Below are 81550 nucleotides of genomic sequence, written 5' to 3'. Positions count from 1 at the left end.
CGAATCGCAGACAGCGTATCTCGATTGGGCGAAACGCGATAAGACAATACGATCTTTTTCACGGCATCCAACATAAAGAACAAGTAATGCCAACGTCCTTTGACGCGAATGTACGTCTCGTCCCCACAAAAGGAGCCAGACAGCTCGTAAGGAAAGTGATCGATGAAAGGCTTGACAATCAGCGCGACACTGTTGGCATAGTTAATGATGGTCTGATGGGAAATCGACACCCCATGCACGTCCTTCATGACGCCCGCTGTTTTTCGGGAAGACATCCCGTAGTTGACGTGATACGTCAAAATCAGCCCAAGGATGTGAGAAGACACCGACAGACGGGACAAATCCACCTTTGGCTTTTTCGGAGAGGACGGTGCCAATGGACGAAAGTCAAACAGAAATTCGCGGTAAAGGTACCGAACTTTAAAGGCATGGGGTTTCTGTTTGAACCGTTTCCGTTCACTTTTGTTCATGCGCCGAAGGTTCGTTTGGTAAAACGAACAATCATCGTTTTTGCATTTGTAGATGTAGTAATCCTTGCGTTCTTTGATTTTCTCCAGTGTCTTTAAGCAGTGCGGACAACGCATGATGACTTGCTTGGCAAACCGGCTTCGGTGATTGAATCGACCATTGCACACTTTGCACTGATACTGTCCCTTTCCGCCATTGTTGGCATACAAATAGGCAGAGGGTGCTTGGCATTGCGGACAGGTTAATCGGTCTGGAACGGTGGTTTTGGCGTTGGCGCGTCGTTGAATCGGCTTTAACGGTCGCCCATGCTTTTGTTCGTACTCGGCAAGAAGTTGGCGGTAGTCCAGACGCGGAAGCGTTTCGATGACCGGTAGCTCATCGACTTGAAGTTTCTGATACGGCTTACGCACGGGTTCTTCGTCATCCACGTCGGTGAGGGACTTCCCGAGAAGAACACCCATCAAATAAATAATAATTTGATATTGGGTCTTGATTATTTCAAACAAATACGCTAATAATTGAGGTAACAAGCTTGTCACTCCTTTGTTTGGGTGGTTGTGTGTGTCGTTACCTCAATCATACCGCAAACAACAGGGGTGGCAAGCTTTTTTTATCATTCATTGCGTAAAATCAACAAAAAATCGGGGTACGTCTTTAAAACTTTTGACAGTACCGGATGGAAATAGGGGGAGACATGATGAACGTATTGGAAATGATGCGAAAACAAGACAATATGCCGGAAGTGTACAAAACGATGAGCGTCGAAGAAATGGAAACGCGCGTGCGGGAAATTAAAGAAAAATTAGGGGGCCGGTTGTTTATTCCAGGTCATCATTACCAAAAAGATGAAGTCATTCAGTTTGCCGATGCGACAGGAGATTCGTTGCAGCTTGCGCAAGTGGCAGCGAAAAATAAACAAGCCGAATACATCGTTTTTTGCGGCGTTCATTTTATGGCGGAAACGGCGGATATTTTAACAGCGGACGATCAAAAAGTCATTTTACCGGATATGCGTGCCGGCTGTTCGATGGCCGATATGGCGGATTTAGCACAAGTCGAGCGGGCGTGGCCGATCTTGCAGGAAATGTTCGGCGATACGATTTTACCGTTAACATACGTCAACTCTACCGCGGCCATTAAAGCGTTTGTCGGCCGAAACGGCGGAGCGACGGTGACATCTTCGAACGCGGAAAAAATGGTCGCATGGGCGTTTACGGAAAAAGAGCGAATCTTTTTCCTGCCGGATCAGCATTTAGGAAGGAATACCGCTTATAAACTCGGCGTTGCGCTTGATGAAATGGCGGTGTGGGATCCGCTGACCGATTCGCTCGAATATGAAGGCGACATTAATCGGGTGAAAGTCATTCTTTGGAAAGGGCATTGCTCGGTTCATGAAAATTTTACCGTTAAGCATATCGAACATATTCGCAAAACGAAACCGGATATGAACATTATCGTTCATCCGGAATGCAGCTGGGAAGTCGTGCAAAAATCTGACTATGCCGGCTCGACGAAATATATTATTGAAACAATTCGCAACGCGCCAGCAGGAAGCAAATGGGCGATCGGAACGGAAATGAACTTAGTCAACCGCCTGATCCAGCAACATCCTGATAAAGAAATTGTTTCGCTCAATCCTTATATGTGTCCTTGTTTAACGATGAACCGGATCGACTTGCCTCATTTTCTCTGGGCGTTAGAATCGTTAGAGCAAGGAAAAGTCATCAATCAAATTACCGTTCCGGCTTCCATAGCGAAAGAGGCGGTGCAGGCATTAGAGAGAATGCTTGTGCTTGCTTGAAACGAAAAAGAAGGGGTCCACTTAGGATGCCCTTTTATTTTTTTATCATAAATTTGCGGTTCGTTTCATAAGTTATGTTGAAGGATGATGGCGACAATCAATGAATAGGATATAATTCCAACCGTGTGGGTGTAGGAGGGGAACGGAGTGAAAATCCATATTGTCCAAAAAGGCGATACGCTTTGGAAAATTGCGCAAAAATACGGGATTGATTTTGAGCAATTGAAAAAAATGAACGGTCATCTCAGCGATCCGGATTTAATTATGCCGGGAATGAAAATTAAAATTCCGACAGCGGGTGTTCCGGTAAAAAAAGAAATTCAAAAGAAAGAAACCATTATCCATATGCATCCGAAGAAAGAAGAACCAATTTATGAACATCCATACGCAGAAGCGAAGCCGTTTGTTTCCTTTAACATAGAAACGGAAATCGCGCCGAATGTGAACGTAAATCCGCCGGCGAAAGAAGCGCCGAAAGCGCCGGTGACAGAGCCGGCGAAAGAAGCACCGAAAGCGCCGGTGACAGAGCCGGCGAAAGAAGCACCGAAAGCGCCAGTGGCAGAAGCGCCAAAAAAACCACCGAAGGCGCCGGTTGTAGAAGCGCCAAAAGAAGTGCCGAAAACACCAACATATGAAACAAAGCAAGAAAAACCGGTAGAAAACACCGAGCATGCTGCTCCATTGACACATATCATCCCGCCTGTTTCACCGCAGCCCAATCCTAATTTTGTCAAGCCAATTACAGGTATGCCGCCGCTTCCGCCGAAACCGGTCAATATTTTACCAAACATGATGAAGCCGGATGTGGATGATACAGAAAGTCCAGAAAAAGCCGCTCATGATGATTTGCCACCGGAATTGCCAACCGTTCCATATGTTCCAATGCTGCCGCAATCGCAACAATCGGGATATGCTCTGCCGACACAACCGAATATAGCCGCATTGCCGCAAGAGCAGCCGTGTGTTCCTGTCACACCAGTCATGCCTGGATATGGGTTTTATTATCCACCGGTTCCGATGCTGCCGGTCGGTTACCCAACTTCGCCGCCAATGTCGTTTCATGTAGAAAGCAGTTCGCATCTGTTTCCGGGAATTCACGAAAGCAGCAGCGAATCGCATGAATGGATGCCGCCGCTTCCGCCGACATCACAGCCAACTGGTGAACAAGCGATGACTGCCGCGCTGCCAACAGCGGGAGGATATGCACCGCCACTGATGCCAAGCTACGGATGGCAGCTGCCAGCATATCCGCAACCATATGCGCCAACAGCTCCTGCCTATTATTCGCCGACGTATCCGACAACCCAGCAAACGGGAGCTTCGGTTTACCCATTTCCACAAATACCGGTGCAACCAGCACACTATCCGACTGTACAACCTTCCGCTTTTTCACCAAATCAGCAGCCATTTTTCATGATGCCGGAATATGGAGAAAGCAGTGACGGCGATGAATAAACAAACAAGAGACGATATACAATATCGTCTCTTTCCTCTTCTTGAAGCGGAATATGGAGTGTGTGTGAAACATATGACAATCATTAAGCCTCATGTATGGATCATTGATAGCGATCGGGGGAATTGGATATTGAAAAAATATCCTTCTTTTTTTGAAGCTTCTCGGCAACAAATGTTCATCCGTTTATTAAAAAAAGCACAGTTTCAAGCTGCGCCTTCTATTGAAGGAATGGTTTTATTTCAAAGCGCGTATTGGACGTTGCAAACATATATTCCATCTAGCCGGACATTCACATTTGCCGATGAAGAAGACCGGAACGCTGGGATTCTCTTGCTTAAGGAGTATCATTCATGTTCTCCGCAATTGTTGCATCATCCGTTTCTTACAACAATGATTCCGCGTTATCCGCTTTATGAAAAATGGAAGCAGCGTTATCAGCTTTTTCTTTATTATTTGCCAGCGATGAAACGAATTATGGTAAACGAGGAACTTTCATTTATGTTGCAGTGCGCCCAATATTTTTTTGAGCAATTTCCGAAATTTTTTCATTCGTTTACGTTGGAAGAAAACGCGGTTATTCACGGCGATGTCGCATCGCATAATTTTTTGCGGACCGAGCAAGGGACCACATATTTAATCGATTATGATTTAATCGCTGTTGCGCCGCCCAGCATCGATTATTTGCAGTACGCTAACCGCATCTTGCCGCATGTTCAATGGTCGCTCGCTTATTTAGAGAGATGGGCGGCGTTTCAATCGCTGTTAGCTAAGCCTTGGTTTTTAGTGGCGCTCCTGTTTCCTGCCGATTTCATGCGTGAATGCCGGTTTCTTGTGCGAAGGAACAAACCTTTTTCGCTCCCTGATTTCGAACGTCGCAAACAGTTTGTGCAAAAAATCATCGATGTGATAAGATAACGTATATATCACTTTTCGTGAAAGGGAGTCGGGTGTGGATGATGAAACAAAAAATTGAAAAATTGATTGAATGGCTTCGTGAACAAGTGCACAATGCTGGGTTGAATGGAGCGATCGTCGGAATTAGCGGCGGTATTGACTCTGCTGTTGTCACTCATTTAATTAAACGGGCGTTTCCTGACAACTCACTGGGGCTTATTATGCCTTGCAAAAGCAATCCGAAAGATAAAGAAGATGCGTTAAAAGTAGTGGCAAGTTGCGGAATAAAACATTTTGTGATTGATTTAACGGAAACGCATCAAACGTTGTTTAGCGAAATTGAAAAACAACTGAAAGAAAAAGGGGAGTGGAACGAAGAAGCAGCGCGGCTTGGCGATGCGAACACAAGGGCGCGTTTGCGCATGACAACGCTGTATGCGGTGGCCAACAATTACGGTTATATCGTAGTCGGAACGGACAATGCGGCAGAATGGCATACAGGATATTTCACAAAATATGGGGATGGCGGTGTGGATTTAGTTCCGCTTGTTCATTTTACAAAAGGAGAAGTGCGGGAAATGGCGCGTATTCTCGGTGTTCCAGAAGAAATTATTACAAAAGCGCCGAGCGCAGGACTTTGGGAAGGCCAAACAGATGAAAGCGAAATGGGGACAACATATGAAATGATCGACAAATATTTAAAAGGAGAAGAAATTCCGGAAAAAGACCGGCAAATTATTGAAAGATTGCATAGCCGTTCCCATCATAAACGCCAATTGGCAATTGCACCGCCAAAATTTTAATGTTGCCGCGAACTGACAGTGATAAAACCCTCGCTTATTTGCCAAGCTAAAAATGGGCTGGCACGTTTGGCCCGAAGGCAAATAAGGGGGGTTTTCCGTTGAGAAAAACGATCGCAGCATTAGGCGTCGTTTGTTGTATGAGCGGTCTTGCGGCATGTGCCAATTACGCGGAAGATCGAACGACTCGCTATCGCGATGAAACGCGCCCCATTGGCTATTATTCAACCGATCAAAAAGTCGATCAATATATGTATGGCCGTTATGGAACGAATCGCGAAAATTATGGGAATGCGTATATGATGGACAACCAAAACGGTCCGTTTGCGGATTTTTTTGGTGTCGATATGATCCGAAGGGATCGTTTTGATATGGTAGCCCCGACGCTTCCACTTGGAGCCGATTTTGGAGCAGCGGACAAAAATTATCATGGACATTTAAATCCGATGAACGCGAGAACGCATCCGTCTTATTATGATCACTACGACGGACGTTTAGCAGAGACGGTCGCCAAGCGGGCGGCTAATGTGAAGCAAGTCGACGATGCCCGTGCCCTTGTTTATAACGATCACGTGTTAGTAGCGATTGCGACGAAAGCGGCAAATACAGATCGTATCGAACAACGAGTGGCACAAGCGATTACGCCGTACACAAAAGGGAAGCATGTGCGCGTCGTTTCTAATCCGAGCATGTATAACCGCGTTCGCGTCATTGATAACAATATTCGTTATGGCCGCCCTTTTGAAGAAATCGAACGTGATTTAAAAACGATTTTTTATAATGATCAAATCATTGAACGTCCGGCGAATATGCGATAGGAGATGTCTTTTTGTGGACATCTCCTTTTTCTGTGAATTTATATAAATACAACTGGGAGGTTAAACTTATGGCTGACGAAAAAGCAGGCCCCCTATTTTTTCGACTGTCGGAGGCAAGTCTGTGACTTGTCTTCGTCACGCCTTCGCGTGACAGAGGACCGACCAACCAATCGTTTCACAGACAAATGTATTTGTCTGGAAGCGGTGTTGTTCGGTCACCCGACAGTCGAAGCATACCGATTACTCCATAAAAGCCGAAAACGTTAAAGTTCCAAATTGCATTTATATAGAAACATGAAGGGCTTTATGTTTTTCATTAACTTATTTAAAATGTATATATATTCTGGTGTACTCTCAGGAGGTGGAAACTGTGAATCGTCTTTCAAAGGAAGAAAAAATGGGGGTATATAAAGCAATTTATAATCGCCGAGATATTAGAACGTTTTTAAAAAATCCTATCCCTATAGAAAAACTCAAAAACATATTGCTAGCAGCTCATCACGCACCTTCCGTTGGATTTATGCAGCCTTGGAATTTTATTTTAATAACGGAAGATCACATAAAGGAGCAATTAGCGCAAATTGTAGAAAAGGAGCGGCGTGCGTTAGCCATTCATTATGAAGGTACAGATCGGGATTTGAAATTTCTTGAATTAAAAATAGCGGGCATTACTGAAGCCCCTTTAACGATCTGTGTAACGTGCGATCCGTTCCGGGGTGGTGATCATGTATTAGGGAGAAATTCAATTCCTGAAACAGATATTATGTCCGTTAGCTGTGCAATTCAAAACATGTGGTTAGCGGCATATGCAGAAGGTTTAGCAATGGGATGGGTGAGCTTTTATAAAAAAGCGGATGTTCGAAGAATTCTTCAAATTCCGTATCATATTGATCCGGTTGCACTAATTTCCATCGGTTATACCGAAAATTATCCAGAAAGACCGCTACTTGAAATAAAAAACTGGGAAACACGCAAAGAATTGCAAAAATTAGTATTTGATAATACATGGGGAAAAGAAACGGATTTGTTATTCAACAAAGATGAAACAAATGTAACTGTATAAAAGCCTTGATGTCACAACAAAAATGGTGTATCAAACTGTTTGTGAGTTTGTGCGCCATTTTATGTATCCATTCAATTTTGGCGCTTCAAAAGGTTTTTGTACTACTTGAAACATTTTTTTTGAATATTATAATATATTCAACAATAGTTGCATGTCAGCATTAACGGGGAGAGAGAAAATGTGAAAAAGGCGTTGGAGAGCATACAAGAAGAATTATGGGAAGTGTTTGACCATCTTCACCAACATCCCGAAATCAGCTGGGAAGAATTCAAAACAACCGAATTTTTAAAACAGCAATTAATTCAGGAAGGATATCGGGTTCAGACGTTTTCCGATTGCACCGGTGTTGTCGGTGAAATCGGAAGCGGTTCTTTTACAGTTGCCTTGCGTGCCGATATGGATGCGCTTTGGCAAGAAGTGAACGAAAAATGGCAAGCGAACCATGCGTGCGGCCATGATGCCCACATGACGATGGCACTAGGGGTCGTGAAATTGTTCAACCGCATTGGTTATCGCCCGCCGGGAAAATTAAAAATTTTATTTCAACCGGCGGAAGAAACGGGAACAGGTGCATTGAAAATGATCGAAAAAGGAGTCGTCGATGACGTTGATTTTTTATATGGTGTGCATTTGCGACCGATTCAAGAATTAAGAAGCGGCTATGCTTCCCCGGCGATTTTACACGGAGCGGCGCAAATAATCGAAGGAGAAATTAAAGGAGTGGCGGCACATGCTGCTAGACCGCATCTCGGCGTCAACGCCATTGAAGTCGGAAGCGCGCTTGTGCAAGAATTAGGAAAAATTCATGTCGATCCGCAAGTGCCGGCATCGATTAAAATGACGCGGTTTCATGCGGGGGCGAAAAGCGCTAACATCATTCCAGAACACGCAACATTTACCCTTGATTTGCGGGCGCAAACGAATGAAATTATGGAGCAATTAGTTGAACATTTACAAAATGTCGTAAAAGGAGTTTCTGTGATTTACGGAGCGGAAATTGTTTTGCATCAAGGTGTTCGCATCGTGGCGGCTCAAGTACATCCGGAAGCGCAGCGTATTATGAAACAAGCGATTATGGAAACGATTGGTGCAGAAAAATGTGCCCCACCTGTTGTGACATCAGGAGGAGAAGATTTTCATTTTTATTCGGTCATGAAGCCGTCATTGAAAACGACGATGCTTGGTCTCGGCTGCGATTTAATGCCGGGATTGCATCATCCGCAGATGACGTTTCGCCGTGAAGATTTACTGATTGGCATTGAAATATTGGCAAGAACGGTGATGGAAACATTTCACTATGCACAGCCGCAAGGGGAGAAAAACGTTGGACATTTTGCTACGAAAAATTGATACGATTGAAGAACTACAGAAAATGGCTCAGTTAGAACAACATGTATGGAAAGCAAACCCTACGCCGATTCATCAAACGTTAACGGTAGCGAAAAACGGCGGAATCGTCATCGGCGCATATGTCGCGGAGCGAATGGTCGGATTTGTCTATAGCTTTCCGGGATACAAAAACGGCGAAGTGTATTTGTGCTCTCATATGCTCGGAATTGATGAAGCGTTTCGCAATCGTGGGATCGGGTATATGTTAAAAAAGGCACAAGCAGAGGAAGCAATGAAGGCGGGGTACCGAAATATTCGCTGGACGTACGATCCGCTTGAGAGCCGCAACGGCTATTTAAACATCGTCAAACTCGGAGCCGTTTGTTCGGAGTATATTGAAAATTGTTATGGAGAAATGAACGATGCGCTCAATAAGCGATTGCCGTCTGACCGGTTTTATGTCGAATGGCACATTGGCAGCGCTTATTTAGAGGAGCGGCATCGGATGTTTTCACAAATTCATCGATCACCGGAAGCGGAAGTGCTTGATTGGAAAGAGAGGACAAACGGTGAACCGGAGGCCGTTTTCCCAGCAAAAGAGTGGGAATCTTTTTATGATCAACCGTTTTTGTTCGTCCCTATCCCGCTTCACTTTCAGCACTTAAAAGAGAAAGATCATGAGTTAGCATTAGATTGGCGCTACAAAACGCGCGAAGTATTTACTCGGTTGTTTCAAGCAGGCTGGGCAGTTGCTCATGTGCTGCGAAACGAAAACGAGCCTGTTCTATACTACGTTTTAATCAAGCGGGATAAGCCGCCATTGTATGAAGGGAGAAGCGGTCAATGAAAATCAAACAAGTTATTTTACGGCATTTACAGATGGAATTAAAATCTCCGTTTGCTACAAGTTTTGGAGCGTTTACGACAAAAGAATTTATTTTAGTGGAAGTGATCGATGAAGATGGCGTGTCAGGTTGGGGCGAATCGGTGGCGTTTCATTCTCCATGGTACAACGAAGAAACGGTCAAAACGAACTGGCATATGTTAGAAGATTTTTTATTACCGCTTGTATTTCAAACGCCGATCAAACATCCTGACGAGTTGCGCCAACGTTTTTCAACGATTCGAAAAAACAATATGGCGAAATCAGCGATTGAAGGGGCAGTGTGGGATCTTTTTGCGAAGAAACAGAACATATCGTTAAGTAAAGCGCTCGGTGGAACAAAGAAAGAAATCGAAGTTGGGATTAGCATCGGCATTCAAAAAAGCGTGGATGATTTATTGCGCGTTGTGGAGCGATATGTAAGCGAAGGATATCGGCGGATCAAACTGAAAATTAAACCAGGTTGGGACGTTGATGTCGTTCGTGAAGTTCACCGCCGTTTTCCGAATGTTCCGTTAATGGCTGATGCCAACTCCGCTTATTCACTGCAAGACATCGACCGTTTGAAAGCGCTTGATGAATTTCAGCTTATGATGATCGAACAACCGCTCGCCGCTGATGATATCGTTGATCATGCAGCATTGCAGTCACAACTAAGCACGCCGATTTGCTTAGATGAAAGCATTCATTCGTATGAAGATGCAAGAAAGGCGATCAAGCTCGGAAGCTGCCGAGTGATCAATATAAAAATTGGGCGTGTCGGCGGGTTGACAGAGGCGAAACGCATTCACGACTTATGTCAAGAACATAACATTCCCGTTTGGTGCGGCGGCATGCTGGAATCAGGGGTAGGAAGAGCTCACAATATCGCCATCACAACGTTGGAAAACTTCGTCATGCCAGGCGATACAGCGGCTTCTTCGTATTATTGGGAGAAAGATATTATTCAGCCGGAAGTCGTTGTTCACCATGGCATGATTACTGTACTAGATAAACCAGGAATTGGTTATGAAGTTGACCGCCGCCAAGTAGATGTATATACTGTTACAGAGAAAACGTATCGTCCGTGAGTAGACGAACAGTGCTTGTCACTGTTCGTCGCGCTTTTTTGTTTCCAACTCCAATGAAAACGGGAACTGACAAATATTTCACAAAAATGATAGGAATCTAGCATCATGATTACATAAATCATTTTACCTATAGACAAACTGCAAAGAGTTTGAGAAAGTGAAGATAAGTCGTTGTTTTATTTTTTACTGAATATTGCAACGATAAAGGCAAAGCTATGGAAACGTAGCGACGCAAAGCTACAGGGGCTAAAGTGAAGTTTCACTATGCCAGCCAGCTTCCGAAATCAATATTTAGTAAAGGGGAGAGTGCACTATGAAACAGCTAAAAAAGTTTTTAGCGGGCGCAATTGCTTTTTCGCTTATTTTCTTCCAAGGATTTCAGCTTGCAGAAGCGAAAGGAAAAGCGGAAAAAGGAAAAAAACAAAGAGTTGTTGATAAAAACAAAGATAATATTGATGATGCGTGGGAACTAAAGTTTAAACTTGGATTAGGGAAAGATGTTGCAAAAAAAGACAACGACAAAGACGGATTAAGTAATATTGTTGAGTATCAACTAAACTTAAACCCGATTCAAAAAGATACGGACCACGATAAAATTAACGACAGTGATGAAGATAGCGATAAAGATGGTTTAACGAATTTACAAGAACTGAAGGCAAAACTCAATCCGGCATTAAGCGATACAGATAAAGATGGAAAATCTGATGCATATGAAGATAATGATGCTGACGGATTAACAACCAAACAGGAATTTATTGTACAGACGAATCCAATCGTAAATGATACAGATAAGGATCGTATCAAAGATGGACAAGAGGATAAAGACAACGATTCATTAACAAATCAGCAGGAATTCAAAATTAAGTTAAACCCAAATGTTAGTGATACGGATAAAGATGGTACATTAGATGGAGATGAAGACTTAGATGACGACGGATTGTCGAATGTGGTTGAATTTGAAGCAAAAGAGAATCCGCTAGATCGAGACAGCGACGACGATGGGTTTGAAGACGGAAAAGAAGACTGGAACAAAAATGGAATCATTGATACAAATGAAGTAAAAAAATTAAAAATCGAATTAGTGACGCTAGAAGATAAGAAAATCAAAGTCGAATACAAAATTCAACGTAATAAATCTAAAGGTAAAATCATCGATGAATCAGGGAGTTTTCGGGGCACTAGCGTAGACGACTTTCTTAAAACGATCACATTTTCACAAAATATGAATATGGAAGACATTGCTAATGAAGTAAAACAAACGTTTAATGTAGAAAATTACGCTAGTTTAGAGATTGAACTAGTATTTTTCAGCGGTAAAAAAATAAAATTTGAAGACAACAAAGAGAAAAATGAAGATGATGGAAATATGTCAGATGGTGAGAACGAAGAAAATGATGGTGAACACGAAGAAAATTAAAAAAGGCTGAACTCGGAATATTTCCGAATTCAGCCTTTTTTTTTAATTTGCTAATTCTTTAATTCCTGTATTCGCTTTCACGAGAATTTCATCAAATTTCTTTTCATCTGCCTTTTTCGAAGATAGAAGCGTTCCAATGACGGCCGCAATAAAACCTAACGGAATGGACACGATTCCTGGGTTAGCGAGTTTGAAAATCGGTTCGCCAACGAGAATGGCAACACCAGGTTGCGGTGCCCAAACGTTCGGGCTAAGCGCCACAAGCAATAACGAACTGAATAACCCGACAAGCATGCCGACAATCGCCCCAGTTGTATTAAAGCGCTTCCAAAAGATCGTTAGTAAAATGATTGGCAAATTCGCGCTCGCTGCAACCGCAAAAGCTAGTGCAACAAGGAACGCAACGTTCATTTTTTGCGCGAACAATGCTAATAGGATGGATAAAACCGCGACGCCGATCGATGCCCAGCGTGCTGCCAGCATTTGTTCTCTTTCTGTTGCTTGGCCATGGCGAATAATATGGCTGTAAAAATCATGGGCAAATGCGGATGCTGCAGATAGTACAAGCCCGGCTACAACCGCTAAAATCGTGGCGAAAGCAACAGCAGAAACGAAAGCGAATAAGAACTCGCCGCCTAACGCTTCGGCTAATAACGGAGCCGCCATATTTCCGGCCGGGTTTGCTGCAACAATTTTATCATAGCCAACGAACGATGCAGCACCGAAGCCTAAGAAAATCGTCATAACGTAGAACAAACCGATGATCCATGTAGCGTATACAACCGATTTTCGAGCAGTTGGTGCGTCTTTTACTGTGAAAAAGCGAATAAGAATGTGCGGAAGTCCTGCTGTACCTAAGATGAGAGCTAAGTTGAGCGAAATAGTGTCAAGTGGGTTTTTGAATTTGTTTCCAGGATTTAAAAATGCTTCGCCTAATGGAGTCGCTGTTTTAACTTCATTGAACATTTTGACAAGATTGAAGTCAAACTTTGCAAATACCATAATGGAAATAATGAACGTCCCTGCCATAAGTAAAACCGCTTTGACAATTTGCACCCAGCTCGTTGCGGTCATACCGCCAAATACAACGTAAATCGTCATCAACGTGCCGACGATTAAAACAGAATAGACATAATCAATGCCTAATAAAAGTTTAATAAGTCCGCCTGCACCGACAAGCTGTGCAATCATATAAAAGATAGAAATGGAAATCGTATTTAACGCCGCGACGCCGCGAACTTTTTTATCATCGAATCTTGCGGCGATCATATCTGCCATCGTGTATTTTCCTAAGTTGCGAAGAGGCTCCGCTACAATGTAAAGGACGACGAGATAAGCAACAAGGAAACCGATGCTGTAGAAAAATCCGTCAAATCCGGCTAAAGCAATCATTCCAGCAATCCCTAAAAATGAGGCAGCTGACATGTAATCTCCAGCGATTGCTAATCCGTTTTGCCAGCCGGTTAGCGTGCTGTCCGCTGTGTAAAACTCGCTTGTTGTTTTTGTTCGCTTCGAAGCAAAATACGTGATGACGAGGGTCAGGGCGACGATGATTAAAAACAAGGAAAACGCTAAACCGTTCATTATACGTTGCCTCCTTCTTTTACTTCCTGCCTGATTTTTTCTACCATTTCATCAAAACGTGCGGCGCGTTTTGAGTAGATCGTGCAAAGCGTCCACGTCATAATAAATTGGGCAAAAGCGAACACCCAAGCCCAGCTGATCGAACCAATCGCAGGAGTATTTAATACTTTTGAATATGATGTTAAAATCGGCAAGGCGAAGTAAAACGCTAAAAAGAACAACGAAAACGGTAAAATAAATCCACGTTTTTCACGCATTAACTGTTGAAAAGAAGATGATTGAACAATTTGACTGTAATCGATAGAAACTCGCTGTTGTTGAGAAGAAAAATCTTTAATAGCCACACTTAACCCCTCCTCTGTAATTTTTTATTTCAGTTAGGAAAAAATACGTCTCAAACGGTCCCCCTTTCTTATAATTGTTCATAAATTTGCCACAAATTCATTATACGTTTATCAGAAAACTTTGTAAATTACGAATTTAAAAAAAATCATCATTTTGGAAGATTGTTTATTAGAAAAATGAATACAAATATTTCAAGATAATAATAATTTAAATATAATTGTTAAAAAATAAATAAAATCATAATATTTTTAAAATTCTTTCTTTAAGTAGAAAAGCAATTGTGCTTTTTCTTTATTTTTCAACTTTACAAAAATTATTGAATCGTATACAATCTTACACGTATACTTCGGCAAAATTCTACAAAAAACGACAAGGGGAGACAACAAGATGAATTTATTTAGGAAGAAACCTATTGACGTCCTTCTGAAAGAAGCAGGGGGGAAAGGATCATCGTTAAAGAAGGAACTAGGCGCGTTTGATTTAACGATGCTTGGAATCGGAGCCATCATCGGTACAGGGATTTTCGTACTGACTGGGGTTGCTGCTGCTGAACATGCAGGTCCTGCGCTTGTTCTTTCCTTTATTCTTTCAGGTCTTGCATGCGTATTTGCCGCACTTTGCTATGCAGAGTTCGCTTCGACCGTGCCGGTATCTGGAAGCGCTTATACGTATAGTTATGCGGCTTTCGGTGAATTAATTGCTTGGATTTTAGGATGGGACTTAATTCTAGAATACGGAGTCGCCGCCTCAGCTGTAGCAGCGGGATGGTCAGGTTATTTCCAAGGTTTGTTAGCAGGATTTGGTTTTGAGCTTCCGAAAGCGTTAACAAGTGCTTACGATCCGGCAAAAGGAACATTGATTGACGTGCCAGCTATTTTTATTGTTCTTTTAATTACATTCTTATTGACGCGTGGTGTAAAAAAATCTGCTCGCTTTAATTCGATTATGGTTATTATTAAAGTAACAGTTGTGATATTGTTCCTTGCTGTAGGGGTTTGGTATGTAAAACCAGATAACTGGACTCCATTTATGCCGTTTGGATTCTCAGGGGTAGCGACTGGGGCAGCGACGGTATTTTTTGCTTATATCGGCTTTGATGCCGTTTCTACCGCAGCTGAAGAAGTAAGAAATCCACAGCGAAGTATGCCGATTGGCATTATTGCTTCTTTATTAATTTGTACCGCATTATATATTGCTGTATCGCTCGTATTAACAGGTATTGTTCCTTATGATCAGTTGAATGTGAAAAATCCTGTGGCGTTTGCGTTAAACTACATCGATCAAGATTGGGTAGCCGGCTTTATTTCATTAGGAGCGATTGCAGGTATTACAACGGTATTGCTTGTTATGATGTATGGACAAACGCGTTTATTTTATGCGATTAGCCGCGATGGCCTATTGCCAAAAGTATTTTCAAACGTTAGCCCAGTCAGACAAGTTCCATTTGTGAATACATGGCTAACAGGTGTGTTAGTAGCTTTCTTTGCCGGAATTGTCCCTTTAAACAAACTAGCAGAACTAACCAATATCGGAACGCTATTTGCATTCATTACGGTGTCGATTGGAATCATGATTTTACGCAAAACGCAACCGAATTTAAAACGTGCGTTTAAAACTCCGCTCGTCCCGCTAGTTCCATTATTGGCTGTTGTTTTTTGCGGATATTTAGTTCTTCAGTTACCAGCGATGACGTGGATTGGATTCGTCTCATGGCTATTGATTGGTCTCGTCATTTACTTTGTGTATGGTCGCAAACATAGCACATTAAACGGTCAAGTTCATGCAAATGAAAAAGTAAGTTAATGAAGGAAAAGGTCTTTGCTGATTGCGGTAAAGGCCTTTTTTGATATAATAGGCATGCGGATTAACAAACTGAGGTGATTAAGATGATAAGCGAAAAATTATTACAAGGATTAAACGAGCAAATGAATTTTGAATTTTTTTCCGCACATGCGTATATGGCAATGGCCGCGTATTGTTCAGCGGAAAGTCTAGATGGATTCGCAAATTTCTTTTTAGTGCAAGCGGAAGAAGAACGTTTTCATGCGATGAAGTTTTACAATTTTATTAATGCGTTAGGGGAGCGGGCGATCATTACCGGGTTTGATTCCCCGAACAATGACTTTACGTCTGTATTGGACTGTTTTGAAAAAGCGCTCGTTCAAGAAAAAGAAGTGACGAAGCGGATTTACCAGTTATCGGATATTGCGTGGGACGAGCGGGAACATGCAACGATCAACTTTTTAAAATGGTTTATTGATGAGCAAGTCGAAGAAGAAGCGATGTTTGATAGCATTATTCAAAAATTGCGGCGCATTCAAAATGATAATAACGCTCTCTTTATGCTTGATAGCGAGTTTGCGAAACGAACATTTACACCGGAACAACAATGAATCGAAAAGAGGCTGTTCCAAAATGGGACAGCCTCTTGAGCCATGTTATTCAGTTGTTTGCAGCGATCCGGCAAGCTGGCTTTGTGCTTGTGCAATCAACCGTTTTGTAATTTCGCCGCCGACGGAACCGTTTGCACGGGAGGGCGTATCGGAACCTAACTGCACGCCAAATTCTTGCGCGATTTCGTATTTTATTTGATCAAGGGCTTGTTCAATTCCCGGTACGAGCAACTTGTTGCTGTTTCTTGCCATATTATTCTCCTCCTGTTTCATAAATGGCCTTGCAATGTTAGTATGTGGCGAGGAGGGAGATTTATAATGGCAATTACAGAGGAAGTGGCAAGTTTTTGGCAATTGAGTTTAAAGCGAAAAACGAGCAATCGCTTGTTTTAAGCTATTGGCTGTATTAGATAGTTCGTGCGAAGAGGCTAGCAGCTCTTGCATAGTGGCGTTTTGCTCTTCTGTTGCAGACGCTACTTGCTCGATGTTTTTTGCCGTCATTTTCGAAACGTGAATAATTTCTTCGGCGGAACGTGTCATCATCTCCATTTTTTCATTCGTTTCTAAAATAGCTTGGCGAACGATTTCGCTTTGTGTTTTGACACCCCATATCGAATCGTACACATGGCTGAAAATAGTTTCTAGCTGCGAAATAATTTGTCCCCCGTGTTTTACAGCATCATTGCTTTCACTCATCGCTTGAACGGCACGGTTTGTCTCGTTGTGTGAAATATGAAGAAGATCGCGAATGTTTCCGGCTGCAATCGCTGTTTGTTCGGCCAGTTTCCGCACTTCTGAAGCGACGACGCCAAATCCTTTTCCATGTTCTCCTGCACGCGCTGCCTCAATCGCGGCGTTTAATGCAAGCAAATTCGTTTGTTCAGAAATAGCGGTAATAAGACTAACGATTTGTTGAATTTCATTTGATTTTTCGTTCAATGTTTGAATGATTTCCGATAAATGGCTTACTTTTTCGTCGATAAGCGCCATTTGGTGAGTCGTTTCTTTAACAAATTGTGAACCTTGCTGCACTTTTTCGGTCGCTTCATCGGTTAGTTGAACTGTTTTTTCTATGCGATCTGTCACATTTGTCAATTTTGCCGAGATCAGCTCGACGGCATTATTCGTTCGTTCCGATGCAACGACTTGCTCGTCCGCGCCTGCCGCTACTTGTAAAAAGGCTTGTGTAATTTGTTCGTTTGTTTCGGTTGTCGTTTCAGCATTCATTTTTAACGTCTGTGACATTTCATTGACGCATTCGGCTGATTGTTGAATTTGTTTGATCGATTGTTGCAAGTGATCAGCCAGTTCGTTCATCGCGGCCATAATTTCGCCGATTTCATCCGTCCGTGTCACGTTCATTCGCTGTACTCGCAAGTTTCCGCTGGCGAGCTGCTTACATATGCCAACTGCTTCATGGAATGATTTGCTGATTCTTCTGCTTACGATCGTTAGAGAAACAGCTGACAGCACAATAGCAACGATAACTGTGGCAACCATTAACGTCATGTTTTGCTTTATTTTGCTGTTCATTTTGTTGACAAGATAGTTGCGTTCATTCACGATGATGTTTCTTAATTGTTCAAGCTTTTCAATACTCATATCACGGATAACTGCCGCTTTATTTTGAAATCTAATGACCTCAAAAATATCAATTTGTTCCCCGCGGTTGCGATATTCCAAAACGGCAGGTTGAATGGTTTTATAAAGCAACTCGTTCAGCTGTTCATCGATTAAAATGACAGCGTTATAAATATTTTTTGCTTCCTCTGTTTTTATATGAGGTTTTAGCTTTTGAGTGGTTTCTTTAAACAACTTCGTCTGCCCTTCATATTGTTGCAATGTTTCTGGACGAGGATTCGTCATGTAATCGGTAATAATAATATATTTTTGTTTGAATAGCGCTGCAATTTCTGTGATTAAAATCGATTGATCGCTTTTTTCTTCGACTTGTTTCACGACGTTTGTCATATTGTTGACAAGCAAAGCGACAAAAATGAAAACGCTAACAAAAAGTAGTGTTGAAAAGCTGAAAACGATACCATATTTCTTGCCAATTGTCATGACTTTTTTTCGTTTCATCCAAAACCCTCCTCCGCTTTTAGGTAAATTATAGCACTAGTATCGGAAAGTGGCGAGAGCTGTCTTTAAAAAATTGGGGGAAGTTTGGATAAGATTAAAATGAGATAGGTGTGTCGATGAACCAAAAATCTATATATACAACCGGAATTTTTAACTTATAACGAAATTAAGAAGCAGAAATCGTTCGATAAAAAGCAAAAACGTTAAAATGCTGTGTTGCATGTATAATAAAAATATATGGATAATCAACACTTATTATAGAAGATGTAAAATTTTCTATAATTTTTTTGTTGCAATCGGTTGCAAATTGTTTTAAAATTCAAATCAAAAAGGGATCCGAAACGTTTTGGAGGAAAAAAGTAGTGACGACGATTAAAGATATTGCTAAAGCTGCTGGTGTTTCAATTACGACCGTTTCCCGCGCTTTGAACGGTTACTCGGACGTAAACGAAAAGACGAGGCAGAAAATTATCGAGATTGCCAAACAGTTAAATTATAGCCCGAATACGTTAGCGCGCGGTCTTGTGATGAACAAATCCAAAACGATCGGCTTACTTGTTTCGGGATTGACGCGAGAAAGTACGAAAGATAACTTTACATTTGAAGTGCTTGCGGGCGTGAATCAATATGTCAGTGAAGTGGATTATGATATGGTGCTATTTAGCACAACTTCAACGAAACAGCGGGAGAAAACGTACACACAGCTATGTCGTGAACGTCGTGTAGATGGCGCCATTTTGCAAGGGATTCGCGTCGATGACCCGTATTTGCAAGAAGTAGTCGAAAGCAACATCCCGTGTGTATTGATCGATATTCCGATCGAGTCGGAGACAGTCGGATATGTGACGACGGACAACGTGCTAGGCGCGAAAAAAGCGGTACAACATCTCATTTCGCTCGGCCACCGGCATATTGCGATGATCAACGGGTATGAGTTTGCGTTCGTCAGCGAACAACGGTTGAAAGGATTTCAAGAGGCGTTATTTGAAGCAGGCTTGCCTTTTCATGAGCATTTGGTGGCCAATGGCGCGTTTAAAGAAGAACGGGCTGAGCAAGAAGCAGTAAGGCTGTTGACGCAGCACCCAGAAATTACCGCGTTTTTTTGCGCGAGCGACTTAATGGCGCTCGGAGTGATGAAAGCAGCGAAAACGTTAGGAAAGCGAATCCCAGAAGAAATAGCGATCATCGGCTATGACGACATTATTTTAGCCTCGTACACCACTCCGCCGTTATCTACCATTGCTCAAAATAAGTTCGCGATGGGGTACGAAGCGGCTAAATTATTGATCGAAATGTTGGAAGGAAAAGCACAATCCCATATCAAAATTCTTGAAACAGAACTTAAAATACGCGAATCGACGGTTAAAAACCACGGATAGTGGTTTTTGCTAACCGCTGGGATTCAAAACGTTTTGGAACTATTTTTTTTAAACAAAATCCGAAACGTTTTGGATTTTTATATCATCGTCATCCGAAACGTTTCGGAATACACAGGAGGCATCCTTGATGGAGTATCGAGTCATTAAAGAAAACGATCTATTTTTTCTGACAGATGAAAAAGGAAATATTCCTAAAAATCATCCGTACGGGCTTGGACTATATACGAAAGATACCCGTTTTTTAAGCAAGTTACATTTGCGCATTAATGGGCAAGAGCCTGTCCTATTATCTTCCGATGCGGGAGAAAATTATGTGGCAACGATCTTATTAACAAACCCTCATATGGAAAAAGACGGGGAAATCTTATTATGGCGCGAATCGGTTGAAATCGAAAGAAAGCGTTTTATATACGAAGGTGTGCTTTATGAAAGAATCAACCTAAAAAATTACTATCCAAAGCCGGTGCAATTCGAGCTGAGTATACAGGTGGATGTTGATTTTGCTGATATGTTTATCGTCCGTGGCTTTCAAACAGGGAAAGTTGGCAAACGTACGGGTCAAACGATTGGCAATCGCTCGCTCACTTTTCATTACGAAGGAGCCGATCAACTGAAGCGCGCGACAACAATCACATGGGATCGGCAAGAGAAAGCGGTCGAGGAACATGGAGAAATTGTTTTTGATTTTACGTTGAACCATGCCGAGGAGCAAACCGTTACATTGATCATTCAACCGCAAATCGGCGATGAAGCACGGAGAAATATCGTTTCTTCGATAGAGGCACTAGACCGTTTGAAAGCGTCTTACCGTCAATGGGAGAGCAACATTACGAAAATGACGACCGATTATGAGCCGCTTGCCCGTTTAGTCAGCCGCGGGATTGGCGATTTGCGAGTATTGTTAACCGATTTAGGATACGGTCCATTTCCGGTTGCTGGTTTACCGTGGTTTGGGGTGCCGTTTGGTCGAGATAGTTTAATTGCTGCGCTGCAAATGCTTCCTTTTCATCCGGCGATTGCAAAAGGGACGCTCCTTACAATGGCAAAATATCAAGGAAAACACCTTGACCCTTGGCGCGACGAACAACCTGGAAAAGTGATGCACGAAATACGTTTTGGTGAATTAGCAACTACAAATCAAATCCCATTTACGCCATATTACGGGACGATTGATGCGACCCCGTTGTTCCTTGTCCTGTTGACAGAGTATGTGAAATGGACTGGCGATTTCGAACTCGTTCGTCAACTAAAGGACAACATTGATGCCGCATTCATGTGGATTGATCAGTATGGGGATCGCGATGGCGATTTGTTTGTTGAATATCACCAACAATCAGCGAAGGGGATTGCCAATCAAGGATGGAAAGATTCCGGCGATTCGATTATCCATCGCAACGGTGAATATGCGAAATCACCAATTGCGCTCGTTGAAGTGCAAGGTTATGTGTATCAAGCGAAAATGGGACTAGCGGATATTTTTGAACAGCTAAACGAATCGGAACGCGCGGCGCAGCTTCGTCAACAGGCAAAAGCGCTAAAAGCAAAATTTGATGAGCATTTTTGGATGGAAGACGTACAGTTTTATGCGATTGCATTAGACGGAAATAAACGGCAAGTTGGGACGATCACGTCTAATCCAGGGCATGTGCTGTTTGCAGAGATGCTTGATTCGGAACGGGTCGAGGCCACGATTCGTACGCTGTTGTCGCCAAAAATGTTTTCAGGCTATGGGATTCGTACAATGGGAGAAGGGGAAGCAGGATACAATCCAATGAGCTACCATGATGGCAGCGTCTGGCCTCATGATAATAGCATCATTTTGCTTGGATTAAGCAAATTAGGAAAGCGTGCGGAAGCAAACACGATCATAAGGGGGCTTATTGAAGCGGCTGCCCATTTTGAATACGACCGTCTGCCGGAATTATTTTGTGGATACAGCAAACAATTCGGCAAGCCTGTGAAGTACCCAGTCGCTTGTTCACCGCAAGCGTGGGCGGCAGGAACCCCTCTCGTTTTTATTCAAGCACTGCTTGGATTGTTCCCGAATAGCCTAAAAAAAGAAATTCGCTTGTCGCCAACATTGCTTGAGCCGATGAATGTCTTAAAAGTCGAGAATATCGCGATCGGCAACGGCCGATTATCGGTTACCGTTACACGTCAAAATGGCGAAACAAACGTTCATATTGATCAAAACACAACAGGGTATGAGGTTACGATCGTTTCTTAACAAGGAAGATTTTTTCTTCCTTGTTATATATAAATTATTCCATTAAAGGGGAGATAGGCAGATGAAAAAATGGTTGGCAATTAGTATGTCGACAATGCTGCTTGGAAGCGCTTTAGCAGGCTGCAGTAGCGGCAATGAAAAAACAGCAGGCAAAGAAACAGGCGGGACAAAAGACGAAAAAGTGGAAGTCACGCTTGCTGGCTGGGGCGGAAACCCGACAGAACAAAAGTTGTTACAGCAAACATTAGACGAATTTCAAAAGAAGTACCCAAACATTAAAGTAAAATATGAAGTCATTTCTGATCAGTATATGGATGTCATTAAAACGCGATTGGTTGGCGGCGAAGGGCCAGATGTTTTTTATCTTGATGCATTTGAAGCCCCGGCATTAATGAAAACAGGAGCATTGGAGTCGCTTGATCAATATGTAACCGATGATTTTGACATCAATGATTTTGAAAAGCCATTGCTTGATGCCTTTAAGGGAGAAGACGGGAAAATTTACGGATTCCCGAAAGACTATTCAACACTCGCTCTTTTCTATAATAAAAAAATGTTCCAAGAAGCAGGGGTAGAAGTACCGAAAACGTGGGATGAATTGCGAGAAGTAGCGAAAAAATTAACGAAAGGCACACAAGTGTACGGTTTCGGAGTGGCGCCAGAATTGGCACGCTTATACTACATTGCGGAATCAAAAGGTGGAAAAGTAGTCACGGACAATAAAGCAAGTTTTGCTGATCCGAAAGTGGTTGAAGCGCTTCAACCGATCGTTGATATGCGTGTGAAAGATAAATCGGCTGCCCAACCGAACGAAGTAGGCGCAAACTGGGGCGGTGAAATGTTCGGCCAAGGAAAAGCAGCGATGGTCATTGAAGGAAACTGGGCAATTCCGTTCTTAAAAGATACGTTCCCGAACTTAGAGTACGGAACAGCAGAAGTTCCAACGATCGATGGCAAGAAAGCAACAATGGCGTATACGGTTGCGTATGTCATGAATAAAAACTCGAAGAAGAAGGAAGCTGCTTGGAAATTGCTTTCGTTCTTAACTGGTAAAGAAGGAATGAAAATTTGGACGAGCAAAGGATTGGCGTTACCGACACGTAAATCGGTAGCAGCTGAATTAGGATTTGACAAAGATCCGTTGCGTGCTCCGATCGTCGCTGGCGCTTCCTATGCGACTGTATGGCAAAACGGAACGAATTTGCCAATTATTACGAATAACTTCAACAACCAATTTGTCAGCGCCTTTTTAGGACAGCGCCCATTAGCAGATGCGTTAAAAGAAGCACAAGAAACAGCGAACAAAGAAATTGAAGGGAATAAATAATGGCAGTGCTGATAGAAGGGTTCTCCTTCTATCAGCCATTTTTCGCATTGAGCGGTTCCCTCCTTTCTAGTAGACGGAACGCTAGCAAGAGGGGAACAGCTTAATGGAATCTCTTATGAGGAGAGGAATGATTATGAGAAAAAAAGCATGGCGCGAAGCAGGAACCGGGTATTTCTTGTTGTCTCCGACGTTATTTGTACTGCTTTTGTTTATTATTGGACCAATTTTATTTGCGATTTTTTTGGCGTTTCATAAAGTGCAGTTGCTTGGAACGACTACATTTGAATTTGTTGGGTTCGATAACTTTAAGCGAATTGCAGGAGATTTACGAGCGAAAATCGCTTTATGGAATACGGTGAAATATGTCGTCATCGTCGTTCCGTGCCAAACGATGCTGGCGCTTGTATTAGCGGCGACGCTAAATGCGGGATTGAAAGGACAAACATTTTTCCGTATCGTCTATTTTTTGCCAACGCTTACGTCTTCGGCTGTATTAACGTTAATTTTTATGTGGATGTATAACCAAAATGGGCTGATTAACCATTTGTTGCAGGCAGTTGGGCTGCCGACGTATAACTGGCTTGGCGATCCGAAAGTAGCTCTGAACGCGATTATGGTAATGAATATTTGGTCGACTGCGCCGTTTTTTATGGTCATTTATTTAGCGGCGCTGCAAGATATTCCTGATTCGCTTTATGAAGCAGCCGAATTGGATGGGGCAAACGCCATCCAAAAATTTTGGTATGTTACCGTTCCGTATTTGCGCCCGGTTACATCGTTCGTCGTCATTATGGGATTGATCGGAACGTTCCAACTATTTGACCAGTCCTACATTTTTTCCGCTGGCTCTGGAGGTCCGAACAATTCAACGTTAACCGTCGTATTGCTCATTTATCAGTATGCGTTTAAAACGTTAGGAACGATGGGATATGCAGCTGCATTAGCTTTCGCATTAGCGATTATCATTTTAATCGCAACATTATTGCAACGGAAATTTTCTAAAGAAGAGTCTCTTTATTAAGGAGATGAAGATTGATGAAGAAAAAATTAGGCATTGGTAAGGCGTTTTTGTACGCCATTCTCGTTCTTTATGCAATCGTGACGATGATTCCATTTTTATGGGCGTTATCTTCTTCGTTTAAAACGCTTGAAGAAATTGTAAGCGGGACGATTTCGTTTATTCCAAAGCATTTTACGCTCGATAACTATAAACAAATTTTCGTGGAACAACAACTGTTTCCACGCTGGTTGTTCAATAGTGTCATTATCGCAGTAACGGTGACGCTGCTTAATTTATTGTTTAATTCGATGGCTGGTTATGCGCTTGCCCGTTTGCAGTTTCCAGGAAAAAAACCACTATTTATCATCATTTTAGCTGTGCTCATGATTCCAGCACAAGTGACGATGATTCCGAACTATTTGATTTTAAAACAGCTCGGCTGGCTTAACTCATATCAAGGAATGATTGTGCCGACAATGATTAATGCGACATTTATTTTTATGATGCGCCAATTTTTTATTAATTTTCCAAAAGAATTGGAAGAAGCAGCGGCATTGGACGGGTTAAGCCGCATCGGCACGTTCTTCCGCATTGTATTACCGCTTGCTCGTCCAGCATTAGCAGCACAAGCTATTTTTGTTTTCATGGGCTCATGGAACGATTTTATGCGTCCGCTTATCATTCTTTCCGATCCAGAGTTATTTACATTGCCGCTTGGCTTAAACAGTTTTAAAGGACAGTATATTAGCTACTGGAACTATATTATGGCGGCGTCGATCGTATTTACGTTGCCGGTGCTTGTCATTTATATCTTTTTCAACCGCTACTTCATTAAAGGAATTTCGTTTACAGGGGGAAAATAGTCAAAATCCCCCTGTTTGTTTGATTTGTTCCAATTCGCGATACTCCCCGATAAATAAGATGATATAGCCGATGACAATGACCCCGATCCCGAACACTTTAATCGTTTGAATCCATTCGTTATTCATTGCCGCACCCCATGTCTTCACAACTTTTGCTTCCATTCAATATATGATCATACAGGCTAATTTGTGCTAATCTTGTCCATAGCTTACATCTTTATCAGGGTGCATAAACGGCGCAGCTTGCGGCCGTTTTTTTGCTTCTAACAGCTCCCGGTTTTCAGCTGTATTCCAGCCGATGTCGTTCGTTGGATGCACCCATTCATCGCCAGCCATCACGCTCGGGTCAGTTTCATCGCTCCATTGGTTTAGCGGCGAATTAGCGGAGTTGTATTTGCTGTCACCGATCACCACACCATATTTGTTCACAAATGGCGGCTGCATTTTAATACCTGTTCCTTTAAAAGAAGGAGCATGAATTTGATGCGGCTGTGTTTCCTCGAAAATCGGCGATTCGATTTTGTTTTCTTTGTCCATGTTCATCACCTCAACGATAGTTTGAGCGAAAAGATGATGAATAAAACGCACATTTTTTACGAAAAGTAAGAAAAACAAAACAAGGGGGATTTGCGTGAAAAACGATGCTTTTCCTATAGCCAACCTTGAGGAGCAATCTCTAAAAAAATTGCAGCAATTTGAAAAAACGTTGCGTGAAGAAACAGGAGAAGAAATTGTTTTAATCGCTTATCATCGCAAGGAGGAGTCGAAATGAAACGAAAAGTCAAATACAATGCGGCGGTGAACAACAATAAAACGCCAACCGAAAGTTTGCCAGAATCCGAAGTCATTGCTCAGTACGCCAGTGATGAAGAAATGATTCGCGGGGCGAACCGCAATTCGAAAAAAGGGCGGCAAGGCGAATGAAGTGAATGAAGCAGAAGCAGAAACGAAACGATCGTGAAGAATTCTCGTTTGAAACAGGGGATTTTAACGTTCATTAATTGCTCTCCTTCATAAAAGAAAAAGTAGGGGGCTCCCTACTTTTCCAATACATCCGCAAATAAAGACAACTCTGCCGAGAAAATGGCGGTTTGGAGCCGAACAGGATCAAAATAGGCAATCATGACTGTTGGCACATGGCGGACTTCCTTTGTTTTCATATAATGTCCAATGTCGATCGGAACGATTTCCATTACTGTATGCTTAAATAACGTTTTTTCATCGAGTTCGAGTGTAGCAAATTCGTTTCCTAACAATGACGGGTTTTCTAAAATGTGACGATACAGCATTGCCCGCTGTTCTTTATCCGCTTTTTCTTCCCACCATGGCTTGCGTGGTTTATGTTTTTGATTGTGCAAATAGTCGTATTTCATCAACGCTTCTACGACTGGCAACTCGGTCAATTGTTTCGCCTGTAAAAATTCATACAGCCGGCGGAATAAATCTTCCAGCTGATGGCCGATGCGGCTCCATCCTTGCTCGTCCCAATACGTTCCGAACGTTTGAAAAAAATCAAACGGTGTCGGAAAGACGTGCGTCACTAAATAGTCGATCGTTTCGTCCATGCGATGGTCATTCCAATATTTCTCTAATACGTCTTCAACTTGTTTAATACGTATAATGTCATCAAACGAAAGCACGTTATTTTTTAACACTTCATACGGAGCGTGGTCCATAAACACATAGCCGTATTCTGGAGCACGGAGACGGAGACCTGTGCCGCGCAACATTTTCAAAAAGCCAAGCTGCAATTCTTCAGGACGAAGCGCAAACACATCGTTGAACGTTTTCCGGAATGAAGTGTAATCTTCTTCCGGCAAACCGGCAATTAAATCAAGGTGTTGCGCAATTTTTCCTCCTTGTTTCACGAGCGTGACCGTGCGGGTTAGTTTAGCAAAATTTTGTTTGCGCATGACAAGCCGGTTCACTTCATCGTTCGTCGATTGAACGCCGATTTCAAAGCGGAACAGTCCCGGCGGCGCTTCTTTATTTAAAAACTCGATAACTTCCGGACGCATAATATCGGCGGTAATTTCAAATTGAAACACCGTTCCAGGGACGTGCTCATCAATTAAAAATTGAAACATCTCCATCGCATAGCTGCGGCTAATGTTAAATGTGCGGTCGACAAATTTAATCGTTCTCGCCCCGTGCTCCATTAAATAGCGGATGTCTTCTTTCACTTTTTCCCTGTCGAAATAGCGAACGCCGACTTCAATGGATGACAAACAAAATTGACAGCTAAACGGGCATCCCCGGCTCGTTTCGATATACGTAATCCGCTTCGGTAAATGCGGAATGTCTTCTGGGAAACGAAACGGCGACGGCATTTCCGCGAGGTTGATTTTGTTTCGCTGCGGATTCACGACGATTTCGCCGTCCTCGCGAAACGCAAGACCGTGTACAGAGCGGAAATCGCGCTGACCGTGCATTTGCATTAAAAACTGTTTAAACGTTTCTTCTCCTTCGCCGATGACGATGAAGTCAAATTCTGGAACCGTTTCGAGCCATTCGCGCACATCGTAAGAAACTTCCGGACCGCCAACAACGATTGTAATGTGCGGATCGATTTTTTTGAGCATTTTGATGACTTTGATCGTTTCTTCGATGTTCCAAATGTAGCAGCTAAAACCGATAATATCCGGCTTTTTTCGATAAAGGTCGGTCACGATATTCATAGCCGGATCTTTAATCGTATATTCAGCAATTTCAATATCAAATTCGGGCTGAGCATACGCCTTTAAGTAGCGAATCGCTAAGTTTGTATGAATATATTTTGCGTTTAAAGTCGCACAAATTACGTTCATTCGCAAAAACTCCTTTATACGAGCATGTAAGTTCAGATTGAAAAGCTGACAACGGCAGAAAAGCTAGGAATAGAGCGATGTCAACTGATTTTTATTGGTTAATCAACACGCCTGATCATAAATGTTAGAACATGCATTTGCATTATTATAGAAAACAACATTTTAATATATCATAGTTTTCCAAAAGATAAAAGGAAAAAACGATGGGTAATGGTAAACATTTTTGTTTTCGGAAAATTTTTAAAAGATGTAGAAGGAGTATGTTTTTTTATAGCGAATATATATTGATTAATGATATGGGGTTGTTGGAGAAGGAGAGGTGTTAATGTTGAGCAATAGCCTTTCTCATCGAGAAGAACAAGACTTGATTATCAATGTCAAGTCATTAGAAGAAGAAAATAGACGTCTGAAAGAACAGTTAAGCGGATATTCGATTATTTTTGAGCGGTCTTTAGATGCAATTATCATTTTTAATAAAAATGGTGAATTTGTCGAAGTGAACGAAGCCGCTTGCCATCTTTTTGAAATGGAAAAGGAAGAGCTTATTGGAAAGCGTTTTAATTTATTTCTTGACTTAGTTCCTCCTGACATTTTAGTGTTCCAGCAATCGATGTTACATAAGTTTGGTTCATTTAGTGATGAGCTGCTACTTAAGTTAAGGGACGGAAAGATCAAACATATCGAATTTTCAATGAAAAAAGATGCGTTCAACCAATTTGATTTGGCGATTATGCGGGATATTTCTGCACGGAAGGCGCTGGAACGGGAGAGGATTATTAACGAATTTTTATTTAAAGATGTATTTAACCGTGCAGTGGACAGCATTGTCATTTTTGACGAATTTGGACGGTTTATCGACGTAAACCCTGCTTTTTGCATGAGCTTAAATTTAGAAAAAGAGAAGTTGCTAAACTTATCATTTCAACAATTTGTTGCGAGACAATACAAAGATGATTTTGTGCAGCTGCTTGTCGAATTGAAAGAAAAGGGAACAGCCAAAGGAGAACTGTCGTTCATCCGTTTTGACGGTACGGTCAAAATGTTCGAGTTAACAATGACATCCAACGTATATAGCGGCTTTTATATGGCGATTATGCGGGATGTTACAGAAAAGAAAAATATGGAGATTAAGCTGCAAAAAAGCGAAGAGCGGTTTCGGGCAATTTTCGAACAAGCGCATGAGGCGATTCTCATTTGGAACGATTATGGCCATATTGTCAATGCGAATCCCGCTGCAAGCCGAACGTTTGAATTGCCGCTGAATTTGCTTGTGCGAAGAAATTTGCTTGATTTTGTGGATAATCATGATGGAAGAGTACGCCGTGTGTTAGAACAATTTCGAAAAACGGGGGAAATTCGCGATGAACTGATTTTTCATATGCCAAACGGCGAAGACAAACAACTTGAATTTACGATGAAACAAGGGGTCATTGACGGCTATCATTTAGCTATTTTTCGCAATGTGACTGAGAGAAGAAAGATGGAAAAAGAGCTACAGGAAAGCGAGCAAAAGTTTCGCAGCATTTTCGACCATTCAATGAATGGAATTCTTTTATGGGGAGAAGGATATCGAATTTTGGATGTCAATCCGATCGCTTGTGAAATTTTTCAAGCAACGAAACAGCAATTGCTTGCTGAACCTTTTGTTAAATGGATTCCTGAAAAAGAACAAAAAGTATTTTATAAATTAATTAGGAAATGCGAACAATCTGGGGAAGCGTATGCGGAAATGACGATTTTAACGAAAGAAGGAGAGCAGAGGATCATTGAAATTTCCATGAAAAAAGAGATTATTCCTAGCGTCGGCATGATGATGCTTCGCGATATTACGGAAAAGAAAGAGCTTGAATGGCAGCTTCGTAAATCCGATACGCTTAACGTGGTTGGAGAACTGGCGGCAGGCATTGCTCATGAAATTCGCAATCCGATGACGGCGTTAAAAGGATTTATTCAATTGTTGCAAGGAAGCATTAAAGAAGATTATTCAATGTATTTTAACGTCATTATGTCAGAGCTAAAGAGAATTGAGTCGATTATTACGGAGTTTCTTGTTCTGGCCAAGCCGCAAGCAATTCAATATCAGCAAAACGACGTGTGTAAAATTATGAAAGATACGATCGATCTCATCGGTGCGCAAGCGATGATGCATAACGTACAAATTATTGCTGATTTCGAAGAAAATCTGCCGTGGATTTATTGCGAACCTAATCAGCTTAAGCAAGTGTTTATTAACATCTTAAAAAATGCGATTGAAGTGATGAAAAAAGGTGGCGACGTGCACGTGCGCATTCAGAAAGCCGATCATCACTATATTCGCATTTCCGTGACGGATCAAGGTTGCGGAATCCCGCAAGATAAAATTAAAAAGCTTGGCGAGCCGTTTTATACAACAAAAGAGCGAGGGACTGGACTTGGGTTGATGGTCAGTTATAAAATTATTGAGGAACATCAAGGGAAAATTGACGTGGAAAGTGAAGTGGGCGTCGGGACGACATTTCATATTACATTGCCGATGGAACGGGTGGAGAAAGAGAATGAAGATGCAGCGAGAATATAATATTTATAAGTCGAAAGAGCTAGGGATTATTTACGTTATATCAGACGGCGAAGCGATCGTAAACGTCGAGCTGTTTGAAGACGGATGGGAAAAGATGAACGATCAATACGAAATGGTGAAAAGCGATGCGTTATTGTTGCAGGAGGCACTAAAGCAATTAGATGAATATTTTGGTGGGAAAAGAAAAGTATTTAAATTACCATTAAAATGGAAAGGTACAACTTTTCAAGAAAAAGTATGGCAAGCGCTTTGTGATATTCCATACGGTACGACCGCATGCTATAGCGAAATTGCCGAAAAAATCGGCCATCCGAAAGCGATAAGGGCGGTAGGGCAGGCAAATCGTGCGAATGAATTGGCGATTATTGTTCCATGTCATCGCGTCATTGGCAAAAATCGCTCGCTAACCGGTTATGCGGGAAACCGAACGGACGTGAAAGAGAAGCTATTGTGGCTAGAACAACGCTATATAGACGCATAAAAAAACTAGAAGCGATATCGCTTCTAGTTTTTTATGGCTCCTCATGCACCGTGACAATGACGTTCAACGTTCCTTTTTCTTCAATATTGACAGGCACAAGAATCGCCTTTTGGAATCCTTTCATGCTTGTTTCGCCAACAAGCAATGTCGGAGGGGTAATATCCATCACCACTTGTTGGTTGGACGCGTGTGTCACTAATTGGCCAGCGATCATATTTCCAAGCTCGCACGTAAACGATTCGAGCATATCTCCTTCTAGCATCATTCCATACATCATCTGGCTAATTTGCGCAAACAAAGATGTAGTTCCACCGATGACTAACTGCCCGTGAACTTGTCCAGTCATTCCGATGAGCACAGATAAAGAAGAGCGAATCGAATTGGAAGTATATAATGTCGGTTTTTCGATCTGAATCCCAACTGGAATTACCGTTTTAATTGAATGAATCGTGCTATTTAATAGCTGCGTAAGCGTAGCTGTGATTGTCATCGATTTGTTCCCCCGTTCTAAACAATACGCTAATAGTTTTAACATAATCATATCATAAATCAACTGATAAGCCGATGGGGAAACATTCCTATTTCAATATTATATTTTTTGAAATTAAGAGAGATTCGTGCTTGTTCAAATATTAAACAACGCCGGCAACGCCGTCTCATAGTTGCCGCGAATAATGCCTTTTTCCGTAATGATCGCTGTAATGAGTTCGTGAGGTGTTACGTCAAAAGCAGGATTGTATACATTCACCCCTTCAGGAGCAATGCGCATTCCTGCCAAATGAGTGACTTCTTCTGGATTTCTTTCTTCAATTGGAATGTCCTGCCCCGTTTTCGTTGCCAAATCGATCGTCGAAAGCGGAGCAGCCACGTAAAACGGGATGCCAAATGCTTTAGCGAGCAGCGCAAGGCCGAATGTGCCGATTTTATTAGCCGTATCTCCATTGGCTGCGATTCGGTCGGCACCGACGATGACCGCGGTAATGCGCTTTGTGCGCATCGTTTGTGCAGCCATATTGTCTGTAATAAGCGTCACATCAATCCCTGCTTGCATCAATTCCCAAGTCGTCAATCTTGCTCCTTGCAAAACGGGACGCGTTTCCGAAGCGTACACGTGAAGGTTAATCCCTTTTTCTTTCGCCAAATAAAACGGCGCAAGCGCTGTTCCGTAGCGAGCAGTTGCAATCGATCCCGCATTGCAAATCGTTAAGATGCGGTCGCCGTCTTGAAATAAGGAGAGCGCGTATTCCCCGATTGTGCGGCACGTCTCTTCATCTTCGACTTGAATGCGAGTCGCTTCATGAACGAGCGCCGTTTTCGCTTCATTGACGGAAGAAGTGTGCGCGATGCTTGCAACAAGGCGATCGAGCGCCCAAAATAAATTGACGGCTGTTGGACGCGAACTAGCTAGGTAATCGCGGTCTTTTTGAAGCAGTTTGCGAAACTCGGCAATGGAGTCGGTTTCGTATCGCTGCGCTGCAAGGGCAAGCCCGTATGCAGCAGTAATCCCGATCGCCGGCGCACCGCGAACTTTCAACGTCGCAATCGCATCCCATACGTCAGCAAGTTCTTTTAGTTCTAAATATTCAGTCTGAAAAGGCAGTTTTTGTTGGTTTAAAATCGTGATATGTGTATCGTTCCATTCGACCGAACGCGGAATGGAAAGCAATTCAGCCATAGGATTCTTCCTTTCATTTAATGAATGGTTGTAAATGTTTGTAAGAAAAGCGCGCGAATTTCTTGCACATCGTTAAGCACACGACGCTGTAAAATCAGATTTTTTCCAAGATGGAGAGCGCGTCGCTTCGCATAAATGCGCTTATTTTTGTCTTCAATGCCATCAAGATCAGCAACGTGCGCTAAGCCGATCGTCCGACGAATCACTTCGCATCCAGCAAAGCCGATCGCATCAACAAACGTTTGACGCAACACGTCTTGTAACAATCCCGGTGTTTTGGCGTACGGCTCTACGTTATGGCGATCCCAAAGATCGGAAAAGACGTTTGTAAATACGCCCCATGTTTGTTCTACATGAGCTAATAACGGCTCTTGCTGTGGTTCAGGGCGGGACAACGCATTTAGCAGCAAGTTGGCGAAAAATTGACCGATATCAAATCCAAATGGTCCGTAAAACGCAAATTCCGGGTCGATCACTTTCGTTTCCGTATCGCTTGCAAAGATGCTCCCTGTATGCAAATCCCCATGAATGAGCGCGTCGCCTTCTGTTAAAAATTTTCGTTTCAGTTTTGCTACTTCAAGATGAAGGGTATCGTCATTCCAAAGCGCTTCGACGTCGTTGCGAAGTTCTTGTTCAAAGTTGTTTGTTTCGTAATCGAAAAACGGATCAGTGAAGACGAGATCTTCGGTAATTTTACATAATTCAGGATTGACGAACTGTTGTGAAAGTTGTTTTTTCTGTTGTTGATTCATGCCAAAATCAGACGTATAAAACAACGTTTTTGCAATAAATTCACCGATATGCTTAGAAAGAAGCGGATATGTTTTTCCTTCGATCAGCCCTTTTCGAGCGATTTGCAAATGTGATAAATCTTCCATCACTGTAATCGCTAGCGATTCATCCGAATAGTATACGTTCGGGACGTATTCCGGAACGTAGCTTGCGAATGTGCGCAATGCGTTGCTTTCAATGACGGCGCGTTTTAACGTGAGCGGCCAGCTTTCGCCGACGACTTTTGCGTATGGCAATGCTTGTTTAATAATGACTCCTTTTCCTGTTTGTTGGTCAACGACATGAAACACAAGATTCAAATTGCCATCGCCGATTTCCCGGCATGTTAATGGCGCTCCTTCAGGAAACAGACCTAATCGAACGGTGAGCGAAATCGCTCCATTTTCTGTTAAAGGTTCGTATACCGATTGTTTAGAAATGGCCATAATGATACCTCCTCGTAAAATAAAAAACCTCTTTCGCTTTGCGAAAGAGGTTTGAAGTTCGTTTGCTTCGCACCTCTTATCTCTCAGCGTGTTGCTGCAAGAATTAGCACCGTGCTTAACAGCTGTTAAGTCGGTTGCCGGGCTTCATTGGGCTCGTCCCTCCACCTGCTCTTGATAAGAGTGTTATTATTCAAATGTTTCAAACAGTGAAAAAGTTTGTTCAATTCACTTGATTCGAATCATACATGGCATTCGTTTGTTTTGTCAACACTTTTTTAAAAAATTTTTTTAAGTGAAGTGTAGCGCTCCGGACGGCGATCTTGAAAAATCGGAATTTGTTTTCGCACTTCGTCTACTTTTGCTAGATCGATTTCACCGATGAGCGAGCATGGATCTTCACCAGCCTCAGCAATAATATCCCCCCATGGATCGATAATCATCGAATGGCCGGCAAATGTATTGTTCGGGTCTGTTCCTGCACGGTTGCAGGCGATGACGTAGCATTGGTTTTCGATCGCCCGCGCTTGTAAAAGCGTCCGCCAATGATGAAGGCGAGGAAGCGGCCATTCAGCGACGACAAATAGTAGTTCTGCCCCTTGTGCCGTATGAACGCGAATCCATTCTGGAAAGCGAATGTCATAACAAATCACGCCGGCGCATAGCGTTTGTTCTAACATAAAAAATCCGGACTCTTCACCGGGCTGTAAATAAAGATGTTCGTCCATCAGTTGAAAAAGATGGAGTTTGCTATATTCGCCGATGATATCACCATTTCGATTGGCGATGTACATCGTGTTTGTTATACCTTTTGGCGTTTTTTTCGCGACGGAACCTGCGACGATATTCACGTTGTACATTTGCGCAAGCTCGGAAATGAATGATTTTATGTCTGCGCCGTCTTCATCTGCAATTTCATCGAGGCGGGGTAAATCGTAGCCGGTTGTCCATAATTCAGGAAGAACGATGATGTCTAGCTGCTGCTTATATACATTTTCCAATTCGCTTTGCACACGCCGTTTATTTTCCGCCGGATCGCCAAATGCGATATCCAACTGAAGACAAGCAATTTTTAATGTCATGATCGTTCACCTCGAAAAAAATGTACTTTACAATTTAATCTTTACGATATATGATGTTTGACTAGAATTTCAAGAATTTTTTGAGTAGGTGAAGCAATTGAAATCATTTGCCCAATCGGAGTTATTGAAAAGTCTCCCGAAGCAGTTTTTTGCTTCGCTCGTGGACAAAGTAGGAAAAGTCATCGCCGAAGGACATGATGTCATTAACCTTGGTCAAGGAAATCCAGATCAACCGACGCCGCCGCATATCGTTGCGGCGTTGCAAAAAGCAGCAGCAAATCCGAAATATCATAAGTATTCGCCGTTTCGCGGTTATTCGTTTTTGAAGGAAGCGGTGGCCGCTTTTTATAAGCGGGAATACGGCGTTACAGTCAATCCAGAAAAGGAAGTCGCTATTTTATTTGGCGGAAAAGCGGGACTTGTGGAAATCCCGCAATGCTTATTAAATCCGGGAGATGTCGTTCTTGTACCGGATCCAGGATATCCGGATTATTGGTCCGGTGTGGCGCTTGCGCGAGCTGAAATGGCGATGATGCCGCTTCGGGCTGAAAACGGTTTTTTGCCGGATTACCGCGAATTGAAAGAAGATGTCAGCAAAAAGGCAAAGCTCATGTTTTTAAACTATCCAAACAACCCAACCGGTGCGATCGCAACAAAAACATTTTTTGAAGAAACGGTTTCATTTGCTGAGAAGCACGGCATTTGTGTCATCCACGACTTTGCTTATGGCGCGATCGGCTTTGACGGGCAGAAACCGATCAGCTTTTTGCAAGCAGAAGGGGCGAAAGAAGTCGGCATTGAAATTTATACGTTCTCGAAAACATACAACATGGCGGGATGGCGCATCGGCTTTGCCGTTGGCAATGAAAGCGTGATTGCGGCGATCAACTTGCTGCAAGACCATTTATATGTCAGTTTATTTGGTGCGATTCAAGAGGCGGCGGCCGTGGCGCTTCTTGGATCCCAACAGTGCGTTCATGAGCTTGTGTCGTTATACGAATCGCGGCGCAATACGCTCGTTCATGCACTTCGGGAAATCGGATGGAACGTAACGGCTCCGGCTGGTTCGTTTTTTGCTTGGCTTCCTGTGCCAACTGGATGGACATCCGAGCAGTTTGCCGATGTGTTGTTAGAAAAAGCACATGTTGTGGTTGCGCCGGGCATCGGTTTTGGCGAGCACGGCGAAGGGTATGTGCGCGTCGGCTTGCTCACAAGCGAAGAGCGCTTGCAAGAAGCGGCAGCTCGTATTGCGAAACTCAATATTTTTCAACGTGCAGTAAAAAATGATTGACATGCTGGAACATTCCTGTCATAATTCGAATTAAATTTGTTAAATTTGCAAACATGAAAATTTCGAAAAAATAAATATACGCAACATTCTTATCAAGAGCAGGTGGAGGGACGAGCCCAATGAAGCCCGGCAACCGACTTAACAGTTGTTAAGCACGGTGCTAATTCTTGCAGCAGCACGCTGAGAGATAAGAAGAGTGTGAATGGAACCCCTCTTCTTATGAAGAGGTTTTTTTATGGACTGGAGGAACGAAGGATGAGTCAAGTCATTGCCACATATTTGCTTCATGATGAAAAAGATTTAGCGAAAAAAGCGGAAGGAATTGCACTCGGACTTACGGTCGGCTCATGGACGGATTTGCCGCTTTTAGAACAAGAACAGCTCCGCAAGCATAAAGGTGTTGTCGTAAGCGTCATACCGCTTGAAGAAAGCGAACGCACAAATCTTTATTTCGGTAAACGCTTAAAGCGAGGACTCGTTCAAATCGCCTATCCGAGCTTGAACTTTAGTGCGGATCTTCCAGCGGTTTTAACGACCGTGTTCGGGAAGTTATCATTGGATGGCACGATCAAATTAATCGATCTTGAATTTTCTGATGAATTAAAACAACAGTTTCCGGGGCCGCGCTTCGGAATCGAAGGCATTCGCGAGAAGCTTGACGTACACGATCGCCCGCTTCTCATGAGCATTTTTAAAGGGGTCATCGGTCGCGATTTGTCCTATTTATCAGAGCAGCTAAAAGAGCAGGCGCTTGGTGGTGTTGATCTTGTCAAAGATGACGAAATTTTGTTTGAAAACGAATTGACGCCGTTCGAAAAGCGGATTGTTGCAGGAAAAGCGGCGCTCAACGACGTATATGAAAAAACGGGGAAGAAGACGCTATATGCTGTTAATCTGACAGGAAAAACGTTCGAGTTAAAAGAAAAAGCAAAACGTGCAGTTGAATTAGGCGCCGATATGCTTTTGTTCAACGTGTTCGCTTATGGCTTAGATGTATTGCAAGGATTGCGTGAAGATGACGATATTTCCATTCCGATTATGGCACATCCAGCGTTTAGCGGAGCAATGACGCCTTCAGAGTTTTATGGCGTAGGCAATCCGCTATTGCTCGGCAAATTGCTTCGTATGGCTGGCGCAGATTTTTCGCTTTTCCCGTCTCCATATGGAAGTGTTGCTTTGGCGAAAGAAGAAGCACTAGGTATTGCCGATGAACTGACGAAAGAAGAACCGTTCAAGCGAACGTTCCCTGTTCCGTCGGCGGGGATTCACCCTGGATTGGTGCCATTGCTTATTCATGACTTCGGCATCGATAGCGTCATTAACGCGGGTGGCGGCGTGCATGGACATCCGGATGGCGCAGCAGGCGGCGGAAAAGCGTTCCGTGCCGCAATTGATGCAACATTAGCAAGAAGACCGCTTCAAGTGGCGGTAAAAGAAAACGAACCATTGCAAAAGGCGATTGCTTTATGGGGCGTACATGAGGTGACAGTATGACGAAACCTATTGTTTTTTGTGATTTTGATGGAACGATTACAAATAGCGACAACATTATTGCGGTGATGAAGCGGTTTGCTCCGCCGGAATGGGAAGCGATTAAAGACGACATATTGGCACAGCGCTGTTCCGTGCAGGAAGGAGTCGGGAGATTATTTTCCCTTCTTCCTTCTAGTTTGAAAGAGGAGATCATCCATTTTCTTTTGCAAACGGCTCGCATCCGTGACGGCTTTCGCGAATTTGTCGCGTTTTTGAAAGAGAGGGATATTCCGCTTTACATCGTGAGCGGCGGCATCGACTTTTTCGTCTATCCGCTATTAGACGGGCTAGTGGGAAAAGATCGCATTTTTTGCAATGGCTCGGATTTTAGCGGTGAAACGATTCGCATCACGTGGCCGCACTCGTGCGATGAGCATTGCCAAAACGGCTGCGGTTGCTGCAAGCCGTCGTTGTTGCGAAAATTAGCGCCGCAAGATGCGACGAAAATCGTTATTGGTGATTCGATTACGGATTTAGCGGTGGCGCGGCTTGCCGATCACGTCATTGCGCGCGACTTTTTGCTTGAAAAATGCCAAGAGCTTCGTCTTCCTCATACACCGTTTACGACGTTTTACGATGTGGTGGCGTTTTTTGAGAGAATTGGGGTGAAAGCATGAGCATTCAACGAAAAAAATGGGCGGAACTAGCTGATGTGAAGAAGGAATTGGCCGCCCGCGACTGGTTTTTTGCAACAAGCGGCAATTTATCGATCAAAGTAACAGATGATCCGCTTACGTTTTTTGTGACGGCGAGCGGAAAAGATAAACGAAAGCAAACGGATGAAGATTTTCTTCTCGTGGATGCGCTCGGTCAACCGGCTGAAGCGACGCATTTGAAACCGTCAGCAGAAACGCTATTACACGTCGAAATTTATAAAAAAACAAAGGCGGGTTGCGCCCTTCACGTTCATACGATTGACAATAACGTCATTTCCGAACTGTACGGAGATGACGGGGAGGTTGTGTTTACCGGCCAGGAAATTATAAAAGCGTTCGGTCTTTGGGAAGAAGATGCCGTGTTTCGTATTCCGATTATTCGAAATCATGCGCATATTCCAACGCTTGCCGCGGAGTTTTCTAAACACGCACACGAGGATGCAGGGGCGGTGCTCATTCGCAACCACGGCATTACGGTATGGGGGAGGAATGCGTTTGAAGCAAAAAAGTTTTTAGAGGCGTGTGAATTTTTATTTAGCTACCATGTAAAGCTATTGCAGCTAAAGGGAGCTAAAACATTGGCATAGGTTTGTTTAAAAAATAAAAACTGAAGGAGTGGAAGGAAATGGCGGTTATTAAAGTAAGAAAAACCGGGGAAGTTATTCAAGGGCATGAGCATGTATCTAATTTTTTACAAAAGCAAGGTGTTCTTTATGAACATTGGGATATCCATAAATTGCCGGAGCATTTGAAAAACAAATTTGTCCTTAATGACCAAGAAAAAGAAGAGATTTTGGCTGCTTTTAAAGAAGAGATTGAAGATTTAGCGGCAAGAAGAGGATATAAAACGTGGGATGTCGTCGCTCTTTCGGATGCGACGCCGAATTTAGAAGAATTGCTGAAAAAGTTTGAGCAAGTGCATATCCATACAGAAGATGAAGTCCGTGCCATCGTAGCCGGTCATGGCATTTTTATCATTAAAGGAGATGAGCAAACAGGCTATTTTAATGTGGAGTTAGAAGCGGGAGATGTTATTTCCGTACCGGAAGGCAATCCGCATTTCTTCACGTTGATGGAAGACCGTCAAGTCGTCGCAGTTCGCTTGTTCATTGACCCGTCGGGATGGGTGGCGCATCCGTATGAGGAAAAAGAAGAAGTGGTGAAATAAGCAAGTTTCTGTGCTTTTTGTTTTAGGTTGAATCACTTCATTGACAAAGATAGGATTTTCCGCTACAATGGCTTCGAATTCGAAGAATAAAGGATTTGATGACAGGTGGCGGGAAGAGAAGAAATTTCGCAATCATTAAAGCTATTTATCGTATTATCAAGGGCGTACCGTGCAGTAAGCGATCAAGTGAATAAATCGATTCATTCATTTGGCGTGAATCCGACTGAATTTGCTGTGCTGGAATTGCTTTACCATAAAGGCGATCAGCCGTTGCAACAAATCGGCGAAAAAATTTTGCTTGCGAGCGGCAGCATTACGTACGTCATTGATAAACTTGAAAAAAAAGGATTAATTGTTCGGAAAGCGTGTGAAAAAGATCGCCGTGTCACGTATGCTTCGATTACCGAAAAAGGAAAAACATTCATTGAGAATGTATTTCCGCAACATGAGCAAACGATTCATGAAACTCTTGCCGGATTGACAGCGGAGGAAAAAGAACAAGCGATTTCGCTATTGAAAAAGTTAGGATATGGAGCAAAAAAATAAAAGCGGCTGGTTAACAGCCGCTTTATTTTTTCGCTCCATGACAGTTTTTGTTTTTCTCCTGTTTTTGCGTTGCTTTTTTTACTTGAGGATAGAAGAAAATACTGCTTGCTAATAGCGCGACGCCAAGCAACGTGGTGCAACGAAAGAGCCGATGTTGCTTTTTTCAAACGCAAACAAACTAATAACAATAATGAGTGAGTACTCACTTGAAATATTAAAATCATATATTATAATAAATGTGAGTAATCACTCATATAAAAAAGGAGGCTATATAATGAGCTTCACCATTGTTGCTGAACAAGTAAGCAAATCGTTTGGAAAGAAGGAAGTATTAAGCAACATCGATTTGGCGGTCAAAAAAGGAGAAATATACGGCTTAATCGGTCCTTCCGGTTCGGGGAAAACAACGCTTGTGAGAATTCTCGTCGGAATGGATAGCGACTTTGCAGGAAAAGTTAACGTATTAGACGTTGCGATGCCAAGCATGGATGTCTTATCTAAAATCGGCTACATGGCCCAATCGGATGCGTTATACCCAGAATTAACAGGGGAAGAAAATTTGCAGTTTTTTGCTTCTCTCTATAAGCTAAAAAAGGAAGAGCGACAACAGCGCATTGCTTATGCGGCAGAATTAGTACAGCTTACACCTCATCTTTCAAAAAAAGTGATGGCGTATTCAGGAGGCATGAAGCGTAGGCTGTCGCTGGCAATTGCGCTTATTCACAACCCGCAAATACTCGTGTTAGATGAACCAACCGTTGGTATCGATCCGGAATTGCGGTTATCGATTTGGAACGAATTATCCGAATTGAAAAAGCAAGGAAAAACGCTTGTCGTTACGACACATGTGATGGATGAAGCGGAAAAATGCGACCGGTTAGCGATGGTAAGAGAAGGAAAAATTATTACAAGCGGATCACCATTGGAGTTGAAACAGCAATACGAAGCAAAAGATTTAGAAGGCGTATTCGTGAAGGCGGGAGGGAAACGCGTATGAGAACGATCGCGGTTGTGAAACGAATTTTTCAACAAATGTTGCGCGACAAGCGGACGCTTGGCTTAATGTTTGTCGCACCGTTATTTATTTTAACGCTGTTTCACTTTTTATTTACGGACAACACAACTGAAAATCCGAAATTAGGGGTGGCTCATGTCGATGCGGCTATTGTCAAACAATTAAAAAAGAAAGAGATTGATGTGATCGAATATGAGCGGGCGGGCGATGTCAAAAAAACGATTGTCGACGATCAGTTAGACGGATTTATGCAAATGAAAGGAGACGACATTCGCCTAACGTTTGAAAATTCCGATCCATCGAAAGCAAAAGCGCTGCAAATCAAAATTCAACAAACGATCGCAGCCGAGGCAGCAGAAAAACAAGCAGCCATGATGAAAAAAGTTTTGCACGGAATTCAACAACAGCTGCACGCGCCGGTGAAAATGGAACAGATGCAGCCGCCGACCGTTCATACCTCGTACGTATACGGCGATAAAGATACTTCGTTTTTTGATACATTAAGTCCAATATTAGTGGGGTATTTCGTCTTTTTCTTCGTCTTTCTCATCGCGGGAATTGCGCTACTGCGCGAACGGACGACAGGTACGCTCGACCGCTTAATGGCGACGCCGATCCGCCGCAGCGAAATCGTTTTTGGCTATTTGTTAGGATATGGAACATTTGCGGTGATCCAGACGCTCATCGTTGTCTTTTTTGCCGTGAAAGTATTGGACATTACGCTTGAAGGTTCTTTATGGCATGTCATTTTGATCAATTTATTGCTGGCGCTCGTTGCATTATCGTTAGGGATTTTATTATCGGCGTTTGCCAATTCGGAGTTTCAAATGATGCAATTTATTCCGATCGTCATTATCCCGCAAATCTTTTTTGCTGGAATTCTTCCGGTCGAGGAAATGGCCAGTTGGTTGCAGGCGGTTGCGAAAGTGATGCCGATGTATTACGGCGGCGATGCGTTAAAAAGCGTGATGTATAAAGGAATGGGGCTCGGCGACATTCGCACCGATTTGCTTGCCTTATTCGGATTTGCTATTATTTTTGTCACGTTAAACGTATTTGCCTTGAAAAAATATCGAAAACTTTAACTGCAAGGGGTTGTTGTCAAATGAACGAGGAACAATGGTTAAAGGAGTTGTTGAAATTTAACGAGGAAGACGGGAAATGGAGCGAAAAGCAAATCAAAATTTTAGAAGCAGCGATTGAAATGTTTGCGGAAAAAGGGTATGCCGCTACATCGACGAGTGAGATTGCCAAACGGGCAGGGGTGGCTGAAGGAACGATTTTTCGCCATTATAAAACGAAAAAAGATTTGCTGTTAGCGATCGTGATGCCAACGTTGTTTCAATCGGTTGCGCCGTTTTTAGCGAAAGAATTTGCCAAAGAAGTATTTGAAAATCAGTATGAACACTATGAAGATTTTGTTCGCGCTGTTTGGAAAAATCGTTATGAATTTGTAAAAAAATACTTGCCGGCCATTCGTGTTTTTTGGCAAGAAATTGCTTTTCATGACGAAATTAAAAAACAGTTTGAAACGATTTTTAAGACACATGTGTATGAAAAATTCAAGAAAATTATCGAACATTTTCAAGAAAAAGGAGAAATCGTTGAACTTCCTGTTGAGTCGGTGATTCGATTGACCATTACGACAATTGCCGGATTTTTCGCCGCACGTTTCATGATCATGCCTGATTACGAATGGGATGATGACGCGGAAATGGAGCGAACGATTCAATTTTTAATGAACGGGCTTGCGAAAAAATAAAAAGAAACGCCTAGTCCGCCATGAAACGGATTAGGCGTTTTGTTTGTAGCTTGGCTTAGCGACAATGTTGCCGTTTTCGATATCGATGTGAATCGCGCTTACGTCCGTTTCATCGAGCAATACATCGGCAATTTGGTCTTCGATATGTTCTTGAATGACGCGGCGAAGCGGACGAGCGCCAAATGCTGGATGGTAGCCGAGTTCGGCTAATTTTTCTTTTGCTTCTTGCGAAATTTCTACCTCGATTTGTTGTTCTTTTAACGTCGCTTTTAATTCATCTAGCATAAGATCGACAATTTGCAGCATATGGTCTTTTTCGAGCGGTTTAAATTCAATAATTGCATCAAAACGGTTTAAAAATTCCGGCTTAAAGTAGTGACGCAACGTATCGAGAATGCTTGTTTGTGCCGGTGTTCCATCCTTTTCAAAGCCGACGGTAATTTTTTTGTCAGTCGTACCCGCATTGCTTGTCGCAATAATGACCGTATCTTTAAAGCTGACGGTGCGGCCTTGGCTGTCTGTGAGGCGGCCGTCTTCTAAAATTTGCAGGAACATATGTTGCACGTCCGGGTGCGCCTTTTCAATCTCGTCAAGCAAAATAATGCTGTACGGGTTGCGGCGCACTTTTTCCGTTAATTGTCCCGCTTCTTCATGGCCAACGTAGCCAGGAGGCGAACCGATTAATTTCGATACGGAATGTTTCTCCATATATTCGCTCATATCGAGGCGGATCATCGCGTCTTTTGATCCAAATAGTTCTTCGGCCAATGTTTTCGACAACTCTGTTTTTCCGACACCTGTTGGTCCGACGAATAAGAATGAACCAATTGGACGGTTTTTCGCCTTTAATCCAGCCCGGCTGCGGCGGATTGCTTTCGCTACTTTTCTTACCGCTTCTTCTTGGCCAATCACTTTTTTCGCTAAGTTTTCTTCTAAATGTTTCATTTTTTCTTTTTCATCGGTTTGCAGCTTGCCGACAGGAATGCCGGTTTTTTCTTCGATTAATTGTTGAATGTCAGTGACATCAACAACTGGCGTCTCTTGTGCTTTTGCGTTTTGCAATTGCTTTTCCAACTTGAGCTCTTCATCCCGCAATTTTGCGGCGAGTTCGTAGTTTTCTTCTTTCGCTGCTTTTTCTTTTTCTTTCGCCAATTGCGCAAGGCGTTCTTGAATTTGCTTTTCGTCGGTTGGGCCGATGCGCAAGTTCGCTTTCGATCCGGCTTCATCTAACAAGTCAATCGCTTTGTCTGGCAAGAAGCGGTCTTGAATATAACGATGTGATAAAGTAACGCACGCTTTGATCGCTTCATCTGTATATTTGACATGGTGGAATTGCTCGTATTTTGCTTGAATGCCTTTTAAAATGTCAATCGCTTGTTCGACTGTCGGTTCATGGACAATGACAGGCTGGAAGCGGCGTTCAAGCGCAGCATCTTTTTCGATTTGCCGGTATTCTTTCAATGTTGTCGCGCCGACGACTTGCAATTCGCCGCGGGCAAGTGCTGGTTTTAAAATGTTGCCTGCGTCCATCGAACCTTCTGCCGAACCTGCGCCGACAAGCAAATGAATTTCGTCGATAAAAAGAATAACATTTTTGCGGCGTTGCAATTCTGTGATTAACTTTTTCATCCGTTCTTCAAATTGTCCGCGAATGCCGGTGTTCGCAACAAGAGAAGCGACATCAAGCAAATAGACTTCTTTGTTCAACAATTTTTCCGGGACTTGCCCTTCGGCAATTTTTAGCGCCAATCCTTCAACGATCGCTGTTTTCCCGACGCCAGGTTCACCGATCAACACCGGATTATTTTTGTTGCGTCGGTTTAAAATTTCAATGACTCGCTCAATTTCTTTATCGCGGCCGATGACAGGATCAATGAGTCCCGTTTTTGCGAGTTGTGTTAAGTTGCGCCCGAATTGATCTAAGAAGCCGCCGCCTTTTCCTTGACGTTTCGCTCGCTCGGAATCATAGGCTGGCGCCTTTTCCATGTCTGCAGTCGGAGAAAATTCATTCATAAAGAAATTATCAAACGAGAATGTTGGAAAATTTCCAAATCCAAAACTCATTGGGATTGCAAGTTCTTGTTTTTGTTTTTCGTAACATTCATGGCAAAGATGCATTTGTTTTTTCTCATGATTGAATTGCAAATTAACAAATACCGTTGCTTTATTTTGTTGGCATGCTTGGCACATCATGAAGCATAACCTCCTTTTTTATTTATTGATTTAACTTTGACTATATTTGACCTTTCTGACTTTATTATACTTTGACCTTTTTTGACTTTCAAGTAGTTTTTTAAAATTTTTGTGCGAACGATGAAATGTTTTTGAAAAAAATGTGAACAATGGCATGTAGCGGGGAGGAGGTATGGTATAGTGAACAAAGAGAGAAAAGAGAGGGGAGAAAAGAATTTGAAGCGACATGCGTTTTTTTTTGGATTGGTCATGATGATCGTTTTGCTGGTAGCTTGCGGCCAAACAAAAAACGATGATGAACCGGCGGTTTTAAATGTCAAAATCGAAACGAAATCGCCAATCGATCTGAATAAAGAAACAGAAATTGCGTGTGTCGTCACATATGGAGACGAAAAAGTGACCGATGCCGACGAAGTGAAATTTGAAATTTGGAAACAAGGAAACGAGCAACATGAAATGGCTAAAGCAAAACATAAAGGAAATGGAAAATACGCGATTACAAAAACATTTACCGAACCAGGAACGTATTCGATTGTTGCTCACGTTACCGCACGCAATATGCACAATATGCCGAAAACGGATATCGTTGTCGCGCAAGCATCACATCGATGAATTGCACGAACAGTAAGTTAAACAACTAACGATTCAGTAAAAAGGATGTCTAAAAAAGGCATTCTTTTTCTTTTTTGTTTTCGTCTTTCTTTGTCCGTGCCTTCATAATCATATATAAACATGTGAGGAACAAGAAAGACGAGGTGAGAAAAGTGCAAAAAAAATGGTTAGGGGCTTGGCAAGTTGCCGCGGTATATGTCGGAACGGTCATTGGTGCTGGATTTGCAACCGGAAAAGAGATTGTCGAATTTTTTACGCAATACGGCGCGTTTGGGACGATTGGCATTGTCATTAGCGGTGGATTGTTTACATGGGGCGGGACGCGCATGATGATGATGGCACGAGCCTTGCGCGCTTCTTCATATAAACAATTGAACGACTATTTATTCGGCAAAGCGGCTAGCCCAATCATTACACTAATGATGACAATCATGGTAATAGGTGTAACATCTGTCATGTTATCAGGAGCGGGGGCACTGTTTGAAGAACAGGTTGGTCTTCCAAAACAAATGGGGATAGTCATTACACTCAGTTTTATATTGGCTGTAACGTTGTATGATATAAAAGGTTTATTTGCGGTCAACGTGCTGATTGTACCGATGATGTTGTTATTTAGCTTTTTTCTTTTCGGGAAGATGGTGATTGGGGAGAAATGGTGTAACGTCTCTTTCTTTCCTCATCAGTCGTGGCGTGCGTTTTTTTCTCCGCTTTCTTATGCGGCGTTTAATTTAGCGATGGCGCAAACCGTTCTTGTTCCGCTCGCGACAGAAGCAGCAGATGAACGCACTGTGAAATGGGGGGCGATGCTTGGCGGGATGTTGTTAACGGTCATTTTGTTAAGTAGCCATTTCGTCTTGCTTTCTTTTCCGCATGTATTGCATTACGACATTCCGATGGCTGAAATCATTCGCACGTTTTTTGCTTATTTTTACTGGTTTTATCTCATCGTCATTTACGGGGAAATTTTCACTTCTCTTGTTGGCGGTGTGTTTGGCCTGCGCCGGCAGTTTTATTCGTTTTCTCCTTTTCTATTTCTGAGCGTGTTGTTCATCACTTTGTACATCATTAGTTCGTTTCGTTACAGTTCGTTATTATCATTTTTATATCCGCTTTTTGGGTATATCAGCCTTTTGTTTCTTTTTTTACTTGCGGTTCGCAAAATTCCTCAATCATAAGAGGCTGACTTACAGATTGCCTGCCCTTAAACGGAACACAACATATGGGATTTTTCGTTGTTATTTCGTGCGTATATGATCGATAGAAAAAGAGGCTGTCTTAAAAGGTCGTCTTTCTTCAAGGAAGATACAATATATATTACGAAAGTGTTTCGTGCGTATATATGGTGATAAGAAAGGGTGCCCCGTTACTTTTGGGACACCCTCCTCTTCGCGTGTTTATGATTGATGAAACCGGTTGACAATTTGCTGCAGCTGTTGAATAGATTTCGAAAGAAGAGCTGCTTCTTTCGCTAATTCGTGGATCGCGATCGTTTGCTGTTCTAACCCTGCGGTCGTTTCATGAACCATATTTGTGAAATCTTTCGCAATGTTATGAACGCCTTCAATAGTTTGTTTTAATTCATCACCATCATTTGTAATGCGTTCGACGTGTTTTCGATTACGGAGTAAAAGCGCATTCATTTCTGTAAACATTTGTTGGAAAGATTCCATAGTTTTGCTTGTTTCTAACAATGAGTGCATCGTTTTGCTGGCATTTTCCCCGTTTTGTTGTACAGCTTGTACGGCATCATTTAGCATGTTTCTCATTGTTTTAAGCGATGATAAAATTTGGCCAGCAAACGCATTCGTATTTTCGGCTAACACTCTTACTTCTTGTGCGACGATCGCGAACCCTTTCCCCGCTTCACCTGCTCTTGAGGCTTCAATCGAAGCATTTAGCGCTAATAAGTTTGTTTGTTTTGCAATCGCTGTAATCGCAGAAATCATTTCAACAGCACGATTGGCTTCTTCGGAAACGGAACGAATAAGAGCAGTTGTTTGATTCATGTCGCGCTGCATCGCATTCATTTGCTGTTTAGTGAGGTCGATCAAACGAGTCCCTTCATTCACGGATTTCATCGCTTCATGCGCTTGTTTGACAACGCTTTCAAATTCGTTTTGCATATTCCATACTTCTCTCAACATATTTGCTACGAAGCGATTGGCTAGCTCAACGGAGGTGGTTTGCTGTTTGGCTCCTTCACGGAACGTTTCCATTGCAGCGGCGATTTCATCAAACGATTCAGATAATCGTTTTGTTTCAAACTGCTGATGCTCGCTAACTTGCTGTACTGTTTGTGTCGCTTTGGCTAGCTCAGATAAGATCGTACGCACTCCTAAAATCATTTTGTTTAGTTCGTAGCCGATTTGGTGAAATTCTGTTCGCTTTTTAGTAGTGCGCACTTCTGCGTTAAGATTTCCAGAAGAAACTGTGCGTGTTACGCCGTACCAATGACGCAACTCGTTGACGATCGTTTTGTAAAAAAAAGCACTTATGGCAAAACTGATTACAATGGTGAAACTAAAGGCGAATAAGAGAGATAAAGAAAAGATTGAAGCGACAAGATAACTAATGATAGCTGGAACAGTCGATAAACATAGAAAGTGAAGCTGTAAATACGGTCGATGAAACAGTCTCCCCATTCGCAAATTAAATTGTTTTCCTGTTTCGTCTTTGTATAGAGGGCAACTTGCATCAATCAGCATTTCTCCTGTATCGCGCATATATGCTTGCAAAAGCGGTTCAGTTGTTTTCGCCGCTTTTTTTCCTACCTCATCGGAAAATGTTCTTCCCTCACGCAGCCGATTCGTATGGACGATGGCATAGCCATTTTCATCGACAATGACAAAATATTCATCTTGCCGCAGCTGTTCGTCAAGAAGTGTGCGGATCGGCTCGATCTGTTCCTCGAGCGGTATTTTTTTGTCAAGTTGTTGTTCAATTTGTTCAGCAACTCGAACGACTTTTTTTAGCGCTTGTTGAGCTCGTCGCTTTTTTAGTAACCGATTCATTATGATCCCCCCTCCGTTCTCGTTTCTTTCAATATATACTGAAAATTCAAATTCATCAACTCAAAAATGGGAAATATGTATAAAAGTCATGACAGAAAAGCTATATAAATGCACGTTGAAACTTTAACATTTTTCTTTTTTATGGAGTACTCGTTATTTTTCGACTGTCGGGCGACCGAACAACACCGCTCCCAGACAAATTTATTTGTCTGGGAGGCGGCTCGTTGTTCGGTCCTCTGTCACGCGAAGGCGTGACGCAGGCAAGCCAAAGGCTTGCCTCCGACAGTCGAAAAAATAGGGAGTCTGCTTTTTCGTCAGTCATAAGTTAAACCTCCCAGTTGTATTTATATAGGAATAGAGCGATGTCAACTAGTTTTTAATGGTTCATCAACACGCCTGTATAAAAGTATGAAGAGATTGAGAAACTAACCAATAAATGAGCGAGCATTTGAGGAGATTGAAATGTCTATTTTTTCGTTTTTATTTAAAAAAAACAAACTAGAAAAACAAACGAAAACATTGTCGCATTTACTAAAATCGTTGAAGCAATCAAGCGATTTTGTTCATCTTCCGTTTCAAACGAACGGGCACTATTTTTCGATTTATTATTTTGATTCATTAGTAGACCCGAAATTGCTGCAACAACATGTTCTTTGTCATTTGCAGCAAGATTTGTCGGAGCATTCTTCTCTCTCCATTCATGATTTACAGCAAATCATTCCCATTCAGCGAATCGAAGTGACAGCGGATGTCGAAATGATTGAAACAAAACTATTAAAAGGTTTTGCGATGATTCAACTTTTAGACGCTACCGACCGTTGTGCGCTCATCAATTTAGCCAGCGAAAATTTAGGGTTGCGGCAAAATAATGACTCGGAAAATGAGTTTAGTGTTGTCGGACCGAAAGTCGGGTTTGTTGAAAATATTGGAACAAATTTACATTTATTACGCAGGCAAATTGTGACACCAAATTTAATTTTTCGTGAGCTAACGGTTGGTTCCATGTCAAAAACGAAAGTGGTGGTTGCATATATTAATGGAATTGCCAACGATCAAACGATCGAAACCGTAATACAGCGGGTAAGCGAAATTGAATTTGATGTTGTGTTTGATACGTCATTAATCGATCAAATGATATCGGACAATTCTTCTTCCCCGTTTCCTTCGTTTGTATCAACCGAGCGAATCGACAGAGTCATATACGCATTGGTTGGGGGGCAAGTGGCGATTTTTGCCGACGGCTCTCCTTATGTCATTACAGGTCCATCAACATTATTTGATTTTTTTACATCTCCGGAAGATTATTATTTGCCATGGATTCTCGGTTCGTTTTTCCGGTTGATTCGCTTATTTGGCGTTATGTTTTCGATTTTAGCATCGCCTATTTATATAGCTGTTTTAACATACCATTATGAAATGATTCCGAAAGATTTGCTCGGACCGATTATTTTTTCGCGCTCCAACGTTCCGTTCCCGCCAACGCTGGAAGTATTGTTTTTAGAAATTACGATCGAGCTGTTGCGGGAAGCAGGGGCGCGTTTGCCGACAAAAGTGGCGCAAACGCTCGGGATTGTCGGCGGGATTGTCATTGGACAAGCTTCTGTGGAGGCCGCTCTTACAAGCAACATTTTGCTTATTATCGTATCGTTAGCCGCACTTGCCTCATTTACGACGCCGATTTTTAAAATGTCGAATACAATTCGTTTCATCCGGTTTCCGATCATTTTCTTTGCCTCGTTTTGGGGGGGTGTTGGCATTGTCTTCGCAATTTGTTTACTTCTGATTCATTTAGGGAAGCTACAATCGTTTGGCAATCCTTATTTTGTGCCGTTATATCCGCTTCGCGTAAAAGCTTTTGCCGATAGTTTCATCCGTTCGCCTTATCATTTAACAGCGAAACGTCCAAGTTATTTGCGGCCGCGGACGTTTTGGCGATATGATCCGAAAAAAGCAAAACAGAAAAAAGATATCGATGAATAAGAAGGGAGATCTTTATGTGGAGGACTCTCTACTCCATTTTTCTATTCGTGTTTTTGCTTGCCGGCTGTGAAAGTTCCCGCATCGTCGATCAAGTACAAATTATTCATGCGATGGGGTACGATTGGAAAAATGGGAAGTATATTGGAACTGCCATTTATCCGACTTTTCGTCAAGGTCCGATGACAAAGCCGGATATTTTGACAACTGAATCATCGACTACGTACGATTTAATTCCACGACTCTCGTCCAAATCAGCATTGCCAATTGAAGAAGGACAGATGAGACTCGTGTTATTCGGCAAATCGTTTGCGAAAAAAGGGATTACGGAAATTGTCCATAGCTTAGCACGAAACAATAAAGTTGGCAGCCATTTACAGCTAGCAGTTGCAAAAGGCGACGCGGAAGAGTTGCTGCGCATTACCGCTGAAACGACATTAAGCGATACGCTCTATTTATCCAATCTTGTCGAACAAAACATTCGCGAAATGAACTTGCCGAATACGAATTTGCATATTTTTTTATACAACTATTTCGGGAAGGGACGCGACCCATTTTTGCCTTATTTCGAAAAAAAGGGGAATTTCGTGAAATTAGAAGGGCTTGCTTTGTTTAATGATGGCCATTATGTCGGTCGAATCGATTTACGCCAATCGTTTCTTGTGAAAATGTTATTAGATCAAACGAAAAATGGTGTTTACCAAATACCAATCTCCAGAAATAAACAAAAAGGGCGTGTATTGTTGGAAAACTTGTTTGCCACTTCCCGCTATTCATTTAAAAAAGGAAAACAGCCTGTTATCGATATTCATCTTCACATTCGAGCAGTTATTCGCGATTATCCGACTTGGCTTGATTTGCCAGATAAACGTGCGTTTAAACTTGTGCGCAATCAAATGGAAAAACACTTAAACAAAGACATCACCGCATTGCTTTCCTATTTTCAAAAAAAAGAAATCGATCCGCTCGGAATCGGCGATTTTGTTCGCAGCCATACAAGGAACTGGAATGAAAAATCGTTTTATCAACAATATCAGCAGCTAACCATTCGTCCACATGTGAAGATCGACATCGTTCAAACGGGCATTGGGGAATAAACGGAGTGCTGAATGTGGAGGGAATTTATGAAACAAGCGGAACGTGAACGGTTTTTAATTTCACCGTTTTTTGTCTTTTTTACGATCCATTGTTCGCAAGTAGGGATAGGGGTTCTCAGTTTTCAGCGAAACTTAAATGAGAAAGCCGGGCATGACGGCTGGATAAGCGTTATTATTGCCGGCATAGCCGCGCATTTTCTCATATGGATGATATACAAAATTTTTCAGCTATCAGGAAGTAGTGAAGATGTTACAAATATTAATATCCAATATTTTGGGAAATGGTTTGGGAATGTGCTTAATATAGGGTTTGTCGTTTATTTTCTTTTGCTCGCATTGATTGTTTTACGATTATATATTGAAGTGATTCAAGTATCGATGTTTCCGCTGATGGGGACGTGGCAATTTAGTTTAATTCTTTTATTGTTAACGTATTATACCGTATCTGGCGGGTTTCGCGTCGTTGTCGGATTATGCGTATGGGGAGTCGTTATTCCGCTTTTGACAATTTTTCCAATGTTATTTTTCCCGCTTGAGTATGCTCACTATCGCAATTTCTTGCCGATTCTTGACCATTCGGTAATCGATATTTTCAAAGGGGCGAAAGAAGTAACGGTCGAATATCTCGGCTTTGAAATGCTGCTGATGTATTATTCATTCGTGAAAGACGGACAACAGTCGCATAAATGGGCGCAATGGGCGAATGTCTTTACAATGTTCATTTATTTAGTGGTGATTTTTATTTCCACTGTTTTTTATAATGAAGAGCAAATCAAGCATATTATATGGCCGACATTGACGCTCGGGAAAATTCCTGAAATTCCATTTATTGAACGGATGGAATATATTATTATTTCTATTTATGTGCTCGTTGTGTTCCCGATTATTTGTTTAGCTGTTTGGTCGGTGACGCGTGGGTTGAAACGAATCGCGGCTCTAAAACAACGCGTTTCTCTCCCATTTATTTTAATCATATTATTTATTGCATCACTTTTTTTTAATAAGCGGGAGGAGATTGAGCAGCTTGGGAAAATCGTTTCGACGGCCGGCTTTTATCTTTTAGTCGGCTACATTCCTGCTCTTTACATGTATGCATCTTTCATGAAACGTTTCAAATCTAAGGCTAGTATAGAGTGAAGAAGTGTGGTATAGTATTGAAGGAAAAAATCTTATCATAGAAGAAATCCATACGAACGCTTTGTTTGTATGGGAGAGGTTCTAGAACAACCCTCTATAAAAAACTAGGGAAAGCTGTATCCTTAGGAGGGTATGGCTTTTTTGTTTTAGAACGCTCTTTCTTCTTGAAAAAAAGAAAGGAGAGCGAACGAAGATGAAAAAGGAAAAGGCAGTCGTTGTATTTAGCGGCGGCCAAGACAGCACGACATGTTTGTTTTGGGCGCTGAAGCAATTTGCCGAAGTTGAAGCGGTTACATTCGACTATAATCAGCGCCATCGGTTAGAGATCGAAGTCGCTTCGTCGATTGCAGAAGAACTAGGCATTCCGCATACGGTGCTCGATATGTCGCTTTTAAATCAATTGGCACCGAATGCGTTAACGAGAAGCGATATCGTGATTGAACATAAAGAAGGAGAACTTCCGTCTACATTTGTCGATGGGCGGAACTTGTTGTTTTTATCGTTTGCCGCGGTGTTGGCGAAACAAAAAGGGGCGCGCCATCTTGTCACAGGCGTATGTGAAACGGATTTTAGCGGCTATCCGGATTGCCGCGATATTTTCATTAAGTCGCTCAACGTCACATTGAACTTGGCGATGGACTATCAATTTGTCATTCATACGCCGCTTATGTGGCTCAATAAAGCAGAAACGTGGAAGTTAGCCGATGAGTTAGGCGCGTTGGAGTTTGTCAGAATGAAGACATTGACATGTTATAACGGCGTGATTGCGGACGGATGCGGCGAATGTCCAGCGTGCAAGCTGCGCAAGCGGGGACTTGAACAATATATGGCGGAAAAGAAAGGAGCGATTGGCTGATGATTCATCAAATTTATCCGCAAGTGTTTCACAATTTTCGCTATGAGCTAAATAAAGATATGCAAATTGCCGCAGCGCACTTCATTCCGCACGAAGCGGCGGGCAAATGCGCAAACGTGCACGGCCATACGTATTTTGTCAATATTACGATTGCTGGTGATGAACTGGATGAGTCCGGTTTTTTAATTAACTTTCAACAGCTGAAGAAAATCGTTCACGGAAAATTTGATCATACGTTAATAAATGATCATACCGATTTGTTTAGCAATACTCGTGCGGAAGATTTTCCAACAACCGAAGTCGTGGCCCGAAAAATCGCGGAAATCGTGCAAGCTCATCTTGATACGTTGCCAAACCGCCCGACGTGCGTGCAAGTATTTGTGCGTGAATCGCCGACGAGCTACGTCGTATATCGGCCGAAAGCAGGGAACCGATAATGGCAAAAACGATCCCAGTCCTTGAAATTTTTGGCCCGACCATTCAAGGAGAAGGGATGGTGATCGGGCAAAAGACGATGTTCGTCCGCACCGCCGGCTGCGATTACCGTTGCCGCTGGTGCGATTCTGCGTTTACGTGGGATGGGTCGGCGAAAGACGAAATCAAGCAAATGACGGCAGAAGACATCTGGAATCAGCTTGTTGAATTAGGCAGTAACCGTTTTAGCCATGTCACGATTTCCGGAGGCAATCCAGCTTTGTTGAAATCGTTAGATGAGTTGATTGCGCTATTAAAGTCAAAAAATATTCGCATAGCGCTAGAAACGCAAGGAAGCCGCTGGCAAGACTGGTTTTATAGCATTGATGATTTAACGATTTCCCCGAAGCCGCCAAGTTCGGGAATGGAGACGAATTTTGCGGTGCTCGATGATATTATCAACAAACTGTTAGCAAACGGTCGAACTGCAAACGTTAGCTTAAAAGTCGTCGTATTTAATGATGAAGATTTTGAATATGCGAAAAACGTTCACGAACGTTATCACATGCTTCCTTTTTACTTGCAAGTCGGCAACGATGATGTAACGGAAGCGGACGACGTAGCATTGCGGATGAAATTGCTTGATCAGCTGAAATGGTTAGTTGAAAAAGCGGTGCAATCACCAGAAATGAATGATGCTCGCGTGTTGCCGCAGCTGCATGCGCTTCTTTGGGGCAACAAACGCGGCGTATAAAATAGAAAGGAGAATGAAAAATGGCAGGAAGAAAAGATGAAGAATTAAAAGATTTAACGCTCCTTGGCAACCAAGGAACGAAATATTTGTTCGAATACAGCCCGGAAGTGTTAGAGGTATTTGATAACAAACATCCTGATCGCGATTATTTCGTGAAGTTTAATTGTCCGGAGTTCACTAGTTTGTGTCAATGAGGGCACACTTCAGTGGTGACACTGTCGGCTAAACCTTGTGAATTCAGGGGAAGGGAATATGTCTCTAACCCTGAGCCAAGCCCTAAAGAAAGTACAGAAGTGTGAATCTGTGCTTTTTTAGGGAAGGTGCAGAGACTATCGAAATCACTCTATCATGAAGCGAGTAAGAGTAGTGATGGAGGAAGAGAGTAGAGTACACCATGAGATTCATTTTCATGGTGGAAGCGCAAGGGTTCTTATTCAATATCGCAGTTGAATAAGAATAAGATATAGTCCACCTGCTTATTAAAGCAGATGCCAAAGACCGGACAACCAGACTTCGCGACGATTTATATTAGCTACATTCCTGACAAAAAATGCGTCGAAAGTAAATCGTTAAAGCTGTACTTATTCAGCTTTCGCAATCATGGCGATTTCCACGAAGATTGCGTAAACATTATTATGAACGACTTAATTAAAGTGATGGAGCCGCGCTATATTGAAGTATGGGGGAAATTTACACCGCGCGGCGGTATTTCGATTGACCCATACTGCAACTGGGGACGCCCGGGGACAAAATACGAAAAAATGGCGGAATACCGCCTCATGAACCACGATTTATATCCAGAAAAAATAGACAACCGCTAACCGCGATCTCCCCGTTTTTGCGGGGAGATGTTGTTTTAGTGACTCGAAAAAGTTCAAAAAAGTAGTAGTTTTTTTTACGAAACTTATATATAATGACATTGATTTTTTCATTTGGGGGTTTTAGTCTTGGAAGACAGGACAGCTCTACTAATCGGAGCAAGCGGATTAATCGGGAGCGAGCTTTTGACATTGTTGCTTGAATCCGATGTTTACAAACGAGTCACGATTTTTGTGCGGCGAAAACTGCCGATTGAACATGAAAAGCTTCAGCAAGTCGTCATCGATTTTAACGAATTAGAAGCGTATGAGCGCTATTTTTATGTGGACGACGTGTTCAGCTGCCTCGGCACAACGATGAAAAAAGCGAAAACGAAACAGCGATTTATTAAGGTGGATTATGAATATACGATGCGTGCTGCTACGTTAGCGGAAAAATGCCATGTCAAAAGCTTTTTAACTGTTTCTGCTATCGGTGCCAATCCGCAGTCACCTTTCTTTTATAATCGGGTCAAAGGTGAAACAGAAGAGGCGCTGCAGCGGCTGGCAATTAAATCGCTGCACATTTTTCGCCCGTCTTTATTACTCGGGGATCGTCAAGAGTTTCGTTTAGCAGAAAAAACAGCGGAGTGGGTTCTTTGCCGCGTGCCATTTTTATTTGTTGGAAAATGGCGCAAATATAAGCCGATCGAAGCGAAAAAAGTGGCGTTAGCCATGTTTTATGCGGCGACATCTTGCCAAAAAGGTATTTATATATATGAATCGGACCAAGTCACCAATATTTCGTAAAAAACCGACCGCTATTCGGCCGGTTTTTTACTTGATGATTTTGTAATTTTTATGGTTGACGACAGTGCGTTCTTGCAAATCTAACTCTTTATAGTTTTCCATGTATGTTAAATCTACGATGACAGAGTTTTCGTTTACTTTCTCGACGATGCCGCGCAATCCATTTTTAAATTCAATAATATTGCCAACTTCTGCTTTTTGCATGTCCATTCCCCTTTACATTGTATTTGTTATAGTTTGCCTCATTTTCACGTACAAGTAAAGCCCCTTTGTTCTTAATTTTTTATGGGAAATGACCGATTTTCGCGTTAGCCATCAAAAAAATTCCCTGTTTCTATCTTCGTTTTTTCTTTTTTGCCGATGAATTACCACCTTTTTTCTTTATTTGCTTATTCGACGAGGTGATGGACATTCCCTTATTGTAATAGTACCGCGGAATAAACGAAAGCGCGCTTTTGGGAAAGGGTTTGTCAATGGAGCCGTTTGAGCAGTTAGAAGAAATGTATCGTCCGATGATCGTGAGCATCATGAAAAAACTACATTTGACAAAAGAATGGGATGAATATTATCAGATCGGCTTAATTGCGTTATGGGAAGCTTCAGAACAATTTCAGCCGGAAAAAGGAAGCTTTTCCTCTTTTGTATACAAAAAAGTGTATTGGTCGATGATTTCTCATTTGCGCAAACAGTGCAGGAGAAAAGAGAAAGAATGTTTATTTACAGAAGAAATTGCGAACATCATTCCTGCTCCGCTTCACGATGACGAATGGAGCGTATTGGCAGATATGTTGCAAGGTTTGACAGAGCGGCAAAAGAAATGGGTAATGGGCTATATTGTGGAGAACAAACCGTTAAAAACGATCGCGGAAGAAGAAGGCGTGTCAGTTGGAACAGTGAAACAGTGGAGAGTAACAGCGCTAAAAAGATTACGAAAACGGCAATGGTCGTGACTTCTCCCTCCGAAAGTCGGCTCGGAGGGGTTAGCTTCGCGGTTTTTTCATATAGTGGTAAATAATATCCCCGCCGCGTTGGGCAATGCCGCGGAAATGTTTAAAGTCGTTACGTTTGACGAGGACGGAGCGAAAAAGAAGGAAATCTTCCTTTTTTATAAGCAGTTCGGAAATTTTTCCATCGCGCAAATCATTAAGAAGCTTTGTAGCCAATGTCTCATCCATATTGCTCACCTCGATGATGCACGAATTCATTTTTATTGTAGCGTACGGCCATTGATTTTTGTAGGATAAATACCCATTTTCTTTTCAGGCAAACACCCTTTGCTTGTTTAATCATACAATATGATGGGTATGTGTCATAGACCATGCTTAAATACATGAAAGAAAGGGCGAGGAATATGAACGATTGGAATCAATATTTCAATGATCATTATTTGTATGATGAGGGATATGACGTAGACGAATGGGGAAGAGATGAAAATCACCCACCAGTGTTCCCTGCTATGCCAACAGCACAAACGATACCAGCCACATATGCACATGCTTCTTCTTGTGGTTGTCAACCGAAACCAATGTGGCATGGAGCAACTCCATGGATGGGAGGGGCATACCCGATGACTGATATGGGAAGCTCAGACACGGGAGTGATTATGTCACCAGGGACAGCACCGATGCCAAGCATGCCGATGATGCCAGGGGCACCAGCAACGGGAACGGTTTTTCCGATGCTAGGCACAACGGGACAGATGCCAATCGGACAGATATCATATCCGTATGGATCGAGTTATTACGAAATGCCCCCATTTCCATACGGCTATTATCCACATCGATAAAGTAAAAAAACTGCGGCTGTTGTTGAAGCCGCAGTTTTATTGTGATGTGTTCATTGATTCGATCATTTCTTCAATTATGCTAATATCGTTAGTGATTAGAAAAGCAGGAAGCAAAACGAGAACAGCCAATACCGTTACATAAGAAGCAACCGCGTTTTTTAAAATTGTCCGAATTCTCATCGATATCACTTCCTTTTGCTTTTTTCTATTTTCACATTTTTGTCACAATTCGTCAATAATTTTTTTGAAAATTCTTTATTTTTCATGAATAGTTAATTTGTATTTGAACGTTTTGTAAAATTTTGATAAAATAAAAACAAAATCTTATTGGCTGTTGAAGAGGTGGCCGCGTGAAAATAAGAAAAGCGAATGTATTGGATGGACGAACAACGACGAATGTTTATATTTATGAAAATAAAAAGGAAGAATATATCGTTGTTGCCATTCCTGACATCGAATGGTCGTTTTTGGTTCGCTATGAAGAAGAAACGGAACTATTGCAAAAGAAGCTGTTTTTATCGCTTGAAAAGGCGGTGTCAAAAGAGCAGGCAGAGCAATTAGTAGGTAAGCTTTTGTATTGGGTTCATGAAATGTAAATAATACATACAGGTTGTACCGCAAAGTTAAAAGGGCGGTGGAGCTTAGTAGCTTCGCCGCTTTTACATTATTGATTTAGCGCGTTAGGGGTTCGATGTAAAAGTGTTTACTAAACAGAAGGCAGTCGTTGTATATTTTTTATTCAGTATCAGCTGGATTGTTCTGACAGATATATTGGCCCATTTCATTCATTTTGATCGTTCTATACAAATTGTAGTGAGCATAGGAAAAGGTGGGATTTTTGTCCTCTTGTCAGCTGTTTATCTTTATCAAATGCTGAAAAAAAGCGAAAGGTTAAAGAAAACAGCAAAAGACGAGCAGCAGTTGTCAACATTATTAATTAACTCAATGCCCGATTTTGTCTGTTTTAAAGATGGTGAAGGGCGCTGGCTGCGAGTGAATGATTTTGGTCGCAAGTTATACCACCTTGAAGATGTTGATTATTTTGGAAAAACAGATCTTGATCTTGGAGAAATCGTTCCATTTTTTAAAGAGGCGTTTGCGTATTGTGTCAAAACGGATGAAGAAGCGTGGGAAAAAGGAACGATGACAAGGTCTGAAGAATCGTTTCCGACGCCAAACGGCGAAATCAAAACATTTGATGTCATTAAGGTGCCTTTGTTTCACGAAAATGGCGAGCGAAAAGGGTTGCTAACGATCGGTCGTGATATTACGCAACAAAAATTAGCAGAAACGCTACTGTTGAAAAAAGAAAAGCTATCTGTGCTCGGGGAGTTGGCGGCTGGAATTGCACATGAAATCCGAAACCCGCTTACCTCTATTAAAGGGTTTATGCAAATGATGCGGGAAACGAAAGAAGTAAAAGAAGCGTATACGGATATTATATTAGACGAGCTGGAAAGAATTAATCAAATTGTAAGCGAATTATTAGTGCTCGCGAAGCCGCAAAGCCACTGTTATAAACCGTTTCTTCTCAGCGATGCGATCGATTATGTTGTTCATTTAATCAGCCATGAAGCAACGTTAAATAATGTAAATATTTTAATCAACAATAAGGCTTCTCATGCTTTTATTTATGGGGACAAAAACCAGATTATTCAAGTGTTTATTAATATTATGAAAAATGCAATTGAAGCGATGCCAGAAGGTGGAATGCTTGATTTACGTGTATGGGAAGAAGAGAATGTAGTGCATATAGTGATTGCAGATACAGGAGTAGGCATATCGAAAGAGCGTCTTGAGAAAATTGGTGAACCGTTTTTTACGCTAAAAGAAAAAGGGATGGGACTTGGGTTAACAACTAGCACGAAAATTATTCAAGAGCATAAAGGAACGTTAAAAATTGAAAGTGAACTCGGAAAAGGGACGACCGTTTATTTGTCGTTGCCGATATATAAACATACGCAAGAGGCTGACCTAAAGTAGGAAAGCCTCTTTTTTTTATAGTTTCGGCGGCTATCCCCTAGCGACGCTTCGGGGATAAGCGAACCGCCTTTACTTTTCTTATTTCTCCACCCAAGTAGTTATTGCTTCAACTGGAAGTCGTGTCGAACGATGGGCTGGTGCGCTGCTTTTTCCGATTGTAATGAGCATCACAGGAATATAACGGCTTGGCACTTGGAATTCTGCAACAAATTTTTCAGCGTCAAAGCCGCCGATCGGGCACGTTCCCCATCCTTTTGCTGTAGCTGCAAGCATCAATTGCATCGCCGCAAGCGAAGCGTTGCTTAATGCGGCATCGCGTGCATATTGTTTATTTTCATAAGCAACTGCAATTTGTTGCGCCAATGTTTCTTTTACTTCGTTCGTCATGTATCCAGCTTTTACAAGAGGCTCGTATACAGTATCTGTATTTCGGTTGGCTTCAAGATCGCCTAAAACGGCAATGACTGCGGAAGCATCGACAATTTGTTGCTGATTATAGGCGATCGGAAGCAAACGCCGTTGCGCTTCTTTCCCATGAATCACGAAAAAATGCCAATGTTGCAAATTCCAAGCGGACGGCGCTTTGCTTGCTGTTTCAAGAATGTTTCTTAACTCTTCCTTGCTGATTGTTATGTTTGCATCGTATTTTCGAATCGATTGACGCTCATCAACGACTGCGAAAAAGTCTTTAGTCGCTATAACTTGATTCGCCATATTTTTTATTCCTCCTTAAACTTAATAATAAAAAGAAATTTACTAACTTTTAGTAACTTGAATAAGCATCCCTATCATAAAATTACTATCGGTATTTGTCAAATAGTTTACTCAAGTGTTTTTTAGGAAAAAATTTTGGGAGCGAGCTATCCTTTTTTCATCTTCGTGCGATAGTAAAGGTGAAAGGAGGTGAACGGCATGGCACAATCGATCATTCAGCAATCCCAGCTTCGTCTAGTGTTTGAAGTTGGCACGGATGAAGCAGGCAAACCGGTTTATAGACGTAAAAATTTCAGCAACATCAAAGTAACTGCTACGCCAGAACAATTGCTTGCCGTTTCGCAGGCGCTTGCTTCGTTGCAAACATATCCGCTGGCGCAAATTGAGCGGAGCGATATGCGTTTCATTACAAACTGATAAGGGGGAAAAGGGGAATGGAGAAATCGCTCGAATTGCAATTTGTAAATCAGCAAGGAAAAGTGGTTCGCATTGCCATTGATAATCCGGTTGAACCGGTGAATGCACAACAAGTATCTTCCGTCATGGATGCGATTATTGCTGCTAACATTTTCACTTCAAGCGGCGGCGATCTTGTCGGGAAACAAGGGGCGAGATTGTTGCAGAGAGAGGTCACAGAAGTAGCATTGACGTAGTTTTAAGGGGGCCAGTTCATGAATTGAACTGGCCTTTAAAAAAATCTGTAAAATGGAATGGAGTGGATTGATGGAAACGTATATATCGCTCATTTCTGACGTTGGGTTTCCTGTTGTTGTCACGTTTTATTTGCTTCATCGGATCGAAGCAAAATTAGATGGAATCATTGAATCGATTCAACGCTTGCCGCAGCAGTTGCACGAACAGCTAAGGCGTGCTGAATAAAAAACCTTATCCTTCCATTATGGAGGGATAAGGTTTTTTTATGATAAGAAAGTGTCAATTTTTCTCAATCGATGTTCTAGCTTCAAACGCCATCGGTGTGATGAGCTCCGTCCCGTCTTTCAGCGGCAACACATTGGAGTTAGCTTCTTTGAAATAACCTACGCAAGAACAAGCTTGCTTGATCTGAGCCTTCTCGGTTAGGCTTGTGCGATCTTCACGGAGCCAAGGATGGCGACATTTCGCTGCTCTCCTTAGGACGCAGACTGCCTTTAGGCGAATTAGGTCTCCTCCGTTTTTTATTGAAAACGAAACTTTTTGCGCACGCTAAACGTAGTTATACATAGTTGAAATGATTTCAAAGGAGAGTGAGCGATGTTTATTTTACAGCTAGCAGCGATTTTATTTGCATCCAAAATTGCCGGAGACGTTAGCGTTCGTCTCGGACAGCCGGCGGTGCTTGGGAAATTGCTAATCGGGATTGTGCTTGGACCGACAGTGTTAGGAATCGTGAGCGACACAGAAATTTTAAAAGAAGTGAGTCAAATCGGTGTCATTTTATTAATGTTTATAGCAGGACTGGAAACGGATATGGAGCAGTTTAAGCGAACAGGAAAAGCAGCGACGTTCGTTGGAGTGTTAGGAATTATTGTACCATTATCGCTAGGGTACGTAGCCGGGGAAATGATCGGTTTGTCCACTGCGCAAGCCGTTTTTCTAGGCCTTCTATTATCAGCCACAAGTGTGAGTATTTCCGTTCAAGTTTTGAAAGAAATGAATAAATTGCAGTCAAAAGAAGGATCTGCCATTTTAGGAGCAGCAGTCATTGATGACATTCTTGTCATTATTGGCTTAGCATTTTTAATGAGCTTAACAGGAAGCGATGTCGAACTCGGAGCAGTCATTTTGAAAAAAGTAGTGTTTTTCGCGCTGGCGATTTTGGCAGCTTGGAAAATCGTGCCGCTCATACTGCGCTGGTTTGCGCCACTGCGCGTCGATGAAGCGATTATTTCTGCAGGGCTGATTATTTGCTTTTCCTTTGCTTATTTTGCCGAAGCAACGGGGGTTGCAGCGATCATTGGCGCCTACATAGCGGGGCTAGGCATTAGCTTTACGGACTATAAAGAAGAAATTTTTCATAAAGTCGAAACAATTAGCTACTCGATTTTTGTTCCTGTCTTTTTTACATCGATTGGAGTGGCAGTCGAGCTTTCAGGCGTTGGTCAGCATCTTTGGTTGATCGTCGGTTTGAGTGTGCTTGCGATTTTAACGAAGTTGATCGGTGCGGCGTTGGGCGCCAAATTAGCTGGATTTGCATGGAAAAGTTCGGTTGCGGTTGGAGCGGGAATGATTTCGCGTGGAGAAGTTGCGCTCATTATTGCAGGCATCGGTTTAGAGGCAAAACTTTTAACGACCGATTTATTTTCAACTATCGTTGTCGTAGTGCTTGTGACGACGCTTGTAACCCCTCCACTGTTAAAGATGCTTTTTGCCGAGAAACGGGCGATGAAGGAAGTCGCATAAACAAACCGAGGCTAGTGATTAGCCTCGGCTTTTGTTTTTCGCACCGCAGCGGCATGATCGGTTTCCGCTTTTGAGACGGTTGTGTTGGCTGCTTTCTCGCCCATTTTATTTCGTATTTTTCCTTCCAAGCGTGTTGATTAACCAATAAAAACCAGTTTAAATGACTCTATTCTTAGCTTTTCTGCCGGAGTCGGCAAGCGATTCGCTTGCCGACTGGGCATGCTATACGCATGCCCTCCTCGAACAATGAACGCTTTGCGGGCAAATTCATTTGCCCGCTGGCGTTCTTGTCCGAGGGATGTGGCAGAAAAGCTTGTGTTCAGCGATACGATTCTGTATTTTTAAGTAAAATAATGGATAATCAACACTCGTGTTTTCCTTCCTTAATCTACTCACTTTGATATATAAGTTGTAATAATAAAGAATTATGACATCCTAAAAATACTAAAACCGTAAAATGTGAGAACTTAGAATATTCGATAAAATAAATCGAATGTTTGGTTTGTGACTCGTAATATTTGTATGTTTTTCGTCATTGACGAATAGCGAATCGTTGCGTAAGATGATAGTATTGTGTAAACGTTTAAATTAAAGGAGTTGGGCTTTGTGAGAAAGTCCTTTCGAGTTGAAAAAGTGCTAAACAATAACGTATTAATCGCTTCGCATCCAGAGTACGATGAAGTCGTTTTGCTTGGAAAAGGAATTGGATTTGGCAAGAAAAAAGGAGATTCCATCGAGCAAAGTGCAGTTGAAAAATGGTTTATTTTGAAAAATGAAAAAGAACAGGAGCAGTATAAAAAGCTGCTTCCTGAACTTGATGAAGAATTCATCGGTGTGATGAACGAAGTGATGCAACATATTAAAAAACGTGTAAATGCCCCGCTTAATGAACATATTCACGTTGCTTTGACTGACCACATTTCGTTTACGATCAAGCGAATTGAACAAGGTCTCGATTTGAAAAATCCATTTTTGCTCGAAACGAAAAGTTTATATCCTTTAGAATATGAAATCGCCCAAGAAGTCGTTGAAATGCTGAATGAAAAACTGCATGTAAAGCTGCCTGAAGGCGAAACGGGGTTTATCGCTTTGCATATTCATAGCGGAATTTCGTGGCAAAGCCTTTCGGAAGTGAATCAACATTCCCAACTCATTGCCAAGCTAGTTGCCATCGTGGAAGAACAGCTCGGCATCGTCATTGAACGCGACAGCATCCATTATTTACGTTTTATTCGTCATTTGCGTTATGCGATTGAACGAGTCAAAAAGGGAGAACGAGTGGAAGAGCCGAAAAAATTGTCGAAAGTATTGAAAGAAGAATATCCGATATGCTATAATCTTGCGTGGAAGCTTGTGAAAGTGATGCAACAAACGTTGCAACTGCCTGTTGATGAGGCAGAAGCTGTTTATTTGACGATGCATTTGCAAAGGCTTGCAAAAAAAAGCGAATAATGTCTTTATCTTTACGTGTTACTGATTCGATCAGGCATGAGTAAAGAAGACGAAGTGGGACAAGCGATAGAAGAGGTTTATTTTTTCTGTTGTAAACGTTCCATTTTGTTCTTTCTTTGCTCATGCTTTTATTTTTCCATGCTTTGTAAATGTTTACAATCGTCGGACGTCCGACAATAAACAGTAATAAAGAATAATCATTGTTTATACATGAAAAGAACGTTTGTTGCAAAACTTATCAAAAAAAGGAGGAAATCATCATGAAAAAAGCGTTCGGGACATTGCAAAAAGTCGGTAAAGCGCTAATGCTTCCAGTGGCGATTTTGCCGGCAGCCGGTATTTTGCTCGCTTTTGGTAACGCTTTACAAAATCCAGCGTTAACTGATAAACTTCCGGCATTAAAAGCAGATTGGGTTGTTATGATTGCGAAAGTAATGGAGCAATCGGGAGGGATTGTATTCTCTAACCTTTCTTTACTCTTTGCTGTTGGTGTAGCGATCGGTTTAGCCGGCGGTGAAGGGGTTGCCGGTTTGGCTGCGATTATCGGTTATTTAATTATGAATATTACGATGAGCGTCATTTTGGGGGTTACACCTGATAAGATTGGTACAGATCCGTCTCTTGCGAACGTCTTAGGGATTCCGACGTTGCAAACAGGCGTATTCGGTGGTATCATCGTCGGTATTTTAGCGGCATATATGTATAACAAATATTACAATATTGAACTGCCGCAATATTTAGGGTTTTTTGCTGGAAAACGTTTCGTACCAATTGTCACAGCGGCATCTGCTGTTATTTTAGGAATTGTAATGACATGGGTATGGCCGCCAGTGCAACACGGTCTTAACTCGTTTTCGCACAACATGATCGACGCAAACAAAACGTTAGCAGCGTTTATTTTTGGGGTCATTGAGCGTGCTCTAATTCCATTTGGTTTACACCATATTTTCTATGCACCGTTCTGGTTCGAATTTGGCGAGTATGTCAACAAAGCAGGCGAAGTCGTTCACGGTGACCAAAAAATCTTTTTTGCACAGTTAAAAGATGGTGTTCCGTTAGCAGCGGGAACGTTTATGACGGGTAAATTCCCGTTCATGATGTTCGGTCTTCCAGCAGCGGCGCTTGCGATTTACCATGAGGCGCGCCCGGAAAACAAAAAAGTAGTGGCCGGGATCATGGCTTCTGCAGCGCTAACATCATTCTTAACAGGGATTACTGAACCGATTGAGTTCTCGTTCTTGTTCGTTGCACCAGCATTGTTTGCCATTCATACGATTTTCGCTGGATTATCGTTTATGATTATGCATATTTTAAATGTAAAAATCGGGATGACGTTCTCCGGTGGGGTCATTGACTATTTGCTATTCGGCGTGTTGCCAAACCGCACGTCTTGGTGGCTCGTCATTCCAGTCGGATTAGTGTTTGCCGTCATTTACTATTTCGGTTTCCGCTTTGCGATTCGCAAATGGGATTTAGCGACTCCTGGTCGTGAAAAGGTAGCAGAAGAAACAACAGCAGCGGAGACTAACGCAGGCGATCTTCCGTATGAAATTTTAGCAGCGCTTGGCGGAAAAGAAAACATTGCTCATTTAGATGCGTGCATCACTCGCTTACGCGTATCGGTAAACGATATTCAACACGTCGATAAAGACCGTTTAAAAGCGTTAGGTGCAGCGGGAGTTCTTGAAGTCGGAAACAACGTGCAAGCGATTTTTGGTCCGAAGTCTGATATGTTAAAAGGACAAATTAAAGACATTATGGAGGGACGTGCTCCGGCGCGTGTGAAAGAAGAGCCAAAAACAGCTGCTTCTCAAGTAAAAGCAGGAATAGAAAAAGTAGCGGCACCGTTAACAGGTGAAGTGCTACCGCTTTCTGAAGTACCTGATCAAGTGTTTTCGCAAAAAATGATGGGTGATGGTTTTGCGATTATGCCGACAGACGGAACGGTTGTTTCTCCTGTAGATGGAAAAATCGTCAACGTCTTCCCGACAAAACACGCGATTGGGATCGAATCGAAAAACGGAAGGGAAGTTTTGATTCATTTTGGCATTGACACAGTGAAACTAAACGGTCAAGGTTTTGAAACGCTTGTTGCACAAGGAGACGAAGTGAAAAAAGGGCAACCGTTATTAAAAATGGATTTAGAATATGTGAAAAACAATGCGCCTTCGATCATCACGCCAATTATTTTCACGAATTTAAAAGCGACTGAATCGGTCAAAATCGAAAAACAAGGTACTGTCACAAAGGGTGAAGACGACGTCGTTACAATTGGTTAAGCACGATTCATATAGAGAAACACTTTTTCTCTATGTCGCTTCCTTTTTTGATTGAACAACGATATGGATGTTTGTTATGATGACAAAGAAAAAAGAAAAAATATTATGAAAAAGGAGATTGATAAAAATGGCTGAGAAAGTGTTTAAAGTAACTGCTGAATCTGGAATTCATGCCCGTCCAGCGACATTGCTTGTACAAACAGCAAGCAAATTCAACAGCGACATCAACTTAGAGTACAACGGCAAAACAGTAAATTTAAAATCAATCATGGGTGTAATGTCTTTAGGTGTTCCAAAAGGTGCTCAAATTAAAATCGTGGCAGAGGGAACAGATGCAGCAGAAGCGATGGCAGCTTTAACAGAAACATTAGCAAAAGAAGGCCTTGCACAATAATGTCTAAACTCATTCAAGGCATTGCTGCATCAAGCGGTATCGCCATTGCCAAGGCGTACCGCTTAGAAACCCCTAATTTTGCTGTTGAGAAAAAAACGATTGTTGATCCACAAGCGGAAATTGCTCGCTTTGAAGCTGCAGTTGCAAAAGCAAAAGAGGAACTCGAGCAAATTAAAGATCATGCTTTACGCCAATTAGGGGAAGATAAAGCTGCGATTTTCTCAGCGCACCTTCTTGTATTAAGCGACCCAGAGCTGTTAAATCCTGTTAAAGATAAAATCGAAGCAGAACAAGTTAATGCCGAATACGCATTGGATGAAGTAGCTACGATGTTTGTGACGATGTTTGAATCGATGGACAACGAGTATATGAAAGAACGTGCTGCTGATATTCGTGATGTGACAAAACGCGTGTTGGCTCATTTACTTGGTGTCACAATTTCAAACCCAAGTTTGATCTCAAAGGAAGTCGTCATTATTGCAGAAGATTTAACTCCTTCAGATACTGCGCAATTGAATCGTCAATACGTGAAAGGGTTCGCTACTGATATTGGCGGACGTACATCCCATTCAGCGATTATGGCTCGCTCGATGGAAATTCCAGCGGTTGTTGGGACGAAAGCTGTAACAACGGAAATTCAAAATGATGATATCGTCATTATCGACGGATTGGATGGACAAGTTGTCGTCAATCCATCTGACGACGTGTTGGCGCAATACGAAGAAAAACGCGCCCGTTTTGAAGCGCAAAAAGCGGAATGGTCGAAGCTTGTTCACGAACAAACGGTGACGAGCGATGGGCATCATGTCGAGTTAGCAGCGAATATCGGAACTCCAGAAGATGTAAAAGGCGTGCTGGCAAACGGCGCAGAAGGAATCGGTTTATATCGGACAGAATTTTTATATATGGGACGTTCGGAATTACCGACAGAAGAGGAGCAATTTGAAGCATACAAAACGGTGTTGGAACGTATGGAAGGAAAGCCGGTTGTCGTCCGTACACTTGATATTGGCGGCGACAAAGAGCTTCCGTACTTGGAGCTTCCGAAAGAAATGAACCCGTTTTTAGGGTTCCGGGCGATTCGTCTTTGCCTTGAAATGCAAGATATGTTCCGCACGCAGCTTCGCGCGCTATTGCGTGCAAGCGTGTATGGAAACTTGAAAATCATGTTTCCGATGATTGCAACGCTTGATGAGTTTCGCCAAGCGAAAGCGATTCTTTTAGAAGAAAAAGAGAAGCTGCAAAATGAAGGCGTTTCAGTAGCGGAAACGATCGAAGTAGGAATGATGGTCGAAATTCCAGCCGCTGCCGTGCTGGCTGATCAATTTGCGAAAGAAGTCGATTTCTTCAGCATTGGGACGAACGATTTAATTCAATATACGATGGCGGCAGATCGAATGAATGAACGCGTTTCTTACCTTTATCAACCGTACAATCCAGCCATTTTGCGTCTTATTCATAACGTCATTGATGCTGCACATAAAGAAGGAAAATGGGCTGGAATGTGTGGAGAAATGGCAGGAGAAGAGCTAGCGATCCCGATCTTGCTCGGATTAGGATTAGACGAGTTCAGTATGAGCGCTACTTCGATTTTACGCGCCCGCTCACAGTTGAAAAAATTGTCGAAAGAAGAAGCTGCTAGTTTGAAAGAAACAATTTTATCGATGAACACGGCAGAAGAAGTGATCGCTTTCGTCAAACAAACATTTCATATTGAATAACGATGAGCGGTGGGAGGGTCCACCGCTTAATGTTTAACAGGGGGTTCTCCATTCAATCAAAACCGCATAGCTCAATGACTCTTCATCTTCTTCATTTTTGCTTTACACCCATTCATCCAGCAATGTGATGCATGCCGTCTATAAACAACGTGGTTGCAAATATATAGGTGCAATTTCGAACTTTAACGTTTTCGTTTTTTATGGAGCAATCGGTATGTTTCGACTGTCGGGTGACCGAACAACACCGCTTCCAGACAAATGCATTTGTCTGGAAGCGGTTGGTTGTTCGGTCCTCTGTCACGCGAAGGCGTGACGAAGGCCAGTCACAGACTTGCCTCCGACAGTCGAAAAAATAGGGAGTCTACTTTTTCGTCCGCCATAAGTTAAACCTCCCAGTTGTATTTATACAGTTGTTATTTATATAAGGCACCTATGATGCAAATGTATCACTATCGGAAGGATGAAAATAGCCTTGTGTCGAATATTTTAAGTTTATACATTTTGGAATTTAAGTATTTTCAGGATAGTATTTTATTAAAATTTTTTACCCTATCGGAACGGGTTGATGATTTGCACCACAAAAGATTTTTCCTACGAGTTTTTTCCCGTTTAAGAATATTCTCCTATAGACGATTATTTAAACGAATTTTATAATAATAACAACTTGACACAACATGACGAATTTTGACAAAGGAGAGAAACGTAACAGTGTTCAAAACATTACAAACGAAGCTCATCGTCTTAATGGCCTTATTAATGATCGTTGCTTTATCGGTCACGCAAGTGGTCGGAGTTGTAGAAACGAAACAAATGATTCGCAAAGATGTCAGCAGCCGTGGACATGCGCTTGCTGAACAATTAGTTGGCGATATTCAATCGAGTTTTGAAAGTGAAGAAGATAGTTTAATGCAGTTCAGTCAATCCCCTATGGTTCTGCAAATGTTAAAAGATCAGAAAACTTGGCCGGCCGTAGACGGCGAATTCCAGACCTTTTTAAAGATTCATAACAACACGCAGCTCATTTATATCGGAACATCAGATAAAAAGATGTATACCACTCCAAAAATAGATTTACCAGCTGATTATGATCCGACTTCGCGCCCATGGTATAAAAAAGCAACTCAACTTCCGGATGAAGTCGTTTGGACCGATCCTTATGTTGATGCGATAACCGGTCAATATATTGTGACGCTTGCTAAAGCGATCAAAAACGGAGCTCAAGTCGTTGGCGTGATCGCTATTGACTTGTCATTGGATACGGTGACAAAAATCGTCAATGATATGGATGTCGGATATCGTGGTTATCCTGTTTTATTTGACCAAACTGGAATGGCGATCGTTCATCCACAATACAAAGGAAAAAATATGTCGAATAACGTCGCTGTGAAATACATGCTTAAGCGAGAAAGCGGATTATATGAGTATACGTTTGAAAACGAAAAAAGAATGATTTATTTTACAACAATCCCAAATTTAGGGTGGAAAGTTGGCGCCGTTTATAAAGAAAAAGATTTGTTTGCGGTCAGCGATTCGATTGCCACTAAAATGCTGATCATTACGATTTCGGCGGTGCTTATTGGAATTGTGCTCATCTATTTAATGGCTCGTTCGATCGTCAAACCGATCGTTTATTTGCAAGAGCAATTAGGAAAAGTAGCGATCGGGGATTTAACAGTTCAAGTACAAACGAATGCTAAAGATGAAATCGGCCAATTAGCTTCTCATTTCAACCATATGGTTCATGAAATGCGAGCGCTCATTCATCAAGTGAATGAATCGGTTGGTGAACTTGCAGCATCTGCCGATCACTTGAGCGCGGTTTCCGAAGAGACGATGGCGACAAGCGAACAAGTAGCGACAGCGATTAACGATATTGCGAAAGGAACATCCGAGCAGGCAAGCGATTTAGATACGATTAACGAACGCACGGCGATGCTGTCCAATCAAATTGAAACGGTTGCCCGGTCTGCTTCGGAAATGCAAACGTTATCGAATGAAACGAAAGAGGCAAGTTATAACGGTTTAGAAAAATTAAACGAGTTACAAATTAAATCGAATGAAGCGAAAAATGAATTGCAAGCAGTTGAAAAAGTGATGGACGACCTTGTTGAGAAAATGAAGAAAATTGATGAAGTCATCCAAACGATTACGGCGATTTCGGGACAAACGAATTTATTGGCGTTAAACGCAAGTATTGAAGCAGCAAGAGCTGGTGAGCATGGAAAAGGGTTTGCAGTTGTAGCGGAAGAAGTTCGTAAACTAGCAGAACAGTCTTCGCAAGCGACAGAGTTGATTCGCCAAACGATTGCCACAATTCAACAACAAGTAGATTTAGCAATGCAGGCGGTCGATCGTTCGAAAAATATGAATGAAGAACAGCAACAAGCCGTTCATACAACAGGGGAATCGTTCATGAAGATTGCTACAATGATGGAAGAACTAACGACATCGATTTCAAACATTACCGATGAGGTAAAGCGGATGGATGAAAGTAAAGACCAAGTTGTTGAAGCGATGCAAAACATTTCAGCGATCGCTCAACAAGCGGCAGCATCCGCAGAAGAAGTAGCGGCATCTGCAGATGATCAGTTGCAAGCATTAAGCACGGTCACAGAGTCGGCTGAAAAATTGAGCGAAATGAGCCGGCAGCTGAAACAACTGATCGAAAAGTTTGAGGTGTAGATGTATAATCAAAAAGCGCATGCATTTTCTCACGAGAGAAATGTGCGCTTTTTGCCATATCAAGCAGGAAAATTGCCATGGTTGTCGAATGTTATATAATAATTCGTGAGCAAATTTACTTCTTGCCCATGGATGAAAATGCTGTATGAATCATGCTTAATTTTTCATTGAAAGAAAAGAGGGAGTGAACCTAAATGGAGCTTCAGTTAGCAAAAAAGACAGCGCTCGTTGTAGCTTCGAGCCAAGGACTTGGCAAAGCGATTGCCAAGCAGCTTGTTCTTGAAGGAGCAAACGTCATGATTACGAGCCGAAATGAGGAAAAATTAAAAGAAGTAGAAAAAGAGTTAAGCGCCTTACATAAAGGAAACGTCGCTTATGTTCAAGCAGACATTACAAAAAAAGAAGATATTCAGCGTCTTATTGAAAAAACAGTTGAAACATATGGAACGCTTGAACTGCTCGTAAACAATGCGGGCGGCCCGCCGGCAGGAACGTTTGAAACGATCACGGACGAAGAGTGGTATAAGGCGTTTGAACTCAATTTATTAAGCTATATTCGCGTCATTCGCGAAGCGCTCCCATATTTAAAGAAGAATGGCGGAAAAATTGTGAATATCGCTTCTTCTTCGATTAAAGAGCCAATCCCGGGATTGCTTTTATCGAATACATTCCGCACGGGAATTGTCGGTTTGACGAAAACGTTAGCGGCAGAATTTGCGCCATATAACATTTTAATTAATACGGTGGCTCCAGGGCGAATTGCGACGGAGCGTGTAGCATTTTTAGACCAAGTGAATGCCGAGAAATTTGGCATTACAAAGGAGGAAATGGAAGCGCGCATGAAAAGTACGATTCCGCTCGGCCGCTATGGAACGCCGGAAGAATTTGCGAAAGTGGTGACGTTCCTTCTTTCCGGTGCGAACTCCTATATGACAGGCCAGTCGTTCCTTGTCGACGGTGGCATGGTAAAAGCCATTTAGCCTTAAGTATAAGTACTACTTTCTCGCTTAGGTGAGTATAAATAAAGCACCTTTTGCGGAGAAAGGAAGTGGATCGCTTGAAAAATAAAGTGGTCGCCAGATTTTAGCGGTTTTGTTAGGCGGACTTGGGATGCATAAATTTTATTTAAGGATCGGTCAAGTCGGTCTTTATTTATTGTTTTCATGGACAGGAATTCCGAATATTATCAGAGATTCTTTATCTTGTTAAATCAAATCGGATGAAGAATTTAAGCGGTAATATAACTGTGTTCAAGAGGATTAGAACTTTGGTTGCCAACCAAGGTTCTTTTGCATAAGGGGGATCATTAATGAAAACGATCGGTTTTATCGGTCTTGGCGTCATGGGAAAAAGCATGGCGCGTAATTTATTGCGGGCAGGCTACTCATTGATTGTCTATACGCGCACGAAAGAAAAAGCAGAAGAGCTATTGCGTGAAGGGGCTGTCTGGAAAGAAAACGTTTCTGCACTCGCGAAAGAAGCAGATGTCGTCATTACGATGGTCGGGTATCCAAAAGATGTGGAAGAAGTGTATTTTGGCGAAAACGGCGTAATCGAAAACGTCAAAGAGGGAACATATTTAATCGATATGACGACTTCTCCGCCGTCTTTGGCGGAAAAAATTTACGAAGAAGCGAAAAAGAGAAGCGTATTTGCCTTGGATGCCCCTGTCTCTGGTGGGGATATCGGCGCCAAAGAAGGCCGGCTTGCCATTATGGTGGGCGGCGATGAAGCAGCTTTTTATGCTTGTAAGCCCATTTTAGAAGTATTAGGCACGAATATCGTTTTTCAAGGAAAAGCAGGAGCGGGGCAGCATACGAAAATGTGCAATCAAATTGCGATTGCGACCAATATGATCGGCGTATGCGAAGCGCTTGCCTATGCGAAACGATCCGGACTTGATCCGTTGAAAGTGCTTGAAAGCATTTCGCAAGGAGCAGCAGGAAGCTGGTCGCTTAGCAACTTGGCACCGCGCATGATCGCTGGAAATTTCGCGCCGGGATTTTATGTGAAACATTTTATCAAAGACATGAAAATTGCTTTAGAGGAAGCGGAGAGAATGAATTTGTCGCTTCCGGGGCTTGAACTGGCGAAAAAAATGTATGAAGAGATAGCGGTGGCTGGGGAAGAAAACAGTGGAACGCAAGCATTGTATAAACGATATATGAACGAGTTTTGAATGACATGCTCAATGTTACCGGGTTGTGGATTGCGACAAAAAACAAACTTATTTATGGAATGAAAAGGTGAGAAGCTATACGCTCTCACCTTTTTTGGCGAATATATTGCTCAAGGCGATCTAATCCTTCTTTTAATGTTTCAAACGAATAGGCATAAGAAAGCCGCACATACCCTTCTCCATATTCTGAAAAAGCGCTGCCAGGAACAACGGCCACCCCCGCTTTATCCACTAAGTCCAAGGCAAAATCGAAAGACGATTGGCCAAACGATTGAATGGACGGGAACAAATAAAAAGCGCCAGTCGGTTTTTCGATGTGAAATCCCATGTCGACGAGACGTTGGTAAGCATACTCCATTCGCTTTTGATATTGCTTTCTCATTTCGTCCGCATCATGTTTTCCGGCAGTTAAGGCGGCGAGTGCGGCTTTTTGTGAAATGGAAGAGGCACACGATACGCTATATTGGTGCACTTTGATCATATGTTTCATTAGAAATTCCGGAGCGAACACAAAGCCGATTCGCCATCCGGTCATCGAATGCGATTTGCTTAACCCGTTAATGACGATTGTCTGGTTACGAAGCCAAGAAGCGATGGAGCGGTGTTTTCCATCATAGACAAGCTCGCTATAAATTTCATCTGATAAAATCCAAATTGGTTGCTCGTTCAGCAAATGGGCAAGTTCCAAAAGCTCTTGTTCGCATAATGTAACGCCCGTTGGATTCGAAGGGTACGGCAAGACGATGCAGCGCGTCCGTTCCGTTATGTAAGGCTCGATCAGCGCAGCGGAAAGGCGAAAGCCGTTATGGCGCGTATCGACGTATACTGGTGTTGCCCCGCACATGCGAATGATCGGTTCATATCCCGGATATACCGGCCCGGGTAAAATAACTTCGACCCCTTCTTCTAAAATGGTGCGAAAAGCGATATCGATCGCTTGGCTCGCTCCGATCGTGACGATGACTTCCTGCTCATTATAATCAAGCCCGTATTTTTCGCGCACAAACTGGCAAGCCGCTTGGCGCACTTCGGGCAATCCGGCGTTATGGGTATAGGTGGTAAAGTTGTTGTCGATGGCAGCTTTTCCTGCTTCTTTGACGTGATCCGGAGTTGGAAAATCCGGCTGTCCGATCGTGAGCGAAATTAAGTTCGGACGGTCTGCCACCATGTTGAAAAACTTGCGAATTCCTGATATTTCGATATTTTTAACGAACGGATGAATAAGATGTTCCACCGATAGTCCTTCCTTCCGTGATGAGATTTTTTTTTATTGTATCACAGAAAAATCATAAAAGGTGAGCCATCTTCTTCTGCTTCCGTTTGAAGAAGTGGCTCACCTAATCAGATGTCAGGTCGCTATATGTCTGTGAGGCTTCACATTCCACCATTTGTTTTAATCTCCCTGTTTAAGCTCCATATTTTTTTAGTAACTCATTATATTGAGTAGACAATTCTAAAAACAACTCTTTATTTCTTGTCGCTAACGCTTCATCGATCTTCTCCATTAATTTATTTTTTTGATAAAGGAAGATCGCTTGTTCCAGAATCATTTGAGCAAGTGGGCCATAGCTATTTTTTTCTTCCGGTTGACCGAACATGACTTCGTGAGGATATTGTTTTTCGTACATATGTGACTCCCCCTTGTTCGGGAACGACAGGTTCCCTTTTTTATATTATCGTAGTTTTTAATTAAAATGTAAAGAAAATTTTGATAAATAAAAAGATAGTAATTTTTGCAAACGATTTGTTCTATTTTCGGTTATGATATGTAAAGGAGGTAATCGGAGAAAGGAGATGAATGGATGATTCGAACATGTGCTGTGACAAAAGATTTTGAGGTTGTCTACGACTTGCCGTTGCAGGTTTTAAAAAGCCCCGATATTTCTTGGTATTGGGTTGATTTTCATGAGCCGACAAATGAAGAAGCGAAGTTGTTGTCTAACTTTTTCCATTTTCACCCGTTGGCAATTGAAGACTGTTTAGAGTATGTGCAGCGGCCGAAGCTTGATTTTTATGAGCAATATTTGTTCGTTGTATTGCATTCGATCAATCAAAAGACGCTTGAAGTGGAGGAAGTTGATTTATTTGTCGGCCACAATTTTATCGTTTCGTTCCATAAGCAACCTATTAAAGGAATTGATCAAGTGTGGATTCGTTTAAAAACGGATGAAGATTTTAAAATAGGTCCTCTTCATACGATGTATTGCATTTTAGATAAGCTAGTTGGCGAATATTTTCCTCTTATTTACCATATTGAAGATATATTGAACGAACTTGAAGAAAATCCAGATATTGAACGAATATTTGATGTTCGGCGAGACTTATCAAAGTTAAGAAGAACCATTGTTCCAATGCGAGATTTATTGTACCGAATTATTCATTCCGATCGATTGCAGCGAATGAAAGAACGACAAATTTATTTTCATGATATTTATGACCACCTTTTAAAGCTTGTTGAGATGATTGAAGAAAATCGAGAAATCACATCAGATATTCGTGACAGCTATTTGTCATTGAACTCAAACCGGATGAATACAATTATGATGACATTAACGGTGATTACGACGATTTTTATGCCATTGACGTTCATTGTCGGGATATATGGAATGAATTTTGATTACATGCCGGAATTGCATTGGAAATACGGTTATTTTACAGTACTTGCAGTCATGGGATTCATTGCGATTTCCATGTTTTTTTGGTTTAAGAAAAATGGATGGATTCGTTTTCATAAGGAAGATCGCTAAGATAGGAAATGGAGAGGAAACAGATGAAGCGAATTGCAGTGATTGGACAATCAGGAGATATTCCTGAAGAAGTGAGAAAAATCGCCGAAAAAGTAGGGGCGGAAATTGCGAAAAGAAAAGCGGTATTGTTAACAGGAGGAGGCAGCGGCGTGATGGAAGCCGCCTCGAAAGGTGCAAAAGAAGCAGGGGGACTTGTGATCGGCATTTTAGCAGGAGATCGTACCGATGTGGCGAACGACTATTTAGATGTGCCGATTACGACAGGGCTTCATTTTGATTTTCGCAGTCTCATTCTCGTTCATTCGTCCGATGCGCTTATTATGATTCGCGGTGGCAACGGGACGCTCGGTGAACTGTCGGCTGCCTATATGAATAGAAAACCGGTTGTGATCATTGAAACGACAGGGGGCTGGGCAGAGAAAATAAAGGAGGTCGCTTATGAAGGTGGGTATTTAGACGAACGGCGCACCGTGGAAATCGCGTTTTGCGATTCCGCTGAAGCGGCGGTCGATTTGGCGTTCAAACGAATGGAACAACCGCTTGACGAAGAAAAAAATACCGGACGGATTGGTGATTAAAAACGGGACTCCCGAAAAAGGGGATCCCGTTTTCTTATAGATGCGCTTTTTTCGATTGCGAGAATTGATCGGTCAAGCGCGCCGATCCCATGAATAAGATAAGGACAATCGCGATGATGACCGGAATGATCGCCCAAGCAAACATCGTAGCGATCGAGTCTGCTAACGCGTCAACAATTTTTTGCAATACTTCTGGCGGAATATGGGCACGGGCTTCTTGTGAGAGAAGAACGCGCGTATCGCCAGCCGGATTGAATTGTTTCATCATCGGCAGCGCTTTTTCTAATTCGTTCATCAATAGATGGTTTTGAATCGTTCCGTAAACCGTCACACCTAATGTCATGCCGATGGAACGGAAAAAGGTGTTCGTGGAGTTAGCTGTTCCGCGTTGGCGCATATCTAGGCCGTGAATCGAAGACATGCTCAATAGCGGGAACGAAAATCCGACGCCGATCCCGGTAACGATCATGTAGATCGTGACGATGGAACGAGCGGTATCCGCTGATAAAGTACTTAATAAATAAATGCCCGTTAAAAAGAACAGCCCGGAAATAATCATTAAATTGCGATACGACGTTTTAACCGCAAACCGCCCCCCCATTTGGCTGCCGACAACAGAGCCGAGCATCATTGGCGTTAAAATTAATCCAGAGTTTGTCGCAGTTCCGCCATATACTCCTTGAACGAAAATCGGAATAAAAATCGTTCCGAGAATAAACGTTGCGCCGTATAAAAAGCCGATTCCTTGCGCGGTCGCAAACAGCCGTTTTTTAAACAAATGAAACGGAATGACCGGATCTTCCGCTTTTGTTTCCGTCCATAAAAATAGCGCGAGAAAAACCGTAAAACCACCGAACAAACTAATGATGACAAGCGAATCCCACGCGTATTCTTTGCCGCCAAGTTCAAGCGCAAACATGAGGCAAAGAACGGAAGACACGAGCAAAATCGCTCCCCACCAATCAATTTTTTGTTCGCGATGCTCGAGCGATTCAAAGTAAAACTTCACGATGAACAAGAGCGATAAAAGTCCGAGCGGAACGTTGACGTAAAAAACCCAGCGCCAGTCAATATAGTCGGTAATATACGCTCCAAGAAGCGGGCCAAATACGCTTGAAATACCGAAAACAGCGCCAAACAGACCAGACATTTTTCCGCGTTGTTCTGGCGGAAACGTATCAAACATGATGGTAAAGGCAATCGGCATTAACGCGCCTCCGCCTAGCCCTTGAATTGCTCGGAAAATGCTTAATTGGACCATATTTTGCGCAAGGCCGCAAAGAATCGATCCGATTAAAAAGAGCGTCAAGCCAGATACGTAAAATAGCTTCCGCCCATACATGTCGGAAAGTTTTCCGAAAATTGGCATACCAGCGACGCTTGCAATCATATAGGCCGATGTGACCCAAATAAATTGATCGAGGCCGCCAAGTTCCGACACGATTGTTCCCATCGCCGTTGCGACGATCGTATTGTCCATCGCCGCCATCAAAATGCCGAGCAATAACCCGATGACAACAAACTTTCTTTTGCTTTCTTTATTCATGATCTTTTCCCCTTTTTTCTAAATGAGTAAACATATATCTATTATAATCAAAGTCGTTTATGTGACAAGAAAAATGGACTATCCTGTCAACGAACATCATACGATAAAGTGATGGGATTTTTGATAAGAGGAGGGGGCCGTTATGAACCGTTTGGATCCGTATGGTGCGTTTTCAGCGTATGTGCCGGGGTTTACGGAAATGTTAATCGACTATTACGACCGCGAGCAAAGAGGTCAAAATCAAGAATTTAATGATATTTGGCGCATCATCCGACCGGCATTGCAGCCGCTATATGAAAAACTAAAGCAATATTATGTTCCACGCAATGTATCTCGTTATATGTTTCGAGTCATCGTACAAATCGTGCTAGAACATAAAAATAATGTAAGCGGGTCGCTTGAGCAGCGGATTCAACAGTTGTTTCAATTCGTCAAAATGCAATCTCCTTGGATGTTTGTTGTTTTTCAAGCATATCGCGTGCCGGAAAAAGAAATAGAACAGATTGTCAAAACGATTATACGAGAAATATTAGAAAATATAGGATATAAACCGGAGCAAGATTGGAGTAGATGGGAAAGTCTAGGAGGGAATATATTCTCTGGCCCTGCTGTTGCTTCTTGGAAAGAGAACCGCTTAGACGTCTTTGTGCGCGGTTCGGAGCGTGAGCTTTTGCATAAATGGTGGGACGGAGTGCGTTGGAGTGACTGGGAGCGCCTAGCGGGAGCATTAACTTCGTCCCCCGCCGCTATTTCATGGGGAGAAAATCGGATCGACGTCTTTGCGCGCGGCGCGGAGCATGAGCTTTTGCATAAATGGTGGGACGGGGTGCGCTGGAGTGATTGGGAAAACTTAGGGGGAATATTAACTTCCAGCCCTGCCGCCGCATCATGGGGAAAAGACCGCTTAGATGTATTTGCCCGCGGTGAGGACCGACATTTATATCATAAATGGTGGGATGGCGTGCGTTGGAGCGATTGGGAGAGCTTAGGGGGAGTCGTTACGTCAGCGCCAGAAGCGGTTTCATGGGGGGGGAACCGGATTGACGTGTTTGCGCGTGGTCCGGAGCGCCAACTTTTGCATAAGTGGTGGGACGGGGTGCGCTGGAGCGATTGGGAAGACCTTGGCGGCGTATTAACTTCTAGCCCAGCGGCAGCAGCACGTCGCGTCAATCGCCTTGATGTATTTGCCCGCGGAGCGAATCATGAACTGCTTTATAAATATTGGGACGGGCAACAATGGAGCGACTTTGTCCATCTTGACGGTCGCATTACCTCCGAACCGGCTGCGATTTCATGGGGGAGTAACCGAATTGATGTCTTCGCCCGCGGCGAGCGCCATGAGTTGCTTCATCGCTGGAAAGGGTAACGCGCAGAACACGCTTGGAACGAATGCCAAGCGTGTTATTTATTTTTCTAAAAATGAATGCACGCGAGAAAAAGGCTAGCCAGTGTTTAATCGTATATATGATTTCTAACCGCTTAATCAGTGAAATAGGCAGAACGGTTCATTATACGAGCTAGCCTAGATAAAGAAATGCGCGTGGAAATTATGTTGTTGCTCGCAAAATAGCTTGATAAGACAAACCGCTGAAATCATATACATGAAGAAAAAAGTGAAAGGGATGAGAAGATGGCGAGAGCGGTTTGGGGAGTGGATTCTGCGGCAAGCGTGACAGAGCAGTTGTTTTATTGTGTGAAAAATGAACTTGGCTATCCGAAATATTGGGGGCGTTATTTAACCGATGTACCAAATGTTTCCGATGGATTAACGCGACAAGAAGTGGCATTACTAAGAAAAAATGGTGTGAAAATATTGCCGATTTATAACGCGTTTCGTCAAGCAACAGGATACGCGAACGGTCAAGTAGTGGCGCGCAATGCCGTATTTCATGCGCGCCGTCTTGGCATTCCGAAAAATAAAGTGCTATTTGCGAACATTGAAGATTTTTTTTCGGTCGATGAGGCATGGATTCGCGCTTGGGTTGAAATGCTGTATCCGACGGGATATCGTCCTGGATTATATGCGGATCCAACAAAAGGCGATTTTTCAAAAGCATATTGTGAAGCTGTGCAAAAAAATAATCAAGTCGCTGTTCAGGCAGTCATTTGGAGTTCAGCGCCAAGGCCGGGAACGACGAAAGAACAGCAGGCGCCAAAATATGCACCAGCTTCACCAAATTGCAAGGCGAATGTATGGGCATGGCAATATGGGCGCGACGCGGAAGCTTGCTCAGTCGACACAAATTTAGCAGATCGTCGATTGCTTGAATTTTTGTATTAAAAGGTTGCCGATGGAAAGGCAACCTTTTAATACTCATTAGCGAAAATCGGAAAACAAATGATGAAGAAAAGAGTTTCTTCTTTGCTGTCGACAAAATATAATAGAAATAGACATTTTATACAAGAAAGGACGTCATATAAAGATGAATGACAAACGGGAAATTT

The 81550-nt window shown here is 42.4% G+C and carries 81 protein-coding genes, 2 pseudogenes and 4 riboswitches (1 of these 87 running past the window's edge); of the genes and pseudogenes, 62 read left to right on the top strand and 21 right to left on the bottom strand.

Going from position 1 to position 81550, the window contains the following annotated elements:
* On the bottom strand, window positions 1-998 hold a 998-nt coding region (locus tag HNQ34_RS05075; protein WP_221277285.1), incomplete at its 3' end, for a DDE-type integrase/transposase/recombinase.
* Window positions 999-1165: 167 nt separating this feature from the next.
* Here HNQ34_RS05075 and nadA point away from each other — a divergent pair.
* The 10 genes from nadA (at window position 1166) to HNQ34_RS05025 (ending at window position 11999) form a co-directional block, all read left to right on the top strand.
* Window positions 1166-2269: a quinolinate synthase NadA gene (gene nadA / locus HNQ34_RS05070; RefSeq protein ID WP_183252186.1), complete on the top strand. Its 1104-nt coding sequence runs from the start codon at window positions 1166-1168 to the stop codon at window positions 2267-2269.
* A gap of 147 nt (window positions 2270-2416) precedes the next feature.
* Complete coding sequence (gene safA, locus HNQ34_RS05065; protein WP_183252184.1) at window positions 2417-3724, top strand: SafA/ExsA family spore coat assembly protein; 1308 nt, start codon at window positions 2417-2419, stop codon at window positions 3722-3724.
* Window positions 3696-4640, top strand: coding sequence for a phosphotransferase (locus tag HNQ34_RS05060; RefSeq protein ID WP_183252182.1), 945 nt, complete (start codon window positions 3696-3698; stop codon window positions 4638-4640). The genes safA and HNQ34_RS05060 overlap by 29 nt, the downstream gene beginning before the upstream one ends.
* Before the next feature lie 41 nt (window positions 4641-4681).
* The gene (gene nadE / locus HNQ34_RS05055) at window positions 4682-5422 is read left to right on the top strand and encodes an NAD(+) synthase (protein ID WP_183252248.1); all 741 of its coding nucleotides are present in this window, start codon (window positions 4682-4684) and stop codon (window positions 5420-5422) included.
* Between the two features lie 98 nt (window positions 5423-5520).
* A complete protein-coding gene (locus HNQ34_RS05050; protein WP_409978352.1) occupies window positions 5521-6237 on the top strand; it encodes a YhcN/YlaJ family sporulation lipoprotein in 717 nt (238 codons plus the stop codon).
* Between the two features lie 370 nt (window positions 6238-6607).
* The gene (bluB, locus tag HNQ34_RS05045) at window positions 6608-7300 is read left to right on the top strand and encodes a 5,6-dimethylbenzimidazole synthase (protein ID WP_183252179.1); all 693 of its coding nucleotides are present in this window, start codon (window positions 6608-6610) and stop codon (window positions 7298-7300) included.
* Window positions 7301-7480: 180 nt separating this feature from the next.
* Window positions 7481-8650: a M20 peptidase aminoacylase family protein gene (locus HNQ34_RS05040; protein WP_183252177.1), complete on the top strand. Its 1170-nt coding sequence runs from the start codon at window positions 7481-7483 to the stop codon at window positions 8648-8650.
* Complete coding sequence (locus tag HNQ34_RS05035) at window positions 8625-9476, top strand: GNAT family N-acetyltransferase (protein WP_183252175.1); 852 nt, start codon at window positions 8625-8627, stop codon at window positions 9474-9476. Before HNQ34_RS05040 ends, HNQ34_RS05035 begins: the two co-directional genes overlap by 26 nt.
* Window positions 9473-10582 (top strand): o-succinylbenzoate synthase, encoded by a 1110-nt coding sequence (gene menC, locus HNQ34_RS05030; protein WP_183252173.1) that lies wholly within the window; start codon window positions 9473-9475, stop codon window positions 10580-10582. Before HNQ34_RS05035 ends, menC begins: the two co-directional genes overlap by 4 nt.
* A gap of 196 nt (window positions 10583-10778) precedes the next feature.
* Window positions 10779-10865: riboswitch (cyclic di-GMP riboswitch) on the top strand.
* 30 nt (window positions 10866-10895) lie between these two features.
* Entirely contained in the window at window positions 10896-11999 is a 1104-nt protein-coding gene (locus HNQ34_RS05025; RefSeq protein ID WP_183252171.1) for a hypothetical protein, read from the top strand.
* Window positions 12000-12041: 42 nt separating this feature from the next.
* Here HNQ34_RS05025 and HNQ34_RS05020 read toward each other — a convergent pair whose 3' ends face one another.
* Both HNQ34_RS05020 and HNQ34_RS05015 read right to left on the bottom strand, forming a co-directional pair.
* Window positions 12042-13583: a solute symporter family protein gene (locus HNQ34_RS05020; RefSeq protein ID WP_183252168.1), complete on the bottom strand. Its 1542-nt coding sequence runs from the start codon at window positions 13581-13583 to the stop codon at window positions 12042-12044.
* Window positions 13583-13927: a DUF485 domain-containing protein gene (locus HNQ34_RS05015; protein WP_183252166.1), complete on the bottom strand. Its 345-nt coding sequence runs from the start codon at window positions 13925-13927 to the stop codon at window positions 13583-13585. Before HNQ34_RS05015 ends, HNQ34_RS05020 begins: the two co-directional genes overlap by 1 nt.
* Before the next feature lie 388 nt (window positions 13928-14315).
* Between HNQ34_RS05015 and HNQ34_RS05010 the strand changes: the two genes are divergently transcribed.
* Both HNQ34_RS05010 and HNQ34_RS05005 read left to right on the top strand, forming a co-directional pair.
* Entirely contained in the window at window positions 14316-15731 is a 1416-nt protein-coding gene (locus HNQ34_RS05010; protein WP_183252164.1) for an amino acid permease, read from the top strand.
* Window positions 15732-15814: 83 nt separating this feature from the next.
* Window positions 15815-16321 carry a ferritin gene (locus HNQ34_RS05005; RefSeq protein ID WP_183252162.1) on the top strand — a complete coding sequence of 169 codons (507 nt, stop codon included), beginning with the start codon at window positions 15815-15817 and terminating at the stop codon, window positions 16319-16321.
* A gap of 45 nt (window positions 16322-16366) precedes the next feature.
* Here HNQ34_RS05005 and HNQ34_RS05000 read toward each other — a convergent pair whose 3' ends face one another.
* Both HNQ34_RS05000 and HNQ34_RS04995 read right to left on the bottom strand, forming a co-directional pair.
* A complete protein-coding gene (locus HNQ34_RS05000) occupies window positions 16367-16573 on the bottom strand; it encodes an alpha/beta-type small acid-soluble spore protein (RefSeq protein ID WP_221277282.1) in 207 nt (68 codons plus the stop codon).
* 108 nt (window positions 16574-16681) lie between these two features.
* Window positions 16682-18403, bottom strand: coding sequence for a methyl-accepting chemotaxis protein (locus HNQ34_RS04995; RefSeq protein WP_183252158.1), 1722 nt, complete (start codon window positions 18401-18403; stop codon window positions 16682-16684).
* A 362-nt stretch (window positions 18404-18765) separates the two neighbouring features.
* On the opposite strand from HNQ34_RS04995, the gene HNQ34_RS04990 reads away from it, so the two are divergent.
* The 5 genes from HNQ34_RS04990 (at window position 18766) to HNQ34_RS04970 (ending at window position 25199) form a co-directional block, all read left to right on the top strand.
* Window positions 18766-19782: a LacI family DNA-binding transcriptional regulator gene (locus HNQ34_RS04990; RefSeq protein WP_183252156.1), complete on the top strand. Its 1017-nt coding sequence runs from the start codon at window positions 18766-18768 to the stop codon at window positions 19780-19782.
* Between the two features lie 127 nt (window positions 19783-19909).
* Window positions 19910-22009: an amylo-alpha-1,6-glucosidase gene (locus tag HNQ34_RS04985; RefSeq protein WP_183252154.1), complete on the top strand. Its 2100-nt coding sequence runs from the start codon at window positions 19910-19912 to the stop codon at window positions 22007-22009.
* Between the two features lie 61 nt (window positions 22010-22070).
* The gene (locus HNQ34_RS04980) at window positions 22071-23336 is read left to right on the top strand and encodes an ABC transporter substrate-binding protein (RefSeq protein ID WP_183252151.1); all 1266 of its coding nucleotides are present in this window, start codon (window positions 22071-22073) and stop codon (window positions 23334-23336) included.
* A 133-nt stretch (window positions 23337-23469) separates the two neighbouring features.
* Entirely contained in the window at window positions 23470-24357 is an 888-nt protein-coding gene (locus HNQ34_RS04975) for a carbohydrate ABC transporter permease (protein WP_409978351.1), read from the top strand.
* A 14-nt stretch (window positions 24358-24371) separates the two neighbouring features.
* Window positions 24372-25199, top strand: coding sequence for a carbohydrate ABC transporter permease (locus HNQ34_RS04970; RefSeq protein ID WP_183252149.1), 828 nt, complete (start codon window positions 24372-24374; stop codon window positions 25197-25199).
* On the opposite strand, the gene HNQ34_RS04965 is transcribed toward HNQ34_RS04970, so the two are convergent.
* Both HNQ34_RS04965 and HNQ34_RS04960 read right to left on the bottom strand, forming a co-directional pair.
* Complete coding sequence (locus HNQ34_RS04965; RefSeq protein ID WP_183252147.1) at window positions 25200-25346, bottom strand: hypothetical protein; 147 nt, start codon at window positions 25344-25346, stop codon at window positions 25200-25202.
* A 45-nt stretch (window positions 25347-25391) separates the two neighbouring features.
* Window positions 25392-25736: a DUF3905 domain-containing protein gene (locus HNQ34_RS04960; protein WP_183252145.1), complete on the bottom strand. Its 345-nt coding sequence runs from the start codon at window positions 25734-25736 to the stop codon at window positions 25392-25394.
* Between the two features lie 94 nt (window positions 25737-25830).
* Here HNQ34_RS04960 and HNQ34_RS04955 point away from each other — a divergent pair, with 94 nt between their 5' ends.
* A complete protein-coding gene (locus HNQ34_RS04955) occupies window positions 25831-25971 on the top strand; it encodes a hypothetical protein (protein ID WP_183252143.1) in 141 nt (46 codons plus the stop codon).
* Window positions 25968-26123, top strand: a complete 156-nt coding sequence (locus tag HNQ34_RS04950) for a hypothetical protein (protein ID WP_183252140.1) — start codon at window positions 25968-25970, stop codon at window positions 26121-26123. The genes HNQ34_RS04955 and HNQ34_RS04950 overlap by 4 nt, the downstream gene beginning before the upstream one ends.
* 113 nt (window positions 26124-26236) lie before the next feature.
* Here HNQ34_RS04950 and HNQ34_RS04945 read toward each other — a convergent pair whose 3' ends face one another.
* On the bottom strand, window positions 26237-28006 hold the full coding sequence (locus tag HNQ34_RS04945; RefSeq protein WP_183252138.1) for a B12-binding domain-containing radical SAM protein: 1770 nt from the start codon (window positions 28004-28006) through the stop codon (window positions 26237-26239).
* A 328-nt stretch (window positions 28007-28334) separates the two neighbouring features.
* Here HNQ34_RS04945 and HNQ34_RS04940 point away from each other — a divergent pair, with 328 nt between their 5' ends.
* Window positions 28335-30563, top strand: coding sequence for a PAS domain-containing sensor histidine kinase (locus HNQ34_RS04940; protein ID WP_281375907.1), 2229 nt, complete (start codon window positions 28335-28337; stop codon window positions 30561-30563).
* Window positions 30547-31044, top strand: a complete 498-nt coding sequence (locus HNQ34_RS04935; RefSeq protein WP_183252242.1) for a methylated-DNA--[protein]-cysteine S-methyltransferase — start codon at window positions 30547-30549, stop codon at window positions 31042-31044. The genes HNQ34_RS04940 and HNQ34_RS04935 overlap by 17 nt, the downstream gene beginning before the upstream one ends.
* A gap of 31 nt (window positions 31045-31075) precedes the next feature.
* On the opposite strand, the gene HNQ34_RS04930 is transcribed toward HNQ34_RS04935, so the two are convergent.
* From HNQ34_RS04930 to HNQ34_RS04915, 4 genes are all read right to left on the bottom strand, one after another.
* On the bottom strand, window positions 31076-31534 hold the full coding sequence (locus HNQ34_RS04930; protein WP_183252134.1) for a chemotaxis protein CheX: 459 nt from the start codon (window positions 31532-31534) through the stop codon (window positions 31076-31078).
* Window positions 31535-31669: 135 nt separating this feature from the next.
* A complete protein-coding gene (gene mtnA, locus HNQ34_RS04925) occupies window positions 31670-32719 on the bottom strand; it encodes an S-methyl-5-thioribose-1-phosphate isomerase (RefSeq protein ID WP_183252132.1) in 1050 nt (349 codons plus the stop codon).
* Window positions 32720-32736: 17 nt separating this feature from the next.
* On the bottom strand, window positions 32737-33936 hold the full coding sequence (gene mtnK, locus HNQ34_RS04920; protein WP_183252130.1) for an S-methyl-5-thioribose kinase: 1200 nt from the start codon (window positions 33934-33936) through the stop codon (window positions 32737-32739).
* A 73-nt stretch (window positions 33937-34009) separates the two neighbouring features.
* Window positions 34010-34117, bottom strand: a riboswitch (SAM riboswitch).
* Between the two features lie 94 nt (window positions 34118-34211).
* Window positions 34212-35015 carry a carbon-nitrogen family hydrolase gene (locus HNQ34_RS04915; RefSeq protein ID WP_183252128.1) on the bottom strand — a complete coding sequence of 268 codons (804 nt, stop codon included), beginning with the start codon at window positions 35013-35015 and terminating at the stop codon, window positions 34212-34214.
* A gap of 97 nt (window positions 35016-35112) precedes the next feature.
* Here HNQ34_RS04915 and HNQ34_RS04910 point away from each other — a divergent pair, with 97 nt between their 5' ends.
* From HNQ34_RS04910 to HNQ34_RS04870, 9 genes are all read left to right on the top strand, one after another.
* Window positions 35113-36306 (top strand): pyridoxal phosphate-dependent aminotransferase, encoded by a 1194-nt coding sequence (locus HNQ34_RS04910; RefSeq protein WP_183252126.1) that lies wholly within the window; start codon window positions 35113-35115, stop codon window positions 36304-36306.
* Window positions 36307-36392: 86 nt separating this feature from the next.
* Window positions 36393-36500, top strand: a riboswitch (SAM riboswitch).
* 61 nt (window positions 36501-36561) lie between these two features.
* Window positions 36562-37800: a 2,3-diketo-5-methylthiopentyl-1-phosphate enolase gene (mtnW, locus tag HNQ34_RS04905; protein WP_183252124.1), complete on the top strand. Its 1239-nt coding sequence runs from the start codon at window positions 36562-36564 to the stop codon at window positions 37798-37800.
* A complete protein-coding gene (locus HNQ34_RS04900; protein ID WP_183252122.1) occupies window positions 37797-38456 on the top strand; it encodes a 2-hydroxy-3-keto-5-methylthiopentenyl-1-phosphate phosphatase in 660 nt (219 codons plus the stop codon). The genes mtnW and HNQ34_RS04900 overlap by 4 nt, the downstream gene beginning before the upstream one ends.
* A complete protein-coding gene (locus HNQ34_RS04895; RefSeq protein WP_183252121.1) occupies window positions 38453-39082 on the top strand; it encodes a methylthioribulose 1-phosphate dehydratase in 630 nt (209 codons plus the stop codon). The genes HNQ34_RS04900 and HNQ34_RS04895 overlap by 4 nt, the downstream gene beginning before the upstream one ends.
* Before the next feature lie 38 nt (window positions 39083-39120).
* Window positions 39121-39663, top strand: coding sequence for a 1,2-dihydroxy-3-keto-5-methylthiopentene dioxygenase (locus tag HNQ34_RS04890; RefSeq protein ID WP_183252118.1), 543 nt, complete (start codon window positions 39121-39123; stop codon window positions 39661-39663).
* A 105-nt stretch (window positions 39664-39768) separates the two neighbouring features.
* Window positions 39769-40209 carry a MarR family winged helix-turn-helix transcriptional regulator gene (locus HNQ34_RS04885; protein WP_183252116.1) on the top strand — a complete coding sequence of 147 codons (441 nt, stop codon included), beginning with the start codon at window positions 39769-39771 and terminating at the stop codon, window positions 40207-40209.
* A 274-nt stretch (window positions 40210-40483) separates the two neighbouring features.
* On the top strand, window positions 40484-41206 hold the full coding sequence (locus HNQ34_RS04880; protein ID WP_183252114.1) for an ABC transporter ATP-binding protein: 723 nt from the start codon (window positions 40484-40486) through the stop codon (window positions 41204-41206).
* Window positions 41203-42309: an ABC transporter permease gene (locus HNQ34_RS04875; protein WP_183252111.1), complete on the top strand. Its 1107-nt coding sequence runs from the start codon at window positions 41203-41205 to the stop codon at window positions 42307-42309. The genes HNQ34_RS04880 and HNQ34_RS04875 overlap by 4 nt, the downstream gene beginning before the upstream one ends.
* Before the next feature lie 20 nt (window positions 42310-42329).
* On the top strand, window positions 42330-42986 hold the full coding sequence (locus HNQ34_RS04870) for a TetR/AcrR family transcriptional regulator (protein ID WP_183252109.1): 657 nt from the start codon (window positions 42330-42332) through the stop codon (window positions 42984-42986).
* Window positions 42987-43016: 30 nt separating this feature from the next.
* On the opposite strand, the gene HNQ34_RS04865 is transcribed toward HNQ34_RS04870, so the two are convergent.
* A complete protein-coding gene (locus HNQ34_RS04865; RefSeq protein ID WP_183252107.1) occupies window positions 43017-45179 on the bottom strand; it encodes an ATP-dependent Clp protease ATP-binding subunit in 2163 nt (720 codons plus the stop codon).
* A 180-nt stretch (window positions 45180-45359) separates the two neighbouring features.
* On the opposite strand from HNQ34_RS04865, the gene HNQ34_RS04860 reads away from it, so the two are divergent.
* Together HNQ34_RS04860 and HNQ34_RS04855 are read left to right on the top strand one after the other, a co-directional pair.
* Window positions 45360-45791: a FixH family protein gene (locus HNQ34_RS04860; protein ID WP_312856095.1), complete on the top strand. Its 432-nt coding sequence runs from the start codon at window positions 45360-45362 to the stop codon at window positions 45789-45791.
* A 152-nt stretch (window positions 45792-45943) separates the two neighbouring features.
* Window positions 45944-46966: a YkvI family membrane protein gene (locus tag HNQ34_RS04855; protein WP_409978350.1), complete on the top strand. Its 1023-nt coding sequence runs from the start codon at window positions 45944-45946 to the stop codon at window positions 46964-46966.
* A 219-nt stretch (window positions 46967-47185) separates the two neighbouring features.
* On the opposite strand, the gene HNQ34_RS04850 is transcribed toward HNQ34_RS04855, so the two are convergent.
* Window positions 47186-48802: a methyl-accepting chemotaxis protein gene (locus HNQ34_RS04850; RefSeq protein WP_183252103.1), complete on the bottom strand. Its 1617-nt coding sequence runs from the start codon at window positions 48800-48802 to the stop codon at window positions 47186-47188.
* Between the two features lie 462 nt (window positions 48803-49264).
* Here HNQ34_RS04850 and HNQ34_RS04845 point away from each other — a divergent pair, with 462 nt between their 5' ends.
* From HNQ34_RS04845 to HNQ34_RS04805, 9 genes and pseudogenes are all read left to right on the top strand, one after another.
* Entirely contained in the window at window positions 49265-50782 is a 1518-nt protein-coding gene (locus HNQ34_RS04845) for a spore germination protein (protein ID WP_183252101.1), read from the top strand.
* A 14-nt stretch (window positions 50783-50796) separates the two neighbouring features.
* Complete coding sequence (locus HNQ34_RS04840) at window positions 50797-51876, top strand: Ger(x)C family spore germination protein (RefSeq protein ID WP_183252100.1); 1080 nt, start codon at window positions 50797-50799, stop codon at window positions 51874-51876.
* A 27-nt stretch (window positions 51877-51903) separates the two neighbouring features.
* Window positions 51904-53013: a GerAB/ArcD/ProY family transporter gene (locus HNQ34_RS04835; RefSeq protein WP_183252097.1), complete on the top strand. Its 1110-nt coding sequence runs from the start codon at window positions 51904-51906 to the stop codon at window positions 53011-53013.
* A 69-nt stretch (window positions 53014-53082) separates the two neighbouring features.
* Window positions 53083-53127: riboswitch (PreQ1 riboswitch) on the top strand.
* A 79-nt stretch (window positions 53128-53206) separates the two neighbouring features.
* Window positions 53207-53869 carry a 7-cyano-7-deazaguanine synthase QueC gene (gene queC, locus HNQ34_RS04830; RefSeq protein WP_183252095.1) on the top strand — a complete coding sequence of 221 codons (663 nt, stop codon included), beginning with the start codon at window positions 53207-53209 and terminating at the stop codon, window positions 53867-53869.
* The gene (gene queD, locus HNQ34_RS04825) at window positions 53869-54306 is read left to right on the top strand and encodes a 6-carboxytetrahydropterin synthase QueD (protein ID WP_183252094.1); all 438 of its coding nucleotides are present in this window, start codon (window positions 53869-53871) and stop codon (window positions 54304-54306) included. The genes queC and queD overlap by 1 nt, the downstream gene beginning before the upstream one ends.
* Window positions 54306-55037, top strand: coding sequence for a 7-carboxy-7-deazaguanine synthase QueE (gene queE / locus HNQ34_RS04820; RefSeq protein WP_183252092.1), 732 nt, complete (start codon window positions 54306-54308; stop codon window positions 55035-55037). Before queD ends, queE begins: the two co-directional genes overlap by 1 nt.
* Before the next feature lie 20 nt (window positions 55038-55057).
* A complete protein-coding gene (locus HNQ34_RS04815) occupies window positions 55058-55231 on the top strand; it encodes a tunnelling fold family protein (RefSeq protein ID WP_409978349.1) in 174 nt (57 codons plus the stop codon).
* A 297-nt stretch (window positions 55232-55528) separates the two neighbouring features.
* Window positions 55529-55858 (top strand): annotated as a pseudogene (gene queF, locus HNQ34_RS04810) (preQ(1) synthase); the annotation flags it as partial.
* Window positions 55859-55984: 126 nt separating this feature from the next.
* The gene (locus HNQ34_RS04805) at window positions 55985-56644 is read left to right on the top strand and encodes an oxidoreductase (protein WP_183252090.1); all 660 of its coding nucleotides are present in this window, start codon (window positions 55985-55987) and stop codon (window positions 56642-56644) included.
* Between the two features lie 27 nt (window positions 56645-56671).
* On the opposite strand, the gene HNQ34_RS04800 is transcribed toward HNQ34_RS04805, so the two are convergent.
* Window positions 56672-56848, bottom strand: a complete 177-nt coding sequence (locus HNQ34_RS04800) for a YkvS family protein (protein WP_084278857.1) — start codon at window positions 56846-56848, stop codon at window positions 56672-56674.
* Between the two features lie 269 nt (window positions 56849-57117).
* Between HNQ34_RS04800 and HNQ34_RS04795 the strand changes: the two genes are divergently transcribed.
* On the top strand, window positions 57118-57594 hold the full coding sequence (locus HNQ34_RS04795) for a sigma-70 family RNA polymerase sigma factor (RefSeq protein ID WP_183252088.1): 477 nt from the start codon (window positions 57118-57120) through the stop codon (window positions 57592-57594).
* 30 nt (window positions 57595-57624) lie between these two features.
* Here the strand turns inward: HNQ34_RS04795 and HNQ34_RS04790 are convergent, their stop codons facing one another.
* The gene (locus HNQ34_RS04790) at window positions 57625-57819 is read right to left on the bottom strand and encodes a hypothetical protein (RefSeq protein WP_183252086.1); all 195 of its coding nucleotides are present in this window, start codon (window positions 57817-57819) and stop codon (window positions 57625-57627) included.
* A gap of 176 nt (window positions 57820-57995) precedes the next feature.
* On the opposite strand from HNQ34_RS04790, the gene HNQ34_RS04785 reads away from it, so the two are divergent.
* Window positions 57996-58430, top strand: coding sequence for a hypothetical protein (locus HNQ34_RS04785; RefSeq protein WP_183252084.1), 435 nt, complete (start codon window positions 57996-57998; stop codon window positions 58428-58430).
* Window positions 58431-58466: 36 nt separating this feature from the next.
* Here the strand turns inward: HNQ34_RS04785 and HNQ34_RS04780 are convergent, their stop codons facing one another.
* Entirely contained in the window at window positions 58467-58610 is a 144-nt protein-coding gene (locus HNQ34_RS04780; protein WP_183252082.1) for a hypothetical protein, read from the bottom strand.
* 170 nt (window positions 58611-58780) lie between these two features.
* On the opposite strand from HNQ34_RS04780, the gene HNQ34_RS04775 reads away from it, so the two are divergent.
* Together HNQ34_RS04775 and HNQ34_RS04770 are read left to right on the top strand one after the other, a co-directional pair.
* Entirely contained in the window at window positions 58781-59026 is a 246-nt protein-coding gene (locus tag HNQ34_RS04775; protein WP_183252079.1) for a YueH family protein, read from the top strand.
* A gap of 103 nt (window positions 59027-59129) precedes the next feature.
* The gene (locus HNQ34_RS04770; RefSeq protein WP_183252077.1) at window positions 59130-60413 is read left to right on the top strand and encodes an ATP-binding protein; all 1284 of its coding nucleotides are present in this window, start codon (window positions 59130-59132) and stop codon (window positions 60411-60413) included.
* Between the two features lie 78 nt (window positions 60414-60491).
* Here HNQ34_RS04770 and HNQ34_RS04765 read toward each other — a convergent pair whose 3' ends face one another.
* Entirely contained in the window at window positions 60492-61127 is a 636-nt protein-coding gene (locus HNQ34_RS04765) for a nitroreductase family protein (RefSeq protein WP_183252075.1), read from the bottom strand.
* Window positions 61128-61325: 198 nt separating this feature from the next.
* On the opposite strand from HNQ34_RS04765, the gene HNQ34_RS04760 reads away from it, so the two are divergent.
* The 12 genes and pseudogenes from HNQ34_RS04760 to HNQ34_RS04705 all read left to right on the top strand — a co-directional run bounded on the left by HNQ34_RS04760 (window position 61326) and on the right by HNQ34_RS04705 (window position 74234).
* Window positions 61326-61544, top strand: a complete 219-nt coding sequence (locus tag HNQ34_RS04760) for a DUF1659 domain-containing protein (protein WP_183252073.1) — start codon at window positions 61326-61328, stop codon at window positions 61542-61544.
* Window positions 61545-61561: 17 nt separating this feature from the next.
* Complete coding sequence (locus HNQ34_RS04755) at window positions 61562-61780, top strand: DUF2922 domain-containing protein (RefSeq protein WP_183252071.1); 219 nt, start codon at window positions 61562-61564, stop codon at window positions 61778-61780.
* A gap of 70 nt (window positions 61781-61850) precedes the next feature.
* Window positions 61851-62006, top strand: coding sequence for a YvrJ family protein (locus tag HNQ34_RS04750; protein ID WP_183252069.1), 156 nt, complete (start codon window positions 61851-61853; stop codon window positions 62004-62006).
* Window positions 62007-62378: 372 nt separating this feature from the next.
* Window positions 62379-63527, top strand: coding sequence for a cation:proton antiporter (locus HNQ34_RS04745; protein ID WP_183252066.1), 1149 nt, complete (start codon window positions 62379-62381; stop codon window positions 63525-63527).
* Between the two features lie 606 nt (window positions 63528-64133).
* On the top strand, window positions 64134-64979 hold the full coding sequence (glcT, locus tag HNQ34_RS04740; RefSeq protein WP_183252064.1) for a glucose PTS transporter transcription antiterminator GlcT: 846 nt from the start codon (window positions 64134-64136) through the stop codon (window positions 64977-64979).
* Between the two features lie 260 nt (window positions 64980-65239).
* Window positions 65240-67258, top strand: a complete 2019-nt coding sequence (gene ptsG / locus HNQ34_RS04735) for a glucose-specific PTS transporter subunit IIBC (RefSeq protein ID WP_221277279.1) — start codon at window positions 65240-65242, stop codon at window positions 67256-67258.
* A 127-nt stretch (window positions 67259-67385) separates the two neighbouring features.
* Window positions 67386-67652, top strand: coding sequence for a phosphocarrier protein HPr (locus HNQ34_RS04730; protein ID WP_183252063.1), 267 nt, complete (start codon window positions 67386-67388; stop codon window positions 67650-67652).
* On the top strand, window positions 67652-69373 hold the full coding sequence (gene ptsP, locus HNQ34_RS04725; RefSeq protein WP_183252062.1) for a phosphoenolpyruvate--protein phosphotransferase: 1722 nt from the start codon (window positions 67652-67654) through the stop codon (window positions 69371-69373). Before HNQ34_RS04730 ends, ptsP begins: the two co-directional genes overlap by 1 nt.
* A 708-nt stretch (window positions 69374-70081) precedes the next feature.
* The gene (locus HNQ34_RS04720; RefSeq protein ID WP_183252060.1) at window positions 70082-72055 is read left to right on the top strand and encodes a methyl-accepting chemotaxis protein; all 1974 of its coding nucleotides are present in this window, start codon (window positions 70082-70084) and stop codon (window positions 72053-72055) included.
* A gap of 194 nt (window positions 72056-72249) precedes the next feature.
* Window positions 72250-73035, top strand: coding sequence for an SDR family oxidoreductase (locus tag HNQ34_RS04715; RefSeq protein WP_183252058.1), 786 nt, complete (start codon window positions 72250-72252; stop codon window positions 73033-73035).
* Window positions 73036-73112: 77 nt separating this feature from the next.
* Window positions 73113-73243, top strand: a pseudogene (locus tag HNQ34_RS17775) (TM2 domain-containing protein); the annotation flags it as partial.
* A gap of 121 nt (window positions 73244-73364) precedes the next feature.
* Entirely contained in the window at window positions 73365-74234 is an 870-nt protein-coding gene (locus HNQ34_RS04705) for an NAD(P)-dependent oxidoreductase (protein WP_183252054.1), read from the top strand.
* A gap of 85 nt (window positions 74235-74319) precedes the next feature.
* On the opposite strand, the gene HNQ34_RS04700 is transcribed toward HNQ34_RS04705, so the two are convergent.
* On the bottom strand, window positions 74320-75468 hold the full coding sequence (locus tag HNQ34_RS04700; RefSeq protein WP_183252053.1) for an aminotransferase A: 1149 nt from the start codon (window positions 75466-75468) through the stop codon (window positions 74320-74322).
* A 172-nt stretch (window positions 75469-75640) separates the two neighbouring features.
* The gene (locus HNQ34_RS04695; RefSeq protein ID WP_183252050.1) at window positions 75641-75862 is read right to left on the bottom strand and encodes an IDEAL domain-containing protein; all 222 of its coding nucleotides are present in this window, start codon (window positions 75860-75862) and stop codon (window positions 75641-75643) included.
* Between the two features lie 174 nt (window positions 75863-76036).
* Between HNQ34_RS04695 and corA the strand changes: the two genes are divergently transcribed.
* Together corA and HNQ34_RS04685 are read left to right on the top strand one after the other, a co-directional pair.
* The gene (corA, locus tag HNQ34_RS04690) at window positions 76037-76981 is read left to right on the top strand and encodes a magnesium/cobalt transporter CorA (protein ID WP_183252048.1); all 945 of its coding nucleotides are present in this window, start codon (window positions 76037-76039) and stop codon (window positions 76979-76981) included.
* 23 nt (window positions 76982-77004) lie between these two features.
* Entirely contained in the window at window positions 77005-77559 is a 555-nt protein-coding gene (locus HNQ34_RS04685; protein WP_183252047.1) for a TIGR00725 family protein, read from the top strand.
* Between the two features lie 34 nt (window positions 77560-77593).
* On the opposite strand, the gene HNQ34_RS04680 is transcribed toward HNQ34_RS04685, so the two are convergent.
* Window positions 77594-79105 carry an MDR family MFS transporter gene (locus HNQ34_RS04680; RefSeq protein ID WP_183252045.1) on the bottom strand — a complete coding sequence of 504 codons (1512 nt, stop codon included), beginning with the start codon at window positions 79103-79105 and terminating at the stop codon, window positions 77594-77596.
* A 142-nt stretch (window positions 79106-79247) separates the two neighbouring features.
* Here HNQ34_RS04680 and HNQ34_RS04675 point away from each other — a divergent pair, with 142 nt between their 5' ends.
* The 3 genes from HNQ34_RS04675 to HNQ34_RS04665 form a co-directional block, all read left to right on the top strand.
* Window positions 79248-80471: a PLL family lectin gene (locus HNQ34_RS04675; protein WP_246363791.1), complete on the top strand. Its 1224-nt coding sequence runs from the start codon at window positions 79248-79250 to the stop codon at window positions 80469-80471.
* 264 nt (window positions 80472-80735) lie between these two features.
* Window positions 80736-81386: a glycoside hydrolase domain-containing protein gene (locus tag HNQ34_RS04670; protein ID WP_183252043.1), complete on the top strand. Its 651-nt coding sequence runs from the start codon at window positions 80736-80738 to the stop codon at window positions 81384-81386.
* A gap of 142 nt (window positions 81387-81528) precedes the next feature.
* Window positions 81529-81550, top strand: the 5' end (the start) of a protein-coding gene (locus tag HNQ34_RS04665) for a chemotaxis protein (protein ID WP_183252041.1). 884 nt of this gene lie beyond the right edge of the window; 22 of the gene's 906 nt are visible here — the first part of the coding sequence; it begins with the start codon at window positions 81529-81531; its stop codon lies beyond the right edge, outside the window.

The organism is Anoxybacteroides tepidamans (assembly GCF_014201465.1).
GTDB classification, from domain to species: domain Bacteria; phylum Bacillota; class Bacilli; order Bacillales; family Anoxybacillaceae; genus Anoxybacteroides; species Anoxybacteroides tepidamans.
This window is presented reverse-complemented; position numbering and strand designations above follow the sequence as displayed.

What these genes read in the sequence shown, in the direction of transcription:
- nadA (WP_183252186.1), top strand. Translation starts at nt 1,166, where the DNA reads ATGAACGTATTGGAAATGATGCGAAAACAAGACAATATGCCGGAAGTG.
- HNQ34_RS05060 (WP_183252182.1), top strand. Translation starts at nt 3,696, where the DNA reads ATGGAGAAAGCAGTGACGGCGATGAATAAACAAACAAGAGACGATATA.
- nadE (WP_183252248.1), top strand. Translation starts at nt 4,682, where the DNA reads ATGAAACAAAAAATTGAAAAATTGATTGAATGGCTTCGTGAACAAGTG.
- menC (WP_183252173.1), top strand. Translation starts at nt 9,473, where the DNA reads ATGAAAATCAAACAAGTTATTTTACGGCATTTACAGATGGAATTAAAA.
- HNQ34_RS05025 (WP_183252171.1), top strand. Translation starts at nt 10,896, where the DNA reads ATGAAACAGCTAAAAAAGTTTTTAGCGGGCGCAATTGCTTTTTCGCTT.
- HNQ34_RS05020 (WP_183252168.1), bottom strand. Translation starts at nt 13,583, where the DNA reads ATGAACGGTTTAGCGTTTTCCTTGTTTTTAATCATCGTCGCCCTGACC.
- HNQ34_RS05010 (WP_183252164.1), top strand. Translation starts at nt 14,316, where the DNA reads ATGAATTTATTTAGGAAGAAACCTATTGACGTCCTTCTGAAAGAAGCA.
- HNQ34_RS05005 (WP_183252162.1), top strand. Translation starts at nt 15,815, where the DNA reads ATGATAAGCGAAAAATTATTACAAGGATTAAACGAGCAAATGAATTTT.
- HNQ34_RS05000 (WP_221277282.1), bottom strand. Translation starts at nt 16,573, where the DNA reads ATGGCAAGAAACAGCAACAAGTTGCTCGTACCGGGAATTGAACAAGCC.
- HNQ34_RS04995 (WP_183252158.1), bottom strand. Translation starts at nt 18,403, where the DNA reads ATGAAACGAAAAAAAGTCATGACAATTGGCAAGAAATATGGTATCGTT.
- HNQ34_RS04985 (WP_183252154.1), top strand. Translation starts at nt 19,910, where the DNA reads ATGGAGTATCGAGTCATTAAAGAAAACGATCTATTTTTTCTGACAGAT.
- HNQ34_RS04980 (WP_183252151.1), top strand. Translation starts at nt 22,071, where the DNA reads ATGAAAAAATGGTTGGCAATTAGTATGTCGACAATGCTGCTTGGAAGC.
- HNQ34_RS04975 (WP_409978351.1), top strand. Translation starts at nt 23,470, where the DNA reads ATGAGAAAAAAAGCATGGCGCGAAGCAGGAACCGGGTATTTCTTGTTG.
- HNQ34_RS04970 (WP_183252149.1), top strand. Translation starts at nt 24,372, where the DNA reads ATGAAGAAAAAATTAGGCATTGGTAAGGCGTTTTTGTACGCCATTCTC.
- HNQ34_RS04960 (WP_183252145.1), bottom strand. Translation starts at nt 25,736, where the DNA reads ATGGACAAAGAAAACAAAATCGAATCGCCGATTTTCGAGGAAACACAG.
- HNQ34_RS04950 (WP_183252140.1), top strand. Translation starts at nt 25,968, where the DNA reads ATGAAACGAAAAGTCAAATACAATGCGGCGGTGAACAACAATAAAACG.
- HNQ34_RS04945 (WP_183252138.1), bottom strand. Translation starts at nt 28,006, where the DNA reads ATGAACGTAATTTGTGCGACTTTAAACGCAAAATATATTCATACAAAC.
- HNQ34_RS04935 (WP_183252242.1), top strand. Translation starts at nt 30,547, where the DNA reads ATGCAGCGAGAATATAATATTTATAAGTCGAAAGAGCTAGGGATTATT.
- HNQ34_RS04930 (WP_183252134.1), bottom strand. Translation starts at nt 31,534, where the DNA reads ATGACAATCACAGCTACGCTTACGCAGCTATTAAATAGCACGATTCAT.
- mtnA (WP_183252132.1), bottom strand. Translation starts at nt 32,719, where the DNA reads ATGGCTGAATTGCTTTCCATTCCGCGTTCGGTCGAATGGAACGATACA.
- mtnK (WP_183252130.1), bottom strand. Translation starts at nt 33,936, where the DNA reads ATGGCCATTTCTAAACAATCGGTATACGAACCTTTAACAGAAAATGGA.
- HNQ34_RS04915 (WP_183252128.1), bottom strand. Translation starts at nt 35,015, where the DNA reads ATGACATTAAAAATTGCTTGTCTTCAGTTGGATATCGCATTTGGCGAT.
- mtnW (WP_183252124.1), top strand. Translation starts at nt 36,562, where the DNA reads ATGAGTCAAGTCATTGCCACATATTTGCTTCATGATGAAAAAGATTTA.
- HNQ34_RS04900 (WP_183252122.1), top strand. Translation starts at nt 37,797, where the DNA reads ATGACGAAACCTATTGTTTTTTGTGATTTTGATGGAACGATTACAAAT.
- HNQ34_RS04895 (WP_183252121.1), top strand. Translation starts at nt 38,453, where the DNA reads ATGAGCATTCAACGAAAAAAATGGGCGGAACTAGCTGATGTGAAGAAG.
- HNQ34_RS04890 (WP_183252118.1), top strand. Translation starts at nt 39,121, where the DNA reads ATGGCGGTTATTAAAGTAAGAAAAACCGGGGAAGTTATTCAAGGGCAT.
- HNQ34_RS04880 (WP_183252114.1), top strand. Translation starts at nt 40,484, where the DNA reads ATGAGCTTCACCATTGTTGCTGAACAAGTAAGCAAATCGTTTGGAAAG.
- HNQ34_RS04875 (WP_183252111.1), top strand. Translation starts at nt 41,203, where the DNA reads ATGAGAACGATCGCGGTTGTGAAACGAATTTTTCAACAAATGTTGCGC.
- HNQ34_RS04870 (WP_183252109.1), top strand. Translation starts at nt 42,330, where the DNA reads ATGAACGAGGAACAATGGTTAAAGGAGTTGTTGAAATTTAACGAGGAA.
- HNQ34_RS04865 (WP_183252107.1), bottom strand. Translation starts at nt 45,179, where the DNA reads ATGATGTGCCAAGCATGCCAACAAAATAAAGCAACGGTATTTGTTAAT.
- HNQ34_RS04850 (WP_183252103.1), bottom strand. Translation starts at nt 48,802, where the DNA reads ATGAATCGGTTACTAAAAAAGCGACGAGCTCAACAAGCGCTAAAAAAA.
- HNQ34_RS04845 (WP_183252101.1), top strand. Translation starts at nt 49,265, where the DNA reads ATGTCTATTTTTTCGTTTTTATTTAAAAAAAACAAACTAGAAAAACAA.
- HNQ34_RS04840 (WP_183252100.1), top strand. Translation starts at nt 50,797, where the DNA reads ATGTGGAGGACTCTCTACTCCATTTTTCTATTCGTGTTTTTGCTTGCC.
- HNQ34_RS04835 (WP_183252097.1), top strand. Translation starts at nt 51,904, where the DNA reads ATGAAACAAGCGGAACGTGAACGGTTTTTAATTTCACCGTTTTTTGTC.
- queC (WP_183252095.1), top strand. Translation starts at nt 53,207, where the DNA reads ATGAAAAAGGAAAAGGCAGTCGTTGTATTTAGCGGCGGCCAAGACAGC.
- queD (WP_183252094.1), top strand. Translation starts at nt 53,869, where the DNA reads ATGATTCATCAAATTTATCCGCAAGTGTTTCACAATTTTCGCTATGAG.
- queE (WP_183252092.1), top strand. Translation starts at nt 54,306, where the DNA reads ATGGCAAAAACGATCCCAGTCCTTGAAATTTTTGGCCCGACCATTCAA.
- HNQ34_RS04815 (WP_409978349.1), top strand. Translation starts at nt 55,058, where the DNA reads ATGGCAGGAAGAAAAGATGAAGAATTAAAAGATTTAACGCTCCTTGGC.
- HNQ34_RS04800 (WP_084278857.1), bottom strand. Translation starts at nt 56,848, where the DNA reads ATGCAAAAAGCAGAAGTTGGCAATATTATTGAATTTAAAAATGGATTG.
- HNQ34_RS04795 (WP_183252088.1), top strand. Translation starts at nt 57,118, where the DNA reads ATGGAGCCGTTTGAGCAGTTAGAAGAAATGTATCGTCCGATGATCGTG.
- HNQ34_RS04790 (WP_183252086.1), bottom strand. Translation starts at nt 57,819, where the DNA reads ATGGATGAGACATTGGCTACAAAGCTTCTTAATGATTTGCGCGATGGA.
- HNQ34_RS04785 (WP_183252084.1), top strand. Translation starts at nt 57,996, where the DNA reads ATGAACGATTGGAATCAATATTTCAATGATCATTATTTGTATGATGAG.
- HNQ34_RS04780 (WP_183252082.1), bottom strand. Translation starts at nt 58,610, where the DNA reads ATGAGAATTCGGACAATTTTAAAAAACGCGGTTGCTTCTTATGTAACG.
- HNQ34_RS04765 (WP_183252075.1), bottom strand. Translation starts at nt 61,127, where the DNA reads ATGGCGAATCAAGTTATAGCGACTAAAGACTTTTTCGCAGTCGTTGAT.
- HNQ34_RS04760 (WP_183252073.1), top strand. Translation starts at nt 61,326, where the DNA reads ATGGCACAATCGATCATTCAGCAATCCCAGCTTCGTCTAGTGTTTGAA.
- HNQ34_RS04755 (WP_183252071.1), top strand. Translation starts at nt 61,562, where the DNA reads ATGGAGAAATCGCTCGAATTGCAATTTGTAAATCAGCAAGGAAAAGTG.
- HNQ34_RS04750 (WP_183252069.1), top strand. Translation starts at nt 61,851, where the DNA reads ATGGAAACGTATATATCGCTCATTTCTGACGTTGGGTTTCCTGTTGTT.
- HNQ34_RS04745 (WP_183252066.1), top strand. Translation starts at nt 62,379, where the DNA reads ATGTTTATTTTACAGCTAGCAGCGATTTTATTTGCATCCAAAATTGCC.
- ptsG (WP_221277279.1), top strand. Translation starts at nt 65,240, where the DNA reads ATGAAAAAAGCGTTCGGGACATTGCAAAAAGTCGGTAAAGCGCTAATG.
- HNQ34_RS04730 (WP_183252063.1), top strand. Translation starts at nt 67,386, where the DNA reads ATGGCTGAGAAAGTGTTTAAAGTAACTGCTGAATCTGGAATTCATGCC.
- ptsP (WP_183252062.1), top strand. Translation starts at nt 67,652, where the DNA reads ATGTCTAAACTCATTCAAGGCATTGCTGCATCAAGCGGTATCGCCATT.
- HNQ34_RS04715 (WP_183252058.1), top strand. Translation starts at nt 72,250, where the DNA reads ATGGAGCTTCAGTTAGCAAAAAAGACAGCGCTCGTTGTAGCTTCGAGC.
- HNQ34_RS04705 (WP_183252054.1), top strand. Translation starts at nt 73,365, where the DNA reads ATGAAAACGATCGGTTTTATCGGTCTTGGCGTCATGGGAAAAAGCATG.
- HNQ34_RS04695 (WP_183252050.1), bottom strand. Translation starts at nt 75,862, where the DNA reads ATGTACGAAAAACAATATCCTCACGAAGTCATGTTCGGTCAACCGGAA.
- corA (WP_183252048.1), top strand. Translation starts at nt 76,037, where the DNA reads ATGATTCGAACATGTGCTGTGACAAAAGATTTTGAGGTTGTCTACGAC.
- HNQ34_RS04685 (WP_183252047.1), top strand. Translation starts at nt 77,005, where the DNA reads ATGAAGCGAATTGCAGTGATTGGACAATCAGGAGATATTCCTGAAGAA.
- HNQ34_RS04680 (WP_183252045.1), bottom strand. Translation starts at nt 79,105, where the DNA reads ATGAATAAAGAAAGCAAAAGAAAGTTTGTTGTCATCGGGTTATTGCTC.
- HNQ34_RS04675 (WP_246363791.1), top strand. Translation starts at nt 79,248, where the DNA reads ATGAACCGTTTGGATCCGTATGGTGCGTTTTCAGCGTATGTGCCGGGG.
- HNQ34_RS04670 (WP_183252043.1), top strand. Translation starts at nt 80,736, where the DNA reads ATGGCGAGAGCGGTTTGGGGAGTGGATTCTGCGGCAAGCGTGACAGAG.